We start from the raw sequence: 90,706 nt of genomic DNA on the forward strand, positions 1-90,706 counted from the left end.
CGTTCTCGATCTCCTGGCCGAGGCGAAGACGATGACCGTCGACGCCCTCCTCAAACGCTCCCGACGGGCGCGCGACACCCTCGACGCCGCCGGCATCGCCACCCGGGAACAGAAAGCCTGGGACGACCGGTACCTGCGCGTCTGGACCAGCGACTCCGGTCAGGTGCACCTCAACGGCCAGTTCCCGCCCGAGCAGGGCGCGTTCCTGCTCTCCGTCTACGACAGCGCCACCGGCCCCCGCCGCGGCGGGGTGCGGTTCGTCGACCCTGAGCGGGCCGCCTGGGCCAAAGCCGTGCAGGACGACCCGCGCAGCACCGACCAGCTCACCGCAGACACCTTCATCGAGCTGATCAAGGCCGGCAGCACGGTCAACCCGGACCGGATGCTCGGCGGACGCACCCCCGCCGTCCGCGTCCTCACCACCACCCCGGCCCCGGCCCGACCCACCGACGCCCCGGCACCGGCTCGATCCGCCGACGAACCCGCACCCGCACCGGCACCGACACCGACGTCGGCCCGGCCCACTGACGCCCCAGCCCCGGCCCGGCCCACCGACGCACCAGTCCCCGAGCCGGTACCGGAGCCACCGCCGGAAATCGACCCGACCGCGGTGCTCGTCCCGATTCCCGACGGTACCGGACACGGCTTCATCGAGGGCCACACCGACCCCGTTTCGCAGGAGACCATCGACCGGCTTTGTTGCACCAGCGGCACCCTGCAGATCGACTTCGACGACACCGGCCAACCCCTCAACCTCGGCCGGGAACAACGCGTCTTCACCGCCGGCCAACGCATCGCCCTCGCCGCCCGAGACGGCGGCTGCATCTGGGGCGACTGCGACAAGCCACCCTCCCGCACCGAAGCCCACCACCTCGAAGAATGGGTGCGCGACCACGGCGCCACCGACATCGCCCTCGGCATCCTGCTCTGCCCGCCACACCACCGGTTACTGCACAGTCAGGGCTGGCAGATCTTCGAAAACCAAGGCATCTACTGGCTACGACCACCCGCCAGCGCCGACCCCGGCCAGACGCTCATCCGGATGCGCAGCAAGAGCGCCGCGGCGCAGGAGCGACACGACCCACACGACCCACACGACCCACACTGAGCCGATAGCCGCACCGGGCCGCCACCTGCATTGAGCCGACGGCGAGCGCCGCCCGACCCGCGCCATCCGCCGGCCGGCCGTGTTGAGACTCGGTGGGGTGCGAGTCCTGGTTGAGGGGCGGGTCAGGCTCGCTCGAGGGGCGGGGTGACGCGCAGCCCCTCCATGAAACGCAGGACGTTCTCGTCGACGATGATGTCGCTGGGGCGCAGCGGCCGGGTCAGGTACAGGCCGTTCAGGCTGGTCAGCCTGCTCAGAGCCACGTAGGTCTGGCCGGGGCTGAACACCCGGGCGCCCAGGTCCACGATCGCCCGCTCATAGGTGGCGCCCTGCGACTTGTGAATCGTGACCGCCCAGGCCAACCGCAGCGGGAACTGGGTGAACTCGGCGACCACATCCTTGCTGAGTTTTTTCGTGGCCGCGTTGTAGGTGTACTTGAACTTCTCCCACACGGTGGGCTCCACCTCGTGGGTGGTGCCATCGATGTCCACGTACACCGTGGAATCGACCCGCGTGACGGTGCCGATCGTGCCGTTGACCCAGCGGGGACCGCCGTCGAGAGGATTGTCGTTGCGCAGGAACATCACCTGCGCGCCGACCTTAAGCTCCAGGACCTCGTCTGCCGGGTAGGTGCGTCCGCCGAAGTCGCCGGTGACCTCGGCCTTGGCCGACAGCGACTTACCCGACAGGCGCTTCAGCGCCGCCGCATTGATGCGGTTGACGGCGTCATTGCGCGTGGCCAGGGTGATGACACCCTCGGTCGGCGGCTGACGCGCGCCCGCACCGTTGAGCGCACCACCGATCTCGGGGGTCACCTGGCCGTACCGCACGGCGTTGAGCATGGTCTTAAAGCCGGCATCGTGCTGACGGTGGATCTCGGTGAGCTCGAAGATCTTGAGCTCGGCGCTCTTCCACACGTTCGCGTCGAAGAACCACATCGACCGGTAGGTGTCGGCGAAGTAGGCCCGCTCCTCGGGGTCGCCAGGCACGGGGGCCAACTGGTACGGGTCGCCGAAAAGAACGATCTGCACGCCACCGAAGGTGTCGTGCGGCCGCTGCCTGGCCTGACGCAGGCTGCGATCGATGGCATCCATCAGGTCGGCATTGACCATCGAGACCTCGTCGATGACGACGGTGTCGATGGTGTTGAGCAGTTTGCGCAGCTGGTCGTTCTGGTCGATGGCGTGGTCGGCGATGACCCCGATCGGCAGTCGGAACAGGGAGTGCAGCGTCTGGCCGCCGACGTTGAGCGCGGCGACTCCGGTAGGGGCGGCGATGACGATCTGCTTGCTGGTGTTCCAGGAAAGGTGGTTGAGCAGGGTCGACTTACCGGTGCCGGCACGACCGGTGACGAACACATTCTGCTTCGTGCCCTCGATGGCGGCAAACACCTCGGCCTGCTCGCGCGAGAGCGGAATCTCAGAGGGAATCGCAGTCACGGAGGAACTTTCACGAAAAGGTAGCGGGGGCGTATCGGCGGGCGGCTCAGAGCCAACCCTGAACACTTCCACTGTATCCGCCCACCACCGACCGGCCCACTCGCACACCGACCGGTGGATAACTCGCCCGCGACACGTCGGAGGGGCACCTGGGACTCATCCCACCTCGATCTGCACCGGGAATTCGTTCTCGACACTGCCGTCCTTGGCGCTGTTGTCGTAGGCGACCAGGTCGTAGTAACCGACCGACAGGTCGGCCGGTATCGTCACGGTGGCGTCGAAGTTCGACTCCTCCGTGCCGCTCTCCGCGGTTACCTGCTGCGTCAGCACGACCTCGCCCGACGCAGTGCGCAGGTCGAGGCTGAACTGCGCCTCGAACACGAATGCCCTCCCCTTGACGAAGAGCGGGTCGCCAGGCGCCACCCTGTCGCTGCAGACGGGCTGGTAGATGAAGATCGGCGGCCGTTCGGTGCCGACCACAACCTCGTGCTCGACCACATTGATCGGGCTGCCGTCCATGGCGCTGCGTTCGAAGGCGCGCAACGTGGCCGGGGTGTCGATCTCCGGCGGCATAAAGCCCAGCACGGTCTGCCAGGTGCCTTCCGTGCCGGAACCCGAGGTCGCCATCACCTCGCGAACGCACAGGGTGTCACCGACCGGCGTCACCAGTTGAACGGTGAGCGCCGCCTCGAAGGTGTTGGCCCGGCCACTGACGGTCAGAGGGCTCGTCACCCTGGCCCCTGCGGTGGGGTCCTCGATCACGATGAGCGCCCCCGGAGAGGGCCCGGGCGACGAGGGAACAGGCGTCGGGCTACCGGGCGCGCCTGGATCTGTGGGTGTGGGACTGGACGGTGCGGTGGGCGACGCGGAGGGAGTCGCGGTGGGGGACGCCGACGGGGTGGGCGTTGCCGACGGGCCGGAGCCGGGGGCGCAGGCTGCCAGAGTGCCGAGCAGTACGAGCGCCAGGAGGGACGACCGACGATGCGGTCGCGCCGTGTTCATGATGATCATCTCCTTGGGTAGATGCAGGGAGCCTACCGCCGCACCGGGTTGACGGCTGCCCCCGCGCCATCCCTCCCGCACGAACCCCAAGGACGGCCCCGTAGGATGTGGAGGTGAGCAACGGGGTAGGAAACGGCGTGCGGCGGGGGCGTTATGCGCGCGCCGTGATCGCCGTCTGCGTCGTTCTGGCCCTGCTGGGCGGTGCTCTGGCGGCAGCCATCGGCTCGCTCAACCGCGATGTGTATAGCGCGGGCGGGTTCGTACGCCAGTATCTCGAGGCCCTGGCCGCTCACGACACCCACACCGCTCTCGCCCTCCCGGGCGCAGTGCCCACCGACGCTGACCTCGAGGCGGCCGGTCTCCCCCAGGATCTACCGGACACTCTGCTGCGCTCCTCGGTGCTGAGCTCGATCACCGACATCGAATTGGTGCGGGACACGGCCAACCCGGCGATCGAGGGCCAGCGCACCGTGGCGTTCGAGTTCCGGCTCGATGGCACAAAGACGTCGATGGAGTTCGCCGTGACCCGCGCCGGCACCGTCGCGGGCATCTTCTCCACCTGGGCGTTCGCCACGAGCCCCCTCGCGGTATTGCAGGTGACGGTGCTGCACGAAGCCCGCTTCACCGTCAACGGTCTCACTCTCGACACACGCGCGCACGCGGATGCCGACGCTCCCGTGTCGTTCTCCAACCAGGGCGCCTACCTGGCCTTCGCCCCCGCCAGCTACGACATCTCGCACGAGTCCGCGCTGCTGACCGCCCCCACGCAGAGCGTGCCCGTCGTCGCCTCCGGAGCCACCGACGTCACGGTGGAAGCGGCACCCAACGAGACCTTCACGAGCCAGGTACAGGCCAAGCTCAACGAGTTCCTCGACGAGTGCACCACCCAACCGGTTCTGCAACCGTCGAGTTGCCCCTTCGGCATCGAGATCGACAACCGGGTCAAGTCGGCGCCGGTCTGGTCGATCGCGGAGTACCCGGAGGTTGTCCTATCCGGTGGCGAGAGTGCGTTCGACATGCCCGCCACCACCGGCCAGGCACATATCGTGGTCGACGTGCAGTCGCTCTATGACGGCGACCTGAGCACCCGCGACGAGGACGTGCCCTTCTCCGTGGGAATCAGCGTCACGATCCAGTCCGACGGTTCCCTCGCCATCCAGCTGCGCTAGCCGCCCGCCGGACGCCTACCTTCCGGTCCGTCCGTCCGCCCGTCCGGGGCGCATAACTCCTGCTAGTTTTCCTAGCCCCGCCGAACTCCCGCGTGATTCCGGCATCCGCAGCTCGCCGAGCCGAGAATTGCAGGAGCTATGCTCACACCGCCGGGTGGGCGGCCCGGCCGGGGGCGCTAGCGGTCGTGGGAGGCCAGGCGGGCGAGGCGGTCGTTGTAGTCGTTCAACTCCGCGTCACCGGTGCGGTCTGCGTTGCGGTCGCGGCGCTTGGTTTCCTTCTCGTCGCTGCGACCCCACTGGATGGCCACGATGATCGCCAGCGCGATCGTCGGGATCTCTCCGACGCTCCAGGCGATGCCGCCGCCGGCCTGCTGGTCGGCGAGGGCGCTCACACCCCAGTCGCGGCCCATGGCGCCGTACCAGTCCGCCAGGAGCAGCCCGGTGCCGGTCATCAGGGCCAGGCCGAAGAAGGCGTGGAACGCCATGGTGCCCAGCAGGAGCAGCAGCCTGAAGGTGTACGGCAGGCGGTACGGCACCGGGTCGATGCCGATCAGTGACTGCACGAACAGGTACCCGGTGATCAGGAAGTGCACGATCATCCACTGGTGGCCGATGTGGTCGGTCGTCGCCCAGCTGAACAGGGACGTGTAGTAGAACACCCACAGCGATCCGGCGAAGAGCACCGCGGCCACGATCGGGTTCGAGATCACGCCGGCGTACTTGGAGTGCACGGCCAGCAGGATCCACTCGCGCGGTCCACGACTGCCGTCGCGGCGCATCCGGATGGCCCTGGCGGCCAGGGTCACGGGCGCGCCGGGCACCAGCAGCACCGGTACAAGCATCGTCAGGGCCATGTGGGCGAGCATGTGCGTGGAGAAGAGGTACTTCTCGTACACGTTCACGCCGCCGTTGGTGATGTAGAACAGGGTGATCAGGCCGACCACCCAGAGGATGGTGCGGTGCAGCGGCCAGGAGTCGCCGCGGCGGCGCAGGCGAACCACGCCGGCGAGGTAGAAGAAGATGCCGAACGCGCAGAACAACACCCAGGCGAGGTCGAAGTTCCACTCGGTGAAGTACCGGGCGAAGGTGAGCTCTGGCGGCAGCACCTCACCGGTGAGGATCTGCGCGGGGGTGGCGGCGGGGATCGCGGTCGTCACCACCTCGTCGACGGGAGTGGCGGTACGGGCGAGCGCGGCCGCGACCCCGGAGGCGATGCCCATGAAGGTGATCTCACCCACGACGAGCCACCAGAACCACGGGTCGACCGTGCCGGTGGTGGTGCGCATCCGCCCGATCAGGTAGCGGCGCTGCAGCACACCGAAACCCCCGAGTACCAGGAGCACGGCCACCTTGGCCAGCACCAGCACGCCGTACCCGGTGAGCAGGTTGTCCCAGCTGCCCACGCGCAGTTCGGCGCTGACATAGCCGGACGCCGCGACGACGACGAAGCTCACCAGTGCAACTGTGGAGTAGCGGCCGACGACCTCGCGCAGTCGGCTGGGCGAGAGGTGCCGGTGTAACAGGATGATGGTGAGCAGACCGCCGAGCCAGACCGCGGCGAAGACCAGGTGCAACCCCAGCGCGGTGATGGCCGCGTCGTGGCCCTCCGCTCCGGCGGAGTGGCCCTGCTGCGCCATCGGCAACAGCGCCAGCAGGGCGAGCAGGGTGACGAACACCAGCGCCGTCTGGTTGCGCACCGCGAAGCACAGCACCGTGACCGCCGCGGCGATCAGGGTGGTGGTGAGCCAGGCCTGGCCGATCTCGATCTGGCTGAAGAACTGCCCGACGGTGGCGCTGAACTGGTCGTTGAAGCTGATCGTGGCGTTGGTCACCTGCAGGAAGGTGAGGAAGCCGGTGATCGCGGACGCGACGGTGAGGAAGGCGGCGGATGCGGCGGCGAAGTCGATGGCCATGCCGTATTCGCGTTCGCGGGGGCTCAGCGCGAAGCAGGTGAGCACCAACGCGCCGATGGTTCCGGCGGCGCCGATGTTGACCAGCAGCTTGGCGATGGGCAGTCCCCAGCGCACGACGGCACCGGGGTCGGCGAGCAGCTGGGCGTCGGCCCCGCCACCGTAGGCCAGGCCCGCCACCGTCGCCAGAATCGCGGCCAGCAGCAGGGCTGGCGGGCCGATGATACGAACGTAACGGGGCACCATCCCAGCGTAACCGGAGGTGGAGCAGACAATCGGCCCGTTCGACGCCCGCGGGCCGTGAGAACGCTGGTTAACGAGAAGTGGGCGCCGACCGAAGTCGACGCCCACTGAAACTACGAGGTCTGCACCCTACTTGGCGGCAGCCTTGAGCTTGCTACCAGCGGTCAGCTTGACGCGGTGGCCGGCAGCGATGGCGATCTCTTCGCCGGTCTGCGGGTTGCGGCCGGTGCGAGCGGCGGTTGCGGTGCGCTCGACGCCGAGCCATCCCGGGATGGTGACCTTGCCGTCGTTCGCAACGGTGTCGGCGAGGGTTGCAAAGAAAGCGTTCAGAACGCCGTCGACAGCAGCCTGGCTCTGGCCAGAGTCTGCGGCAACCTTGGCAACGAGCTCGGTCTTGTTCAGCGACTTGTCAGCCATTGAGTGTCCTCCTCGGACCTTCGTCTGTAAAAAACAGGTATTCACGTGAAGCGGGCGCGCTATGTCAGCGCCTCCGTTGGTCGGTTCGACCGCGTTGAATCTAGCATTGATCCGCGGGATTCCGCGGATTTACGGCGTTTCGGGCCGCTTTGCAGGGTGAATTGGGGGCGTTTTCGCTGTGCGCGAACTGTACGGCCCCCGTGTGGGGTCGACCGCCCGCCGTCACCGGTGACACGAACCGGTGACACACAACAGGGGATGCCGGCCGAAGCCGACATCCCCTGTGGATGCGTCGCGATCGTTTACACGATCAGCAGCTGGTTACCAGCTGGACTTGGTGATGCCGGGCAGCTCGCCGCGGTGCGCCATGTCGCGGAAACGTACGCGCGAGATGCCGAACTTGGAGAGGTGGCCACGGGGACGACCGTCAACCGCGTCGCGGTTGCGCAGGCGAACCGGCGAGGCGTTGCGGGGCAGCTTCTGGAGGCCCTTGCGAGCCTCTTCACGGGACTCGTCGGTGCCGGCCGGGTCGACCAGGGCCTTCTTCAGCTCGAGGCGCTTCGCGGCGTAACGCTCAACGATGACCTTGCGCTGGTTGTTCTTGGCAATCATGCTCTTCTTCGCCATTTTTAGCGCTCCTCACGGAAGTCAACGTGCTTGCGGATGACCGGGTCGTACTTCTTGAGTACGAGACGGTCGGGGTTGTTGCGACGGTTCTTCTTGGTCACGTAGGTGTAACCGGTTCCTGCCGTCGAACGCAGCTTGATGATCGGACGTACGTCCTGAGCCTTAGCCATTAGATTTTCTCCCCACGTGCGAGCAGGTCCTTGACGACCGACTCAATGCCGCGAGCATCAATAACCTTGATGCCCTTTGCCGAGAGAGTCAGCGTGACGTTGCGGCGAAGCGACGGCACGAAGTACTTCTTGGTCTGCACGTTCGGGTCGAAACGACGCTTGGTGCGCCGGTGCGAGTGTGAAATGTTGTGTCCAAAGCCGGGAACGGCTCCGGTCACCTGGCAGGTTGCTGCCATGGTTTTCCTCCAATACCGAAGGGCGAGTGCCCTTCCCAAGATCTCTTGTCGGCCCATCCATGAGGGATTCCACCCGGAAGCGGCCGGCCGAAAGATTCCGGCGGCTGATTCGGTGGGAGAAAAAGTCACGAACAGGCAATGCACGCACAGATATGCGCAGCAGCTACCCAGCCTACGGGGTGGGGCGGTTCGACGCAAGCGCGGTGCACGCCGCGCAGAGGCCGAAGATGTCGATGACGTGGGCCGCTTCGGTGAAGCCGTGCTTGGCCGCCTCTTCGGTCGCCCAGTTCTCGATGGCCGCGACCTCGATCTCCACTGTCAGCCCACAGTTGCGGCAGATCAGGTGGTGGTGGTGGTCGGTGGTGCTGCAGGCCCGGTACAGGCTCTCACCGTCGGGCGACTGCAAGGAGTCGGCGTCCCCCTCCAGGGCCAGGTCGGCCAGGGCGCGGTAGACCGTGGCCAGGCCGATCGGCGACCCGCTGGTGTGCAGGGCGGAGTGCAGGCCCTGGGCGCTGACGAACCCTTCGACGCGACCGAGCTCGGTGCGCACGGCCTCTCGCTGCCAGGTGTTTCGCTTCATGAGTCCAACCGTAACCCCGCTCGAGCCGGGGCGTGTACCCCCTGCGTTCGTGCGCTGAGCGAACGGATGCCCAGGGCGAGCAGGAAGAAGGCGGCGGCGGTGAGCGCGATGGCCGGTCCGGCCGCCACATCGAGAGCGCGGGACAGGAGCACGCCGATCAGGCCGGAGCCGGCGCCGATGGCCGGTGCGAGCAGCACGATGCGCGGCGCGGTACGCACCAACAACCTGGCGGCGGCGGCGGGGGCGGCGATCAGCGCGATCGCGAGAATGGCGCCCACCGCGGGCATCGCCGTGACGACGGTGGCGGTGATGAGCACCAGCGTGAGCAGTTCGATCGGCCACTCCCGGTAGCCGGCCGAGCGGAAGCCGGTGCGGTCGAAGGTGGAGAACAGGATCTCCTTGCCGAAGAGCACGGTCACCGCCGCCGCGACGACGAGCACCGCAGCGGCCAAGAGCACGTCACCGTCGGTGACCGTGAGGATCGAGCCGACCAGATAGGACTCCACGTGCACGGGCAACGACGGGTTGAGCGACTGCAGCAGCACGCCCAGTGCGAATCCGGCGGTGAGCATGATGCCGGACGCCACCTGGCTGCCCTGCCGGCGCACCCGGCCGAGGAGAGTCATGATCGCCACGATCACGGCGGCGGCCACTGCGGCGCCCAGCGGGATGCTGACGCCAAGCAGGGCCGCGGCCACGGCGCCGGGGAAGGTGGCGTGGGTGAGCGCCTGGGCGAAGAAGGTGCGTCGGCGCAGCAGCACCAGGGTGCCGACCAGGCCGCTCAGGGCGCCGATCACGGCGGCGGCGAGCAGGGCTTTCTCGAAGTAGCCCATCAGACGGTCACCGGCTCCGGCTGCGGTTCGGTCGTGGCGGGGCGGCGCATCCGGTCGACCGTGAGCCGGCCGAGCAGAACGATCAGGTAGCCGGCCACGAGCACCAGCACCACGGTGGCTCCGCTAGGCAGGTCGATGCCTGCGGTGACTGAGGCCTCGAAGCCCAGGGCCAGGCCCACCCAGGCGCAGAGGGCGGCGAAGCCCGCGGCGAGCGGGAAGAGGACCCAGAGCCGCACGGTGATCAGCCGGGCGACGGCACCGGGCACGATCAGCACCGCGAGAACGAGCAGGTTGCCGACGGCGCTGGAGGCGGCGACCACGACGAGGGCGATGGCCACGTTGAGGACCAGGTCGAGCAGCAGCGGGCGGTAGCCGGCGGCGGCGAGGGCGGTGCGGTCGAAGGCGCGGAAGACCTGCTGTTTGAGAGTGAGCCCGACCAGGAGCAGCGCGATCGCGCAGATCGTGAGGGTTTGGGTCACCTCGGCGTCCGTCACCGTGAGCAGCCGGCCGAAGAGCAGCTGCTCCAGCTGGCCGGCGTAGTTGGTCTGCCGGGACACCTCGAGGATGCCGACGCTGAACATGGCGGTGAAGACGATCGCGATCGCCGCATCCCCCGAGACGGCCCGCCTGGTGATCACCGTGAGCACGATCGCGGCCAGGATCGCGGCGATCATGGCGCCGACGAAGAGGCCCTCCCGGCCACCCCACACGAAACCGATGGCGATGCCGGGGAAAACCGAGTGGGTGAGGCCGTCACTGATGAATTCGAGGCTGCGCAGGTTGACGAGCACCCCCACGATGCCGGCGACCAGGCTGAGGGCAAGGAGCACCACCAGCGCCCTGGCCATGAAGGGAAGCGTGAAGGCGGAGAAGAGCGGGCCGAGCAGTTCGGCCATCAGTGGCCTTCGTGGCCGGGAACGATGAGGGTGTGCTGATCCATCTCGACGCCGACCTCGTGGAACGTGCGCTGCACGTTGTCGAGGGTGAGCACGCTCTCGCGCGGGCCGAAGGCCACCTGGCTGCCGTTGAGCAGCAGCACCCGCTCGCAGACCGCGCGGGCCAGGTCGAGGTCGTGGGTGGAGACGAGCACGGCGACGCCGTCGGCCTTGAGCCGCTCGACGGTGCCGACGAGGGCGTCGCGGTTGGACTGGTCGAGGCCGTTGAAGGGCTCGTCGAGCAGCAGCAGGCGGGGACCGCCCGCCACGGCACGGGCGAGCAGGCCGCGCTGCTGTTGCCCGCCGGAGAGTTCACCGAACCTGGCCTTGGCGAGGTGGCCGAGTCCCACGGTGTCGAGGGCGGCGGTCACGGCCGCGCGGTCTTTCCGACCGGGCAGACGCAACCAGCCCAGCTCGCGGTAGCGGCCCATCATGACGACCTGCTCGAGGCTGACCGGGAACTCGGGGTCGAGCTCGTCGGTCTGCGGCACGTACCCGACGGTTCCGGCCGGTGCGGTGTCGTGACCGAGCACCTCGACGGTGCCGCCGGTGCGTTTGATGAGTCCCAGGATGCCCTTGAGCAGGGTGGACTTGCCTGACCCGTTCGGCCCGATCAGTGCGATGGCCTCACCGGCCAGGAGGTCGAAGTCGATGCCGGTGAGAGCGGGGGTTTGGGCGTAGGCGAACGAGGCCCCGGAGACGCGCAGGGCCGGCGCAGCGGTCATCCGCTGCTGAGAAGGGTTCTCGTTCACTCTTCAACTATTGCAGGTCGGCGGGAACGGCGCTGGGCGTCACACCCCAGGACTCCAGGATCAGGCTGACATTGTGCAGCTGGGTGGCGATGTAGGTGGAGCCGTCGCTGTCAGCCGGGCCGAGCGAGTCACCGTAAAGGGCGTCGTCGCCGGAGTACACCGCGACGCCGGCCTCTGCGGCGATGGTGTCGGCCGCCTTCGGGTTGATGGAGGCCTCGGAGAAGACCGCCTTGACGCCGGTTTCCTTGACGGCGGCGACCAGGGCATCGATCTCGGCGGCACTCGGCTCGGCGTTGTCGTCGAAGCTCGGGATGACGCTGCCGACGTAGGTGATGCCGTAGGCGGCGGTGAAGTAGCCGAAGGCGTCGTGGTTGCTCACCAGCAGGCGCTGGTCGGCCGGCACGGCGTCGACGTTCTCGTGGATCCAGGCGTCGAGGTCGGTGAGCTGGGCGGAGTAGTCGGCCTCGTTGGCCTCGAAGTTGGCGGCGTGGGTGCTGCTGGCGGCGGCCAGGCCGTCGGCGATGGTGGCGACCATGGCCTCGGCGTTGCTCACGTCGGTCCAGATGTGCGGGTTGCCGCCCTCGTGGTCGTGGTCGTGCTCCTCGGCGGCCTCGTCGTCGTGGGCGGCCTCGTCCTCGTGTCCGGCCTCATCCTCGTGGGCGGCCTCGTCCTCGTGTCCGGCCTCTCCGTCGAGGATGGTGATGCCCTCGTCGGAGTCGATGGTGACACCGTCGAAGCCGGAGGCCTCGATGGCGTCGTCCAGCCACTCCTCGAGCCCGACACCATTGATCACGAGCACATCGGCGGCGCCCAGCGCGGTGAGGTCGGCGACGGACGGGTCGTAGCTGTGCGCGCTCTGGTTGGGCTGGATCAGCTGGGTCACCTCGACACCGGCGGTGTCGCCGACGATGTTGCGGGTGAGGTCGGCAATCTGCGTCGTCGTGGCGACGATCTGCAGGTCACCCTCTGCGTCGGTCGAGGCGGCGCTGCCGGTGGCGGAGCATCCGGCCAGCACGAGGGTGGCGGCGACGGCAAGGACGGGGAGGGCACGTTTGGGGGAAGTCACGCTCGAAACGCTACGCCTATTGATAATGATTGTCAAAACCATTAGCTCGGGGCCGGTGCGCGGCCGTCACAGGTGCCGGAGGTACCGCTCCGGGGCATCCAGAAAGCTGGCCCAGTTGGTGACCAGGTCGAGGTCCCGCCACGCCATCTCGCGCAGCCCCCACTCACCGACCTCGAGGATGCGCGCGCCGGGCAGGGCCGCGAGCAGCGGTGAGTGCGTCGACATGATCACCTGCGAGCCACCCTCGGCCAGAAGGTCCTTGAGGTGGCCGAGCAGTGCCAGGCAGCCAGAGAACGACAGCGCCGACTCTGGCTCGTCGAGCACCCAGAGCCCGCGGCCGCGGAACCTGTCGACGGCCAGTTCGAGAAACGATTCACCGTGCGAGATCTCGTGGAAGCGCGGCTCGGGCCGCGTGCCCGGGTTCTCCTCCAGATAGGTGAAGAAGCCGTGCATGGTCTCGGCCCTGAGGAAGTAGCCGCGCCGGGTGCTGCCGCCGCTGCGCACCAGCCGCAGGTGGTCGTGCAGGGCGGATTCGCTGACCCGGGTGGAGTTCTGCGCTCCGGTGGAGCCGCCCTCTGGCGACAGCCCCCAGGCCAGGGCGATGGCCTCGACGAGAGTGGACTTGCCGGCTCCGTTCTCGCCGACGAAAACCGTGGCCGACCCCAGGTCCAGCCCGCTGGTCAGCAGCTGCGCCACCGGCGGCAGGGTCGCCGGCCAGGTCGTGCGGTCGAGTGGATGCTGCGGGTCCTCCTCGATGCGGCGCAGGGGGATGCTGTCGAAAGCCATGCCCCATCCTCCCCCGCCGCACCCCGGATGCGCAGCGGTGTCGGCCCCTTGCGGCGGCGGCAGCGTGCCTGCGGGCGCGCCAGGAGGGGCAGGAGGGGCACTGACTCGCCGCAAACCCCCCCTTGCGCGGCGTCGAAGGGGCCATGTGCGGCAACTCGGCAGACAGCCCCGCATCCGCGCCGGAAGCCCGGCCCCGCCTCGCCGAGTTGCCACTTGGCGCCCACTCACGGCGCTCGTGGGGGCCGCAACTGGCAACTCGCGGCCGCTGCCGTCAGCGAGTTGCCACTTGGCGCCCACTGGAGGCGCTGCTGGGGGCCGCAACTGGCAACTCGCGGAGGTGTCCCCCGCCGTCTACTCTGTTGCCATGAGAGCACGCGCCGGCAAGGGCACCGTTCCGCCCGCGGCGGGCCAGTCCTCCCCCACCCGAACGGCACGCGCACCCCGTTTCCCTCGCGCTGGACGGGTCGCCCAGAGCGCACCTGTTCCCCTGCCGGCCCCTGCGGCGATGCTGCGGCCCTGGCGCCTCGATGACGCCGCGGGGCTGCAGGCTGCGTTCACCGGTAGCGGCGACCTCTCCGCCCAGTTCGGTGCCATCGATCTGTCGACGCTCGCTCGCTGTCAGATCTTCATCGCCGACAATCTGGCACCGGCCACGGTGTCCAGACAGAACTTCGCGATCAGCGTCGACGGGGTGGCCGTGGGCAACGTGGGCATCGGCAGCATGGAACACCGGCATGGCACCGGCTGGGTGTACTACTGGGTCTCGGCGGGGGCCAGGGGACGGGGCCTGGCGACCCTCGCTCTCGCGTCGATCGCCGAGTGGGCGTTCACCGAGCAGGGCCTGTACCGGCTCGAACTCGGTCATCGTACCAACAACCCGGCCTCCTGCCGGGTCGCCGCCAGGGCAGGGTTCGCCGTCGAGGGCGTCGAGCGGCAGAAGCTCAAGTACGGCACCGAACGCTTCGACGTCGAGACGCACGCCAGGCTGCGCACGGATGCGCCTCCCCCTGTGCGCCCGCTGCCCACGGTCACGTTCTAGGCGGGCCGAATGGATGCCTCGTCGCCGGTGGCAGGACCAGGGTCGCCGCTGTTCCGTGCGGCCGATCGGCACCTGCCTGTGGACGGGTTGGCAAACGCGCGCGACCTGGGCGGAATCCCGCTTCTCAGTGGCGGCACCACCCCCAGCGGTGTCTTCTTCATATCGGAGAACCTTGATCAGGCCACCGACACGGGTTGGGAGCAGCCGTAGGCAGCGGGCATCCGCAACGTTGTCGATCTGCGGCAGCCCCGCGAGCGCGCCGAAGACGCCCGGTCCAGGCCCGACTGGCTGACCACGGTCACCGTCGACCTTGACGGGCTGGAAAACACGAATTTCTGGGCCGACTACTGGGAAAACGGCCTCGTCTCGACCGCCCTGTATTTTCTTCCGCACCTCGCCGCCATGCCGGAGCGGTCAGGGGCCGTACTGTCGGCGCTAGCCACCGCCCGGCTCGGCGGTGTGCTCTTTCACTGTATGGCCGGCCGAGACCGGACCGGACAGATCGCGCTGCTTCTACTCAGCATCGTGGGCGCCGAGCCGGAGGCTATTGTGGACGATTACCTCGAGACCGTGCGCCGCGCCGACCAGCGCGCCGCTACATCCGGCCGGGCGCACGAGGGAGCCTCGAGCGAGGCCCTCTGCCGGTCGATGGGCACCACCACGGAGGGAGCATTCCGCTCGGCACTGGCCGGACTAGACCTCGCCGCCCTACTCTCCGCGGCGAGCCTCACCGACGCGGAGCTGACCGCGCTGCGCACTTGGCGCTGGTGATCGGGTGCTCCAGCTGACCCTGGACTATCCGCGGCGGCGCAAGGCACCGGGTCGCTGCTCTTCCTGTGGGTGGTCGCGCCCTCTTTAGCGGGCGCGGTCGCCCGCACGAGGTGCAGTGAGCGCCACCAGAGGGCTACTCGAGGAGCAGCGCCGGCTCCTCGATGATGCTGGCCACGTCGGCCAGGAACCGGCTGGCGACGTCGCCGTCCACCACCCGGTGGTCGAAGCTGGCGCCGATGGTGGTCACGAAGCGCGGGCGCACCTCGCCGTCGACCACCCAGGGCTTCTGCTTGATGGTGCCCAGCGCCACGATGCCGGCCTCGCCGGCGTTGAGGATCGGCGTGCCGGTGTCCATGCCGAAGACGCCGATGTTGGTGATCGTGATGGTGCCGTTCGACATCTCGGCCGGGCTGGTCTTGCCGTCCCGAGCGGTCAGGGTGAGCTTCTCGAGCGCGCCGGCCAGCTCGAGCAGGCTCATGTCCTGGGCTTCCTTGATGTTGGGCACGATCAGGCCGCGGGGCGTGGCCGCGGCGATACCGAGGTTCACGTAGTGCTTGATCACGATTTCCTCGTCGGTGAAGACCGAGTTGACCGTGGGGTTGCGGCGCACCGCCCAAATCATGGCCTTGGCCATGATGAGCAGCGGCGACACCTTGACGCCGGCGAAATCGGTGGAGGTCTTGAGCCGCTTGACGAATTCCATCGTGCGGGTGGCGTCCACGTCGACGAACAGGCTCACGTGCGGCGCGGTGAAGGCGCTGCGCACCATGGTCTGCGCGATGACCTTGCGCACGCCCTTGACCGGGATGTGCTCTTCGCGGTCGGTGGGCCACTCCGGGGTCTGGATGTTGCGGAACACGCTGGCCTGGGTGGCTTCGCGCAGCACGTCGTCGCGGGTGACGTCGCCGAACCGGCCGGTCGGCTCCACCTGGCTGAGGTCCACGCCGAGGTCCTTGGCCAGCTTGCGGATCGGCGGCTTCGTGATCACCGGTCCGGTGGGCCGGGCGATGGCCGGGGCGGCGGATGCGGCGGCCGCGGCCGTCGGACGCGCCGGCGGTGTGCTGCGGGCCGGGCCGGTGCTGGCGGTGTTGCTGCGCGGCCCGGAGGCTGCGGGGCCGGCCTGCGGCGGGGCCGTGGGGGCGGAGGCGATGGCCTCGTGCGCAGCGGTCGGCACCACGTGGCGGCGTCGGGTGGGCATCGAGGCGGCGGCGCCGCGACCCACGAGCACAGCCGGGGACTCCTCGGCGGGCTCCTGCGAGACGGTACCGCCGGCATCCCTGGCGGCGTCGCTGAGCTCGTCGTCGACCAGGGCGGCCGCGGCAGGGGCCGGTGCGTCATCGCCGGCGCCGGTCTCGGACAGGATCGTGATGATGACGGTGCCCACGTCGACAGTGGTGCCAGGTTCGACGAGGATCTCACCGACGACGCCGACGTACGGCGACGGCAGTTCCACCAGCGACTTGGCGGTCTCGATCTCGACGAGTACCTGGTTGATCGAGATGGTGTCGCCGGTGGCGACCTTCCACTCGACGATTTCAGCCTCGGTCAAACCCTCGCCCACGTCGGGCAGAGTGAATCGGGAGACGCTCATAAGATGCCTTTCCGGCGGGTCGGGGTCAGTAGGCGAGGGAGCGGTCGACGGCTTCGAGCACCCGGTCGGGGCTGGGCAGGAAGTGCGTCTCGACCGCGGCCGGCGGGAACGGGGTGTCGAATCCGGAGACCCGCAGCACGGGGGCTTCGAGCGAGTAGAACGCGCGCTCGGTGACCGTCGCGGCGATTTCGGAGCCGACGCTGACGAAGCCGGCGGCCTCCTGGGCGACCACGAGGTGGCCGGTCTTGGCCACGGAGTCGAGGATCGGCGCGTAGTCGATCGGGGAGATCGAGCGGAGGTCGATCACTTCGAGGCTGATGCCCTCGGCCGCGGCGAGTTCGGCGGCCTGCAGCAGCACGCTCACCATGGCACCGTGGCCGACGACCGTGACGCTGGTTCCACTGCGCACCACCCGGCTGGCATGCAAGGGGGTGCCGGCGGCGGTGAAGTCCACCTCGCCCTTGGGCCAGTAGCGGCTCTTGGGTTCGAAGAAGATCACCGGGTCGTTCGACGCGATCGCCTCCTGCATCATCCAGTAGGCGTCGTGCGGGTTCGAGGGGCTCACCACGCGCAGGCCAGGGGTGTGCGCGAAGTACGCCTCAGGGCTTTCCTGGTGGTGCTCGATCGAGCCGATGTGACCGCCGTAGGGAATCCGGACGACGACGGGCATGGTGACGCCGCCCTCGTGCCGGTTGCGCATCCGGGCCAGCTGGCTGGTGATCTGGTCGAAGCCGGGGAAGACGAAGCCGTCGAACTGGATCTCACAGACCGGGCGGTAGCCGCGCATGGCCAGGCCGATGGCGGTGCCGATGATGCCGGATTCGGCCAGCGGGGTGTCGAGCACCCGCTTCTCACCGAATTCGGCGTGCAGGCCCTCCGTCACCCTGAAGACGCCGCCGAGCGGGCCGATGTCCTCGCCCATCATGAGCACCTTGGGGTCGCTGAGCATCGCCTGGCGCAGCCCGGCGTTGAGGGCCTTGGCCATCGGCAGGTTCGCGCGGGTCGGCGCGGCGGTCTGGGTGTCCGGCATGGTCATCAGGACTCGCTCCCGTCGAACGACGCTTCGTAGGCGTCGAGCCAGTTCTTCTGCTCCACCACGAGCGGATGCGGTTCGGCGTAGACGTTGTCGAAGATCACGGCGCGGTCGGGGCCGGTGATGTCCAGGGCGCGGCGGCGCACATCGGCGGCGTAGTCGGCCGCTTCTTCGTCCACCGAGTCGAGGAACTCCTGCTCGACTCCGAGGCCTTCGAGGTAGCTGCGGAAGCGCACGATCGGGTCGCGGGCCACCCAGTAGGCGAGCTCTTCCGGGTCGCGGTACTTGGTGGGGTCGTCGGCCGTGGTGTGCGCGCCGACGCGGTAGGTGAGCGCCTCGATCAGCGAGGGGCCGTGGCCGGCGCGGGCGTCGTCCATGGCCTTGGCGGTGACGGCGTAGCTCGCGAGCACGTCGTTGCCGTCGACCTGGATGCCCGGCATGCCGAAACCGCCGGCGCGCAGGTACAGCGGGGAGCGGGACTGGCGGGACACCGGTACCGAGATCGCCCAGTGGTTGTTCTGCATGAAGAACACCTGCGGGGTCTGGTAGCTGGCCGCGAAGACCAGGGCCTCGTTGGCGTCGCCCTGGGAGGAGGCGCCGTCACCGTAGTAAACGATCACCGCCTGGTCGGTCTCGGGGTTGCCCGTCGCGGTGGAACCGTCCAGCTGCATGCCCATGGCATACCCGGTGGCGTGCAGGGTCTGCGACGCGAGTACGAGCGTGTAGAGGTGGAAGTTGCCGTGCTCCTCTGGGGTCCACCCGCCGAGGGTGACGCCGCGGAGCATCCGGAGGATGTCGACCATGTCCAGGCCGCGGATCATGCCGACGACGTGTTCGCGGTAGGAGGGGAAGACGTGGTCCTGCGCCCTGGTGGCGTAGGCGGAGCCGACCTGGGCGGCCTCCTGGCCGTGGCTGGGCACCCAGAGAGCCAGCTGCCCCTGGCGCTGCAGGTTCGCGGCCTCGGTGTCGAATTTCCGCACCACGACCATGTCGCGGTAGAACTTTCGGTAGTCGGCCTCGGTGAGGCGCTCGAAGTATGGCAGGAATTCCGCGGCCGACTCGGACGGCGCGAAGCTGCCATCCGTGGCGAGGAGCTGCACGGTGGGCGAGGCGAGGGTGCGCACTGATGCGTCGTTCGAGGTCACTGGCACCGTACTAACCTAGCCGCCGGGCCGGATGCCCCGTGGGTAGATCCGACACAATCTCAGCGCAGATCTGCAGAAGCGTTGCCACAGATTCCTCCTCGCCTATCGAGACCCGGATGCCCTCCGGGTGGAAGGGCCGGACGACGAGTCCGGCATCGGTGAAACGTCGGGTGGTGGCATCCGTCTCCTCGCCCAGCGGCAGCCAGACGAAGTTGGCCTGCGAGTGCGGGATGTTCAGACCGCTGTCGACGAGGGCAGTGCGGATGTCGTCCCTGCGGGCGGCGATGACGCCCACACGGGCCAGAAGTTCGGCTTCGGCGTCGAGGGAGGCCAGGGCCGCGGCCGAGGCCTGCCCGGTCACCGAGAGCGGAATCGCCGTGGCGCGGGCGGCGTCGAGGATGCCGACGGGGCCGATCGCGTAGCCGACCCGCAGACCGGCCAGGCCGTAGGCCTTGGAGAAGGTGCGCAGCACAACGAGGTTGGGGTAGCGCTCGAGCAGGCTGGGCCCGTTGACGGCCGCCGGGTCGCTGACGAATTCGGCGTAGGCCTCGTCGAGCACGACCAGCAGGTCGGCCGGCACTACAGCCATGAACGCGTCGAACTCGTCCGCGGTGACGATCACGCCGGTGGGGTTGTTGGGGCTGCAGACAATGACCACCCGGGTGCGCGGGGTGATCCGAGCCGCCATCGCGGGCAGGTCGTGACCGTGGTCGGCACGGTTGGGCACGGTGACGCTCGTGGCACCGGCCACCGTGACCAGGCTCGGATAGGCCTCGAAGGAGCGCCAGGAGTAGAGCACCTCGTCTCCGGGGCCCGCCGCGGCCAGGATCAGCTGGGACAACAGGGCCACCGACCCGGCACCGATGTGCACCTGGTCGGCGGAGACCCCGAACCGGGCGGAGAGGCGTTCGCGCAGGGCGAGGGCCGACGCGTCGGGGTAACGGTTGAACGCGGAGACCGCGTTGACCGCCTCGACGACTCCTGGCAGCGGGTCGAACGGGTTCTCGTTGCTGGAGAGCTTGAAGGCGGACGCGCTGGCCGCCTTCCCCTGCCGGTACGCCGGTAGTGCAACGATCTCCGGTCGCAGACGGACTGATGGCAGGTCAGAAGGGCTCACTCCGCGAGTCTACGCCGGGACATATTCGGGATGCCGCATGCTCTGGAGGTATATGCCGCACCGGAATGCACCGGTGCGCCCGTTCGGGTTGCCGGGCTGGATGTCATAGTGGAGGCATGGGTAGCTTCCTCGTCAAACTGATCATCAATGCCGCCGCTCTCTGGGTGACGACGCTCATCGTGGCCGGTGTGAGGGTCGAGCCGTACGCGTCTGACACCGTGGCCGTCGTGCTGACCTACCTCTTGATCGCGCTCATCTTCGGTTTCGTGAACGGTTTCATCGGCACCTTCGTGCGGATCGTCGCGTTCCCGCTGTACGTTCTCACGCTCGGGTTGCTCTCGTTCATCGTCAACGGCCTGCTGCTGTTGCTGGTCGCGTGGTTCTCCGGGCTGTTCGGTTTCGGCCTGGTCATCGACGGCTTCTGGTGGGGCGTGCTCGGCGCGTTCGTGCTGGGCATTTTCAGCTGGCTCTTCGGCCTGCTGGTGCGTCCGCTGAACAACTCCAGCATCTAGACCGGCACCACCACGCCGTCGCGCCGTCTCGCCGGTCAGTCGACCCGCTCTGCGCGCCAGACGCTCTGCTCGCCGGGAATCGTTCCCACGACGGTGCCGAGGTGGTCGCGAAAGGCCAGCAGCCGCGGCTCCACCGAGGCGTCCACCAGGCGGGCGGTGTCGCGGTACCCCGCCAATTGGTGCGCAGGCAGCGGCTCATCCACCGGCACGTCGACGCCGCCGAACAGCTCGTGCCGCACGTACAGGCGCCCGTCGTCGGCCGCCGTGCCGCCGAGCGCGGGGATGATGTCGTCGGAGTGCTCGATGGCGATGGCCGGCAGGTCGGCAGACACCGCCACCTGGCCCGCCGGGGCCCCGAAGGTGACGAGACCCACGGCGTTGATGTCTCCGCGGGCGGCGAGCTCCGCCGCGATGAGGCCGCCCTGGGAGTGCGCGATGGGAACGACCGGGTCGCCCGGCTGCACGCCGGCCTGCTGCATTGCCTGCAGCACCGCCCGGTACGAGCCGGATTCCTGGCCGGCCACTGCCGTGACGTTGGAGGTCATGTCCCACGGCTCGGTCGACCCGGTCGGGCTCCATTCCAACGTGCCGCCGATGTACAACAGCCACGACGGATGCTCGGCGTCTCCGTACCGCTCCAGGCGCACCTGCCCGCCGTCGTCTTCGGTGGGGATGCGGTCGGCGAGGTCGGCGAACCCGGCCGGCGGCGTCGGCGGCGTCAGCGACGTCGGCCGGGGCTGCGGCGCAGGAGTCGGCGTGGCTGCCCGCCGGGACGCCGACGGTGTGGACGGGCTACGCGGTGCGGGCGCGGGCGCGACCGGGCCGGCGGGCGAGCCTGACCGTGGCCGGGCCGCCCGGCCACCCGCCCGACCGGCAGGGCGGCCCGTGCCGACGCCCGCGCTGAGGCCGGCTCCGACGCCCGCGCCGGCTCCCGCGCCGGGTCGGCGAGTCGTCGCCCCGGTCGGACCGCGCTCCGGCGGGCTCGAGCCGTTCACCCGGCGCACCCGCACGGGCGTCTCCCTGAGGATCCCCGCCGCCCGGGCGGCGACGAGCGCACCGAGCGCGGAGGCCGGGGCACCGAGCAGCCCTGCGCCGTCGTCACCCGCCGCTGCCGCCACCGGATACGGCACCGTGCCGCCGCCCAGCACCACGTCGTCGACCGAGGCGACCAGGGCGCGCACGAGAGCCACGGTCACCGGATCGGTGAGCAGCCGCGGACTCTCCTGCAGCCAGTTGGCCAGAGCGGGCGGCACCACAGACACTCCGCGGCCGAGGACCGCGTTGACGAGCAGCGACGTGACGGCCAGGTAGGCCAGGGGTGTGGCCAGGGACAGCGCCACCAGCGGGGCAAGCAGGCGCATGGCGCCCAGTGCGTGCCCGAACAGGGAGCCCGCGCTGCGCAGCCCGGTGTCCAGGCCCGCTTCGAGGCGGCCGTACTCCTCAGCCGCCTCGACCAGGGAATCGGCCAAGCGCCGGCAGTCGTCGGTGATCTCCGTGATCGCGGCGGACGCACCGAACACGCACGACCCCAGGTCATCTGGCTGCCAGCCAGGGGCGGGCGAGACCCCGAGACCGCGCACCTGCGCCAGCTGCGACTGCCACCCCTCCGCCTCCCCCTGCAGCAGCCGCAGGGTCGCGACCTCGACGAAGACGACGTCGGTGGCGACCATCGCACTACCACCGCCGGAGATCGTCAGGCCCGTCGCGCCTTCACCGGGGCCGGCATCGTGTGCCGAACCGGTCACGGTGCCGCCTTCACCCTGTCAATGGCCACGTCCACGGCGTACAGGGCGTCTTCGAGCGTTCGCCACACCCCCTGCAGCTTGCCGCTGAGCTCGACCAGGCGGGCCTGGTACGCCCGCTGCGCCTCCGACCGCCACCCGGCACCCACCTCCTGGCCGGCCAGCCGCCGGCCGGCCGCCTCCACGTCGCCCTGCACCGCGCCCAACCGCCAGCGTTGCTCCCGCAGCCTGGCCAACGCGGCCGCGTCCGCCTCATCACCCACTCCCGGCAGGATGCTGCTGCTCCCGAATTCCATCGCGCCTCCTCGTCGGGCCCAGACTGTGCCACCCTGGGGGCGACCGGGACGCTCCTGCTCCTGATGGGGAGAAGTCGCCTCGACGGGCCGATGTGGAGGAGGGGAATGTGGAACACAATGGACACATGAATTTCGCGGCGCTCAGTCCAGATGAGTCGACGCCATTCCGGATCATCTTCGTCTGCACCGGCAACATCTGCCGGTCGCCGATGGCCGAAGTGATGCTGCGTGACCTCGTCACGCGCTCCGGTCTCGGCCGGCTCATCACGACGAGCTCGGCGGGCACCGGCGACTGGCACGTCGGCGAGCAGGCCGACACCCGCACCATCTCCGCCCTGGCCAAGCGTGGCTACGACGGCAACCACCACCGGGCCAGACAGTTCGACGCCACCTGGTTCGACGACCTCGACCTTGTGGTGGTGCTCGACAGGTCTCAGGAGCGCATCCTGCGCAACTGGGCGCCCACCGAACGTGACCGCAACAAGGTGTGCCTGCTGCTCAGCTTCGACAGGGACCAGGCCGGGCTGCGGGACGTTCCCGACCCCTACTATTCCGACGATGCGCTGTTTGACTCGGTTTTAGGCATGATTGAGAGAGCCAATTTTGCGCTATTCGCGCAACTCGCACCCGCAATCAGACAGGGAGTCCGATGAGTCCTCTACCCCCGCAGGTCCTCAGTCCACTCGACGGCCGCTACCAGGCCGCCGTCACCGAACTGGGCGAGCACCTGTCAGAGGCCGGACTCAACCGTGCCAGGGTCAAGGTCGAGGTGGAGTGGTTGATCACCCTCACCGACCGCAGCCTGTTCGGTTCCGCGCCGCTCAGCGCGCAGCAGAAGAGCGGCCTGCGCGCCCTGGTCACCGATTTCGGCCAGGCCGAGATCGATGAGCTGGCGGCCCTCGAGGCCGTCACCCGCCACGATGTGAAGGCCGTGGAGTACCTCGTGCGCCGCCGCCTGGTGCCGCTGGGCCTGGAATCGATCAGCGAACTGACGCACTTCGCCGCCACCAGCGAAGACATCAACAACCTCGCATACGCCCTCACCGTCTCCGAGGCCGTCCGCGAGGTCTGGCTGCCCAAGTTCCGCGCCCTCATCGCGGCGCTCCGCGGCCTGGCCGGCGACTACCGCGCCGACGCCATGCTCGCCCGCACGCACGGCCAGCCCGCAACGCCCACCACCATGGGTAAGGAACTGGCGGTGTTCGTCTACCGGCTCGAGCGCATCCAGAAGCAGATCGAGGCCAACGAGTACCTCGGCAAGTTCAGCGGCGCCACCGGCACGTTCGCCGCGCACGTCGCTGCCGACCCGTCCGTGGACTGGCCCGCCGTGTCCCGCGAGTTCGTCGAGGGCCTGGGCCTGGGCTGGAACCCGCTGACCACGCAGATCGAATCGCACGACTGGCAGGCCGAGCTGTACGGCAAGGTGTCGCACGCCAACCGGGTGCTGCACAACCTCGCCACGGATGCCTGGACCTACATTTCGATCGGCTACTTCCGCCAGGTGCCGCAGGCCGGCGCCACCGGGTCCTCCACCATGCCGCACAAGATCAACCCGATCCGGTTCGAGAACGCCGAGGCCAACCTCGAACTCTCCAGCGCCCTGCTGGATTCGCTCGCGGCCACCCTGGTCACCTCCAGGCTGCAGCGCGACCTCACCGACTCGACCACGCAGCGCAACATCGGCGTGGGCCTCGGCCACTCGCTGCTGGCGCTGGACAACCTCATCAGGGGCCTGGGCGAGATCGATCTCGACCGCGAGCTGCTCGCGCACGACCTGGACACCAACTGGGAGATCCTCGGCGAGGCCATCCAGACCGTCATCCGCGCCGAGGTCAGTGCGGGGCGCTCCAGCATCGCCGACCCGTACGCGCTGCTCAAGGAACTCACCCGCGGCAAGCGCATCAACCGCGCCGACCTGGTGGCGTTCGTGCAGGAACTGCAGATCGGCGACGCCGCCAAGGCCCGCCTGCTCGAGCTGACCCCGGCCGGCTACGTCGGCCTGGCCGACCCCCTGGTGGACTACCTGGGCTGAGCGCCCGTCGGCCGGCGCCGGAACCGGCGCCGGCCGATCAGCTTGTTCACCTCGACGAGCAGGAAGATCACCAGGGCCAGCCCCAGCGTGTACGCCCATTCGCGCGGGCCGATCGGGGTGGAACTGAACCACAGGTTCATCACCGGCGTGTAGACGAAGAGCAGCTGCAGCACGAGCATCGTGCCCACCGAGATCCACACCGCGCGGTTGCCGCGCAGCACGGCCGGCGTGAGGCTGGATGCCCGCAGGAACCGGCAGTTGAACAGGAATACCAGCTGGCTGAGCACCAGCATGGTCACCGCGGTGGTCTGCGCCACCGCCCGCGTCGACCCGATCGACAGCTCGTAGAAGAACACCCCGATGGTCGCGGCGGTGATCAACACCGACACCCAGAGCAGCCGGCCGAGGTATTCGGAGTCGAGCACCGAGCCGCCCGGCGGGCGCGGCCGGCGCAGCATGATGCCGGGCTCGGCCGGTTCGGTGGCCAGCGCCAACGACAGGGTCACGGCGGTGATCAGGTTCACCCAGAGGATCTGGGTGGGTTGCAACGGCAGGGCGAAACCGAACAGCACCGCCAGCAGCACCACCAGGGACTGCGCCGCGGTGGTCGGCAGGATGAAGATGATCGACTTCTGCAGGTTGTCCCGAATCCGTCTGCCCTCCTCGACGGCCTTCTGGATGGTGGCGAAGTTGTCGTCGGCCAGCACGATGTCCGCGGCCTCCTTGGTGGCCTCCGTGCCCTTGATGCCCATCGCCACGCCCACATCCGCCCGCCGCAGCGCCGGGGCGTCGTTGACGCCGTCCCCGGTCATCGCCACCACTTCGCCGGATGATTGCAGGGCCTTGACGATGCGCAGCTTGTGCTCCGGGCTGGTGCGGGCGAAGACGTCCACCTCGCGCACCACCCGGGTCAGCTGGTCCTGGGAGAGCTTCTGCAGCTCGCCGCCGGTGAGCACCCGGGCCGCGCCGGTGACCATGCCCATCTCCGTGGCGATCGCCACCGCCGTGCCGGGGTGGTCGCCGGTGATCATCTTCACCCGGATGCCCGCGGCGTGCATCACGGTGATCGCCGCGATCGCCTCCGGCCGGGGCGGGTCAACGATCCCGACCACCCCGAGGAAGAGCAGGCCGTCGTCGACGTCGCCGAGGTGCAGGTCCGTCAGGCCGACCGGAGCGTCGCCGACGGCCGCGGCGAGCACCCGGAGGCCGGTGGAGCTGAGCTCGTCGACCTGACGCTCCCAGAAGGCCTCATCGAGAGGCTCTGGCAGGCCGGCGGCATCCAGTTGCCTGGTGCAGCGTTCGAGCAGGCGGGCCGGTGCGCCCTTCACCAGGATCCGGGCGGGCTCGTCGGCGGCCCGGTTGAGGGTGGCCATGAACTTGTTGGCCGACTCGAACGGGATCACGGCCACCCGCTCGTACCCGTCCGGGTCGAAACCGGACTTGTGCGCGAGGGTGCGCAGGGCACCCTCGGTGGGTTCGCCGACGACCTTCCAGACCCCGCCGTCTGCGCTGACCCTGGCGTCGTTGCACACGGCCATGACCTCCACCAGCCGGGCCAGGTCATCCCGGTCGGCCACCGTCACCGCGCGGTCGTGCTGCAGCACCGCGCCGGCCGGGTCGTAGCCGATGCCCCGCACCTCGTACCTGGCTGTGCCGGTGACCACGGTGCGCACCGTCATCTCGTTGCGGGTGAGGGTGCCGGTCTTGTCGGTGCACACCGTGGTGACCGACCCGAGGGTCTCCACCGCGGTGAGTTTGCGCACGATGGCGTTGTGGCTGGCCATCTGCCGCACCCCGAGGGCCAGCGTGATGGTCACCAAGGCCGGCAGGCCCTCCGGCACCGCGGCGACCGCGAAGCCGATGGTCGCGGCGAAAAGGTCGGCGAAACCGCGGTCGTGCACCAGCCGGCCGATCACGAGCATCAGACCGGACACGGCGAGGATGCCCAGCGAGATGCGGGTGCTGAAGGCATCAAGTTGCCGGGTCAGCGGGGTGGCCAGGCTCTCGGTGTCGGTGACCAGGGTCTGGATGCGGCCGATCTCGGTGCCGGAGCCGGTCGCCGTCACCACGGCGCGGCCGCTTCCCGCTGCCACCAGGGTGCCGGAGTAGAGCATGCAGTGCCGGTCGCCCAGGCCGGCGTCCGCGGGAACGGCCGGGACGCTCTTGCCGGCCGGCTCGGCTTCCCCGGTCAGTGCGGACTCCTCGATCCTGAGCCCGGTGCCCTCGATCAGACGGAGATCCGCCGGCACCTTGTCGCCGGACTTGACCCGCACGATGTCACCTGGCACGAGGGTCGCGGCGTCGGCATTCAGCCAGTGGCCGCCGCGGCGTACCTTCGCGTTCAGCGACAGCATCCGCCGGATGCCGTCGAGGGCCTTCTCCGCACGGCCCTCCTGCAGGAATCCGATCACCGCGTTGATCACGGCGACGGCCAGGATCACGGAGGCGTCGACCCAGTCGCCGAAGACCACCGTGAGCACGGCAGACCCGAGGAGAACATAGATGAGCACGTCGTTGAAATGGCCGAGGAAGCGCAGCACCGGGTTCTTCTTCGCCGGCACGGGCAGGGCGTTCGGTCCGACCGCGGCCAGTCGTTCGGCGGCCTCTGCCGGATCCAGGCCGTGCCGACTGGTGTGCAGGTCGGTGCACACCGTGTCGGCATCCTGGGCATAGGGTGGCGGCCCTCCGGCGGCGGTCATGGCTGACCTGTCACGGGAAGGCCTACCGGGATACGGACCACGATGGGTCCATTAAAGCACCGGGTGAAGCGGGTACCCGGGGCTAATGGCCCGTGTTTTTGCCGCTCTGGTTCTGCTCGTCCAGGTCGCTCTTCTCGGCCTCGTCCGGCTTCATGCTCAGCGTGAACATCGCGATCACGACGAGAGCGATGATGAAGGTGATGCCCAGGGAGATGGATGACAGTGCCAGGTTGCGGGTGGCCAGCATGATGGTGAGCCCGACGAAGAGGCCCATGGCGGCGGAGATGGCGACCAGCTCGACGGGCTTGAGGATCTCGCTCCTGGTGGGCTTGTGCGGGGTGTTCTGGGTCACGGGGTGTCCGAATCTGTGGAGGAGGAAGCCAGGTCGCGCGGCGCATCCGCCGACGGGGTGGTGAGGGAGACGCCGGCGATGACCAGGTAGACGCCGATGATCACCAGGTAGGCGCCGAGCAGGCCCACGGCGACGACGGCGTGCGGCGGTAGGAGCAGGAACACCAGCGCCAGCACGGCGGTGAGTGCGCCGACGATGAGCCAGTCCCTGGCCACCTGGCCACGGCCACGCACCCGGATGCCGGTGTACAGCTCGAGAACACCGGTGACCGCCGCCCACACCGAGACGATGTAGAGGAAGAAGCCGAGGCCCCCGGCGGTCACGGCCAGCGCGAGCACGCCGGCGACGACCCCGACGGCGCCCTGAATCACGAAGATCCGGCGGTCCTTCAGGTCGGTGACGGTCCTCCAGCTCAGCAGGACGGTGACCAGGCCGTTCACCAGCGCGAAGGCGCCGAAGACGAGGAGACCGAATTGCGCGGAGTGGTCCGCGTTGAACGTGATCACGGCCGCGGGCACGAACGCCACGATGGCGCGCGCAACGGGCAGGGTCCAGTACCGGGTGCCGATGACGGCTGCTGCCGGGGCGTGCGCCACGCGGGCACCTCTTTCGTCGCAGGGAGTCCTCCCAGTCTACGCGGCGGCCCTGCCCACCTCCCGTGCGCGCCCCCTCGCGCTCCCCGACCGTCAGAGCGCGTTGACCGCGCCGAGCACCTTGGTGAGCGAATCCTTGGCGTCACCGAACAGCAGCGTGGTCTTCGGGTCGAACAAGAGCTCGTTCTCGATTCCGGCGAAGCCGGGGCGCATCGACCGCTTGAGGAAGACGATCTGGCGGCCCTCCTCCACCTCGAGGATCGGCATCCCGTAGATCGGCGAACCCGGTGAGGTCTTCGCGGCCGGGTTGACCACGTCGTTCGCGCCGACGACGAGCACCACATCGGTGTTCTTGAACTCGGGGTTGACCTCGGCCATTTCCTTGAGCGACTCGTATGGCACGTTGGCCTCGGCGAGCAGCACGTTCATGTGGCCGGGCATCCGCCCGGCGACGGGGTGGATGGCGAAGTCCACGGCCACGCCGCGCGCCTCGAGGGTCGTGGCCAGCTCGGCGATGGTGTGCTGGCCCTGGGCCACGGCCAGCCCGTAGCCGGGCACGATCACGACCCGCTGGGCGTAGGCGAGCATCACGGCCACGTCCTCCGCGTTGGAGGAGCGCACCGGGCGGTCACTCTGCACGGTGGAGCCGGCGGTGGACCCGCCCCGGAAGGCGCCGAACATGATCCCGCTGACACCGCGGCCCATGGCGGACGCCATGGCGCGGGTGAGGATCGTACCGCTGGCCCCGACGAGCGTTCCGGCGACGACGAGCAGCACGTTGTCGAGCACCACACCGGATGCGGCGACGGCGAGACCGGTGAACGCGTTCAGGAGCGAGATGACGATGGGCACATCGGCGCCGCCGACGGGCAGTACCAGCAGCAGCCCGAGCGCCAGGCCGAGCACCAGCAGCAGCAGCGCCCAGCCCGTTGAGCCCGTGGCCACGACGAAGCCACCCACGACCAGCGCGGCCACGGCCGCCAGGGTCATGACCCACTTCATGCCGGGGAAGATCACCGGGCGGGTGGTGATCAGTTCCTGCAGTTTGGCGACGGTGATCGCCGAACCGGCGAACGACACGGCGCCGACGAGCATGGTGAACACCACGGCCACGAGCACCCAGGGGCCGTCGCTGTGGCCCAGTTCGAGCATCGCGACGAGCGCGGCCGCGCCGCCGCCGACCCCGTTGAAGAGCGCGACGAGTTGGGGCATCTGGGTCATCTGCACCCGGCGGGAGATGGGCGCCGAGATCGCGGAACCCACGAGGATGGCCAGCAGGATCAGCGGGATGTTGTCGAGCTTGGCCGAGAGGAACACCGTGATCACGGCGAGGGCCGCCCCGGCGGCGCCGATCAGGTTGCCGCGTCTGGCGGTCTTGGGTGAGCTCAGACCCTTGAGGGCGAGGATGAAGCAGACGGCAGCGATCAGGTACAGCAGCGCGGTCCATTCGGCGGACAGGAGGCTCATTTGGTGGTGTCCTTCGGGGTGGCGGCGGGCTTCCGGCCGCGGAACATGCCGAGCATCCGGTCGGTGACGACGAATCCGCCGACGAGGTTGGCGGTGGCGAGGGCAACGGCCAGCAGCGCGACCGCGATCAGCCACGGGTCGTCGAGCTGACCGGCGACGATGATCGCGCCGACCAGGATGATCCCGTGGATGGCGTTGGCGCCGCTCATCAGGGGGGTGTGCAGGGTGCTCGACACCTTGGAGACCACCTCGAAGCCGACGAAGACGGTCAGCACAATGACCGTGAGGAGAGTGATCGGATCCATCAGTTCATTCCTTCCAGCGCGGTCGCGGTCGGTGCGTGGCGCACCTCGCCGCCGGCGGTGAGACAGGCGCCGGCGATGACCTCGTCGGTGAAGTCGGGGACGACCTGCCCGTCGCTGGTCATCAGCGCGAGCAGGTTGGCAACGTTCTTGGCGTACAGCCGGGATGCGTCGGAGGCCATCGCCGAGGCGGCGTCCCGCATGCCGACCAGGGTGACCGAGCCGTCGCCGGCCGCGGTGGGAATCAGCTGGTCGACGCCGGCACGAACGCCCTCGACGTTGCCACCGGTTTCAGCGGCGAGGTCGACGACCACGGAGCCGGCCGGCATTGCCCTGACCATGTCCAGGGTCACCAGCAGCGGGGCGGGTCGACCGGGGATCGCTGCGGTGGTGATGAGCACATCCGCCTTGGCCACATAGGGGGCGAGCAGTTCCCGTTGGCGTACGGCGCGGTCTTCGGCGAGTTCGCTGGCGTATCCGCCCGCGCCTTCGACGGCGGCCAGGTCGAGGGTGATGAAGGTGCCGCCCATCGAGGTGACCTCGTCGGCGGATGCCGGGCGCACGTCATACGCGGAGACCCTGGCACCCAGACGCTTGGCCGTGCCGATGGCCTGCAAGCCGGCGACGCCGGCGCCGAGCACGAGCACGCGGGCCGGTGGGATGGTGCCTGCGGCGGTCATATAAAGCGGGAAGAACCGGGGGAAGCGGATGGTGGCCTCGAGTACCGCACGGTACCCGGCGACGAGTGCCTGCGAGGTGAGCGCATCCATCGACTGGGCGCGGGAGATGCGCGGCACCAGTTCGAGGGCGAAGGCGGTGACCTTCGCGGCGGCCAGGGCCGCCACCGTCGGCAGTTCGGCAGCCGGGGACGCCAGGCCCACCGTGATGGTGCCCGCCGGCAGCGTTGCGGCCAGTTCGGGGCTGAGGGGGCGCACGTGGCAGAGCACGTCGAAGGATGCGGCGTCGAAGACCTCCACCAGCTCGGCACCGGCGGTGCGGTAGGCCGCGTCGGAGTACCCCGCGGCCAGTCCGGCACCGGATTCGACGGTGACGCCGACACCGAGACCGGTGAGTTGGGTCACCGTCTCCGGTGTTACTGCGACGCGTTTCTCGCCCTCTCGGCGTTCACGCCCAATGCCAACCTTCACGGGTACCCACTCCTTCGACACATCGGCCACCAGGCGAGCGTAAACGGGGGCGTTCGCGCGTCCAAGGGCGATCTCACTCCGTAGCGTACCGTCGGGTTTTCCCGATCCGACCGGTGTTTCAGGGCCGAAAGACCCTGCCAGGGTGGCCAACCGCCGGGTGGACCTCATAAGGTAGAGGGTTGCCTGCGCCGCTTATCGGCGCCCGCCCCGTCTCGAATCGCATGATCGTCCCGCACTGCCGCCGGCATTCACACCCGAGCAGTCCTCGGCGAAACGGATGCCTCGACCGATTGGTTGCTCGTTATCAGTTCCATCGAACCCGACGACGCGGCGCGCCTCCCCAGCGCTCCGCCATCGCCGACATCTCCACCCACCCGCTCCACCCCCACCGTCACGAGGCCCCGTTTCGGCGTGCACGTGCCGGCCCCCCGCATTTTCTACCCGGCGCTGGGCATCATCGTCGCCGTCGTGCTGGTCAGCATCTTCTTCCCCGTCCGCACCGGCGCGGTGCTCGCGCAGCTGCAGACCCTGGTCGTGGCCGGCCTCGGCCCGTACTACGTCGTGCTGGTCGCCGTCTTCGTGATCTTCGCGGTGTGGATGGGCCTGAGCCGGTTCGGCGACATCAAGCTCGGCCAGGACGACGACGCACCGGAGTTCGGCCTGATGTCCTGGTTCGCGATGCTGTTCGCCGCCGGCATGGGTATCGGCCTGGTCTTCTGGGGAGCCGCTGAGCCGCTCACCTACTTCCTGGAGCCCAAGCCGGGTGTGCACGGCAGCCAACCCGAACTCGCGGCCGCCGCCATGTCGCAGACCTTCCTGCACTGGGGCTTCCACGCCTGGGCGGTCTACGCCGTCGTGGGCCTGTCGCTGGCCTACGCCATTCACCGCAAGGGCCGGCCGGTGTCCATCCGTTGGGCCCTGGAGCCGCTGCTCGGCGACAAGGTCAAGGGTCGCCTGGGCGACGCCATCGACGTCACCGCCATCGTCGGCACCCTGTTCGGTGTGGCGACCTCGCTCGGGCTCGGTGTGAAGCAGATCGCCGCGGGCCTTCGCCATCTCGGTGTCGTCGACTCGGTCAGCAACACTCTGCTGGTGGTACTGATCGTGATCATCACCCTGATCGCCATCGCCAGCGTCGTCAGCGGTGTCGGCAAGGGCGTCAAGTGGCTCTCCAACATCAACCTCGGCGCGGCGGGCCTGTTCCTCCTCGCCGTCCTGCTGCTGGGCCCCACCATGTACCTGTTGCGGGTGTTCGTGGAATCCCTCGGCGGCTACTTCCAGAACATCGTCGGCCTCACCTTCGACTCCAGCGCGTTCACCGGCCAAGCCGGACTGGACTGGCAGGGCAGCTGGACGGTCTTCTACTGGGGCTGGTGGATCTCCTGGGCGCCGTTCGTCGGCGTCTTCATCGCCCGCATCTCCCGCGGTCGCACCGTGCGCGAGTTCGTCGCCGGCGTGCTGCTGGTTCCCACCCTCGTCACCTTCCTCTGGTTCGCGGTGATGGGCGGCAGCGTCATCAAGCAGGTCTGGGAGAACCCCGAGGCCCTGGTCGACCCCGAGGTCGGCATCGTGCCGGAGAACGTGCTGTTCGATTTCCTGGCCCAGCTTCCGTTCGCGGGGGTATTGGCGGTGTTGGCCGTGGCGATCGTGGCGATCTTCTTCATCACCTCCGCAGATTCCGGGTCTCTCGTCATCGACATGCTCGCCTCCGGCGGAGAGACCGACCCGCCCAAGTGGAGCCGCGTGCTCTGGGCCAGCCTGGTCGGCATCGTCGCGATCGCGCTGCTGCTGGCCGGTGGCCTGTCGGCGCTGCAGACCGGTGCCATCCTCACCGCCATCCCCGTCAGTGTGGTGATGATCGGTATGTGCATCGCCACCTATCGGGCCTTCAGGGCCGAACACCAGGTTCTCGTGCAGGTTGAACGCCGGGTGCGCCGCGAGGAGATGGCCCGACGGATCAGCAAGAGCGTGACCAACCACCTGGAGAACAACTTCGACGACCACTTCGGCGACCAGATGGACGGCCGCATCAGCGCCGCCATCACGGATGCCGCCGGGAACGTCTCCGTGCAGACACGGGAACGACGCGCCTTCTGGCCGCGTCGGCCGCGCGGCGCGACCCCGCTCGTCGACCGTCCCGACCTGGGCGAACTCACCCCGGAGGAGATCGGAGCGATGCAGGACCTGGGCGACCTGATGCCTCAGGACCCGCAGACCCCGGCAGACACGTCGTCGGCGCACCTTGAGGCGGCAGACCACGCCGAACCCGACGCTGTGACGCCAGATGCCTCCGCGGCGCCGCACGCCGACCCGGACGCCCCGCGCACGTCGTGAGCCGTCTGGCGCACCGGGCCGGCCGGGCCTGACGCGCCGCACACCGAAAAGGCCTGACAGGCGGGACCATCCCGACTGTCAGGCCTTTTTCGTCGGTTGCCGAAGCGGGCCACTGGCTCGCCAGGTTCGTCGGGTGGGCCCCGAGTCGAGGCTCGGTACCTGCGACACGTAAGCACACACCCCCCAAACGCGACAGACTGAGGACGTGACCCGTCTTTCGTTCGATCCGTCGAGACTAGGTCGCGGGCTCGCCTTCGCCTCGGCGATCGATGATCTGCATGCTGCGCTTGATCGGAGCCGCACCGTGGTCGTCAGCGCGCCGCCGGGCACGGGAAAGACGACACTCGTGCCGCCCATCCTCGCCGATCGGGTTCCGGGTCGTGTGATCGTCACTCAGCCACGCCGGGTCGCTGCCCGCGCTGCCGCACGACGACTCGCGCAGTTGGACGGATCCTCTCTCGGCTCTCGTGTCGGATACACCGTCCGTGGCGCACATCAGGTGAGTCCATCCACCCTGATCGAGTTCGTCACCGCCGGCGTGCTTCTGCGCCGACTGCTCGATGACCCCGGTCTCGACGGGATCGATGCGGTCATCATCGACGAAGTGCACGAACGGGCTTTGGAGACGGACCTGCTGATCGGGCTACTCGGCGAGGTCCGCGAGCTGCGCGACGACCTCGTCCTCATCGCGATGTCCGCGACCCTCGACGCCGAGCGGTTCGCGACAGTTCTCGGTACGGATGCGTGCCCGGCCCCGATCGTGACCCAGAGCGCACCGGCCCATCCACTCGAGGTGCGCTGGGCGCCTTCTCCCACACCTCGACTGGATGAACGAGGGGTGACCCGGGCCTTCCTCGATCATGTCGCGAGCACCGCGGTTGCCGCACACCGCACCCTCGTGCGCACGGACCCGGCCGCCGATGCCCTCGTCTTCGCGCCGGGTGCGCGTGAGGTCTCCGAGATCGCCGGACGCATCCGTGGTCTCGGCGCGGAATTCGACGTGCGCGAACTGCACGGCCAGATCCCCGCCGCAGAGCAGGACGCGGTGATCAGTGGGCGGAGCCCCGCTGGTGCGGCACGGATCATCGTCACGACCTCACTGGCCGAATCCTCTCTGACCGTGCCCGGTGTGCGCCTGGTCGTCGACACCTGCCTGTCTCGTGCTCCACAGCGGGATGCTGCGCGCGGGATGAGCGGTCTCGTCACCGGCCCGACGCCCAAGGCCTCCGCCATCCAGCGCTCGGGGCGCGCCACCAGGCAGGGGCCTGGCGTCGTGGTGCGCTGCGTCGACGAGCGCACCTTCGCCACGGCGCCGACGCACGCTGCCCCCGAGATCCAGGCGGCAGACCTCACCGAGGCGGCCCTGCTCCTCGCCTGCTGGGGCGCCCCTAGCGGTCTGGGGCTGCGGCTGGTCGATCCGCTTCCCTCCGTCAGCCTGGGCGAGGCCCTCGCCGCCCTGCGCGGGCTCGGCGCGATCGATGCCGCTGAACGCGCCACCGACCACGGGCGAGCGCTCGCGCGCATCCCGACAGCTCCTCGCCTCGCCCGTGCACTGCGCGCAGGGAGTGACCTGGTCGGCGGGCGTACCGCGGCCGAAGTCATTGCGCTGCTCAGCGGTGATCTCCGCGTTGCCGACGGAGACGCCCAGGCCACGCTCACCGCGCTGCGCACCGGACGAAGCCCGGATGCCCGCCGATGGGAGCAGGAGGTGCGGCGTCTGGTTCGCTTCACCGGGGACACCGACACGGCGCGAGGAAGCTCTGATCAGACCGGACTGCTCATCGCGCTCGCGTTCCCCGAGTGGATCGCTCGCCGCGTCGATCAGTCACCGAACGGCGCAACCTTCCTCCTCGCCTCCGGAACCCGTGCCGGGATCACCGGTCCGCTCGCGAGTGCCGACTGGTTGGCGGTGGCCGACGTGACGCGGGCACAGGGGCGAGCGGCCGCGGGAACCGGAGCACTCATCCGCTCTGCCGCCATCATCTCGGAGGACCAAGCGGAGCAGGTGGCGCCCCAGCTCTGCACCGACAGGGTCGAAGCCCAGTTCGTGAACGGACGCGTTGTCGCGCGTCGTGAACGTCGGATCGGCGCGATCATTCGCTCGTCCGTGCCGGTGCGCGTACAGGCGGACGATGGCGGACGGGACGCCGTGCGCCGCGCCGTCACAGAGCAGGGGCTCGGAGTGTTCATCTGGTCAGACGCCGCGGACGCCCTGCGGCGTCGCCTCGCGCTGCTGCATCGCGAGCTCGGATCGCCCTGGCCGGACGTCTCAGACACCGTTCTGCTTGACAGGCTCGATTCCTGGCTCGGCCCCGAGTTGTCAGACCTCGCCGCCGGCACTCCGGCTGCGAGCATCGACCTCGCCCCTGCGCTCCGTCGCATCCTGCCGTGGCCGGCCGCCGTCGACCTCGATGCTCTGGTTCCGGAACGGCTCCAGGTGCCCAGCGGCTCGCATGTCCGTCTCAGCTACCCACCCGTCGATGATTCGTCAGCTCGTCCCGTTGTGGCTGTGAAACTCCAGGAATGCTTCGGGTGGGCAGAGACCCCACGAATCTGCAGAGGACGAGTGCCGGTGTTGTTCCACTTGCTTTCCCCTGCCGGGCATCCCCTTGCCGTGACCGACGACCTCGCCTCCTTCTGGGCAGGTCCGTACTCGCAGGTGCGAGCGGAGATGCGCGGACGCTACCCGAAGCACCCCTGGCCGGAGGACCCGTGGTCCGCTGTGCCCACCCGGCACACCACGCGCCGCGCTGCCCTGGGCTAGGGCCGCGACACACCCTGCGGTCAGCTCACAGCTACGCCCCGGCCACCATGTCCGCGAAGCGGGAGTAGTGGCCGTGGAAGGCCACGGTCACGGTGCGGGTGGGTCCGTTACGGTGCTTGGCCACGATCAGGTCTGCCTCACCGGCTCGGGGGTTGTCTTTCTCATAGGCGCTCTCGCGGTGCAGCAGGATGACCATGTCGGCGTCCTGCTCGAGCGAGCCGGACTCGCGGAGGTCGGAGATCGCGGGCATCTTGTCTGCGCGCTGCTCCGGACCACGGTTCAGCTGGGAGAGGGCGATCACCGGCACCTGCAGCTCCTTGGCGAGGAGCTTGAGAGCACGGGAGAACTCACTGACCTCCTGCTGGCGGGACTCGACCTTCTTGCCGGAGGTCATCAGCTGCAGATAGTCGATCACGACGAGCTTGAGGCCGACGCGCTGCTTGAGCCGTCGGCACTTCGCGCGGATCTCCACCAGGGTCATGTTGGGGCTGTCGTCGATGTACAGCGGGGCGTCGTTGATGCGCCCGCGAGTGGCGGCGATGGTGGTCCAGTCGCGCGCCTCCACGTTGCCCTTGCGCATGCTCTGCAGCGGCACGGATGCCTCGGCGGCGAGCAGACGCATGGCGATCTCACTGCGCCCCATTTCGAGGGAGAAGAAGATGCTCGGCATGTCGTGGTGAATGGACGCGGCCCGGGCGAAGTCCAGCGCCAGGGTGGACTTTCCGAGCGCGGGGCGGGCGGCGACGATGATCAGCTGGCCGCCGTGGAAACCGTTGGTGAGTTCGTCGAGGTCGGCGAACCCGGTGGGCACACCGGTGAACTGGCCGTCCTTGAGCTTGGCGGCCTCAATGTCTTCGATCGCTGCCGTGACGGCGTCGGTGAGCGGGACGTAGTCCTCGGTCTCGGTGCTTCCGGTGATCGAGTAGATCTCCGCCTGGGCGGTGTTGACCAGATCGAGCACCTCACCCTCGCCGGCGTAGCCCATCTGGGCGATCCGGGTTCCGGCGTCGACGAGCTTGCGCAGCATGGATCGCTCGGCCACGATCGTCGCGTAGAACCCCGCGTTGGCAGCGGTGGGCACGAGGCTGGTGAGCGTGTGGAGGTAGTCGGCACCGCCGGCCCTGGAGATCTCGCCCAGTTTGGTGAGCTCGTCGGTGACGGTGATGACGTCGGTGGGTTCACCCTGCGCGTAGAGCGAGAGGATCGCGTCGAAGATGATCTCGTGCTTGGGCACATAGAAGTCCGCGGCCCGCACGGTCTCGACGACGTCGGCGACGGCATCCTTGCTCAGCATCATGCCGCCCAGGGCGCTCTGCTCGGCGAGAAGGTCGTGGGGCGGGGTGCGCTCGCTGTGACGGGGCTCAGAATTGCCGCGGTAGTCGGAGCCGCGCTGGTCCGAGCGTTGGTCGGCCAAACCCAGGTGAGCTATCGACACGCCGAGCCTCCTTCGTGGTGTGGTTCAGGTGTATCAGGACCCGCTGACAGTGGCGGTCCGGCACGCAGACAGGTGCGGTTGTACCCGCCTGCCCACCATAGAGAGACTCCCCTGTGCGGCCAAACCAGCCTGTGGATAACAGTGTGGATAATCTGCGCGAAACGCCGCGTGACTTGTGCACAACCTGTGCACTCACCTGTGGACAACTATTAACTTTGCCGGTAAAAATGCCCATTTGACCAGGTAATTAAACTATTCACATGGGTGTGCAAAAACTAGTTTCAACGCACCCTTGAATGTTGGTGAAATAGGTGGACACCTGTGCACAAAGCGGTGCAATACTCACTAAAAATGTGCCAAGAACGGGGGTTGGTGCACGCGCAAAAAAGAAGTAGCGACGGTCCCTGTCGGGCTCGTCGCTACTTCTTCGTGAAACGGGATTACTTGGCGGCTACAACCAGAAGGGTGATAGTCGCGCTGACCTCGTCGCGGAGACGTACCGTCGCCTGGTGCTCACCGATCGCCTTGATCGGGCTGAGCTCGACCTTGCGCTTGTCGATGGCACCGAGGCCGGCCGCGGCAACTGCCTCGGCCACGTCGGTGGTCTTGACGGAGCCGAAGAGGCGTCCGCCGGCGCCGGCCTTGACGACCAGCTTGACCTTGGTGTTCTCAAGGGTTGCCTTGAGAGCCTGGGCCTCTTCGAGGGTGGCGTGCTCGCGGGCTACGCGGGCTGCCTTGATCTGCTCGATCTGCTTCTCGCCACCGCGGGTCCACGCAACAGCGAAGCCCTGGGGAAGAAGGTAGTTACGAGCGAACCCGTTCTTGACATCAACGATGTCACCGGGGGTACCGAGGCCGGAGACCTCGTGCGTCAGAATCAGTTTCGACATGTGAGGGCTCCTTACCGGCCTGAGCCGGCGTAGGGCAGCAAGGCCATTTCGCGGGCGTTCTTGACGGCACGCGCGATCAGGCGCTGCTCCTGGACGGAGACGCCGGTGATGCGGCGGGCGCGGATCTTTCCACGCTCTGAGATGAACTTCCGAAGAGTGGGGACATCTTTGTAATCGATGACACCAACTCGGATCGACTTCGCGGGAGCAGCGTTCTTGCCACCCTTAGCACCGCGGAGCGGCTTGCGGCGGTCGCCGCTCGACTTTCCAGCCATGATTTCCTTACTTTCTTAAACGTATGAGTGCAGCCGTCAACCGTGAAGGTTGGGCTTAGAAGGGGGTCTCGTCGCTGAAGTTGCCCGGGGTGTTCCAGACGTCGCCGCCGCCAGTGTTGGCTGCGGGGGCGCTGGGAGCCCAGGGCTCGTCGTTACCCTGCTGCTGCGCGACGGGCGCGCCGCCGCGGGGGGCAGAGGATGACTGCGCGCGGGTGAGGGAGGCGGTGGCGTAGCGCAGCGACGGACCAATTTCGTCAATCTCGAGCTCCATGCTCGTGCGCTTTTCACCTTCCTTGGTCTCATACGAACGCTGCTTGAGACGCCCGGAAGCGATGACACGGGAACCCTTGGTCAGTGATCCAGCGACGTGCTCGGCGAATTCACGCCAAACGCTCGCGCGCAGGAACAGCGCCTCGCCATCTTTCCACTCACTCGTTGCGCGATCGAAATTGCGCGGAGTGGAGGCGATGGTGAAGTTGGCTACCGCCAGCCCGTTCTGCGTGTAACGCAGCTCCGGATCGCTGGTGAGGTTGCCCACCACGGTGATTACGGTCTCGCCGGCCATGGGCTACTTGTCGCTTGCCTTGTCGGCGTCTGCCTCGGCAGGAGCGTCCGCGGCGACCGGAGCTGCCGAAGCAGCTGCAGGCTTTGCGGATGCGGCGACCTTGGCAGCAGGAGCTGCGGCAGGAGCGTCGGCCTTGACCGGAGCAGCAGCCTTCGGGTTGGCTGCCTTGCGGGCTGCCTTCTCGGCGGCAAGCTTGCTTGCGACGGCAACCTGGGCGATGCCCTCTTCTGCGCGAAGCACCTTGGTGCGCATGACGGCTTCCGACAGCTTCAGCTGACGGTCGAGCTCGGCAGTTGCTGCGGCGTTTGCGGTGAAGTCGACGACGGCGTAGATGCCCTCGGCCTTCTTGTTGATCTCATAAGCGAGACGACGGCGACCCCAAACGTCAACCTTGTCAATGGTTCCACCATCGTTGCGAACAACGTTGAGGAACTTGTCAAGGCTGGGAGCGACGATGCGCTCATCGAGTTCGGGATCGAGGATAACCATCAATTCGTACTGATGCATGACTAACCCACCTCCTTCGGACTAAACGGCTGCAGTATCTCTGCAACAGGAGGGTTGTGCATGTGTTGAACGTGGAGGCCGGGAATCCGGCACACAGACAACCTGCCAAGACTACTGGAATCATGGCTGTGGCGCCACCTTCCCGCCCCGGTGCCCTCCGCACCGGGAAGTATTCGGTCGGCATCAGGACTCCACTCGCAGCCCGGCGGCGGCCAACACCGCGCCCAGACGGGCCGGATGCAGGGCGTCCGCCCACCGCCACTGGGTGAGCACTCTGCCCGGCCCGGCCAGACGGCTCAGTCGACCCGGATCCGCATCCCGCCGGACCTCGCAATCGAACTCGCCCAGCACGGTGTGCCGTCTGATGTGAAACCGCGGCTCCCAACGAAAATCCACCCGGTCTTCCCCGGTGGAGTGCTGGTACACGGCCTGCAGGGCGGGAAGCGGGAGCCGTGACACCCGCATCGTGGCCCGGCTCAGCGACTGCCCACTCGACGAGGATCGTCCGTCGGCGAAGGAGGCCGCCTCCCGCGCCCGGCCGGCGCGAGGGTCTGCGCCCAAAGCCGACACCCGTTCAAGCAGGCGTTCCTTCCGCACCGGCGGCAGAACAACCCCGCCCGGCAGCACGAATCGCTCCTGTAACGCCGCATCCAGACTGATCACGGCGGATCGGAACGGCTGAGTGAGCGCCAGGTCGAGCATGGTGCGCAGCCGCGAGGTGGTCAGAAGGCCGCCCACCTCCGTTATATCGGTATCGGAGAGGTAGTCCCGGTGCCAGACGATCTCCTCGGTGGAGCTCTGGACATGGTTGCGGCCGCCGCACACGTGCACGGCGTGGGGCCACGGACCGAGGATGGGTAAGCCCCACAGTCGGGCAGCGGACAGGTGGCTGAGCACCGGCCGGGATCGCCGTCTCAGGACCTCGCCATAGATGCGCATCAGGTAGCGGCCATCGCGGTCCGCTAGTGCCCAGACGTCGGTCGAGAGGTCTCGGTACCGGTCCGGTTCGATGCCGCGGGGTACGCGGATGGTGTCGTTGTCGACACGGTGGGAGGTGTACATGCACCGAGAGTGCCCGTGGCCGCGGCCGGACGACCCGTCAGACCGGATGCTGTGGACACAGCTCAGGACCGACGCCCTGTGGAGGAGACGTGACCAGGCTCACCCGGGCAGCAGACGGCTCGGGCCCGTATGGTCAGGCGTCGCGGGCGGCCCACCAGGACTGCAGGCGACGGGTGGCCTCCTCGACGCCGAGCGGTCCGTCGTCGAGGCGCTGCTCGAGCAGGTACCGGTAGGCCTCGCCCACCTCGCGCCCCGGCGTGAGGCCCAGCACGCCCATGATCTGCTCGCCGTCGAGGTCGGGACGCACGGAGTCCATTTCCTCCTGGGCGGCGAGCTCGCTGATGCGCTGCTCCAGGTCGTCATAGGCGAAGGCGAGCCGGTCGGCCTTGCGCCGGTTGCGGGTCGTCACATCGGCTCGGGTGAGAATGTGCAGCCGTTCCAACTGGTCCCCGGCATCCCGCACGTACCGGCGCACCGCGGAGTCGGTCCACGCGCCCTCGGTGTAGCCGAAGAACCGCAGGTGCAGTTCGACCAGCCGCGACACTGCGGAGATGGTGTCGTTGTCGAAGCGCAGGGCCCGCAGGCGTTTCTTGGCCAGCTTCGCGCCGACGACGTCGTGGTGATAAAAGCTGACCACTCCGCCGGACTCGAGTTTGCGCGTGGCCGGCTTGCCGATGTCGTGCATGAGGGCGGCCAACCGCACCACAAGATCGGGTTCGGTCAGGTTCTGCCGCGACCGCTCGTAGCCGATGGCCTGATCGAGCACCGTGAGCGTGTGCTGGTAGACATCCTTGTGGTGGTGGTGTTCATCAACCTCGAGGCGCAGGGCCGGGATCTCGGGCAGAACGATCGCGGCCAGGCCGGAGTCCACGAGCAGCTCGATGCCGGCACGCGGGTTGGCCGAGCGCAGGAGCTTGCCCAGCTCGTCACCCACCCGCTCGGCGGAGATGATGTCGATGCTGCCCGCCATCGCGGCCATCGCGATGGCCGTGTCCATTTCTAAGGAGAAACCCAGCTGGGCGGTGAATCGTGCTGCCCGCATCATCCGCAGCGGGTCGTCACCGAAGGAGATCTCGGGTGCCGTCGGCGTGCGCAACACACCCTTCAGAAGGTCGTCGATGCCGTTGGACGGGTCGACGAGCGTCATCTGTGGCAACCGCAACGCGAGCGCGTTGACGGTGAAATCCCGTCGGAGCAGGTCGTCGTCCAGGCTGCTGCCGAACACCACGTCCGGGCGGCGGGTCTGGCCGTCATAGCTGTCCGCGCGGTAGGTGGTGATTTCGACCTTTTCGCCCGCGATCTGGGCGCCGATCGTGCCGAAGGCACGGCCGATGTCCCAGTGCGCCTCCGCGATCGGGGTGACGATCGCGAGGATCTGATCCGGCGTCGCGTTCGTTGTGAAGTCCAGGTCATTGGTGACCTTGTCGAGGAACGCATCGCGGACCGGACCGCCGACGAGGGCCAACTCGAAACCCGCCTGGGCGAACGCGTTCGCCAATCTGGACACTGTGGGGGAGGCAGCCAGGTCGCCCAGTCTTGCGAGGGCTGCCGCGACGCTCTGCATGACCCCATGGTAGTTGCTCTGTACCCGCCGCACGGTGCGGTGCCGGCCGCTGGAGGGTTCTCCCCTGTCGACGCCGTAGAATCCCGTACATGGTGGCCGATCCGATTCACGTGCGTCGGCCCGCGCTCCCCGCGCTTCGGCGGCGAATCGTGGCCGCGCTGCTGTGCGCACCCCTGGCGTTCTGGCCGGTTCTGACCGAATCGGGCTCCGCGTCCGCTCTGCCCGCGACCGCCCAGGCCGCGCCCGTCTCGGTTCCCTCCGCCACGGATGACGACACCGTCTCGATCGAGCTCACCCCCAGCGGTTCGTCGACCCTGCACCTCGACCAGCCGCTGCAGGTCACCGTGACGGTGACCAATGACACCGCCGCGGCCCTTCCGACCGGGTCGGTCGAGGTCTTCCTGGCCGACCAGGCGCTCACCACCCGGGCTGCCGTCAACGATTGGCTTGACCCGGAGGAGGACAGCGATTTCGGCGAGTTGCTGACCAGCGTGCCCCTCGCCGACGCTGTGCCCGCGCACAGCAGTGTCAGCATCCCGGTGAGCGTGCCGGATGAGTCGCTCGGTCTCTTCGAGTGGAGCCCGTGGGGTCCGCGGGGCATCGCGGCCTCCCTCACCGTCGGCGACTCCGTGCGCGCGACGGATGAGTCCACCTTCGTTTGGTACCCGGACACCAGCACGGCCACTCCCCCGAGCGTGACCCCTGTCGATCTGGCGATTGCCATGCCGATCACCACTCCCCCCTCGACCACTGGATTGATCAGCGCCGAAGACCTCACGACCTATACGGCTGAGTCGGGAATTCTCACCCGGCAGCTGGACGGCGTCATCAACCGGCCGGTGGCCATCGGCATCGACCCGATGATCATCGCCTCCATCCGGATTCTGGGCTCCGCAGCTCCCGACTCCGCGGTGCGGTGGCTCGACCGTCTCGCTCAGGCATCCAACGAGATATTCCCTCTCGGGTATGCGGACTCGGACCCGGCCCTGGCCACCCAGGCCGGCGCCTCAGGGCCGCTCACCCCCACCTCGCTCGAATTTGCCGCCGATCCGGCACTCTTCCCATCGGCAGCGGCCACCGTGCCGCCGGCGGCCGAGGACACCCCGGCCGATCCCAATATTCCGACACCGACATCTACCGAAGTCCCGCAGCCGGACGGGACCGTCACGGTGCCCACTCTCGAGCAGCTGCTCGACTGGGATTACAGCACCACGACAGTCGCCTGGCCCGCAGACAACATCGTCGCGCAGGCGGACTTGACCGCGTTCTCGACGGCCGGCTTGGCCCGTACCATCCTCGCGTCCGGCAACGTCGACAGGGACGATCCCACCGTCACCGAGAGCACCACGGTCGCCCTGGGCTCGGATCAGGTCGGCCTGGTCGCCGATACCGGTGTCTCGCAGGCGCTTCGCCGGGCCGTCACCGCCACCACCGACGTGTCCTGGCGCGGAGCAATGGCGGAGTTGTCGGCCCAAGTGGCCATTGTCGCGGCCACGAACCCGGACGAGGCCCTCACCCTGTTGGCCACGCTCGACCGGGGGTGGCCGCAGGACGCCTCCCGACTGAGCCAGACGATCGACAGCCTGGGGAACCTGCCTTGGTTTGCCGCCACCACCTTCACCGAGGCGGCGGCGACCCCGGTCTCCGCCGATGTCTCCTTCGTGTCCAAGTCCGCCCCGGCCACCAGCGTCGACCTGGCCGGCCGGCTGATCGACCGGGAGGCCGAAGTGGTCGAATTCGCCGGCGCACTGGCCGATCCGCTGGCAGTGACCGCCCCGCACCGTTTGGCCCTGCTCGGGCTGCTCGCCACCTCGTGGGAGTCCACTCCCGGCGACTGGCGCACCGCCGTCGGTGAGAACCTGGCCGCCTCCCGCACCGTGCTGAGTTCGGTGACGGTGATCACGACCGGGCCCGTCAACGTCGTCGGCAGCAAGGTCGATATCCCCATCACGTTGAACAACGCGCTCAACCAGGCCGCCACGGTGCGCGTCAGCGTTGTCCCCTCCAATGGGCGCCTCGTGGTGGGCAATGACGTTGAGACCGTGATCGATGCCGCGTCCGCCAAGACCGTGTCCATCCCGGTGAGCGCCGCCGTCGGTAACGGTGCTGTCACCCTCCGGGTCACTCTGTCGACTCCGTCTGGCACAATCATGGACCAGCCGTCCCTGATCCCGGTGAATGTGCGCGCGGACTGGGAGGGCATCGGCTCCCGCATCTTCGCCGCCCTCGTCGTGCTGTTCTTCGGTTTCGGCGTCTGGCGCAATATCGTGCATCGCCGTCGTGACCGCGCCGAGACTGCCAGTGCCGAGGCCAATCCGGATGCCGACCTCGAGTCCGACCCAGACGCCCCGGCGGCCCCCCGTGGCTAGCGGCGTCGGCCGCGCCAGCGCCATCCTGGCATCGGGCACGATGGTCTCCCGACTCCTCGGGTTCGTCAAGGTCATCGTCTTCGCCAATATCATCGGGCAGATCGGCAACGTGCCCGACGCCTTCACCGTCGCCAACCAGCTGCCGAACACGGTGTACACGATCGTGGCGGGCGGCGTGCTCACCGCGGTTCTCGTGCCGCAGATCGTGCGGGCGAGTCTGCACGATGACGGCGGCACCGCCTACATCAACAAGCTCGTCACCCTGGCGCTGAGCATCCTGGCCGTCACAACCCTGGTCGCGACGTTGCTGGCGCCCCTGATCACCCGGTTCATCGCCCTGGGTTTCTCACCCGAGCAGTTGTCGTTGGCCACTGCCTTTGCCTACTGGTGCCTGCCGCAGATCTTCTTCTACGGCCTGTATACGGTGCTGGGCGAGGTGCTCAACGCCCGCAAATCGTTCGGCCCGTTCACCTGGGTCCCGGTGCTCAACAACGTCATCTCGATCGGCGGCCTGCTCCTGTTCGCCGTCTTGTTCGGCGTGGACCCGAATGCCGAGCGCACACCCGTGGACTTCACGCCGGCCATGACCGCTCTGCTCGCGGGCAGCGCGACGCTCGGCGTGGTGCTGCAGGCCGTGGTGCTGTACTACTTCTGGCGGCGGATCGGCCTGCGCTACCGCCCCGACTTCAGATTCCGCGGTGTGGGCCTCGGCACAGCGGGCAAGATGGCCAGCTGGACCTTCGGCATGCTGCTGCTGACGACGATCGCCGGTGTTGTGGAAACCCAGGTGGTGTCGCTCGCCTCCGGGGAGGGCGCATCCGCCACTGTCATGAGCACGGCCTGGTTGATCTTCATGCTGCCGCACTCGATCATCACGGTCTCGGTGGCCACCGCCTACTTCACCCGGATGAGCGAGCACGCCTCCCGAGACGACACCGACAAGCTGCGCACGGATGCCTCCTCCGCCATCCGTGGGACCACCCTGCTGATCGTGCTCGCGAGCGCCGTCATCATGGTGTGCGCCTACCCGTTCGCCCGGGTCTTCGGCGAGGCCGGGTTCGAGCAAGTTCAGGCCATCGGCAATGTCATCATCGCCTTCCTGCTGGGGCTGGTGGCGTTCTGTGTGCTCTTCGTCGTGCAACGCACCTTCTACGCGCTGGGCGACACCCGAACGCCCTTCTTCTTCACGCTGTTCCAGGTCGCCCTCGTGATCACGGGTGTGCTCGGCTGCGCGCTCCTCCCGCCGGAATGGATCGCCTTCGGCATCGCCTTGGTCGTGACGGTGTCGGGAATCCTGCAGGCGATCCTGGCCGCGTGGCTGCTGCGCCGGCGGCTCGGCGGCATCGATGGCCGGCGCATCCTGCGCAGCCTGGTCAAGTATTTCGTCGCCGTGCTCATACCGGTCGCCGCGGGAATCTGGGTTCTGACGGCGCTGGGCGGCACGGCAGAGGGTGGCTACGCCGTGTCGGGCATCGTGCCGGCGATCCTCTCCATGGCGGTGATCGGTTCGGTCATGGCCGCACTGTACTTCGCGCTGCTGCTGCTCATGCGCAGCCAGGAACTGCATGGTTTCCTGACCCCCGTGCTGGCTCGATTCCGGCGCTAAGCCGCCGCGACGGCAGGTATCGCGCAGGTGACCGGCCGCTGAACAACGGCCCCCAGAGGCGGCCAGGGGCCGGCTGGCACGGAATATCATCCGATTAGGATGTGTTGTACCCGAAAGTGAGGCGCCGCAGGGCGTCTCTCCCACTGATTTCAAGGAGTTCCGCGTGCGTCAGATCATCATCATCGGTTCGGGTCCTGCCGGATTCACGGCCGCCATCTACGCCGCCCGCGCGAACATGAAGCCGCTTCTGATCGCCAGCTCGGTCGAGGCCGGCGGGGAACTCATGAACACCACCGACGTGGAGAACTTCCCCGGCTTCGCCGACGGCATCCAGGGTCCGGAACTGATGGCGAAGATGCAGGAGCAGGCCGAGAAGTTCGGCACCGAGGTCGTCTACGACGACGTCACCAAGCTGGAATTCGGCGACACCGTGAAGTCGGTGACCCTGGGCAACGGCGAGAAGCACGAAGCGCTGTCGATCATCTTCGCGACCGGCTCCGCCTATCGCAAGCTCGGCATCGAGGACGAAGAGCGCCTCAGCGGCCGGGGCGTGTCCTGGTGCGCCACCTGCGACGGGTTCTTCTTCAAGGAGAAGGTCATTGCTGTCGTCGGCGGCGGCGACTCCGCCATGGAGGAGGCCACCTTCCTCACCCGCTTCGCCAGCAAGGTCTACATCATCCACCGCAAGGACACCCTGCGCGCCTCCAAGATCATGCAGGAACGCGCACTGTCGCACCCGAAGATCGAATTCGTGTGGAACACCGAGGTCGTCGGCATCGACGGTGAAGAGGCCGTTGAGGGCCTCCGCCTGCGCGACACCGTCACGGGCGCGGAGAGCAACCTCCCGGTCGGCGGTCTCTTCGTCGCGATCGGCAACGACCCGCGCACCCACCTGGTGCATGACCTGCTCGACCTCACCAGCGACGGCACCATCGCCGTTGCGGGGCGGTCCTCCAAGACCAGCCAGGCGGGCGTGTTCGCCGCCGGAGACGTCATCGACCCCACCTACCGCCAGGCCGTTACCGCGGCCGCCAGCGGCACCGTGGCCGCTCTGGACGCCGAGCACTACCTGGCCACCCTCCCCGAAGACCTGCTGGCCGCGGCCGGCGACCCCGAATTCGCAAACGCAACCAACTAAGGAGCACCACATGTCAGCACGCGCCGTCACCGACGCCACCTTCGAGTCAGAAGTCATCAACAACGAGAAGACCGTCCTGGTGGACTTCTGGGCCGAGTGGTGTGGCCCGTGCCGCGCCGTCAGCCCGATCCTCGACCAGATCGCCGCGGAGAACTCCGACACGATCGACATCGTCAAGCTCAACGTCGACGACCACCCGGCCCTGGCCGCGAAGTACATGATCACCTCCATCCCCGCGATGAAGGTTTTCCAGAAGGGCGAGGTCGTCAAGACCGTCATCGGCGCCAAGCCGAAGCCCGCCCTCGAAGCCGACCTGGCCGCCTACCTCAAGTAGCCGCGGCAGGTTCCTCGACGAACCCCACACCCGCCCGGCACCCGCCGGGCGGGTGTTTTCGTATCGGCGAGCGGATGCGGCGCCCGCCCGACACACCCCATACGATTGAGGCCTCACCAGAACGGATATGACGTGACAGCGATAGGCACCCCCCAGGCCGGCAACAACCTCGACCCGTGGTACCACCACTACGCCGAGCGAGCCGCCGCCCTGCGCGCCTCCGAGGTGCGCGCGTTGTTCGCCGTCGCCTCACGCCCCGAAGTCGTCTCCCTCGCCGGCGGCATGCCGTACGTCGCGGCGCTTCCGCCGGACCTCGTCATGGGCGCCCTCGAGAACGTCATGCGCAAACAGGGCCCCGTTGCACTGCAATATGGCTCTGGTCAGGGAGTTCCCTTGTTCCGGGAGCAAATCCTAGAGGTCATGGCGCTCGAAGGCATCCGCGCGCACGCCGATGACGTCGTGGTCACCACCGGCTCCCAGCATGCCCTCGAGCTGGTCAGCAAGCTCTTCCTCGATCCCGGTGACGTCGTCATCTCCGAGGGACCGAGCTACGTCACAGCCATGGTGATCTTCAAGTCCTACCAGGCCGACGTGGACCACGTGCCGATGGATGAACACGGCATGATCCCCGAGGCCCTCCGGGAGCACATCGCTCGGCTCACCGCGGCCGGTCGTAAGATCAAGTTCCTGTACACGATCCCGAGTTTCCACAATCCGGCCGGTGTGACCCTCAGCTGGGCCCGACGCCTCGAGATCCTCGAGATCGCCCGCCAGAACAACATCCTCGTTCTCGAAGACAACCCGTACGGGCTGCTGTATTTCGACCAGAAGGCGCCGGATGCGATGCGCTCGGTGGAGCGGGACGGCGTCGTGTACCTGGGGACTTTCTCCAAGACCCTCGCCCCTGGATTCCGGGTGGGGTGGGCTCTTGCGCCCCACGCCATCAGGGAGAAGCTCGTGCTCGCCAACGAGGCCGCGGTTCTCTCGCCGTCCTCGTTCAGCCAACTCGTCATCTCGGAGTACCTGTCGACCGCGGACTGGAAGGGCCAGATCAACACCTTCCGGGGCGTATACCGAGAGCGCAAGAACGCCATGCTCTCGGCCCTCACCGAATACCTGCCAGAACTCAACTGGACGAACCCCAACGGCGGTTTCTACGTCTGGCTCACCCTGCCAGACACTCTGGACTCCAAGACCATGCTGCCCCGCGCCGTCAAGGAACTGGTGGCGTACACCCCGGGAACGGCCTTCTTCGCCGACGGCCAGGGCCGGCAGAACATTCGACTCTCGTTCTGCTACCCCACCCCTGACCACATTCGACTGGGGATTCGCAGGCTGGCCACCGTTATTCGGGACGAACTCGAATTGCTGGACACCTTTGCCGGCACCGGGTCACTTTCCCCGGCGCACGACGGACGCCGCTTCGGCGCCCCGCCGCCCAATAGCAACTAACACCCCGCACCTCCCGCCTAACCCAAGGAAAAACCCCGATCATGAGCGAATCCGAGTTTCTTGACATTGTGGTCCTCGCCGGCGGAATCTCGCACGAGCGTGATGTGTCCATGCGCAGCGGCCGCCGTGTCGCTGACGAGCTGACCAGCCTCGGTCACACGGTCACGGTGCTCGACCCTCAGGCGGGCCTGCTCTCCGAACTGGCCCGCATCAAGCCGGATGTGATCTGGCCGGTCCTGCACGGCGCGACCGGTGAAGACGGCGCCCTGCTCTCCCTGCTGGAGACAACCGGGATCCCGCACGTCGGACCACGCGGCACCGCGGCCGGCCTGGCGTGGTCCAAGCCGACCGCCAAGGAACTCGTACGACGAGCCGGCTACGCCACTCCGGCCTGGATCGCCCTGTCCCGAGAAACGTTCCGTGACCTCGGCGCCGCCGAGGTCCTGGAACACCTGGTCCGCTCCCTGGGCACTCCCCTGGTCGTCAAACCCGCTCAGGGTGGGTCCGCTCAGGGCGTGACGATCGTAGACACCGCGGCCGGTCTCCCCCGCGCCATGGTGGATGCCTACACCTACGCCGACACCGCCCTGGTGGAGACGAAGATCGACGGCACCGAGCTCGCGGTGACCGTGATCAATACCGGAGATGGCCCCACCGCCCTGCCGGCCGTGGAGATCGTGCCGGTGAACGGCGTTTTCAGCTTTGAAGCGCGCTACAACGCGGGAGAAACACTCTTTTTCACGCCCGCGCGCATCTCCGCCGACGTCGCCGAGCGCGTCGCCGAGACGGCCGTGGCCATCCACGACCTGCTCGGGCTGGCTCAGCTCTCCCGAATTGACCTCATGGTGGATGCGGATGGTGTCGCGTGGTTCCTCGAGGCAAATGTGCTGCCCGGACTGACCGAGACATCCCTCGCTCCCCAGTCCATCGAGGCGTCCGGCGACACGCTCGGCTCGGTGTACGCCGCGTTGGCTCGAGCAGCATCCATCAGCCTCAGGTAGGCCTTCGGCGTTGTGTTTCACGTGAAACACTCGCCGCGGTGGCTCGCTGCACTCCCCCACCCAGCCGTTAGGCCGAGTTTCACGTGAAACATTCGGCCGGAACGCTCCCGCACGTGCGAAATACCTGCGTTCACGGTCCAGTTTCACGTGAAACACTCCCCCAATATGCCTGCGACCATCCGTGCCGACCGCCATTTCCGCTCTGACGACGCGGGGCGGAACAGCGTAGCTCGGCGTGCCCGCTGGCCATCACCGCAAGACCGGTAGTGTCCGAGTGCTCCGTCGGACCGCTCACGCCTAACGCGGGCGGGAGGCAACTGGCCGGTTATGGCGCCGGGCGGAAGTCTGCTCGTACTCTCGCATGCGGACCAGCGTGCCGGCTTGCCAGCTTGCCGGCACCACTGTTTCACGTGAAACATCTACCTGGGCTGCCACGAGAATGCAGCACCCGGTTCGGGCTGTCATGCCTCCCCCGTGCACCCACTGTGTCAGGACTACCCGCCTGCGGCAGCACAGCAGAGCAATCCGTTCAGGTCTGGTCTGGTCTGGCCCTCGACAACAAGACATCCCCGTTTAGCCCGTCAATACCGCTGATACGCCGGTCCCTCTCCTTTGTCCGTCCGTACGGCCGGGCCGCGCACGGCCAGACGTGACCGGCCCGACGTGGCCGGCGCAACCGCTGGATGCTGATTCGCATGTTCATCCGCATGGGCCCTCGCGGGAACTTAACCTGACCTGAACGGAAAGGTTGACTCGTCATGTTTCACGTGAAACGTCAACCGCCACGCCGGATTTCGAGTTCGCAGAGGCTGATTTGTGGCATATCCGCCCATTCCCGCGGAATCGGAGGGCACTGATCGACGCGGAGAATCGTTTCTGACGACGTGAAATCTCGATATTTGAACGGCTCCAACTGCTCCTACGGTCGCGACTGTGCTTTTCTGGCTGCGCCCGATGCGCTGCGCTCACCCCGAGCGCATGCACTTAACGTCGGGTACTCGCCTTCTACTTGGTTCGAGCGGTACACCAGTGAGGGAATGCACACAAAGTGGTGGGGATTCACGGCGGCAATCCTATGGGAGCACTCACTTCAGGAATCAGCTACCGGGTCTGGCCGGCCGATGGCTGGGACTGTTGCACATGTCGCCGGCCACTTGCCGTGTGCCCCGCATTGGCTCACGTGCGCTTGACGCCTTCGATGTGCGGTAGAGAATCGAGGCGCGGTCCAACTGTGGTTCGTCAATCTTCGCCAGGCGTCACGTGGTGCGAGACTGTGAGCGCGCGTGAATATCTCACCACGACTCCGAGGTGCAGGCTCTAGACCTGCCTTCACACCCACACTCTCCATCGCCCATCACTCCCCCGCGGACAACCATTCATTTACGTCCACTGCACAACGCCGACTTCACAACTGCATCGGGTTCGAGCCACCGCCGGCGCAGGGATTGCTGAGCGTGGGCCGCCGTCCGATACCTCGCGTCCGACAGCTCCCGACGGACCATGACGATGTGACGGATGATCGCCGGCGGTCCGATCATTCGGCGTGAAAGTTTCACGTGAAACACCAGCCGACACAGACCCCACCCTCGACGATGAACGCTCCTGGGTGTCGCCGGTTGAACGCGCAAATGGTTCTGCACCGTCCGGCGGAGTGCTTCAGAAGCCGGCCCGACGTCTGATTCGGGGAAAAGCGACTGCCACGGGGCCGATTCTGCGGCCGTTTTGCTCGGTTCGCTCCCACCAAGATTGCGTGATGAGCCCTAAGAATGGTTCCTGACGACGTGAAAAAGACGGAAAATCTCCCGCCACGCACCTCTGGGTCACCCTCGCGCGGACACAAGTCTCGACTCCACTGACGTCGACGTCGCGGGCAGGGCCCACTGCGGTCAACCCCCTCGCCGCCACCAAGCGCACGGCAGAGTGACTTCTGCAGCGCCCGATGTTTCACGTGAAACGCTGATGCGCTAGCTGGCCCCGAAGCCCGGCTGGCCGAGAACACCGAGGATACGGTTGAGATCGCCTATGGTGGCAAAATCAACTGTGATCTGGCCTTTTCGTGCACCTAGATTGATTTTCACTCGGGTATCCAGGCGGTCCCCTAGCGTCTCCGCGATCTCATCAAGGTGCCCCTGACGCTTGCCGGGGGCCGGCTTGGGCACGACCAATTTCGGGCCGGCCGCAGCTGCCGCTTCGGCCGCACGAACGGAGAGGTCTTCGTTGACGATCTTGTCGGCCAGCCGCAGCATGCCGTCCAGATCGCCGACCGACAGCACCGCTCGAGCATGACCGGCCGAGAGCACCCCGGCTGCCACCCGCAGCTGCACCGATTCGGGCAGCTTGAGCAGACGCAGAGTGTTGGTGATCTGAGGGCGCGACCTGCCGATGCGGCTGGCCAGCTCCTCCTGAGTGATTCCGAAGTCAGAGAGAAGCTGCTGGTAGGCCGAGGCTTCTTCGAGCGGGTTCAGCTGTGCCCGGTGAAGATTCTCCAGCAGCGCATCACGCAGCATGTCGATGTCCGCTGTGTCGCGAACGATCGCCGGGATGCTGTCCAGGCCCACCTCTTTGGTGGCGCGCAAACGACGCTCGCCCATGACGAGCTCGTACTTGCCGGGCTGCTCGAGCAATGGCCGAACCACGATGGGCTGCAACACCCCCACCTCGCGGATGCTGTGCACCAGCTCGGCGAGGTCCTCTTCATCGAACACGCTGCGGGGCTGCACGGCGTTGGGAACGATATCTGCCGGGTTCAGGTGCGCCAGCCGTGCGCCGGGCACCGGCAAGAGCTCGGGTGCGGATTCACCGGCAACGGCGGCGTCAATCGCAGTGGCGTCGCCAGTGGCGTCGCCAGTGGCGTCGCCGGTGGCCTCCGCGGTGCGGGCGGACGCGCCGGCGGGAGAGGCGCCGGCGGTGCCCTCGGCGTGAGGAACCTCGTTGTAGGGGAAGAATACGTCGACGGGGCGGGCCTGCGACGGATTGTCCTGAACCGGGATGAGAGAACCGATACCCCGGCCCAACCCTGTACGTTTCGCCATTACTGCGCATCTCCTGTTCGTGGAACGCCCCGGCGGGCGATTTCTGCCGCTGCTTCCAGGTAGGAGAGCGATCCTGCCGAGTTCAGGTCGTAGCTGATCACACTCTGGCCGTAGCTCGGGGCCTCTGACACCCGCACGGAGCGCGGGATCAGGGTATCGAGCACCTGTTTGGGGAAGTGATCACGCACATCCTGGGCGACCTGGTTGGCCAGGTTGGTGCGGCTGTCGTACATCGTCAGCAGGATGGTCGACACGACCAGCTGCGGATTGAGGTGCTTCTCGATCAGTTCGATGTTCTTGAGCAGCTGGCTCAGCCCTTCCAGCGCGTAGTACTCACACTGGATCGGGATCAGGACCTCGCGTGCAGCCACGAACGCGTTGATGGTCAGTAGCCCCAACGACGGCGGACAGTCGATGAACACGTAGTCGTACGGGTCGGTCATCTCCTTGATGTGCAGATCCAGAGCGCGACGAAGGCGCTGTTCCCTGGCGACCAGAGAGACCAGCTCGATTTCCGCACCGGCGAGATGGATGGTCGCCGGCACGCAGTACAGGGCACCGAATTCGGGGCTCTTCTGCACCACATCCACCATGGGCAGGTCGTTGATGATCACGTCGTACACGCTGGGGGTCTCGGCCCTGTGCTCCACGCCGAGGGCGGTGGAAGCGTTTCCCTGTGGATCGAGGTCGATCACCAGCACCCGGGCGCCCTGACGGGCCAGGCCGGCTGCCAGGTTCACGGCGGTGGTGGTCTTGCCCACCCCACCCTTCTGGTTGGAGATGGTGATGACCCGCGTACTCTCGGGCTTAGGCAGGCGGTCGGCGGCGATCACCTGGCGGCGCCGGGTCAGGTCGGAGATCTCCCGGGCCAAGGGGGTGTCGAGGCCGGAGCCGGGAGAGCCGGCCTGCTGGTCTTCGCCAGGTTGTTTCACGTGAAACCTTTGCGTTCGACGGTTGATGAGCCACCCGAAGGCGAGCGTTTCCCGGGGAGGAAGCGCAGCCAGGGACTACTCCACTGTAGCCCTAATGACCCGGGTAACGTCCTGCAGCACGCCCTCGCCGAGGGTGAGAACCTCCACATTCCTCAGCCGGAAGCGCTGGATGGCCTTCGCTGCATTGTTCACCTCGCCGACGGCGCCGGCGCCCTTCATCACCACGAGCTCGCCGCCGGGGCGGACCAGCGGAGCGGTGAGCGGGATGAGCGTCTTGAATGCGCTTACAGCTCGCGCGGTGACCTGATCGAGCGGCGTCGGCAGCCGCACGTCTTCGGCCCGTGCGCGCAGCACGGTGGTGTTGGCCAGGCCGAGGTCGGCAATCTGAGCGGTGAGCCAGGCGACCCGGCGCTCCATCGGTTCAATCAGCACGAACGAGACATCGGGTCGGGCGATCGCGAGCACCAGGCCGGGAAGGCCGGCGCCGGAACCCACATCACCCACGAGGCCGGGACGCAGCAATGGAGCCACGATCGCACAATTGAGGATATGTCGACTCCACAACCGGGGCAGTTCGAGCGGCCCGATCAAGCCGAGCTCCTCACCCTGCTCGGCCAGGTTGCGGGTGAACCGCCTGGCCACGTCGAGACGGTCGCCGAACAGCTCCACCGCCTCGGCCGGTTCGAGCTCGAGAGTGTCGGTTCCCACCGGGGCTACGCCGCGGTGATCACGGTGTGGCGGTCGCGACCCTCACCCTGGGACTCCGACACGAAACCGCGCTCAGAGACGATGTCGTGCACCAGTTTGCGCTCGTACGACGACATCGGCGGCAGCGAGGCCTCCGTTGCGCCAGCCTCGATCCGCTCGATGGCGCGGGTCACCAGGTCGGTCAGTTCGCCCTGGCGTGCCTCACGGGAGCCACCGATGTCCAGGATCAGGCGGGAGAACGAGCCGGTCTTGTTCTGCACGGCGAGGCGAGTGAGCTCCTGCAGGGCGTTGACGGTGTCTGGCTTGGACAACAGACGCAGGTTGGCCGGCTCCGACGAGTTCACCGACAGGTAGGCGCGGCCGTTGCGGGCGTCGATATCGATGTCGCCGTCGAGGTCGCAAATGTCGAGGAACTCCTCGATGTAATCCGCGGCGATATCGCCTTCCTGCTCGAGCTGGTCGATGGTGGGCGCGGCCGAAGCCACGTCCTCCGCGGCGATCACGTCAGTGTTCTCAGTCACGTTGTCCATCCCTCTTACTTCTTGGGGCCGGTCTGCTTCTTGGCGCGGGCCTTGCCGACGGGCTGCTGGCGCTGGGCCGGCTTCTTCGCCTCGTCGACGACGATGACGTCGCCATCCGTTGCGATGAGCTTGCCCTTGCGGGCGAGGCGCTCTTCGCGGGCCTTGGCGGCCTCGCTGCCCGGGGTGGGCATGTTCCGGATGACCAGGAACTGCTGGGCCATGGTCCAGATGTTGGAGGTGAGCCAGTAGAACATCACGCCGAGCGGGAAGGCGACACCGGAGAAGGCGAAGACGAGAGGCAGCAGGTACAGCATGATCTTCTGCTGCTTGAACATGGGACTGGCCTTGGTCTCCGGTGACATGTTCTTGGAGACGATCTGCAGCTGGGTGATGAACTGTGATGCCGTCATCAGTACGACCATCGTGGCCGCGATGATCATGACCGACAGGTTGAAGTCCTGCCCCCCGGTCCACAGGCCCCACTGCTGGGCGAAGGTGTCGTGCAGGGGCGCAACCCCGAACAGGTTGGCGTTACCGAAGCTCGTGGCCAACGCCTGGTTGAGGGGGCCGACGCCGGCGTTGGAACGCTGGGCATCGTTGAGCACAGAGAACAGGGCGAAGAAGATCGGCATCTGCAGCAGCAACGGCAGGCAGGACGCCAGCGGGTTGGTGCCCGTGCGTTTGTAGAGCTCCATCGTCTCGCGGGACATGGCCTCGCGGGAGAACTGGTCCTTCTTGCCCTTGTATTTGTCCTGGATCTTCTTCAGCTGCGGGGCGACCTCGAGCATCTTGCGCTGGCTCTTGATCTGCTTCACGAAGATGGGGATCAGCGCGGCGCGCACCACGAGGACGAGCCCCACGATGGACAGGACCCAGGTGATGCCGTCGTTGTAGCCCATCCCCAGGTTGGAGAACAGCCAGTGGAAGGCGACGAGCAGGAGCTCAACGACCCACTTGAGCGGCCAAAGGATTGTGCCTATGAGGTCCATACGTGCGGGTCAGCCCTTTCCGTGGCTAAAGGAACTACAAATCCAAACGACGTCACACCGAAGCGACGATGTCTTTTGAGGGGAACGTCATCGATTCCGCCTTCAGCCCAGGGGTGGCAACGCAAGACCCGGCGTGCGGCGAAGAATGAGCCGACGATCAGGCCATATTCCTGCACGGCGCCGAGGGCGTACGCCGAACACGAGGGATAGTACCGGCACACATCACCGTACAACGGTGAGATGACCGCGCGATAGACACGGAGCAACACGACCCCCACATTTCTGGGGATCAGGTACAGCGTGATCATCGCCCGTTTCATCGGCCGCGTTGGCCTTTGACGAGTGCGGTGGAGAGCTCGGCGAGCAGATCCGGCCAGCTCGCGCCGACCGCTGCGGGTAGTGCGCGAAAAACCACCTCGGTCCCGGCGGGAACGCCGGGAAGGAGATCGAAGCTAGCCGCTTTCATCCGCCGTCTGACGCGGTTGCGTACAACCGCGCCGCCAACATTCTTGGCGACGATGAACCCGAACCGCACCGGGGTGGGCTCTGAAGTTCGACGCAGGTACGCCACTGTGTGCGGGCCAACGACCCGCACACCACGTCTGACGACAGCCTTGTAGTCGCTCCCGCTCGTAATGCGATTGGCGTGAGCGAGCACAGGAGTACTTACGCGGAGAGCTCGGTGCGACCCTTGCGACGGCGAGCACCGAGGATGGCGCGGCCGGCGCGGGTGCGCATGCGCAGACGGAAACCGTGCACCTTGGCACGACGACGGTTGTTCGGCTGGAACGTTCTCTTGCTCATTGTTCAATCTCCACGTATTGGATCTCCGCAGGCCTAAACGAGCGGCCGGGAAAGAGTGAGGTAGCCCACGGGCTGGGGTCAACTGATTAAAACTACGGCTTCGCTCGCCCCCGGTCAAACTGGCGAGGGCCAAACAGACGATTCTGCCCACTGAATTCCTTTTTATGGCACAGACACGCGGGTGTCGATCAAGCTAATTTGGCCTGACCGCCGGTCATTGACTACCGTGAGGACAAGTTATCCACAGGGTGTGGGTAAAGCCTGAGAATCCAGTCGTTATTTACCCACAGGCGGTGGATAACCTTGTGGATGAATCGTTCGGTTTGACATTCTGTGTCGATGATCCGCTCGTCTTCTCACGGCGGAAACGCATAAATATCAAGAATGTGGGGAACCATGCCAGACGGGGAACAGCCCATCAGCGAAACATGGCGGTCGGTTCTGACCACCCTGGAGTCCGACGATTCCATCACTCCCATGCTGTACGGCTTCCTGAACCTGGTGGAACCCAAGGGCATCGCGGCCGGCACCTTCTATCTCGAGGTGCCCAACGAGTTCACCGCGAGCATGCTCAACCAGCGGATGCGGGTACCGCTGCTCACCGCGATGGGTCAGCTCAATGAGTCCGTCGCCGTTTCCACGTTCTATGTCGTGGTCAACCCTGAGCTCGAGCAGGAGTCACTCCGCCCGATCCAGGAGGCGCAGCCCCTGCCCGACATCGAGATGCCGGCGTCGCCGCAGTCCGTGTTCGAGAGTCCCGTTCCGGACAGCGTGCACGACACCCGGTTGAACGCCAAGTACAGCTTCGACAACTTCGTCATCGGCCAGTCCAACCGCTTCGCCCACGCCGCGGCCGTCGCCGTGGCCGAAGCGCCCGCCAAGGCGTACAACCCGCTCTTCATCTACGGCTCCTCCGGGCTGGGCAAGACGCACCTCCTGCACGCCATCGGGCACTACGCGATGAGCCTGTACCCCGGCATTCGCGTTCGTTATGTCAGCTCCGAGGAGTTCACGAACGATTTCATCAACTCGATCGCCAACAACCGCGGCTCGGCGTTCCAGAATCGCTACCGCAACATCGACATCCTGATGATCGACGACATCCAGTTCCTGCAGGGCAAGGCCGAAACCCAGGAAGCCTTCTTCCACACCTTCAACACCCTGCACGACCACAACAAGCAGGTCGTCATCACCAGCGACCTGCCGCCGAAAGCCCTCACCGGCTTCGAAGACCGGATGCGCTCGCGCTTCGAGTGGGGGCTGATCACCGACGTGCAGGCTCCCGACCTGGAAACCCGCATCGCGATCCTCCGCAAGAAGGCACAGAGCGAAAAGCTGCAGGTGCCGCACGACATCCTCGAATTCATGGCCTCGAAGGTCTCCTCCAACATCCGCGAACTCGAGGGAACCCTGATTCGGGTGACCGCGTTCGCCAGCCTCAACCGCACGCCGGTGGACATGAACCTCGTCCAAACGGTTCTGAAAGACGTGATCACCCTCGACGAGGACAACGTGATCGCGCCGGTCGACATCATCACCAACACCGCCGACTACTTCAAACTCACCGTTGACGACCTCTATGGCTCGTCCAGGTCTCAGGCCGTCGCCACCGCCAGGCAGATCGCCATGTACCTGTGCAGGGAACTGACGAACCTGTCTCTGCCGAAGATCGGGCAGTTGTTCGGCAATCGCGACCACACCACCGTCATGTACGCGAACAAGAAAATCAGCGAGTTGATGAAGGAGCGACGCTCCATTTACAACCAGGTGACGGAGCTGACCAACCGCATCAAGCAGGATCACCGCTACAAGTAGAGAAAATTTTTTTGGTTTTCGTACCTGTGGATAACCCTGTGGAAACTCCCCCGACAACTCGGTCGGACCTGTAGAAACACAGCGGCTTCTTGTGAAAACTCCGAATTACAGAAACAACTTCCTGTCATTCATTGGGCTTAACGCTCACAGGGCGTCCACAACTTACAAGTTTGTAGTTCCCTGTCGCTGGGCGGCATCCACAGAGTTATCCACAGTTTCCACACCGGTTAAGAAGATTAACGATTAACTTCATTAGCTCCAGGTCCAACAACCTTTACTCGCCGGCGATGACAAGAAAAGTGCCGCCGACAAACCCGACTAGCATTGAGGCCGTATCCAGGTCTCCCATCGACAGGAGTGACTTCGTGAGATTTCAGGCCAACCGGGACGTCTTCAGCGAAGCCGTATCCTTTGCTGTAAAACTCCTCCCCCAACGCACCACCCTGCCCATTTTGAGCGGTGTGTTGATCGAAGCGACCGAGACGGGACTGATCCTGTCGTCGTTCGACTACGAGGTATCGGCCCAGACCGAAATCGCCGCCGATGTCGAAGAGACCGGCAAGGTGCTCGTCTCCGGGCGCCTTCTGGCCGAGATCGCCAGCCGGATGCCCAACGCCCCGGTTCGGTTCTCGACCAACGAGTCCCGCATCACCGTGAGCTGTGGCACCGCAAACTTCACCTTGCTGTCTATGCCGGTAGAGGAATATCCAAGCATTCCCCAGGTCAGCGCCCAATCCGGCCTCGTTCCCGCCGAGGATTTCGCCGCAGCCGTCTCCCAGGTCGCCGTCGCGGCGTCCCGTGACGATGTGACCCCGGTGATCACCGGAGTGCAGCTGCAGATCACCGAGAACAGCATCAGCCTCGTCGCCACCGACCGGTACCGGGTGGCTGTGCGGGAGATCGACTGGGACCCGGGCGCCAACCAGGCGCAGGAACCCATCACCGCACTCGTGCCCGCCCGCACCCTGCAGGAGGTCGGCAAGACCTTCGGCCACAGCGGCACCATTTCGGTGGCCATCACCAACACCGATGACCGCGAGCTGATCGCCTTCACCGCGGACAAGAAGACCGTGACGTCGCTGTTGATCAAGGGCAACTACCCGCCGGTGCGCCGGCTGTTCCCCGAAAACGTGGACAACTACGCGGTGATGAACACCGCGGAACTCATCGAAGCCACCCGCCGTGTGCAGCTCGTGCTGGAGCGAGAAGCCGCCCTGCGCTTCAGCTTCAGCGCTGACGGGCTCACCCTCGAGGCGATCGGATCCGAGCAGGCGCAGGCATCGGAGACCATCGACGCCATCCTCTCCGGCGGTGACACCGTGGTCTCGCTCAAGCCGCAGTTCCTGCTGGACGGCCTCGGTGCCGTGCACTCCGAATTCGTGCGCATCTCGTTCACCAAGACCGAGAACCCCAACAAGCCAGGACCCGTGCTGATCACGAGCCAGACTTCCCGCGAGCAGCCGGGAGCAGACAGCTACCGGTACCTGCTGCAGCCCAACCTGCTGCTGCGCTAGACCACCGTCACACGCCAGCACCAGCCCCACCAGCACGACCAGAACCACGAAGGACTGTTATGCACATCGGAATCGTCGGCCTCGGAAAAATGGGCGCCAATATGCGGGACCGCCTGCGCACCGCCGGCATCGAGGTCACCGGCTACGACCGCAACCCCGACGTCTCCGATGTCGCGTCGACCGATGACCTGATCGCCGCCCTGCCCACCCCCCGACTGGTGTGGGTGATGGTTCCGGCCGGTGCGATCACCACGACCGTCATCACGGACCTGTCCACCAAGCTGTCCGCGGGTGACCTGGTCATCGACGGCGGAAACTCCCGTTTCACCGACGACTTCGTGCACGAGGCCCTGCTGGCCGAACACGGCGTGCACTACGTCGACGCCGGCGTCTCCGGCGGTGTCTGGGGCAAAACCAACGGCTTCGGGCTCATGGTCGGCGGGGCTGCGGCCGACGTCGAGCGCGCCATGCCGGTCTTCGACGCTCTGCGCCCTGAAGGACCCCGCGAGGAAGGCTTCGTGCATGCGGGCAAGGTCGGCGCGGGCCACTACGCGAAGATGGTGCACAACGGCATCGAATACGCACTCATGCAGGCATACGCCGAGGGGTATGAACTTCTCGAGAAGCGCGACGACCTCATCCAGGATGTCCCCGGCATCTTCACCGCCTGGCAGCGCGGAACCGTTGTGCGCTCCTGGTTGCTCGAACTGATGGTTCTTGCCCTCAAAGAAGACCCGCAACTGGCCGACATCGAAGGTTATGTCGAAGACTCCGGCGAGGGCCGCTGGACCATCGAGGAAGCCATCAACAACGCCGTGCCCGTCCCGGCGATCAGCGCGTCGATCTTCGCCCGCTTCACCTCCCGCCAGGAGGACTCACCGGCAATGAAGGCCGTGGCAGCGCTGCGCAACCAGTTCGGTGGCCATGCCGTAAAGAAGGCTGACTGATCCTCGCGTGCGGGTCACACACCTCTCCCTCACTGACTTCCGCAATTATGCGGAAGCCGAGGTTCCCTTCGGCCCCGGCCCCAACCTCATCGTGGGCAAGAACGGCCAGGGCAAGACCAACCTCGTTGAGGCCCTCGGCTTCCTGAGCACACTGGGTTCACACCGGGTCTCCCAGACCGGCGCGATGGTGCGATCGGGGGAAGAGTCCGCAATCATCCGGGCCCGGCTCGAGTACAACGGACGCGACCTGCTCACCGAGGTGCAGATCAATCGCTCAGGGTTGAACCGGGCGCAGGTGAATCGCTCCGTGATCAAGACCAGGGAACTCCCCCGGTATTTCTCCAGCGTCCTGTTCGCCCCTGAAGACCTGGCGCTCGTGCGCGGTGATCCAGGCGGCCGCCGCCGCTTCCTCGATCAACTCCTGATTCTGCGGAGCCCACGGCTCTCCGCGGTACTGACCGACTACGACCGGGTGCTGCGTCAACGGAACACGTTGCTCAAATCGGCCAGGGCGGCCGGAGTGAAATCCAATCAGCTCACCACTCTGGATATCTGGGACGAGAGACTCGTCGCCCTCGGCTCCGAGATCATCGACGAGCGTGCCGAGCTGGTGCGTCAATTGCTTCCGCCGCTCGGAGCGGCCTATCGGGCCGTGGCCGGAGCCGACCACGGGCCGAACCTGGTCGCGTCGCTCAGTATCCTCGGCGCCGACGAAGAGTCCGATGCCGCCGACACCGCCCGCACTGCCCCGGCGGGCGCCGCACCCGGAGGCGCGGAGACCGGTTCAGGCGACACCGCCGGTATTTTCCGCGCCGCACTGGCGGGCCTGCGCCGCAAGGAACTGGACCGCGGGATGACCCTGGCCGGACCGCACCGCGACGATCTGGTCTTCGAACTGAACAACCTGCCAGCGAAGGGGTATGCCAGCCACGGCGAATCCTGGTCGTTCGCTTTGGCCCTCAAGCTGGCCTCCGCCGAGCTGCTTCGCCGGGACTCGTCCAGCGGCGACCCTGTCCTCATCCTCGACGACGTTTTCGCCGAGCTCGACCAGTCCAGGCGGCGGCGTCTGGCCGAGGCCGTGACCGGATACGAACAGGTGCTCATCACCGCGGCGGTGTTCGAGGACGTGCCGGCGGTGCTGGCCGCCCACGCTGTGCATATTCACGCGGGCGCCGTCGTCGACGGTCCGGTGTCTGACCAGATTCACGCGGGCGCCGTCGGTGACGCTCCCACTCCGGAAACCGGCGAGGCCGGGCCTGACCATGGCTGAGCAGAGCGAGGCCGCCAAGGTCTACCTGCGGTTCAAAGACGTTTTCGGCGATCCCAACGCGGCCAGGAAACGCACCAGACGCAAAACCAGCCCGCAGATCGGCTCCAGTGTGCCGTTCGGCGCCGGCAGGGACCCTCGCGGACTGGGTGAGACCATCAATTCCCTCACCGCACAGCTGGGCTGGAACTCACCGATGGCCCAATCCGACCTGCTCGGCTCCTGGATCGAACTCGCCGGGGAAGAAACGGCGAAACACTCCACCCCCGCCGGCATCGACGAGGGCATCCTCACCGTGCACTGCGAGTCGACCGCGTGGGCGACGCAGTTGAGAATGATGCGCGTCGAGATCATGACGCACATCATGCAAAAGTTCCCGGATGCCGGCATCGCGGCAATTCGTTTTCAGGGGCCTAACGCGCCCTCCTGGAAAAAGGGTCCCAGATCAATTCCAGGGCGGGGTCCACGCGATACCTACGGGTAGGGAGACAAATCAGGTCAACCATGCGAATAAAACGCGTCAAACGGCGGATTTGGCCTCTCGGAGGCAGGTCGTTTGGTAGGCTGAAGGGTCGCCTGTGCGACGGTCAGGAGCCCAATTTCACATGACAATTGAACCGAAAACTGAGCCGGAGCAGCACGCTTACGGTGCAGAAGACATCCAGGTTCTCGAAGGCCTCGAAGCTGTTCGCAAACGACCCGGAATGTACATCGGTTCAACCGGTCCCCGCGGTCTGCACCACCTGGTCTATGAGATCGTCGACAACTCTGTCGATGAGGCCCTGGCCGGGTACTGCGACACCATCGACATCCGCATCCTGGCCGACGGCGCCGTGCGCGTGCAGGACAACGGTCGAGGCATCCCCGTGGACATCCACAAGGCAGAGGGCAAGTCGACGGTCGAGGTCGTTCTGACCGTTCTGCACGCCGGCGGCAAGTTCGGCGGCGGCGGTTACGCCGTCTCCGGTGGACTGCACGGCGTCGGTAGCTCCGTGGTGAACGCCCTCTCCAGCCGCCTCGAGGTCGAGGTGCGCCGGCAGGGCCACGTCTGGCGCCAGAGCTTCCAGAACGGTGTGCCGAACGAATCGCTGCACCAGGACGAGGTTTCGGATGAGACCGGAACCACGATCACCTTCTGGCCGAGCGCCGAGACCTTCGAGACCATCGAATTCGACTACGAGACGCTGCGTGCCCGCTTCCAGCAGATGGCATTCCTCAATAAGGGACTGCGCCTCACCCTCACCGACGAGCGCGCCCAGAGCCTCGACGCCGAGGGCAAGCCGCTGACCAACTCGTTCATGTACGAGCAGGGCCTGATGGACTACGTGGCCTACCTCAACCGGGCCAAGAAGGCCGAGCTGGTCAACGACGAGATCATCTCGTTCGAGTTCGAGGACACCACCCGCAAGATCGCGCTCGAGGTGGCCATGCAGTGGACCACCGCATACACCGAGAGCGTGCACACCTACGCCAACACCATCAACACCCACGAGGGCGGCACCCACGAAGAGGGCTTCCGCGCCGCATTGACCACCCTGGTGAACAAGTACGCCAGGGAAAAGGGCATCCTCAAGGAGAAGGACGACAACCTCTCCGGTGACGACGTGCGCGAGGGCCTGACCGCCGTCGTGTCGATCAAGCTCGCCGAACCGCAGTTCGAGGGCCAGACCAAGACCAAGCTGGGCAATACCGAGGCCAAGGCATTCGTGCAGCGCGTCGTCGGCGACCAGCTCTCCGACTGGTTCAACCGCAACCCCGTGCAGGCACGCGAGATCATCCGCAAGTCGCTGCAGGCCGCGACGGCCCGCATGGCCGCCCGCAAGGCGCGCGAAACCGCCCGGCGTAAGGGACTGCTCGAGGGCGGTGGCATGCCGGGCAAGCTCAAGGACTGCCAGAGCAAGGACCCCGCATCCTCCGAGATCTTCATCGTCGAGGGTGACTCGGCCGGCGGTTCCGCCGTGCAGGGTCGCAACCCGGAGACCCAGGCGATCCTGCCGCTGCGCGGCAAGATCCTCAACGTGGAGAAGGCCCGGCTGGACCGTGCCCTCGCCAACGCCGAGGTGCAGGCCATGATCACCGCGTTCGGCGCCGGTCTCGGCGAGGACTTCAACCCGGACAAGGTGCGGTACCACAAGATCGTGCTCATGGCCGATGCCGACGTCGACGGCCAGCACATCACCACGCTGCTGCTCACCCTGCTGTTCCGCTACATGCGCCCGCTGATCGACCTCGGCTACGTGTACCTCGCGCAGCCGCCGCTGTACCGACTGAAGTGGTCCAACTCGGCGCACGAGTACGTCTACTCCGACGCCGAGCGGGATGCCCTCCTGGCCGATGGCGCCGCCGCCGGCAAGAGGATCCCCAAGGACAACGGCATCCAGCGCTACAAGGGTCTGGGCGAGATGGACTACAAGGAGCTGTGGGAGACCACCATGGCGCCAGAGTCCCGCACCCTGCTCCAGGTGACCCTGGATGACGCGGCAGCCGCCGATGAAATTTTCTCCACCCTGATGGGCGAAGACGTCGAATCCCGACGCAACTTCATCCAGAAGAACGCGAAGGACGTGCGTTTCCTTGACATCTGACGACACCACCGGCACCCCCGACACCGCAGAGATTGCGGCCGCGGCGGAAGCAGCGGCGAAGTACCGCACCCAGCACGGCAAGATCGACCAGGTCGACCTGCAGCTGGAAATGCAGCGCTCCTACCTCGACTACGCCATGAGCGTCATCGTCGGGCGCGCGCTGCCCGACGTGCGTGACGGCATGAAGCCCGTGCACCGCCGGGTCATCTACGCCATGTACGACGGCGGCTACCGCCCAGACAAGGCGTTCTCCAAGTGCGCCCGCGTGGTCGGCGACGTGATGGGCCAGTTCCACCCGCACGGTGACTCCTCCATCTACGACGCCCTCGTGCGCCTCGTGCAGCCGTGGAGCCTGCGCTACCCGCTGGCGCTCGGCCAGGGCAACTTCGGCTCCCCCGGCAACGACGGCGCCGCCGCCCCGCGATACACCGAAACCAAGATGGCCCCTCTGGCCCTCGAAATGGTGCGCGACATCGACGAGGACACCGTCGACTTCCAGGACAACTACGACGGCCGTACCCTCGAGCCCACCGTGCTGCCCAGCCGCTTCCCGAACCTGCTGGTCAACGGCTCCGTCGGCATCGCCGTCGGCATGGCCACCAACATCCCGCCGCACAACCTGCGCGAGGTCGCCGCCGGCGCCCTCTGGTACCTGGAGAACCCCGAGGCCACCCGCGAGGAGCTGCTCGAAGCACTGATCCAGCGCATCAAGGGCCCCGACTTCCCCACCGGCGCGCAGATCCTGGGCATCAAGGGCATCCAGGACGCGTACCGCACCGGCCGCGGCTCGATCACGATGCGCGCCGTGGTGAGCATCGAAGAACTGCAGGGTCGCACCTGCCTGGTCATCACCGAGCTGCCGTACCAGGTGAACCCCGACAACCTGGCGATCAAGATCGCCGACCTGGTCAAGGACGCCAAGATCACCGGCATCGCCGACATCCGCGACGAGACCAGCGGCCGCACCGGCCAGCGCCTGGTGATCGTGCTCAAGCGCGACGCCGTGGCCAAGGTGGTGCTGAACAACCTCTACAAGCACACCCCGCTGCAGGAGAACTTCGGCGCGAACATGCTCGCGATCGTCGACGGCATCCCGCGCACCCTGGCCCTGGACGGTTTCATCAGCGCCTGGGTCGCGCACCAGATCGACGTCATCGTGCGCCGCACCCAGTTCCGGTTGAACAAGGCCGAGGCGGATGCGCACATCCTGCGCGGTTACCTCAAGGCGCTCGACGCGCTCGACGAGGTCATCGCCCTGATCCGCCGCTCCCCCACCGTGGACGACGCCCGCGAGGGCCTGATGGACCTGCTCACGGTCGACAAGCTGCAGGCCGACGCCATCCTCACCATGCAGCTGCGTCGTCTGGCCGCCCTGGAGCGTCAGAAGATCATCGACCAGGCCGCTGAGCTGGAACTGCAGATCGTCGAGTTCAAGTCGATCCTGGCCAGCCCGGAGCGTCAGCGCACGATCGTCAGCGAAGAACTCACCGAGATCACCGCGAAGTTCGGTGACGACCGCCGCACCGAGATCATGTTCGGTTTCGACGGCGACATGTCGATCGAAGACCTCATCCCCGAAGAGGAGATGGTGGTCACCGTCACCCGCGGCGGGTACATCAAGCGCACCCGCAGCGACAACTACCGCAACCAGCACCGCGGCGGCAAGGGTGTCAAGGGTGCGCAGCTGCGCGCCGACGACGTGGTGGAGCACTTCTTCGTCACCACCACGCACCACTGGCTGTTGTTCTTCACGAACACCGGCCGGGTCTACCGCGCCAAGGCCTACGAGGCGGTCGAAGCCGGCCGGGACGCCAAGGGCCAGCACGTCGCCAACCTGCTCGCGCTGCAGCCGGGTGAGGAGATCGCCCAGATCCTCGACATCCGCGACTACGGTGTGGCCCAGTACCTGACGCTGGCCACCCGCGAGGGCCTGATCAAGAAGACCGCGCTCAGCGAGTACGACACCAACCGCACCGGCGGCATCATCGCCATCAAGCTGCGCGAGGGCGACGAACTCGTCTCCGCTCTGCTCGTCGACGAAGACTCCGACCTGCTGCTGGTCTCCCGCAAGGGCATGTCCATCCGCTTCACCGCCTCCGACGAGACCCTGCGCCCGATGGGCCGCAGCACCTCCGGCGTGATCGGCATGCACTTCCGCGGTGACGACACCCTGCTCGACGCGTCGGTCGTCTCCGACGACGGCTTCGTGTTCGTCGTCACCGAGGGCGGATACGCCAAGCGCACCTCCGCCGACCAGTACCGTCTGCAGAACCGTGGCGGCCTGGGCATCAAGGTGGCCAAGCTCAATGACGACCGCGGTGAGCTCGTCGGTGCGATCATCGTCGAGGAAGAGGACGAGGTGCTCGTGGTCCTCGCCAGCGGCAAGGTGGTACGCTCTGACGTCGCCGAAGTGCCGGCCAAGGGTCGGGACACCATGGGCGTCGTTTTTGCAAAGTTCGCGACCGAAGACCGCATCATTGCGATCGCGAAGAACACCGAGCGCAACCTCGTGGTCCTCGAAACTGAGGCTGCGACGGAAAGCGAACCGGGGAAAGTAGAATCAGCAGATGAGTAGTGTCGCCGAGAAACTAGCCAAGAAGTCGAGTCGAGGTGCCGTGTCGTCAAAACAGGTCCGTCTGAAGCTCGTCTACATCGATTTCTGGTCGGCCGTCAAGCTGTCCTTCCTGATTGCGGTGTGCCTGGCCGTGGTGACCATTGTCGCGACGTTCCTCACCTTCACGGTGCTCAACGGCACCGGCATCTTCACCCAGATCGACGCCCTGTACACGGACATCGCCGGCAGCTCCTCACAGCTGACCACGATCCTGTCGATCGGCAATGTGATGGGTTTCGCGGTTGTCGTTGCGGTTATCAACACCGTCGTCATCACCGCTCTCGGCGCGATTTTCGCCGTGCTGTACAACCTGAGCGTCAAGGTCACCGGAGGCCTGCTCGTCGGATTCACCAACAACTGACCGTCGGAAGCCCGATCGAGGCCGCGTGCCGGCCTCGATTGGGACTTTTCGCCGGTTTCCGTTAGTCTGAAACCTGCCCAATAGGGGGATATAGCTCAGTTGGTTAGAGCGCTTCGCTGATAACGAAGAGGTCCCAGGTTCAAATCCCGGTATCCCCACGCACTACACAGAACACCGTGTACTTTCACCGCCGTACATCTCCACCAGGTTCCTCGCCCCGGCGAGAAACGGTTCGGGGCCATAGCTCAATTGGTAGAGCGCCTGCTTTGCAAGCAGGAGGTCCGGGGTTCGATTCCCCGTGGCTCCACAGATACCCCCTCACCGGTTTACCGGGAGGGGGTTTTGTCATTCCTCGCCAGCGGCCTTCAGCGGCATCCTCAGCGGATTCAGCCGGGGCGTCGCCCTCACGGAGCCGCGCGGGCTGCGCGCCCGCCCACGCCGCCATACAGGGCCGCACAGAGGGCGGGTACACAACAAGGCCCCCGTCAGTGACGGGGGCCTTGAAGGAAAAGCCGCGATCTAGACGTCCGTGGACTTCTCAATCGGCGAGTCAAGCAGCGACTCGTCTTCGGAGACCCACAGTTCGTCATCTGCTCGGAAGGTCTGCCAGATGGCGTAGGCCACACCGGCTGCGGCAGCGATGCCCACACCGATGGCGACGTACGTGCCGGCGCCCAGGCCCTGCTTCTGAACAACGACGGGCTTCTGGAAGCGAACCCGGTTCAGCGCTGCGCTGCGGGCGTCCTTGGCGATATCACCGACCGACATGACGGTACCCAGAGCGGTTCCGATGCCCGGAATCACCTTGTCGACGACCTGATGCCGGACCCCGCCGGCAAAATCCTGGGTGGCGTTGACGCCGGGGAGTAGGTAGTGCTCGTATCCCTGGCGAACGCGGGGGACAACTTCTTCACGAGTCAGCACACCAGCCTGGTGGCCGGCCTCACGTGCGATCTCGTTGGCGCGGTTGAGAACATCCTGCTGGTGACTCCACAGTTCGTCCGCGCTCTTGCGCAGACGAGTGAGTTCCTTTCGGCGCTTGCGTGACAGGCTCATCTGGACCCTCCATCGATTCGTGTGGTAAACACTGACCATCTTGCCACTGAATAGCCTGTGAGCGCTCTGAATGCCTGACCGGCGAACGGATTCGGTGAAGGCTGCTGTGCAAGAATTATGGCTATGTCTAAGCACACTGCAGTCGCAACGCTCAATACAACCCTCGGACCGATCAAGGTCAACCTCTTCGGAAACCACGCCCCGAAGACCGTCAAGAACTTCGTCGGTCTCGCGACCGGCGAGATCGAGTGGAAGCACCCGGCGACGGGCAAGACCTCCACCGACCCGCTGTACAACGGCACGATTTTCCACCGCATCATCAAGGACTTCATGATCCAGGCCGGCGACCCGCTGGGCCAGGGCACCGGTGGCCCCGGCTTCCAGTTCGACGACGAGATCAACCCCGAGCTCGACTTCACCCAGCCTTACGTCCTCGCCATGGCCAACGCCGGCATCCAGGGCGGCCGCGGCACGAACGGTTCGCAGTTCTTCATCACGGTTGTTCCGACCACCTGGCTGCAGGGCAAGCACTCCATCTTCGGTGCCGTCGAGGACGAGGCGTCCCGCAAGATCGTCGACCAGCTCGCCACCGTGCCCACCGACGGCCGCGACCGTCCGGCCACCGATGTCGTCATCGAGAGCATCACCGTCGAGCAGGTCTAGGACCCCTCGATATGACCAGCCTGCCCGGAACCGCCGCCAACTTCTGTTACCGGCATCCGGGCAGGCAGAGTTTTATCCTCTGCCAGCGGTGCGGCCGCACCATCTGCCCCGAGTGCCAGACCCAGGCCGCCGTGGGTGTCATCTGCCCCGAGTGCATGCGGGAGCAGCGCCAGAGCGCCCCCCGCACCAAGTCCGCCGCACGTACCCGCCTCGCCCGTCTGGGCGCCCCCGGCCAGCCCGCGGTCACCTACTCGATCATCGGTCTGACCCTGGTCGTGTTCCTGCTGCAGCTCATCCCGGGCCTCGACGTGACCGAACGGCTGCTCTACGCCGGCGTGTACTCCTACCCGGGCTCGTTTGAGCCGTGGCGCATGATCACCAGCGTCTTCGTGCATTCCACCGGGTTCCTCTTCCACGTGCTGTTGAACATGTACACCCTGTGGATCTTCGGCCAGATCCTGGAGGGCATGCTCGGCCGCGCCCGTTTCCTGGCGCTCTACCTGCTCAGCGGGTTGGCCGGTTCCCTCGGCGTCCTGTTCCTGGCGTCGCCTCTGACGCCGGTCGTCGGCGCCTCCGGCGCGATCTTCGGCCTGATGGGCGCGTTCCTCGTCATTCAGCGCAAGCTCGGCGGGAACGCCACCCAGTTGCTGGTGCTGGTGGGCATCAACCTCGTGATCGGCTTCGTGCCCGGGCTCAGCATCGCCTGGCAGGCCCACGTGGGCGGGCTGCTCTGCGGTGCCCTGATCGGGCTCATCTTCGTGCAGACCCGGTCACGCGCCAAGCGCGGGCTGCAACTGGCCCTACTCGGTGCCGTGGCCGCCGTTCTCGTGGCCCTGAGCCTGAGCAAACTCTTCGTCTGAGCCGGTCATGGCCGGTTTCCACAGGACTTATCCACACCTGGGGGAAAAGTTATCCACAGGAGTTTCCACATTGGGGATAATTACACGGCTGTAATTGACTACCCGAACGGGTGGTTAAACCCCGGTGAAGAGCCGGTGAAAAGTTGGGGTGGTCAGCGCCAGCGGGTCGTCATCAGGAAGCCGATGAACGCGATTCCGAACCCGACGAGGATGTTGAACGATCCGAAGCTGGCGACGGGCAGCGTGCCCTGGCTGACGTAGAAAACGATGATCCAGGCCAGACCGATGAGCATGAAACCGAACATCACCGGCTTGAACCAGACCGCGTTCGGGGCGTCCTCGCCTGAGCGGGCCTGTGGGCGGGCGGGCTTGGTTCGGGGAGTTGTGCGTGCCATGCCTGCGATTCTAGCGTCCCCGCCTGCGCACGGCCCTTTTTTGCCCGGCAGAACGGGCCGCCGGCCCCGATTAGAATCGACTGCATGACCGAGCCGGCCCCGTCCGAAGTCCCGGCCCAGCGCGGGCGGAGGGCCCAGCGAGCGTCGGCGGCCCGGGCGCGACGGCGGGTCAGCGTGGTCGGTGTGCTGGGGGAGCTGCTGATGACCGGCGGTGTCCTGGTGCTTCTCTTCCTGGCCTGGCAGCTCTGGTGGAACGACGCGGTGATGGCCGCGTCGCAGTCTCGCGCCGCCGAATCGATCAGCCAGGGCTGGACAGCGGACGTCGCCCCAGATCCTGACCCGGCCCCGGTCACCGAGGAGGGCTATGGCGACCCCGTGGTCGCCACTGCGCCGGGCAACGCCGACGCCTTCGCGGTGCTCTACGTGCCGCGTTTCGGCGCGGACTACCAGCGCACCATCGCGCAGGGCACCGGAACGGATGTGCTCAACAGCGCTGCCCTGGGCATCGGACACTACCCGAGCACCCAGATGCCCGGCGAGGTGGGTAACTTCGCCATCGCGTCGCACCGCAGCGCCAACGGTGGGGGCATGCACCTCATCCACGAACTGCAACTCGGCGACGCCATCTACGTGCAGACGGCCGACGGGTACTACACCTACCGGTTCCGGGACTTCGAATACGTGCCGCCGAGCGCCGTCGAGGCGATCGCGCCGGTGCCGCACGACCCGGAAGCCACCCCGGTGGACCGATTGATCACCCTGACCACCTGCAACCCGTTGCTCTCGACGGCGGAGCGGATCATCGCATACGGTGTATTCGAGTCCTGGCAGCCGACCTCGGCCGGAGCACCGGCCGAGCTGGCCGCCATGATGCCCGCCGGCTGAGCCTCCACCCGCGGCAGCGCCCACCAACCAACCCAGATCGAGGACACCCACCATGTACGCAGCCCTCTGGCGCATACTGCCCGGACCGCTCTGGGTGCGCATCCTTCTCGTGCTCATTCTGCTGGCCGCGGTGCTCTACTCCCTTGCCACCTGGGTTTTCCCCTGGGTGAACACCATTGTTGACAACCAGGAAGTGACGGTGGGCTCACCATGACCCGCATTCTCGTAATCGATAACTACGACAGCTTCGTCTACACGCTCAACGGCTACCTCCGCGAGCTGGGCGCCGAAACCGAGGTCGTGCGCAACGACTCCATCGCCCTGACGGATGTGGCGTCCCGCCTGGCCGAATTCGACGGCGTCCTCGTCTCACCCGGTCCAGGAAAACCGTCCGACGCGGGCATCTCGATCCCCGCCGTGGAGGTCGCGTTGGCGACCAACCAGCCGTTGTTCGGGGTGTGCCTGGGGCACCAGGCCATCGCAGAGGCCTTCGGGGCCACGGTGACCAACGCCGAAGAGCTGATGCACGGCAAGACGTCGCTGATCACCCACGACGAGAGCGAGCTCTACACCGGGGTGCCGCAGCCGTTCACCGCCACCCGGTACCACTCCCTGGCGGTGGTGGACGGCACGGTGCCCAGCGAGCTCGTCGTGACCTCCCGCACCGCCGGCGGCGTGATCATGGGCGTGCAGCATGTGTCAGCGCCGATCCTCGGGGTGCAGTTCCACCCGGAGTCGGTGCTCACCGAGGGCGGCTACCTGATGGTGGCGAACTGGTTGGCCCTGGCGGGGCTGCCGGAGGCGCGTGAGACCGCTAAGCACCTCACCCCGATGCTCAAGCTGGGCTGACCACCCCCACCACCCCCACCACCCCCACCACCCCCACCTGTTGGTGGTGGCGGGTGACTAGTTCGCGCAGTAGGTGAGTTCGACCTCGGACTGCTGGGGCACGTCTCCTGGCGCCAGCGACTGCGTGGTGATCGGGGACCCTGGCAGCTGGTCGCAGGTGTAGTCGGGCTCCAGCACCGGCACCAGCTGCAGGTCCGGCGTCTGCAGGAGCTGGTTGGCCGCGGTGAGGGACTGCCCGACCACGTTGGGCATGGTCACCAGCCCGGTGGACACCGTGAAGTCCACGGTGGAACCGAGCGGCGTCTGGCTGTGTGGCTCAGGGACGGTGTCGATGACGATTCCCTCGGCCACATCCGGGGAGTTCTCGGTGGTCACCGAGCCGGAGACGAAGTCGCGCTCGAGGAGGAACGGTTCGGCGGCGGCAAACGGCTGGTTGGTGGTGTCCGGCATCTCCACAAGCTCGGCGCCGGTCGAGACGTACACCTTCACCACCGTGGCCGGCGGGGCGATGGTGCCCGACGGCGGTTCGGTGCGGATGACCTCGTCCTTGGCGACGGTGGCGCTGGACTCCTCGGCCTTCGTGGCGGCCAGGTCGAGCTCGAGGAGCGCGTTCTGGGCATCGTCGTAGCTGGTGCCCACGAGAACCGGCACCCGCCTGGACGACTCGGGCAGCTCGTTGCTGGGGCTCAGGCTCAACGCCCAGAACATCACCGCGATGACGATGACGACGACACTGACGATTCCGGCCCAGATCCAGATCACCGGGGGGCGCCGCTGGGTGCGGTCCATCGTCTGGTCTTCGGCGAGCTGCTTGAGGGCGAGCTCGGAGGTCGAGGCGACTTCGGGTGGGGCGCCGAACAGGCCGCCGGCGACGTCGTCGGCAGGCCGGCGCACCGGGATGTGCCCGGCACCGGCGGTCTCGACGTCGTTGCGGAACTCGACCGCGCTCTGGTACCGGTCGAACCGGTCCTTGGCGAGGGCGTGCACGACCACCGTGTCGAGTGCGGGGGAGACCTTGGGGTTGATCGAGCTGGGCTTGACCGGTGCCTCGCTGACGTGCTGGTAGGCGACGGCGACGGGCGTGTCACCCCGGAAGGGCGGTCGACCCGTGAGCATTTCGAAGAGCACGACACCGCTGGAGTACAGGTCGGTGCGGGCATCCACCGACTCGCCCTTGGCCTGCTCGGGGGAGAAGTACGAGGCCGTACCCAGGATCGCGGTGGTCTGCGCGACGGTGGTGGCTGAGTCAGAGATGGCGCGGGCGATGCCGAAGTCCATCACCTTGACCTGGCCGGCCTTGGTGATCATGATGTTGCCCGGCTTGATGTCGCGGTGCACGACGCCGGCCCGGTGGGAGTATTCGAGCGCGGTCAGCACCCCGTCGATGATGCGAACGGCCTCGGTGGCTTCGATCGCACCTTCCTTGATGATGTCCTTGAGCAGGCGCCCGTCGACGAATTCCATGATGATGAACGGAATCTGGGTCTCGGTGCCGTCGTCTTCGGCGATGGTCTCTTCACCGGCGTCGAACACCCGCACGATGGTGGGGTGGGCCATCCGCGCGGCGGCCTGAGCCTCCTGGCGAAACCGGGTGCGGAAGGCGGGGTCGGCGGCGAGGGACGACTTGAGCAGCTTGATGGCCACGGTGCGGCCGAGGCGGGAGTCGGTGCCGATGTGCACGTCGGACATGCCGCCGCGTCCGATTGACGCGCCGACGCGGTATCGACCAGCAAGCAGTCGGCCCTCATCAGTCAATGCAAATCTCCCTGCTCGCGGACACTGTTGGTCATTTTACTCGGGATGCCCGTGCCGGCCGGCCGCTGGTGCGGCCCGGCGGCAACTGGTCTACTCAGCGGGCGCGGCCGGTGCGACTGGAGCCTTGGTGGCTGTCGGGGTGGGCGTGGGCGTCGGGACCTCTTCGGCCTCCACGATCACGGATGCCGTGGGCGAGTAGCCGGACGGTGCGTCGTCACCGCAGAGGTACTGGAACTTCACGGTGAAGTCCCCGGTTCCCGCGGTGACCGTGGCACTGGTGGCATCCGCACCGGTGATGCCGGGCGAGACGACGCCGTTGCCCTCGGCCAGGACCTCGTAGCCGGTGAGGTCGCGGCCGGCGGGGCAGGACTGTGCCGGCCAGGAGACGGTGACCTCGCCGCCGGGCTCGACAGTGCCAGGGTCGACCGTCGGCGGGCCGGACGGAGCGGTAGGCAGCGCCAGGGCGCCGTAGACGCTGACCTCGATCGTGGTGCCCTTGTTCACCGAACCGGTGGGGTTGATCTCGTAGACGCGATCGACCTGGTCGGCCGACTCGGCGGCACGCTGATCGTTGACGACGTTGGCGCTGAGCTCGAGTTCGGCGAGCTGGTCGCGTGCCTCACCGCTGGTGAGCCCGATGAAGTCGTCCCGGTTGATGCGCACGGTGGTGGCCGTCGGTGTCGGCGTCGGCGTCGGGGTTGCGGATTCCTCCGGCTCGGGCGCCTGCGATGTTTGGATCGGCTCTGGCGTTGACGTCTGGTCGGTGAAGATGGTGAACAGCGTGCCCGCGAGCACCAGGCCGAGGATCGAGATGAGCGCGATCAGCGGCCAGGTCCAGGGGCTGCGTTTTTTCTTCTTTTTCGGCGGTGCGGTGGCGGCGGCAGCGGCAGCGGCCTCCGCCCGGGTGCCGGGCTGGGTGCCGCCGGGGGTGGCTCCGGCTGACGGCATCAGCATGGTGGTCTGGTCTGCACCGGCGCCTGGCATCAGCGCGGTGGCGGCGGTGGGGGTGATCCCGGCCATGATGGCGGGCACGGATGCGGCGGCTGCCGCGACGTCGCCGCGGCGCAGCGCGATCGACGCCCGGGCGAGGTGGGCCGCGGAGGCGGGACGCTCGGACGGGTTCTTGGCCAGGCAGGAGATCACCAGGTTGCGCACCGGCTCCGACACCGTGTCAGGCAGCGGCGGCGGCTGTTCGTTGATCTGCGCCATGGCAATGGCGACCTGCGACTCACCCGTGAACGGGCGGCGGCCGGCGAGGCTCTCGTACGCGACGATGCCGAGAGAGTAGATGTCGGTGGTCGGCGAGGCCGAACGGCCGCTGGCCTGCTCGGGCGAGAGGTACTGCACGGTGCCCATGACCTGGCCGGTCGCGGTGAGCGGAACCTGGTCGGCGATGCGTGCGATGCCGAAGTCGGTGATCTTGACCCGGCCTTCAGGCGTGATCAGCAGGTTGCCCGGCTTGATGTCACGGTGAACGAGGCCGGCGGCGTGCGCGGCGTGCAGCGCGGCGGCGGTCTGGGCCACGATGTCGAGGACCTTGTCGGCGGGCAGGGTGTGCTCGCGTTCGAGGATGGTGGAAAGCGCCTCACCTGGCACCAGCTCCATCACCAGGAAGGCGCTGCCGTCTTCTTCGCCGTAGTCGAACACGTTGGCGATGCCCTCGTGGTTGACCAGGGCGGCGTGCCGGGCCTCGGCGCGGAAGCGCTCGAGGAAACCGGGGTCACCGAGGTATTCGTCCTTGAGGATCTTGATGGCGACAGTGCGGCCGATGACGAGGTCGATCGACTGCCACACCTCGCCCATACCGCCAATGGCGATGCGCGACTGCAGCTCGTATCGTCCCCCGAAGGTGAGCCCTGCTGTGGGTCTCATTTATTCAGCACCGCCTCTAGTACCTGTTTCGCTATCGGTGCGGCAAGCAAGTTGCCGTACCCCGTCTGACCGAGTCCCCCGCCATCTTCGATGAGAACGGTGATCGCGTACTGCGGGTCATCCGCGGGGGCGAATCCGGTGAACCATAACGTGTATGGGTCATCGTCGCCGTTCTCCGCAGTCCCCGTTTTTCCCGCCACGTCGACTCCGTCTATTCTTGCATTGCTTGCGGCACCCTCCTGGACCCCGTTGACCATCAGACGGGTCATCGTGGCCGCAGTTTCGGCACTGAGCACGCGGTCGGCGGCGACGGGTTCGAAGGTCTGCAGTGAGCTGAGGTCTGGCGCGAGGATCTCGTCGACGAGGTTGGGCTGCATCTGGATTCCTCCATTGGCGATCGTGGCGGAAACCAGGGCCATCTGCAGCGGCGTCGCCTGCACGCTGGTCTGGCCGAACGCGCTCAGCGCGGTCTGCGCGGCGTCGGGGTTGTCGGGGTAGGTGCTGGCCGTGACCGACAGCGGAATGGTGAACTCGGAGTTGAAACCGAACTTCTCGGCCATCTCCCTGATGGCGTCGTCGCCCAGCTGCAGGCCCAGCTCGGCCATCGGGATATTGCAGGACAGCGCCAGCGCCGTGGCGATGGTGACGGTGTCGCCGCCGCCGCAGGTGCCGCCGCCGGAGTTGGTGACGACGGAGCTGGAACCGGGCAGCTGGAAGCTGGCCGGGTTCGGGAAGGTGCTGTCGGGGGTGAACTGGCCCGATTCCAGGGCGGCCGCCACGACGACGACCTTGAAGACCGAACCGGGCGGGTTGAGCGAGTTGATCGCGCGGTTGATCAGCGGGTCGCCCGGGGCATCCACCAGGCTGGCGTAGGTGTCGTTGACCGCTGCGCTGTCGTGTACGGCGAGGGTGTTGGGGTCGTAGCTGGGCTTGGACACCATCGCGAGGACCCGGCCGGTGGCGGGCTCGGTGACGACGACGGAACCGGTGAGGTCGTCCAGGGCGTCCCAGGCGGCCTGCTGGGCGACCGGGTCGATGCTGGTCTCGACGGCGGCACCCTTGGGGTCCTGGCCGGTGACCAGGCTCGAGACCTGGTCGAAGAACTGCGCGTTCGAGGTGCCGCTGAGCTCACCGTTGAGCGCCTGCTCGAGCCCGGTGGGGGCGCCGTTGACCGGGATGAAACCGGTGACGGGGGCGTAGAGCAGACCGTTGATGTAGGTGCGCTGGAACTTGAAGTTGTCGTCGACCGGGATGGACTGGGCGATCGGCTCGCCGCCGGCCAGGATCGCGCCGCGTTCGACGGAGTAGCTGTCGAGCAGGGTGCGGGTGTTGCGGTCATCGGCGGCCAGGTTGTCGGACTGGAACACCTGGACGATGGAGGTGGAGCAGAGCAGCGCCACGAACATGAGCAGCACCACGGCGCTGACTCGCTTGAGTTCACGATTCATCTAGACCACCAGCCGAGGTTGGTTGCGGACGGTGTCGGACAGGCGCAGCAGCAGGGCGACGATGATCCAGTTGGCCACGAGGGAGGACCCACCGGCGGCCAGGAACGGCGTGGTGAGGCCGGTGAGGGGGATGACGCGGGTGACGCCGCCGATGACGATGAAGCACTGCAGCGCGATGACGAAGGAGAGCCCGACGCCGAGGAGCTTGCCGAAGTCGTCTTGGCCGGCGAAACCGATGCGGAATCCGCGGGCGACGAGGAGCAGGTAGAGGGCCAGGATGGCGAAGATGCCGGCCAGGCCGAGTTCTTCACCGAGGCTGGCAATGATGTAGTCGCTCTGCGGGACCGGGGTGAGTTCGGGGCGGCCCTGGCCGAGGCCGGTGCCGATGAGGCCACCCTTGGCCAGACCGAAGAGACCCTGCACCAGCTGGTAACTGCCACCGGCGGCGTCGTACACGACCGGGTTGAGCGCATCCAGCCAGTTGGTGAACCGGCCGTTGACGTACTCGAGGGTCTGGCTGGCGATGAGGGCGCCGCCGAGGAACAGCGCCATGCCCAGCAGCACCCAGCTGAGCCGGGCGGTGGCGAGGTAGAGCATCACCAGGAACAGGCCGAAGTAGAGCAGGGCGGTGCCGAGGTCACGCTGGAAGATGATGACCGACATCGACAGGGCCCAGACCACGAGGATCGGGCCGAGGTCGCGCAGGCGCGGGAAGCGCATGCCGAGGAACTTCTTGCCCACCATGGACAGGCTGTCGCGGTTGCGCACGAGGTAGCCGGCGAAGAACACCGCCAGGGCGATCTTGGCGATCTCACCGGGCTGGAAGGTGGCGAAATCGCCGATGCCGATCCAGACCCTGGCCCCGCTGACCTCGCGGCCGAGACCGGGCACGAGGGGGAGCAGCAGCAGGGCGACACCGACAAAACCGGCAACGTAGGTGTAGCGGAACAGCACCCGGTGGTTGCGGATGATGAGGATCACCGCGATGGCACAGGCGATGGCCATGCCGCTCCACACGGTCTGCCGCACGGCGGCGCTGGCCCATCCGCTCTCGTTGTTGGCAATGTCGATGCGGTAGATCATGGCGATGCCCAGGCCGTTGAGCAGGGTGGCGATGGGCAGCAGGAACGGGTCGGCCTCGCGCGCGACGAAGCGCAACACGAAGTGCAGGGCGAAGACCAGACCGGACAGGCTGGCGCCCAGCAACACCAGGGTGGTGTCGATCAGGCCGAGAGCCCCGAGCTGCACCAGCACGACGGCGCCGAGGTTGACGCCGCAGGCGATGGTGAGCAGGAAGAGCTCGAGGTTGCGCAGCTTCTGCGGCAGGTGCAGCCGACGGATCTTCCCGGTTTGCGGGGCGGCCTCGCGGGGCACCGTGGCCTGGTTACTCTGCCGGGGCATTGCTCAACCGTTCCACGATGAGTTGGGCGTCTTCCAGGGAGGAGGCGTTGATGGTGCGCTCCACCTGCTGGCGGTCGTAGACACGCAGCTGGTTCAGTTCCAGGTCGGTGTCTTCGTAGACGCTGGAGAGTTTGATCGGGCCCAGGTCTTGCTGGATGCCCTGGTAGATGGCGATGGTGCTGCCCTCGACACCCACGAAGTAGCGGCTCTGCGTCCACTGGTAGCCCAGCACGGCGGTGCCGACGATGGCCAGCATGAGCAGAACGATGCCGGTGAGCCAGGTGAGCTTGCGGCGCAACGCCCGGCGGGCATCCTCTTCGATCAGTTCGGAGAGGTAGTCCTGCGAATCGGGTTCGAAGTGGGTTTCCCGCACCGGGTGCATCCGCAGCGACGGGATGCGGGGGGCTCGGGTGCGCACGGGCTCTTCCCCGAACGCGAGCGGAGCGGAGGCCGAGCCGACGACGACGGGGTCACCCTGACGTTCGCCGCCTGCGCCGATGTCGACGACGACGATGGTCACGTTGTCAGGCGCGCCGCCGTCCAGGCTTTCCTTGACCAGCCGGTCGGCCACGGCCTGCGCGTCGAGCAGGGACTTGAGGGCGTTGGCGATGCCGGTGTTCGACACCACGCCGCTGAGCCCGTCCGAGCAGAGCAACCAGCGGTCACCGGCGCGGGTGGCCAGGATGGACGTGTCGATCTCGGGGGAGGCCTCGACATCACCGAGCACCCGCATCAGCACCGAACGGCGCGGGTGCACCATGGCCTCGGCTTCGGTGATGCGGCCGCTGTCGACCAGGCGCTGCACGAAGGTGTGGTCGGTGGTGATCTGCGACAGCTCGCCGTCACGGAACAGGTAGATGCGGGAGTCGCCGATGTGGGCGATCGCGACCTGGTCGTCGATGACCACGAGCGCGCTGACGGTGGTGCCCATGCCGGTGAGCTCGGCGTGTTCGAAGACGGTTTCGGCCAGCTGCGAGTTGGCGGCGATGAGGGCGGCCTGTAGGGCGAATTCGGCGTCTTGCGGCGACTGGTAGGTGCGGTCGGCCTCGATGATGCGCTTGGTGGCGATCGCGGAGGCGACGTCTCCGCCAGCGTGCCCGCCCATGCCGTCGGCGACGAGGAACAGGGTGTGCCCGGCGTACCCGGAGTCCTGGTTGTTGGATCGGATCTTGCCAACGTTGGACGCGGCTGCGCTATGACTAACCGTTGCCATGCGCTACCGCCGGAGCTCGAAGCTGGTCGCGCCGATTTTGACGGTGGTGTTCAGGGGAACTGAGGTGGGGACGGTCACACGTTTGCCGTTGAGGAAGGTGCCGTTGGTGGAGTCGAGGTCCTGCAGCATCCAGTCGTCGTGCCAGAGCATCAGACGGGCGTGGTGGGTGGAGGTGTAGTCGTCCCGGATCACCAGGCTCGAGTCGCTGGAGCGGCCGATGGTGACGGGCTCGGACCCGAGCGGGAATTCGGTGCCGGACTTGGGGCCGGACGTGATGACCAGTCGGGTAGCCGTCTGGGTGGTGGCCTTCTCCGGGCCGGCCGGAGCCGCAGGAGCCGCCGGGGCGGCGCTCTGCCTGGAGAACTGCTCGGTCGGGGCGGATGCCGACGCGCTCGGTGCCTGCGCGAACGGTGCCGCGGCCGGAACGGGGGCCGGCGGCGGGGTGGCGAACGGGGCGCCGGGAGCGGCGGCGGCGGGCGTGGCATCCGTGGCGAGCTTGCGCACCCGGTGGCCGAAGAGGTCGCTGCGCAGGGCGTAGACGATGCCGAAGATGAACAACCACAGCACCAGCAGGAACGCCAGGCGCAGCACCAACAGGGTCAGTTCACTGGGATTCACGAGTTCGGCCCCCAAAATCCGCCCATGTCGTGCCGCTGGGCGGAGTTGTCGGCCCGACGGGCCTCGGTCTGGTCGGCGCCGGCTTGGGCGACGACCCGGAAGATGATGCGGGTGCGTCCGATGGTGATGACCGAGTCCGGTTCGAGGATGGCCTGCTTCACCGGTGCACCGTTGAGCTGCGAACCGTTGGTGGAGCCGAGGTCACGCACCTGGGCGCGGGTGCCGTCCCAGATCACCTCGACATGCCGGCGAGAGGTGCCGGTGTCGTCGATGGTGATGTCGGCATCCGAGCCACGGCCGATGACCGTGCGGGATTTGACCAGCTGGTGGCGCTGGCCGTTGATGTCGACCACCGGGGTCCACGCGACGGTGCCGGAGACCGAGGTGGAATCGATCTGCACCATACCCTCGCTGAGGGTGTCGTCTTCGGCGAAGGTGATGGTGACGGCGCCGGTGAACTGGTAGCCCTGCGAGGCGGCGTGCTGCTGCACGAGCTGGCTGAGCTCGTCGACGAGGGCCGGACCGAGATCGGCCATGCGGCGGTAGTCGGCGTCGGCGAGGCGAACGGTGAACCGGTTGGGCGCCAGGATGCGGTCCCTGGAGACGACGGCGGCTTTGGTGTCAAGCTCGCGACGCAGCGCCGAGGTGATTTCCACCGGCTGCACGCCCGACTTGAAGGTCTTGGCGAAAGCGCCGTTTACGGCGCGCTCAAGACCTTTCTCAAAGCTGTCCAGTATGCCCACAGGTCTCCCGATCCGGTCCGTTTGGCTATGTGCATGTTACTTGCCCCACGTGTTAACTCACCCAATGGGCGGGTCGGGGCACGGGAAGTCATCCTACGGGGGTAGCCACGCTGAACCACTAACGGGGGTGGGTGGATGGGTCGGGGCACCGGCTCAACTGCCCGGATTCCCCCGAATGGCGTTAGAGGCCCGGGCAATGCTAGGATTTCCAAGTTCGCGCGAGTGGCGGAATTGGCAGACGCGCTGGCTTCAGGTGCCAGTATTCGAAAGGATGTGGGGGTTCAAGTCCCCCCTCGCGCACAGTGGGTCAATTGCAAAACAGGCAGTATCTATTTGCAAAACCCAAAGCGAACAAGAAAGGCCCCCGGGAAACCGGGGGCCTTTCGTCGTTCTCAGCACTTTGAGCGTCGTGGACCGGCGCGCAGACTTTTGTTAGTCGTCAGCGCGCGGCCCCAGGCTGCAGTGGGCAGCGAAAAAGGCGCCCCAGTCGGCCGGAACATGAGTTTCCGAGCACGGCGAAGCGCCTTGTGATGCGGGTAAGGGAATTGAATGGCCCGGGGCAGCTACTTCTTGGCCGGTGGGTCCTTTCTTGCTGCCAAACGGTCTTCCTCTTTGTTCTTGGCGGAGAAGTTGTCCCACGGGGCGATGCGAGTGTTGCTCTCTCGTCGTTTTTTCCGTGCCGCTAACTGCGCGGCGTCTCGTTTATCGCGTGAGAGAGAGGAGCTAGCCGTCATCTCGTCTCGGAAGCTCTGGAGCTTCCGCAGGTTCCCTGTCACCACGAGCATTGCAATCATCAAGAACTGCGCCGTCGAGCCACGCATTCGGCGCCTCTCTGCGATGTGGATGCCTTCGTGAGCGCCGTCCTTCAGGAATCCGTCTACTCCTTCAATGGTGTTCCGGTCGTGGTTGTACATCGTTGACCACTCGTCCGAGCCGTATTGGATGTGCTGCGCCAGCTTTGCCCCCGCCTCGATCGGCACGGTTACGGAGGAAGCGTTAGTGCAGATCTTGTCGCGTTTGTTTTCCTCCGGTGGGTCGAAGATCGGAGTGCGGGCGTCGTCACTGGGACCGCATCCGCCGTTGACCAGCGGGCAGCTGGCGGTTGCGCCGGGCCCGCGTGCGGGGCACATCATTGCGATGCTGCCCTTCGCGTCGGGTTTTGACTTGGGACGGAGCATGTACTGACGCCGTTCGACAATCAGCAGGCGCCACGCCTTCTTGTCGATTCGACCGGCGCGCTCGTCGATAGTCGCGGTTATGAGGCGGTTGGGCATCGAAGGGCAGTACAAAGCGCCTTCCACTTGAATTGCACCGGCGTAGCCGTCCTTTGCGCCGAGCTGGTCCTCTCGGTAGTCCGTGTAGATCTTGTAGCCGAGACGCCGAGCCGGGAGTTGATAGTCGTCCGGATGCGCGCTGGCTGCGTAGCCGCGGTCACCGGTGAGACGGCCGATGGGATGGCCTCGGTCAGCGACTCCGACGATAATGTCCTTTGCCGCTTCGATGAGAGCCTTGCCGGGGATGGTCATGGCTATTCCTGCCACGAGGAGAGGAAAGCCGGGCAGCGTGTTGGGGTCGTGGTTCGTCTGGACGGCAATTGTCACGTCCCAACCAAATACTGCCTTCTTGACCTTCCTCGGATCTGTCGGTGTGTTGTGCCGGCTGTCGCGGGTGTACCAGCCAGCATCATGCTCGACGGCGTGGAACTTCTTGCCCCACGGGGCGCCGCGCTTTCCGAACGCCGGCACAACAGTTGCGTCGATGCAGAGGTCGCCTTTCCAGTTCTGACGGAACTCGGCTGGGACAAGCTGCAGTGTTGCCTCCACAAGCTGATTGCACACCCAGTTCAGACGGGCCTGCTTGGCGCTGGCACCGGTTTCCTCACGTCGACGAAGCGTCAGTTCAATCTCCTCGGGAGTTGGGAACTTGCGTCGATGACCGGGTTTCGGGTCGATGGCGTCGAGAGCGCGGTGAAGGGCGTGCCAGAGCGGCCAGAACCATGTCCTAGCGTCACGTCGCTGGCCCCAAAGTCCGAGGTGGCGAAGGGATGTGTTGCTCAGCCGCTCGCCAGCGATGATCGCCATCTCCCCAACGAATAGGGAGCTGTGTTCGGTGCTCAGTAGGAGCAACAATGCCAGGGCGGTCCGGGTGGAGACAAGCCGCGGCCGTCCGCCGGGACCAGCCTTCTTCCGATCGCTGAGCTGCCAAGCGTCATTTTGGTCTGCGACGCCGGAATCGTCGATGAGCTGGACGACAAATTCCACCTGTCGGTGGCTAATCTGACTGTGATTGCCTGTGAAGCGGCCGGCAGGCAACGCCTGCCAGAGGGTCTCCATGACTACGGGGCTCGCCGGCGCCTCAGACATCGCGGACCTCCCGTCTGAACATCGCTGTCAGACGGTCATCCGAGGGCAAAGGGACGTAATCCGCGAGTCGCTCGAAGGTGGAGAACGACTTCACCCCGGCAGCGGCCATGAGAGCGAATGGCTCGGTCCCGCCCGTCAAGTGTTCGACCAGCCAAGTGGAGCGGAGCCGCTCAACTGTGAATTTCTCTGCACCCTTCGAGGCATTGTTAAGGAAGACATTGATGTAGTGCCCGGGATCGTTTGGGCGGAAGTCCTTCACAAGAAGGTGAGCTTCGAGGAGCGGGGACGCAAGGAGCTCAAGCAAATCGGGCTCCCAAGCCGCCAAGCAAACGACGGTTCGCGCGCGGTCACCCCGAACAACGACGCGCAAAGCATCCGCTCCTGCATGGACATCATCAACTCGCAAATCGATGATCTCCGAGACCGAGAGACCACAACCCGCGCCCAGGGCGAGGAGCGTACCCCTTTGAATTTGACGTCCGACGCGCTCTTTTCAAGATCAAGACCGTCGCTGTGCTTCGGAGCGTACTGCGCGCCCTCGGGGTATACCCGGCGGGTTTGCTGGGCATGACCTGAGCAAGCGCCGTGAGTTGCTGGGCGGCGAGGTCTCCTGAGTGCACGAAAAAACCCCTGGCCAAGGAGCTCGATGAAACGAGGATCGTCCGTGTCGGGCTCCACAGACTGGCGGAGCTCGATACATACCATCCTGTGGTGCCCAATGACCCACCAAACCTACCGACCCTGCTCGCATCCCACCGCCCCCATTACGGGTCCTAGCGAGCTCCAGCAGGCGAGCATAGGTTCTGCCCGAGGGCGGCTTTTCGAGCGCATCTGGATTTTTGATCGGCTCCAAGGTGTCAGCTGCTTTCGGGTTATAGGCGTGCGTGAGCTCGTCATGTGGTCGGGGTGGTGTCTTTACTCGCGACCTATTGATAGGGGATAACTTGTCGTTTCTCACCGCGCCTTCGCGCTTTACGGGCAAGCGCTTCGCGCTGCAGTCAGCGATCGTAGGCATCACCTGCGTCGCCCTTGTGGGCGGCATCACCCAGACCGCGTACGCGGCTCTGCCGACCGGCCCCTCAACAACTGGCCTGGCCGGTGCGCGGCCGAACGCTACTGCCTTGCCGTTCCGAAGCAGCGAGCAGGACTGGCAAACTCGCGCTAACCAAGCGGTGGATGTCCTTCGTGAGAGATTCCCTGATGCGTTTGCAGAGGCGATCCTCGGCGAGGCATCGTTTACTGTTCGATTCCGTGGTGACGTTCCCCCCGAGGCGACCGCTTTCCTCGATGGTGTGGGCGTTCCGTTCGAGCTAGTGGGGGGAGTTGGTTTCTCCGAGGCAGAGCTAATTGGCGCCGTCAATGACGTGCACATAGCAGTCCTCGAACTGGTCGGCCCAGGCGTCGACTTCTCGACCGAGCCGGTTTCTGGCACAAGCGAGATCAAGGTGATCGTGGATCCGGCAACTCAATCAGCCGCGCGTGGTGAGAACGCGCAACTTGATGCAAGCGCAATCGAGCTGGCACTCGAAACCGCCGACAGCGCCTACCCAAAAACATTCGACGTATCCGTCTCACTCGAGGAGGGCGCCGCTGTGTCAACGGAAGGATACGGCCAAGCCGGCGGGACGAAAATTTCTGGCGCAACTGGATATTGCACGTCAGCCTTTGTCGTCAAGAGAGTCGGTGGCTCAGAACTAGGTGTAGTGACTGCAGGCCATTGCCCGAACTATCTACAGCAGATCTCGCCTAACGGAAACTTCTCGTTCGACTTCAGGTCAGAACACCAAGGCGCTAGTGGCGACATACAGTGGATGCGAAGCCCAGTCATGATGGACTCATGGTTCCACTACGATTACGGCCTTGGATACCCCGTGAGGGCGGTAGCCACCGCATCTGTTGGCACGGCCATCTGCCACTTCGGAGTATCCACAGGCCGGTCATGCGGCTGGGTGAAAGCCAACTACATTTCGATCACGTCTGACGGGAAGAACTACAGCAACATGTCAAGAGCTGAAGGAGCGGAACTCACATCCGCTGATGGCGACAGCGGAGGGCCTTGGTACCAGGGAACCACTGCATACGGCATTCACCATGGCTCCGCTGTGAATGCCAACCCACGCTATTTCACGCCGGTTAGGCAAGCAGAGGCGCTGTTTGCAGTCTCGGTGTGCATCGAGGGGCGCTGCGGATGAGAGCCCAGTTAGGCGGTGCAGTGCTTGCCGCTTCGACCGTCTCGTTACTGCTTGCGGGATGCTCGATTGCTCCGGGCGATAACACTGCGTCAGCAAGCCCGACCGTAACAAGCGTTTTGGCAACCAGCGACTTGGACGTCGGTGATTCACTGAGGGAAGTAGCACTAGAAGGGGAGTTATCCATCACCAACGGGTGCGTAACCGTTGACTCCGTAGTCGTGCCGATCTTTCCGTCGTCAGCGGAATGGGATGGAACTATTCTGCGGTGGAAGGGGCAGGAATATCAGGTCGGGGATACCATTGCTCTCGGTGGCGGGGAACCGAATCAGGAACGTGAATTACCCGCTGAATGCGCCGCACTCGACAACTTTTTCCTCGTCTCGGACAGATAGTCGGCTTGTACAACGACGAGGGTTGTCCAGTAGTCCTCGATTGCATTCGTCTGCTCGGGGTATTGTGTCGTTCGGCGTCGAGTTTCTTATAGAGTCGTTAGTAGTTTCAAAGCCCCCCGTTCGCCCATAATCTCGCAATCGACACCTACCGCTAGGTGCGACGCTACCCAAAACAGGGCAAGGCCGGCCTCGCCGAGCGAACATCGCGGCCTCGCTCAACGCCAACGAGGACAAGCGCGCAGCGAGAATCACAACTGCCGCAGGCGCGGCCGCCGCTGAAGGCGGGGTCGCTGAGAATCGCTGCGGCCACCGCGGTGCCTGCTCGGACGGTGGCGCGGATCCTGGCTCGCTCCAGCCCACCGTTGGCGTCGTGCGACCCGTTCACTGGGGAACTGATTCTGAATTCCCGGGCGACCGCAGACCGCAACGACCGCGACAAGCCCGGCGAAATGGCGCGTATCAACGAAAGAGACTTGACCGCACCCCGATGGCGGAGGCGGGCGCTCTCCCGGCCGATCCGCAGCCGTTCGCGGCCGCGGGATCGGATTCGACTACGTCCACGTCGTCGACGACGACGACCGCCGCCTTGCGTAGCAAAAGATTCGAGACCGCCCACTGGGCGATATCCCTCGGGCCGCGAAAGCCGGCCACCTACTGTCCAAAGATGACCGGCCTCCACGAATGCGCTAGCCCTTACTGCTCCGCGGATCGTTTCCCTTCGGGATCGTGTCCTTCGCGCGGATCGAGCCGTCTCGGCCATGGATATTAAGTTCTCCACCACCGGCGTTGCCGATGATCTCGCGTCCACGGTTGATTGCGTCAGCCTGGGTGTCGTGGTGGGAGGATGCTCGAGTCGCTCCGGGCGCCTTGACATCCCATCCACCGTTGGAGTTCGGCACTACGTGCCTCGGATTCTGTGTAGTCATTTCGTTCACCCCCTCTCGGACAAAGCGTCCCACAGCGTCGACTCCTGCTTCACATCCGCCATGCGGCGGGGACCAGGAAGTGAGGTCGGGCTACAGAGATGATGGCTAGGCCAGAGGTGATAGCTGCAATGACTGCCCTAACATATCGGGCTTGATCAGCGCATTTCTGCCCCCACTTCGGGTCCTAGCGAGCCTCCAAAGGCGAGCATAGGTTCTGCCCGAGAGCGGCTTTCAATGCGCATCGGGATGTTGAACGGTTCCACGGTGTCAGCTGCTTTGAGTCCAGCGTCGGGCATGAGCCCGTCATGAGGTCGGAGTGGTGTCTTACTCACGACCAATTGATGGGGGTAACTCTTGTCCTTTCTCACCGCACCTTCACGCCGCAAAGGCAGGCGCTTCGCGCTGCAGTCGGCGATCGTCGGGATCACCTCTGCTGCCTTGGTCGGCGGCGTCGCCCAGACGGCGTATGCGGCCATGCCCACCGGCCCAACAACAACCGGATTGACCGGCGCGCGGCCAAACGCCACCGCACTCCCGTTCCGGATCAGTGACCAAGTCGCGGCTTCAGTGGATGTCGCGACAGGTAACCTGCTCGTCACCACGCAAGCCCTCGCGCTGCCCAGCGTGAACAGCACTGTTCTTCTCGGTCAGACGTACAACTCATTGGGCTGGCAAGTCGCGTCGTCGACGAAGCCTCCGGCGCACCGGTGGTCTTTGGGGTTGGCCGCGTCGGGCAGCTTGTCGTCGGACGGCGCGAATGTTGTCTACACCGGTGCCGATGGGGTCACATGGAAGTTCACGCCGGTCGCGGGTTCCTCAACGGCTTTCACCTCCTCGGCCGGCTTCAAACAGGACTTGGTGAAGACCAGTGATGGTTACACCTTGACCGACCGTACGTCCCGGCAGGTGGTCACATTTGACGCGGACGGGGTGCCGATGAAGGTCGCCGATCGAAACGGCAATGCGACGGTGATCAGCACCGACTACGGCGTCCCGTACAAGGTCGTCTCCGCGGCTGGACCGACGGGCGCGCGCACGGCCAATCTGGCTTACAACGCTACCGACCGCAAACTCACCATCACCCAGACTGCAAACGCAAGCAACATCCGAACCGCGACTTATCAGAAGGATGCCGCCGGAAACCTCATCAATTTCACTGATGCTGCGGGTAAAGCGACGACCTTTGCGTACTCCGGGTCGGATCTGACCTCAATCACCTCACCCACGGGGGCAGTGACGAATTTCACCTACGACGGCAGCACCCACATGGTGAACAAAATCGACCAACTGAACACCACCGCCGGCTCCCCGGGGACCTCCACAACACGGCTGACCTACCCAAGCTCATCGCAGACCTTGGTCGCGGGCCCGAACACTGATGGCAGTGTCGCGGTCGCCACCGTCGATCACACGACCTACACAATCAATCCCACCCAGGAACTGGTCACCAAGGCCGTGGACGCGGCGGGTCGGGAGAAGTCGAAGACCTACACCGGCAACGCGGACACACTGACGGCCACCGTGGGTGCCACTGGCGGTCCTGGAGCAGGAGGCACGTATGGTGCCAACAGCGGAAATTCGCTCACGAAGGCGCAGTCGCCCGGCGGAGCAGCGGACCAGGCTACGTACGGCTCGACTACGAGCACGGCGTACCTGCCGGCTTCCACGACAGACTCGGACGGGAACACGAGCCTGCGCACCTTCAACGGTGCCGGGAACCAGCTCACCACCGCAGATGCCGCCGGTGCCACGGCAACCCTCGCGTACAACACGAACGGCGACGGGACAATAACGAGCGCAACGGCCCCGGGCAACGGGTCCAACAAGACCGTTTACGTGCACAACTCGGACAAGCAGCTGTCAACCGTGACGCCGGTCACTGGATCCAGCCTGGGGGTGAAGACCTACACTTACGACGCCTACGGGCGGATCGCATCCGCAACGGACGGTCGCGGGAACACGACGCAGTACACCTACGACAAGATCGACCGGCTCCTGACAACCGTCGCCGGGACCGCAACGGTCACCAACACCTATGACGAGGCCGGCAATCTAACAAAATCGGTCAGCCCGACCGGGACGATCACCAACACTTTTGATCAACTCAACCGTCAGTTGACCACCGCCAACACGGCCGGCGGATCCGAAACCTACACCTATGACAAGGCATCGAAGGGACTGCCCCCGGTTTAGTTGACTCCTAACCTGTGGAGATTCGTCTTCGCTGGAAAGATGTCATCATGCCCAAGCCCTACCCGCCCGAATTCCGCCGCGATGTTGTCGCGGTCGCCCGGAAGCACGAAGCCCCGCTGAATCAGATCGCGAAGGACTTCGGGATCTCGGAGTCCTGCCTGGCGAATTGGCTGAAGAAAGCCGACGTCGAAGAGGGCGTCAAGCCCGGCGTGACCGAGAAGGAATCCGCGGAGCTCCGTGATGCGAAGAGACGCATCCGGCTGCTCGAGCAGGAAGCCGAGGTCATGCGGCGGGCCGTGGCCTATCTTTCCCGGGACGTCAACCCAAAATGATGTACCCGCTGGTCCGTGAATTGGCCGTCGACGGTGTCCCCGTCACGGTGACCTGC

At 66.5% G+C, this 90,706-nt stretch carries 80 protein-coding genes, 3 tRNA genes and 3 pseudogenes (1 of these 86 running past the window's edge); 34 read left to right on the top strand and 52 right to left on the bottom strand.

The features are described from left to right. Nucleotides 1-1,108, top strand: partial view of an HNH endonuclease signature motif containing protein gene (locus tag K2F54_RS19440; RefSeq protein ID WP_220605959.1) — the 3' portion only. 590 nt of this gene lie to the left of the window's left edge; 1,108 of the gene's 1,698 nt are visible here — the last part of the coding sequence; the start codon falls outside the window, past its left edge; the stop codon is at nucleotides 1,106-1,108. A gap of 122 nt (nucleotides 1,109-1,230) precedes the next feature. On the opposite strand, the gene K2F54_RS11230 is transcribed toward K2F54_RS19440, so the two are convergent. Together K2F54_RS11230 and K2F54_RS11235 are read right to left on the bottom strand one after the other, a co-directional pair. After that, complete coding sequence (locus K2F54_RS11230; protein ID WP_308287623.1) at nucleotides 1,231-2,544, bottom strand: ATP-dependent DNA helicase; 1,314 nt, start codon at nucleotides 2,542-2,544, stop codon at nucleotides 1,231-1,233. Between the two features lie 156 nt (nucleotides 2,545-2,700). Further along, entirely contained in the window at nucleotides 2,701-3,546 is an 846-nt protein-coding gene (locus K2F54_RS11235; protein ID WP_220605960.1) for a Gmad2 immunoglobulin-like domain-containing protein, read from the bottom strand. A gap of 113 nt (nucleotides 3,547-3,659) precedes the next feature. Between K2F54_RS11235 and K2F54_RS11240 the strand changes: the two genes are divergently transcribed. Then, entirely contained in the window at nucleotides 3,660-4,715 is a 1,056-nt protein-coding gene (locus K2F54_RS11240) for a hypothetical protein (RefSeq protein WP_220605961.1), read from the top strand. Nucleotides 4,716-4,891: 176 nt separating this feature from the next. Here the strand turns inward: K2F54_RS11240 and K2F54_RS11245 are convergent, their stop codons facing one another. The 11 genes from K2F54_RS11245 to K2F54_RS11295 form a co-directional block, all read right to left on the bottom strand. Beyond that, nucleotides 4,892-6,871 (bottom strand): bifunctional copper resistance protein CopD/cytochrome c oxidase assembly protein, encoded by a 1,980-nt coding sequence (locus K2F54_RS11245; protein WP_220605962.1) that lies wholly within the window; start codon nucleotides 6,869-6,871, stop codon nucleotides 4,892-4,894. A 126-nt stretch (nucleotides 6,872-6,997) separates the two neighbouring features. After that, nucleotides 6,998-7,285 (bottom strand): HU family DNA-binding protein, encoded by a 288-nt coding sequence (locus K2F54_RS11250; RefSeq protein WP_066598601.1) that lies wholly within the window; start codon nucleotides 7,283-7,285, stop codon nucleotides 6,998-7,000. A gap of 321 nt (nucleotides 7,286-7,606) precedes the next feature. Beyond that, nucleotides 7,607-7,912 carry a 30S ribosomal protein S14 gene (rpsN, locus tag K2F54_RS11255; RefSeq protein ID WP_035835254.1) on the bottom strand — a complete coding sequence of 102 codons (306 nt, stop codon included), beginning with the start codon at nucleotides 7,910-7,912 and terminating at the stop codon, nucleotides 7,607-7,609. A 2-nt stretch (nucleotides 7,913-7,914) separates the two neighbouring features. Continuing rightward, on the bottom strand, nucleotides 7,915-8,082 hold the full coding sequence (gene rpmG, locus K2F54_RS11260) for a 50S ribosomal protein L33 (protein WP_130176355.1): 168 nt from the start codon (nucleotides 8,080-8,082) through the stop codon (nucleotides 7,915-7,917). Next, nucleotides 8,082-8,318 (bottom strand): 50S ribosomal protein L28, encoded by a 237-nt coding sequence (gene rpmB, locus K2F54_RS11265; protein ID WP_066598603.1) that lies wholly within the window; start codon nucleotides 8,316-8,318, stop codon nucleotides 8,082-8,084. Before rpmB ends, rpmG begins: the two co-directional genes overlap by 1 nt. A 172-nt stretch (nucleotides 8,319-8,490) precedes the next feature. Further along, entirely contained in the window at nucleotides 8,491-8,898 is a 408-nt protein-coding gene (locus K2F54_RS11270; protein ID WP_220605963.1) for a Fur family transcriptional regulator, read from the bottom strand. Beyond that, on the bottom strand, nucleotides 8,895-9,731 hold the full coding sequence (locus K2F54_RS11275; protein ID WP_220605964.1) for a metal ABC transporter permease: 837 nt from the start codon (nucleotides 9,729-9,731) through the stop codon (nucleotides 8,895-8,897). The genes K2F54_RS11270 and K2F54_RS11275 overlap by 4 nt, the downstream gene beginning before the upstream one ends. Further along, the gene (locus tag K2F54_RS11280) at nucleotides 9,731-10,627 is read right to left on the bottom strand and encodes a metal ABC transporter permease (RefSeq protein ID WP_220605965.1); all 897 of its coding nucleotides are present in this window, start codon (nucleotides 10,625-10,627) and stop codon (nucleotides 9,731-9,733) included. The genes K2F54_RS11275 and K2F54_RS11280 overlap by 1 nt, the downstream gene beginning before the upstream one ends. Continuing rightward, nucleotides 10,627-11,418 (bottom strand): metal ABC transporter ATP-binding protein, encoded by a 792-nt coding sequence (locus K2F54_RS11285; protein ID WP_308287624.1) that lies wholly within the window; start codon nucleotides 11,416-11,418, stop codon nucleotides 10,627-10,629. Before K2F54_RS11285 ends, K2F54_RS11280 begins: the two co-directional genes overlap by 1 nt. A gap of 7 nt (nucleotides 11,419-11,425) precedes the next feature. Then, nucleotides 11,426-12,484 carry a metal ABC transporter substrate-binding protein gene (locus K2F54_RS11290; RefSeq protein ID WP_308287625.1) on the bottom strand — a complete coding sequence of 353 codons (1,059 nt, stop codon included), beginning with the start codon at nucleotides 12,482-12,484 and terminating at the stop codon, nucleotides 11,426-11,428. Between the two features lie 66 nt (nucleotides 12,485-12,550). Next, entirely contained in the window at nucleotides 12,551-13,270 is a 720-nt protein-coding gene (locus K2F54_RS11295; RefSeq protein WP_220605967.1) for an AAA family ATPase, read from the bottom strand. 364 nt (nucleotides 13,271-13,634) lie between these two features. On the opposite strand from K2F54_RS11295, the gene K2F54_RS11300 reads away from it, so the two are divergent. Continuing rightward, entirely contained in the window at nucleotides 13,635-14,309 is a 675-nt protein-coding gene (locus tag K2F54_RS11300) for a GNAT family N-acetyltransferase (protein WP_255577023.1), read from the top strand. 9 nt (nucleotides 14,310-14,318) lie between these two features. Further along, nucleotides 14,319-15,080, top strand: a pseudogene (locus tag K2F54_RS11305) (tyrosine-protein phosphatase). A gap of 133 nt (nucleotides 15,081-15,213) precedes the next feature. On the opposite strand, the gene K2F54_RS11310 reads toward K2F54_RS11305, so the two are convergent. The 4 genes from K2F54_RS11310 to K2F54_RS11325 are packed head-to-tail and all read right to left on the bottom strand — an operon-like array spanning nucleotide 15,214 to nucleotide 19,966. Then, a complete protein-coding gene (locus tag K2F54_RS11310) occupies nucleotides 15,214-16,671 on the bottom strand; it encodes a dihydrolipoamide acetyltransferase family protein (protein ID WP_220605968.1) in 1,458 nt (485 codons plus the stop codon). A gap of 25 nt (nucleotides 16,672-16,696) precedes the next feature. Then, entirely contained in the window at nucleotides 16,697-17,701 is a 1,005-nt protein-coding gene (locus K2F54_RS11315) for an alpha-ketoacid dehydrogenase subunit beta (RefSeq protein WP_220606033.1), read from the bottom strand. Nucleotides 17,702-17,706: 5 nt separating this feature from the next. Continuing rightward, entirely contained in the window at nucleotides 17,707-18,849 is a 1,143-nt protein-coding gene (locus K2F54_RS11320) for a thiamine pyrophosphate-dependent dehydrogenase E1 component subunit alpha (RefSeq protein ID WP_308287626.1), read from the bottom strand. Nucleotides 18,850-18,859: 10 nt separating this feature from the next. Beyond that, nucleotides 18,860-19,966: a histidinol-phosphate transaminase gene (locus K2F54_RS11325; RefSeq protein WP_220605969.1), complete on the bottom strand. Its 1,107-nt coding sequence runs from the start codon at nucleotides 19,964-19,966 to the stop codon at nucleotides 18,860-18,862. A 116-nt stretch (nucleotides 19,967-20,082) separates the two neighbouring features. On the opposite strand from K2F54_RS11325, the gene K2F54_RS11330 reads away from it, so the two are divergent. After that, nucleotides 20,083-20,478, top strand: coding sequence for a phage holin family protein (locus K2F54_RS11330; protein WP_220605970.1), 396 nt, complete (start codon nucleotides 20,083-20,085; stop codon nucleotides 20,476-20,478). Between the two features lie 35 nt (nucleotides 20,479-20,513). On the opposite strand, the gene K2F54_RS11335 is transcribed toward K2F54_RS11330, so the two are convergent. Together K2F54_RS11335 and K2F54_RS11340 are read right to left on the bottom strand one after the other, a co-directional pair. After that, nucleotides 20,514-22,223: a hypothetical protein gene (locus tag K2F54_RS11335; RefSeq protein ID WP_220605971.1), complete on the bottom strand. Its 1,710-nt coding sequence runs from the start codon at nucleotides 22,221-22,223 to the stop codon at nucleotides 20,514-20,516. Next, nucleotides 22,220-22,516 (bottom strand): hypothetical protein, encoded by a 297-nt coding sequence (locus tag K2F54_RS11340; protein ID WP_220605972.1) that lies wholly within the window; start codon nucleotides 22,514-22,516, stop codon nucleotides 22,220-22,222. The genes K2F54_RS11335 and K2F54_RS11340 overlap by 4 nt, the downstream gene beginning before the upstream one ends. Before the next feature lie 125 nt (nucleotides 22,517-22,641). On the opposite strand from K2F54_RS11340, the gene K2F54_RS11345 reads away from it, so the two are divergent. After that, entirely contained in the window at nucleotides 22,642-23,169 is a 528-nt protein-coding gene (locus K2F54_RS11345) for a low molecular weight protein-tyrosine-phosphatase (RefSeq protein ID WP_220605973.1), read from the top strand. Beyond that, nucleotides 23,166-24,548, top strand: a complete 1,383-nt coding sequence (purB, locus tag K2F54_RS11350; RefSeq protein WP_220605974.1) for an adenylosuccinate lyase — start codon at nucleotides 23,166-23,168, stop codon at nucleotides 24,546-24,548. Before K2F54_RS11345 ends, purB begins: the two co-directional genes overlap by 4 nt. On the opposite strand, the gene K2F54_RS11355 is transcribed toward purB, so the two are convergent. The 6 genes from K2F54_RS11355 to K2F54_RS11380 form a co-directional block, all read right to left on the bottom strand. Beyond that, the gene (locus tag K2F54_RS11355) at nucleotides 24,536-27,247 is read right to left on the bottom strand and encodes a cation-translocating P-type ATPase (protein ID WP_220605975.1); all 2,712 of its coding nucleotides are present in this window, start codon (nucleotides 27,245-27,247) and stop codon (nucleotides 24,536-24,538) included. The genes purB and K2F54_RS11355 overlap by 13 nt on opposite strands. 82 nt (nucleotides 27,248-27,329) lie before the next feature. Next, nucleotides 27,330-27,599 (bottom strand): hypothetical protein, encoded by a 270-nt coding sequence (locus tag K2F54_RS11360; RefSeq protein WP_220605976.1) that lies wholly within the window; start codon nucleotides 27,597-27,599, stop codon nucleotides 27,330-27,332. After that, complete coding sequence (locus K2F54_RS11365) at nucleotides 27,596-28,195, bottom strand: HdeD family acid-resistance protein (RefSeq protein WP_220605977.1); 600 nt, start codon at nucleotides 28,193-28,195, stop codon at nucleotides 27,596-27,598. The genes K2F54_RS11360 and K2F54_RS11365 overlap by 4 nt, the downstream gene beginning before the upstream one ends. 90 nt (nucleotides 28,196-28,285) lie before the next feature. Then, nucleotides 28,286-29,659, bottom strand: coding sequence for an NAD(P)(+) transhydrogenase (Re/Si-specific) subunit beta (locus K2F54_RS11370; RefSeq protein WP_220605978.1), 1,374 nt, complete (start codon nucleotides 29,657-29,659; stop codon nucleotides 28,286-28,288). Beyond that, nucleotides 29,656-29,964, bottom strand: a complete 309-nt coding sequence (locus tag K2F54_RS11375) for an NAD(P) transhydrogenase subunit alpha part 2 (RefSeq protein WP_220605979.1) — start codon at nucleotides 29,962-29,964, stop codon at nucleotides 29,656-29,658. The genes K2F54_RS11370 and K2F54_RS11375 overlap by 4 nt, the downstream gene beginning before the upstream one ends. Beyond that, on the bottom strand, nucleotides 29,964-31,109 hold the full coding sequence (locus tag K2F54_RS11380; protein WP_220605980.1) for a Re/Si-specific NAD(P)(+) transhydrogenase subunit alpha: 1,146 nt from the start codon (nucleotides 31,107-31,109) through the stop codon (nucleotides 29,964-29,966). The genes K2F54_RS11375 and K2F54_RS11380 overlap by 1 nt, the downstream gene beginning before the upstream one ends. 411 nt (nucleotides 31,110-31,520) lie before the next feature. Here K2F54_RS11380 and K2F54_RS11385 point away from each other — a divergent pair, with 411 nt between their 5' ends. Together K2F54_RS11385 and hrpB are read left to right on the top strand one after the other, a co-directional pair. Next, a complete protein-coding gene (locus tag K2F54_RS11385; protein ID WP_308287627.1) occupies nucleotides 31,521-33,443 on the top strand; it encodes a BCCT family transporter in 1,923 nt (640 codons plus the stop codon). A gap of 205 nt (nucleotides 33,444-33,648) precedes the next feature. After that, on the top strand, nucleotides 33,649-36,207 hold the full coding sequence (gene hrpB, locus K2F54_RS11390; RefSeq protein WP_220605981.1) for an ATP-dependent helicase HrpB: 2,559 nt from the start codon (nucleotides 33,649-33,651) through the stop codon (nucleotides 36,205-36,207). Nucleotides 36,208-36,238: 31 nt separating this feature from the next. Here the strand turns inward: hrpB and dnaB are convergent, their stop codons facing one another. The 7 genes and pseudogenes from dnaB to K2F54_RS11425 form a co-directional block, all read right to left on the bottom strand. Next, nucleotides 36,239-37,642: a replicative DNA helicase gene (gene dnaB, locus K2F54_RS11395; RefSeq protein WP_220605982.1), complete on the bottom strand. Its 1,404-nt coding sequence runs from the start codon at nucleotides 37,640-37,642 to the stop codon at nucleotides 36,239-36,241. A gap of 440 nt (nucleotides 37,643-38,082) precedes the next feature. Beyond that, the gene (gene rplI, locus K2F54_RS11400; RefSeq protein WP_220605983.1) at nucleotides 38,083-38,532 is read right to left on the bottom strand and encodes a 50S ribosomal protein L9; all 450 of its coding nucleotides are present in this window, start codon (nucleotides 38,530-38,532) and stop codon (nucleotides 38,083-38,085) included. Nucleotides 38,533-38,543: 11 nt separating this feature from the next. Beyond that, the gene (gene rpsR / locus K2F54_RS11405) at nucleotides 38,544-38,807 is read right to left on the bottom strand and encodes a 30S ribosomal protein S18 (protein ID WP_035835236.1); all 264 of its coding nucleotides are present in this window, start codon (nucleotides 38,805-38,807) and stop codon (nucleotides 38,544-38,546) included. Between the two features lie 55 nt (nucleotides 38,808-38,862). After that, nucleotides 38,863-39,372 (bottom strand): single-stranded DNA-binding protein, encoded by a 510-nt coding sequence (locus tag K2F54_RS11410; RefSeq protein ID WP_088457765.1) that lies wholly within the window; start codon nucleotides 39,370-39,372, stop codon nucleotides 38,863-38,865. 150 nt (nucleotides 39,373-39,522) lie between these two features. Next, nucleotides 39,523-39,879 (bottom strand): annotated as a pseudogene (gene rpsF, locus K2F54_RS11415) (30S ribosomal protein S6); the annotation flags it as partial. Between the two features lie 183 nt (nucleotides 39,880-40,062). Continuing rightward, complete coding sequence (locus K2F54_RS11420; protein WP_220605985.1) at nucleotides 40,063-40,941, bottom strand: hypothetical protein; 879 nt, start codon at nucleotides 40,939-40,941, stop codon at nucleotides 40,063-40,065. A gap of 133 nt (nucleotides 40,942-41,074) precedes the next feature. Further along, nucleotides 41,075-42,505, bottom strand: coding sequence for a CCA tRNA nucleotidyltransferase (locus K2F54_RS11425; protein WP_220605986.1), 1,431 nt, complete (start codon nucleotides 42,503-42,505; stop codon nucleotides 41,075-41,077). Between the two features lie 89 nt (nucleotides 42,506-42,594). Between K2F54_RS11425 and K2F54_RS11430 the strand changes: the two genes are divergently transcribed. From K2F54_RS11430 to K2F54_RS11455, 6 genes are all read left to right on the top strand, one after another. Continuing rightward, nucleotides 42,595-44,874: a DUF6049 family protein gene (locus tag K2F54_RS11430; RefSeq protein WP_220605987.1), complete on the top strand. Its 2,280-nt coding sequence runs from the start codon at nucleotides 42,595-42,597 to the stop codon at nucleotides 44,872-44,874. Beyond that, nucleotides 44,867-46,480, top strand: a complete 1,614-nt coding sequence (gene murJ, locus K2F54_RS11435; protein ID WP_308287628.1) for a murein biosynthesis integral membrane protein MurJ — start codon at nucleotides 44,867-44,869, stop codon at nucleotides 46,478-46,480. The genes K2F54_RS11430 and murJ overlap by 8 nt, the downstream gene beginning before the upstream one ends. A 163-nt stretch (nucleotides 46,481-46,643) precedes the next feature. Continuing rightward, nucleotides 46,644-47,618: a thioredoxin-disulfide reductase gene (gene trxB, locus K2F54_RS11440; RefSeq protein WP_220605989.1), complete on the top strand. Its 975-nt coding sequence runs from the start codon at nucleotides 46,644-46,646 to the stop codon at nucleotides 47,616-47,618. Nucleotides 47,619-47,628: 10 nt separating this feature from the next. Continuing rightward, nucleotides 47,629-47,952: a thioredoxin gene (trxA, locus tag K2F54_RS11445; protein ID WP_220605990.1), complete on the top strand. Its 324-nt coding sequence runs from the start codon at nucleotides 47,629-47,631 to the stop codon at nucleotides 47,950-47,952. 132 nt (nucleotides 47,953-48,084) lie between these two features. Beyond that, nucleotides 48,085-49,404, top strand: a complete 1,320-nt coding sequence (locus K2F54_RS11450) for an aminotransferase-like domain-containing protein (protein WP_220605991.1) — start codon at nucleotides 48,085-48,087, stop codon at nucleotides 49,402-49,404. 41 nt (nucleotides 49,405-49,445) lie between these two features. Next, nucleotides 49,446-50,405, top strand: coding sequence for a D-alanine--D-alanine ligase family protein (locus tag K2F54_RS11455; RefSeq protein WP_220605992.1), 960 nt, complete (start codon nucleotides 49,446-49,448; stop codon nucleotides 50,403-50,405). Nucleotides 50,406-52,369: 1,964 nt separating this feature from the next. Here K2F54_RS11455 and K2F54_RS11460 read toward each other — a convergent pair. The 8 genes from K2F54_RS11460 to rpmH form a co-directional block, all read right to left on the bottom strand. After that, nucleotides 52,370-53,437 (bottom strand): ParB/RepB/Spo0J family partition protein, encoded by a 1,068-nt coding sequence (locus K2F54_RS11460; protein WP_220605993.1) that lies wholly within the window; start codon nucleotides 53,435-53,437, stop codon nucleotides 52,370-52,372. After that, complete coding sequence (locus K2F54_RS11465; RefSeq protein ID WP_308287629.1) at nucleotides 53,437-54,369, bottom strand: ParA family protein; 933 nt, start codon at nucleotides 54,367-54,369, stop codon at nucleotides 53,437-53,439. The genes K2F54_RS11460 and K2F54_RS11465 overlap by 1 nt, the downstream gene beginning before the upstream one ends. A gap of 75 nt (nucleotides 54,370-54,444) precedes the next feature. Next, nucleotides 54,445-55,077, bottom strand: coding sequence for a 16S rRNA (guanine(527)-N(7))-methyltransferase RsmG (rsmG, locus tag K2F54_RS11470; RefSeq protein ID WP_220605994.1), 633 nt, complete (start codon nucleotides 55,075-55,077; stop codon nucleotides 54,445-54,447). Nucleotides 55,078-55,082: 5 nt separating this feature from the next. Continuing rightward, complete coding sequence (locus K2F54_RS11475) at nucleotides 55,083-55,607, bottom strand: Jag family protein (RefSeq protein WP_220605995.1); 525 nt, start codon at nucleotides 55,605-55,607, stop codon at nucleotides 55,083-55,085. Between the two features lie 5 nt (nucleotides 55,608-55,612). After that, nucleotides 55,613-56,587, bottom strand: a complete 975-nt coding sequence (gene yidC, locus K2F54_RS11480; protein ID WP_220605996.1) for a membrane protein insertase YidC — start codon at nucleotides 56,585-56,587, stop codon at nucleotides 55,613-55,615. Further along, on the bottom strand, nucleotides 56,575-56,907 hold the full coding sequence (yidD, locus tag K2F54_RS11485) for a membrane protein insertion efficiency factor YidD (protein ID WP_220605997.1): 333 nt from the start codon (nucleotides 56,905-56,907) through the stop codon (nucleotides 56,575-56,577). Before yidD ends, yidC begins: the two co-directional genes overlap by 13 nt. Then, a complete protein-coding gene (gene rnpA / locus K2F54_RS11490) occupies nucleotides 56,904-57,245 on the bottom strand; it encodes a ribonuclease P protein component (protein WP_220605998.1) in 342 nt (113 codons plus the stop codon). The genes yidD and rnpA overlap by 4 nt, the downstream gene beginning before the upstream one ends. A gap of 8 nt (nucleotides 57,246-57,253) precedes the next feature. Further along, entirely contained in the window at nucleotides 57,254-57,391 is a 138-nt protein-coding gene (gene rpmH / locus K2F54_RS11495; RefSeq protein WP_010204566.1) for a 50S ribosomal protein L34, read from the bottom strand. 396 nt (nucleotides 57,392-57,787) lie between these two features. On the opposite strand from rpmH, the gene dnaA reads away from it, so the two are divergent. The 10 genes from dnaA (at nucleotide 57,788) to K2F54_RS11545 (ending at nucleotide 68,801) form a co-directional block, all read left to right on the top strand. Continuing rightward, complete coding sequence (dnaA, locus tag K2F54_RS11500) at nucleotides 57,788-59,206, top strand: chromosomal replication initiator protein DnaA (protein ID WP_220605999.1); 1,419 nt, start codon at nucleotides 57,788-57,790, stop codon at nucleotides 59,204-59,206. Between the two features lie 365 nt (nucleotides 59,207-59,571). Then, complete coding sequence (gene dnaN, locus K2F54_RS11505; protein ID WP_220606000.1) at nucleotides 59,572-60,720, top strand: DNA polymerase III subunit beta; 1,149 nt, start codon at nucleotides 59,572-59,574, stop codon at nucleotides 60,718-60,720. Between the two features lie 59 nt (nucleotides 60,721-60,779). Then, on the top strand, nucleotides 60,780-61,667 hold the full coding sequence (gene gnd / locus K2F54_RS11510) for a phosphogluconate dehydrogenase (NAD(+)-dependent, decarboxylating) (RefSeq protein WP_220606001.1): 888 nt from the start codon (nucleotides 60,780-60,782) through the stop codon (nucleotides 61,665-61,667). Between the two features lie 7 nt (nucleotides 61,668-61,674). After that, the gene (recF, locus tag K2F54_RS11515) at nucleotides 61,675-62,937 is read left to right on the top strand and encodes a DNA replication/repair protein RecF (protein WP_220606002.1); all 1,263 of its coding nucleotides are present in this window, start codon (nucleotides 61,675-61,677) and stop codon (nucleotides 62,935-62,937) included. After that, nucleotides 62,930-63,418: a DciA family protein gene (locus K2F54_RS11520; protein WP_220606003.1), complete on the top strand. Its 489-nt coding sequence runs from the start codon at nucleotides 62,930-62,932 to the stop codon at nucleotides 63,416-63,418. Before recF ends, K2F54_RS11520 begins: the two co-directional genes overlap by 8 nt. A gap of 121 nt (nucleotides 63,419-63,539) precedes the next feature. Then, nucleotides 63,540-65,519 (top strand): DNA topoisomerase (ATP-hydrolyzing) subunit B, encoded by a 1,980-nt coding sequence (gene gyrB, locus K2F54_RS11525; protein WP_220606004.1) that lies wholly within the window; start codon nucleotides 63,540-63,542, stop codon nucleotides 65,517-65,519. Between the two features lie 31 nt (nucleotides 65,520-65,550). Then, nucleotides 65,551-68,094, top strand: coding sequence for a DNA gyrase subunit A (gene gyrA / locus K2F54_RS11530; protein ID WP_308287630.1), 2,544 nt, complete (start codon nucleotides 65,551-65,553; stop codon nucleotides 68,092-68,094). Further along, complete coding sequence (locus K2F54_RS11535) at nucleotides 68,087-68,494, top strand: DUF3566 domain-containing protein (protein WP_220606006.1); 408 nt, start codon at nucleotides 68,087-68,089, stop codon at nucleotides 68,492-68,494. The genes gyrA and K2F54_RS11535 overlap by 8 nt, the downstream gene beginning before the upstream one ends. Before the next feature lie 84 nt (nucleotides 68,495-68,578). After that, a tRNA-Ile gene (locus K2F54_RS11540) sits at nucleotides 68,579-68,652 on the top strand. A gap of 76 nt (nucleotides 68,653-68,728) precedes the next feature. Further along, a tRNA-Ala gene (locus K2F54_RS11545) sits at nucleotides 68,729-68,801 on the top strand. 212 nt (nucleotides 68,802-69,013) lie between these two features. On the opposite strand, the gene K2F54_RS11550 is transcribed toward K2F54_RS11545, so the two are convergent. Then, nucleotides 69,014-69,550 (bottom strand): hypothetical protein, encoded by a 537-nt coding sequence (locus tag K2F54_RS11550; RefSeq protein ID WP_220606007.1) that lies wholly within the window; start codon nucleotides 69,548-69,550, stop codon nucleotides 69,014-69,016. A 123-nt stretch (nucleotides 69,551-69,673) separates the two neighbouring features. On the opposite strand from K2F54_RS11550, the gene K2F54_RS11555 reads away from it, so the two are divergent. Together K2F54_RS11555 and K2F54_RS11560 are read left to right on the top strand one after the other, a co-directional pair. Then, a complete protein-coding gene (locus K2F54_RS11555; RefSeq protein ID WP_220606008.1) occupies nucleotides 69,674-70,213 on the top strand; it encodes a peptidylprolyl isomerase in 540 nt (179 codons plus the stop codon). Nucleotides 70,214-70,224: 11 nt separating this feature from the next. Beyond that, a complete protein-coding gene (locus K2F54_RS11560) occupies nucleotides 70,225-71,073 on the top strand; it encodes a rhomboid family intramembrane serine protease (protein WP_220606009.1) in 849 nt (282 codons plus the stop codon). Between the two features lie 152 nt (nucleotides 71,074-71,225). Here K2F54_RS11560 and K2F54_RS11565 read toward each other — a convergent pair whose 3' ends face one another. Then, entirely contained in the window at nucleotides 71,226-71,468 is a 243-nt protein-coding gene (locus K2F54_RS11565; RefSeq protein ID WP_220606010.1) for a cell division protein CrgA, read from the bottom strand. 84 nt (nucleotides 71,469-71,552) lie between these two features. Between K2F54_RS11565 and K2F54_RS11570 the strand changes: the two genes are divergently transcribed. From K2F54_RS11570 to K2F54_RS11580, 3 genes are read left to right on the top strand one after another with little or no spacing between them, the layout of a single operon-like run. Beyond that, nucleotides 71,553-72,353 (top strand): class E sortase, encoded by an 801-nt coding sequence (locus tag K2F54_RS11570; RefSeq protein WP_255577027.1) that lies wholly within the window; start codon nucleotides 71,553-71,555, stop codon nucleotides 72,351-72,353. Between the two features lie 52 nt (nucleotides 72,354-72,405). Beyond that, entirely contained in the window at nucleotides 72,406-72,567 is a 162-nt protein-coding gene (locus tag K2F54_RS11575) for a hypothetical protein (protein ID WP_220606011.1), read from the top strand. Beyond that, nucleotides 72,564-73,202, top strand: a complete 639-nt coding sequence (locus K2F54_RS11580) for an anthranilate synthase component II (RefSeq protein WP_220606012.1) — start codon at nucleotides 72,564-72,566, stop codon at nucleotides 73,200-73,202. Before K2F54_RS11575 ends, K2F54_RS11580 begins: the two co-directional genes overlap by 4 nt. Before the next feature lie 57 nt (nucleotides 73,203-73,259). Here K2F54_RS11580 and pknB read toward each other — a convergent pair whose 3' ends face one another. The 7 genes from pknB to K2F54_RS11615 form a co-directional block, all read right to left on the bottom strand. Then, nucleotides 73,260-74,957 carry a Stk1 family PASTA domain-containing Ser/Thr kinase gene (gene pknB, locus K2F54_RS11585; protein ID WP_220606013.1) on the bottom strand — a complete coding sequence of 566 codons (1,698 nt, stop codon included), beginning with the start codon at nucleotides 74,955-74,957 and terminating at the stop codon, nucleotides 73,260-73,262. Between the two features lie 90 nt (nucleotides 74,958-75,047). Next, on the bottom strand, nucleotides 75,048-76,829 hold the full coding sequence (locus K2F54_RS11590; protein WP_220606014.1) for a protein kinase domain-containing protein: 1,782 nt from the start codon (nucleotides 76,827-76,829) through the stop codon (nucleotides 75,048-75,050). After that, on the bottom strand, nucleotides 76,826-78,277 hold the full coding sequence (locus K2F54_RS11595; RefSeq protein WP_220606015.1) for a peptidoglycan D,D-transpeptidase FtsI family protein: 1,452 nt from the start codon (nucleotides 78,275-78,277) through the stop codon (nucleotides 76,826-76,828). Before K2F54_RS11595 ends, K2F54_RS11590 begins: the two co-directional genes overlap by 4 nt. Further along, entirely contained in the window at nucleotides 78,278-79,678 is a 1,401-nt protein-coding gene (locus tag K2F54_RS11600) for an FtsW/RodA/SpoVE family cell cycle protein (RefSeq protein WP_220606016.1), read from the bottom strand. After that, nucleotides 79,662-80,891 carry a PP2C family protein-serine/threonine phosphatase gene (locus tag K2F54_RS11605; RefSeq protein ID WP_220606017.1) on the bottom strand — a complete coding sequence of 410 codons (1,230 nt, stop codon included), beginning with the start codon at nucleotides 80,889-80,891 and terminating at the stop codon, nucleotides 79,662-79,664. Before K2F54_RS11605 ends, K2F54_RS11600 begins: the two co-directional genes overlap by 17 nt. 3 nt (nucleotides 80,892-80,894) lie before the next feature. Then, the gene (locus tag K2F54_RS11610; protein WP_220606018.1) at nucleotides 80,895-81,509 is read right to left on the bottom strand and encodes an FHA domain-containing protein FhaB/FipA; all 615 of its coding nucleotides are present in this window, start codon (nucleotides 81,507-81,509) and stop codon (nucleotides 80,895-80,897) included. Next, entirely contained in the window at nucleotides 81,506-82,252 is a 747-nt protein-coding gene (locus K2F54_RS11615; protein ID WP_220606019.1) for an FHA domain-containing protein, read from the bottom strand. The genes K2F54_RS11610 and K2F54_RS11615 overlap by 4 nt, the downstream gene beginning before the upstream one ends. Nucleotides 82,253-82,468: 216 nt before the next feature. Between K2F54_RS11615 and K2F54_RS11620 the strand changes: the two genes are divergently transcribed. Further along, a tRNA-Leu gene (locus K2F54_RS11620) sits at nucleotides 82,469-82,552 on the top strand. A 263-nt stretch (nucleotides 82,553-82,815) separates the two neighbouring features. Here the strand turns inward: K2F54_RS11620 and K2F54_RS11625 are convergent. Continuing rightward, on the bottom strand, nucleotides 82,816-84,585 hold the full coding sequence (locus K2F54_RS11625; RefSeq protein ID WP_220606020.1) for a hypothetical protein: 1,770 nt from the start codon (nucleotides 84,583-84,585) through the stop codon (nucleotides 82,816-82,818). 22 nt (nucleotides 84,586-84,607) lie between these two features. Further along, the gene (locus tag K2F54_RS11630) at nucleotides 84,608-84,874 is read right to left on the bottom strand and encodes a hypothetical protein (RefSeq protein ID WP_220606021.1); all 267 of its coding nucleotides are present in this window, start codon (nucleotides 84,872-84,874) and stop codon (nucleotides 84,608-84,610) included. A gap of 685 nt (nucleotides 84,875-85,559) precedes the next feature. Here K2F54_RS11630 and K2F54_RS11635 point away from each other — a divergent pair. Next, nucleotides 85,560-86,807: a S1 family peptidase gene (locus tag K2F54_RS11635; RefSeq protein WP_220606022.1), complete on the top strand. Its 1,248-nt coding sequence runs from the start codon at nucleotides 85,560-85,562 to the stop codon at nucleotides 86,805-86,807. A 1,078-nt stretch (nucleotides 86,808-87,885) separates the two neighbouring features. Here the strand turns inward: K2F54_RS11635 and K2F54_RS11640 are convergent. Beyond that, on the bottom strand, nucleotides 87,886-88,125 hold the full coding sequence (locus K2F54_RS11640; protein ID WP_220606023.1) for a DUF2188 domain-containing protein: 240 nt from the start codon (nucleotides 88,123-88,125) through the stop codon (nucleotides 87,886-87,888). Between the two features lie 354 nt (nucleotides 88,126-88,479). Here K2F54_RS11640 and K2F54_RS11645 point away from each other — a divergent pair, with 354 nt between their 5' ends. Together K2F54_RS11645 and K2F54_RS11650 are read left to right on the top strand one after the other, a co-directional pair. Then, nucleotides 88,480-90,318 carry an RHS repeat domain-containing protein gene (locus tag K2F54_RS11645; RefSeq protein WP_220606024.1) on the top strand — a complete coding sequence of 613 codons (1,839 nt, stop codon included), beginning with the start codon at nucleotides 88,480-88,482 and terminating at the stop codon, nucleotides 90,316-90,318. A 47-nt stretch (nucleotides 90,319-90,365) separates the two neighbouring features. Beyond that, a pseudogene (locus tag K2F54_RS11650) lies at nucleotides 90,366-90,706 on the top strand (transposase); the annotation flags it as partial.

It is taken from the genome of Cryobacterium inferilacus, from assembly GCF_019599185.1.
Taxonomy (GTDB): Bacteria; Actinomycetota; Actinomycetes; order Actinomycetales; family Microbacteriaceae; genus Cryobacterium; species Cryobacterium inferilacus.

Coding starts and splice junctions, on each gene's coding strand:
- K2F54_RS11235 (WP_220605960.1), bottom strand. CDS start 3,546: ATGAACACGGCGCGACCGCATCGTCGGTCGTCCCTCCTGGCGCTCGTA.
- K2F54_RS11245 (WP_220605962.1), bottom strand. CDS start 6,871: ATGGTGCCCCGTTACGTTCGTATCATCGGCCCGCCAGCCCTGCTGCTG.
- K2F54_RS11250 (WP_066598601.1), bottom strand. CDS start 7,285: ATGGCTGACAAGTCGCTGAACAAGACCGAGCTCGTTGCCAAGGTTGCC.
- rpsN (WP_035835254.1), bottom strand. CDS start 7,912: ATGGCGAAGAAGAGCATGATTGCCAAGAACAACCAGCGCAAGGTCATC.
- rpmG (WP_130176355.1), bottom strand. CDS start 8,082: ATGGCTAAGGCTCAGGACGTACGTCCGATCATCAAGCTGCGTTCGACG.
- rpmB (WP_066598603.1), bottom strand. CDS start 8,318: ATGGCAGCAACCTGCCAGGTGACCGGAGCCGTTCCCGGCTTTGGACAC.
- K2F54_RS11270 (WP_220605963.1), bottom strand. CDS start 8,898: ATGAAGCGAAACACCTGGCAGCGAGAGGCCGTGCGCACCGAGCTCGGT.
- K2F54_RS11275 (WP_220605964.1), bottom strand. CDS start 9,731: ATGGGCTACTTCGAGAAAGCCCTGCTCGCCGCCGCCGTGATCGGCGCC.
- K2F54_RS11280 (WP_220605965.1), bottom strand. CDS start 10,627: ATGGCCGAACTGCTCGGCCCGCTCTTCTCCGCCTTCACGCTTCCCTTC.
- K2F54_RS11295 (WP_220605967.1), bottom strand. CDS start 13,270: ATGGCTTTCGACAGCATCCCCCTGCGCCGCATCGAGGAGGACCCGCAG.
- K2F54_RS11300 (WP_255577023.1), top strand. CDS start 13,635: ATGAGAGCACGCGCCGGCAAGGGCACCGTTCCGCCCGCGGCGGGCCAG.
- K2F54_RS11310 (WP_220605968.1), bottom strand. CDS start 16,671: ATGAGCGTCTCCCGATTCACTCTGCCCGACGTGGGCGAGGGTTTGACC.
- K2F54_RS11315 (WP_220606033.1), bottom strand. CDS start 17,701: ATGCCGGACACCCAGACCGCCGCGCCGACCCGCGCGAACCTGCCGATG.
- K2F54_RS11330 (WP_220605970.1), top strand. CDS start 20,083: ATGGGTAGCTTCCTCGTCAAACTGATCATCAATGCCGCCGCTCTCTGG.
- K2F54_RS11340 (WP_220605972.1), bottom strand. CDS start 22,516: ATGGAATTCGGGAGCAGCAGCATCCTGCCGGGAGTGGGTGATGAGGCG.
- K2F54_RS11345 (WP_220605973.1), top strand. CDS start 22,642: ATGAATTTCGCGGCGCTCAGTCCAGATGAGTCGACGCCATTCCGGATC.
- purB (WP_220605974.1), top strand. CDS start 23,166: ATGAGTCCTCTACCCCCGCAGGTCCTCAGTCCACTCGACGGCCGCTAC.
- K2F54_RS11355 (WP_220605975.1), bottom strand. CDS start 27,247: ATGACCGCCGCCGGAGGGCCGCCACCCTATGCCCAGGATGCCGACACG.
- K2F54_RS11370 (WP_220605978.1), bottom strand. CDS start 29,659: ATGAGCCTCCTGTCCGCCGAATGGACCGCGCTGCTGTACCTGATCGCT.
- K2F54_RS11375 (WP_220605979.1), bottom strand. CDS start 29,964: ATGGATCCGATCACTCTCCTCACGGTCATTGTGCTGACCGTCTTCGTC.
- rplI (WP_220605983.1), bottom strand. CDS start 38,532: ATGTCGAAACTGATTCTGACGCACGAGGTCTCCGGCCTCGGTACCCCC.
- rpsR (WP_035835236.1), bottom strand. CDS start 38,807: ATGGCTGGAAAGTCGAGCGGCGACCGCCGCAAGCCGCTCCGCGGTGCT.
- K2F54_RS11410 (WP_088457765.1), bottom strand. CDS start 39,372: ATGGCCGGCGAGACCGTAATCACCGTGGTGGGCAACCTCACCAGCGAT.
- K2F54_RS11420 (WP_220605985.1), bottom strand. CDS start 40,941: ATGTACACCTCCCACCGTGTCGACAACGACACCATCCGCGTACCCCGC.
- K2F54_RS11425 (WP_220605986.1), bottom strand. CDS start 42,505: ATGCAGAGCGTCGCGGCAGCCCTCGCAAGACTGGGCGACCTGGCTGCC.
- K2F54_RS11430 (WP_220605987.1), top strand. CDS start 42,595: ATGGTGGCCGATCCGATTCACGTGCGTCGGCCCGCGCTCCCCGCGCTT.
- trxA (WP_220605990.1), top strand. CDS start 47,629: ATGTCAGCACGCGCCGTCACCGACGCCACCTTCGAGTCAGAAGTCATC.
- K2F54_RS11455 (WP_220605992.1), top strand. CDS start 49,446: ATGAGCGAATCCGAGTTTCTTGACATTGTGGTCCTCGCCGGCGGAATC.
- K2F54_RS11460 (WP_220605993.1), bottom strand. CDS start 53,437: ATGGCGAAACGTACAGGGTTGGGCCGGGGTATCGGTTCTCTCATCCCG.
- K2F54_RS11475 (WP_220605995.1), bottom strand. CDS start 55,607: ATGGACAACGTGACTGAGAACACTGACGTGATCGCCGCGGAGGACGTG.
- yidC (WP_220605996.1), bottom strand. CDS start 56,587: ATGGACCTCATAGGCACAATCCTTTGGCCGCTCAAGTGGGTCGTTGAG.
- yidD (WP_220605997.1), bottom strand. CDS start 56,907: ATGAAACGGGCGATGATCACGCTGTACCTGATCCCCAGAAATGTGGGG.
- rpmH (WP_010204566.1), bottom strand. CDS start 57,391: ATGAGCAAGAGAACGTTCCAGCCGAACAACCGTCGTCGTGCCAAGGTG.
- dnaA (WP_220605999.1), top strand. CDS start 57,788: ATGCCAGACGGGGAACAGCCCATCAGCGAAACATGGCGGTCGGTTCTG.
- gnd (WP_220606001.1), top strand. CDS start 60,780: ATGCACATCGGAATCGTCGGCCTCGGAAAAATGGGCGCCAATATGCGG.
- K2F54_RS11520 (WP_220606003.1), top strand. CDS start 62,930: ATGGCTGAGCAGAGCGAGGCCGCCAAGGTCTACCTGCGGTTCAAAGAC.
- gyrB (WP_220606004.1), top strand. CDS start 63,540: ATGACAATTGAACCGAAAACTGAGCCGGAGCAGCACGCTTACGGTGCA.
- K2F54_RS11535 (WP_220606006.1), top strand. CDS start 68,087: ATGAGTAGTGTCGCCGAGAAACTAGCCAAGAAGTCGAGTCGAGGTGCC.
- K2F54_RS11550 (WP_220606007.1), bottom strand. CDS start 69,550: ATGAGCCTGTCACGCAAGCGCCGAAAGGAACTCACTCGTCTGCGCAAG.
- K2F54_RS11555 (WP_220606008.1), top strand. CDS start 69,674: ATGTCTAAGCACACTGCAGTCGCAACGCTCAATACAACCCTCGGACCG.
- K2F54_RS11560 (WP_220606009.1), top strand. CDS start 70,225: ATGACCAGCCTGCCCGGAACCGCCGCCAACTTCTGTTACCGGCATCCG.
- K2F54_RS11565 (WP_220606010.1), bottom strand. CDS start 71,468: ATGGCACGCACAACTCCCCGAACCAAGCCCGCCCGCCCACAGGCCCGC.
- K2F54_RS11570 (WP_255577027.1), top strand. CDS start 71,553: ATGACCGAGCCGGCCCCGTCCGAAGTCCCGGCCCAGCGCGGGCGGAGG.
- K2F54_RS11575 (WP_220606011.1), top strand. CDS start 72,406: ATGTACGCAGCCCTCTGGCGCATACTGCCCGGACCGCTCTGGGTGCGC.
- K2F54_RS11580 (WP_220606012.1), top strand. CDS start 72,564: ATGACCCGCATTCTCGTAATCGATAACTACGACAGCTTCGTCTACACG.
- K2F54_RS11590 (WP_220606014.1), bottom strand. CDS start 76,829: ATGAGACCCACAGCAGGGCTCACCTTCGGGGGACGATACGAGCTGCAG.
- K2F54_RS11595 (WP_220606015.1), bottom strand. CDS start 78,277: ATGAATCGTGAACTCAAGCGAGTCAGCGCCGTGGTGCTGCTCATGTTC.
- K2F54_RS11600 (WP_220606016.1), bottom strand. CDS start 79,678: ATGCCCCGGCAGAGTAACCAGGCCACGGTGCCCCGCGAGGCCGCCCCG.
- K2F54_RS11605 (WP_220606017.1), bottom strand. CDS start 80,891: ATGGCAACGGTTAGTCATAGCGCAGCCGCGTCCAACGTTGGCAAGATC.
- K2F54_RS11625 (WP_220606020.1), bottom strand. CDS start 84,585: ATGGAGACCCTCTGGCAGGCGTTGCCTGCCGGCCGCTTCACAGGCAAT.
- K2F54_RS11640 (WP_220606023.1), bottom strand. CDS start 88,125: ATGACTACACAGAATCCGAGGCACGTAGTGCCGAACTCCAACGGTGGA.